The 92,633-nt window shown below is 72.2% G+C and carries 81 protein-coding genes and 2 pseudogenes; 48 read left to right on the top strand and 35 right to left on the bottom strand.

The window, feature by feature from the left end:
* Nucleotides 1-205 precede the first annotated feature (205 nt).
* On the bottom strand, nt 206-700 hold the full coding sequence (locus AB0M97_RS23720) for a hypothetical protein (RefSeq protein WP_365962952.1): 495 nt from the start codon (nt 698-700) through the stop codon (nt 206-208).
* A gap of 469 nt (nt 701-1,169) precedes the next feature.
* Here AB0M97_RS23720 and AB0M97_RS23715 point away from each other — a divergent pair, with 469 nt between their 5' ends.
* The 5 genes from AB0M97_RS23715 (at nt 1,170) to AB0M97_RS23695 (ending at nt 5,933) form a co-directional block, all read left to right on the top strand.
* On the top strand, nt 1,170-2,153 hold the full coding sequence (locus AB0M97_RS23715; RefSeq protein ID WP_365962951.1) for a winged helix-turn-helix domain-containing protein: 984 nt from the start codon (nt 1,170-1,172) through the stop codon (nt 2,151-2,153).
* 112 nt (nt 2,154-2,265) lie between these two features.
* Complete coding sequence (locus AB0M97_RS23710) at nt 2,266-2,769, top strand: SRPBCC family protein (RefSeq protein WP_365962950.1); 504 nt, start codon at nt 2,266-2,268, stop codon at nt 2,767-2,769.
* Complete coding sequence (locus AB0M97_RS23705) at nt 2,762-4,393, top strand: NAD(P)/FAD-dependent oxidoreductase (protein ID WP_365962949.1); 1,632 nt, start codon at nt 2,762-2,764, stop codon at nt 4,391-4,393. The genes AB0M97_RS23710 and AB0M97_RS23705 overlap by 8 nt, the downstream gene beginning before the upstream one ends.
* Before the next feature lie 60 nt (nt 4,394-4,453).
* A complete protein-coding gene (locus AB0M97_RS23700) occupies nt 4,454-5,401 on the top strand; it encodes an SDR family oxidoreductase (RefSeq protein ID WP_365962948.1) in 948 nt (315 codons plus the stop codon).
* Nucleotides 5,402-5,462: 61 nt separating this feature from the next.
* Nucleotides 5,463-5,933, top strand: coding sequence for an MSMEG_6728 family protein (locus AB0M97_RS23695; RefSeq protein WP_365962947.1), 471 nt, complete (start codon nt 5,463-5,465; stop codon nt 5,931-5,933).
* Between the two features lie 223 nt (nt 5,934-6,156).
* Here AB0M97_RS23695 and AB0M97_RS23690 read toward each other — a convergent pair whose 3' ends face one another.
* Complete coding sequence (locus AB0M97_RS23690; protein ID WP_365962946.1) at nt 6,157-6,591, bottom strand: methyltransferase domain-containing protein; 435 nt, start codon at nt 6,589-6,591, stop codon at nt 6,157-6,159.
* A gap of 250 nt (nt 6,592-6,841) precedes the next feature.
* Between AB0M97_RS23690 and AB0M97_RS23685 the strand changes: the two genes are divergently transcribed.
* Nucleotides 6,842-7,735 (top strand): hypothetical protein, encoded by an 894-nt coding sequence (locus AB0M97_RS23685; RefSeq protein ID WP_365962945.1) that lies wholly within the window; start codon nt 6,842-6,844, stop codon nt 7,733-7,735.
* 132 nt (nt 7,736-7,867) lie between these two features.
* Here AB0M97_RS23685 and AB0M97_RS23680 read toward each other — a convergent pair whose 3' ends face one another.
* On the bottom strand, nt 7,868-8,557 hold the full coding sequence (locus AB0M97_RS23680) for a glycoside hydrolase family 11 protein (RefSeq protein WP_365962944.1): 690 nt from the start codon (nt 8,555-8,557) through the stop codon (nt 7,868-7,870).
* Between the two features lie 343 nt (nt 8,558-8,900).
* Between AB0M97_RS23680 and AB0M97_RS23675 the strand changes: the two genes are divergently transcribed.
* Nucleotides 8,901-9,329: a DUF2269 domain-containing protein gene (locus tag AB0M97_RS23675; protein ID WP_365962943.1), complete on the top strand. Its 429-nt coding sequence runs from the start codon at nt 8,901-8,903 to the stop codon at nt 9,327-9,329.
* A gap of 105 nt (nt 9,330-9,434) precedes the next feature.
* On the opposite strand, the gene AB0M97_RS23670 is transcribed toward AB0M97_RS23675, so the two are convergent.
* The gene (locus AB0M97_RS23670) at nt 9,435-9,632 is read right to left on the bottom strand and encodes a DUF6069 family protein (protein ID WP_365962942.1); all 198 of its coding nucleotides are present in this window, start codon (nt 9,630-9,632) and stop codon (nt 9,435-9,437) included.
* A gap of 495 nt (nt 9,633-10,127) precedes the next feature.
* Between AB0M97_RS23670 and AB0M97_RS23665 the strand changes: the two genes are divergently transcribed.
* Nucleotides 10,128-10,790 (top strand): lysophospholipid acyltransferase family protein, encoded by a 663-nt coding sequence (locus tag AB0M97_RS23665; protein ID WP_365962941.1) that lies wholly within the window; start codon nt 10,128-10,130, stop codon nt 10,788-10,790.
* 96 nt (nt 10,791-10,886) lie between these two features.
* On the opposite strand, the gene AB0M97_RS23660 is transcribed toward AB0M97_RS23665, so the two are convergent.
* Nucleotides 10,887-11,783, bottom strand: coding sequence for a helix-turn-helix transcriptional regulator (locus AB0M97_RS23660; protein ID WP_365962940.1), 897 nt, complete (start codon nt 11,781-11,783; stop codon nt 10,887-10,889).
* A gap of 98 nt (nt 11,784-11,881) precedes the next feature.
* Here AB0M97_RS23660 and AB0M97_RS23655 point away from each other — a divergent pair, with 98 nt between their 5' ends.
* The 3 genes from AB0M97_RS23655 to AB0M97_RS23645 all read left to right on the top strand — a co-directional run bounded on the left by AB0M97_RS23655 (nt 11,882) and on the right by AB0M97_RS23645 (nt 15,199).
* Nucleotides 11,882-12,676 carry an NAD(P)H-dependent oxidoreductase gene (locus AB0M97_RS23655; protein WP_365962939.1) on the top strand — a complete coding sequence of 265 codons (795 nt, stop codon included), beginning with the start codon at nt 11,882-11,884 and terminating at the stop codon, nt 12,674-12,676.
* A 133-nt stretch (nt 12,677-12,809) separates the two neighbouring features.
* Complete coding sequence (locus tag AB0M97_RS23650; protein ID WP_365962938.1) at nt 12,810-13,952, top strand: amidinotransferase; 1,143 nt, start codon at nt 12,810-12,812, stop codon at nt 13,950-13,952.
* 170 nt (nt 13,953-14,122) lie between these two features.
* Nucleotides 14,123-15,199, top strand: a complete 1,077-nt coding sequence (locus AB0M97_RS23645) for an NADH:flavin oxidoreductase/NADH oxidase (protein ID WP_365962937.1) — start codon at nt 14,123-14,125, stop codon at nt 15,197-15,199.
* Between the two features lie 105 nt (nt 15,200-15,304).
* Here AB0M97_RS23645 and AB0M97_RS23640 read toward each other — a convergent pair whose 3' ends face one another.
* On the bottom strand, nt 15,305-16,042 hold the full coding sequence (locus AB0M97_RS23640) for a hypothetical protein (RefSeq protein ID WP_365962936.1): 738 nt from the start codon (nt 16,040-16,042) through the stop codon (nt 15,305-15,307).
* Nucleotides 16,043-16,345: 303 nt separating this feature from the next.
* A complete protein-coding gene (locus AB0M97_RS23635) occupies nt 16,346-17,380 on the bottom strand; it encodes an NUDIX domain-containing protein (RefSeq protein ID WP_365962935.1) in 1,035 nt (344 codons plus the stop codon).
* Nucleotides 17,381-17,864: 484 nt separating this feature from the next.
* Here AB0M97_RS23635 and AB0M97_RS23630 point away from each other — a divergent pair, with 484 nt between their 5' ends.
* Both AB0M97_RS23630 and AB0M97_RS23625 read left to right on the top strand, forming a co-directional pair.
* Nucleotides 17,865-18,062, top strand: a complete 198-nt coding sequence (locus AB0M97_RS23630) for a hypothetical protein (RefSeq protein WP_365962934.1) — start codon at nt 17,865-17,867, stop codon at nt 18,060-18,062.
* A 283-nt stretch (nt 18,063-18,345) separates the two neighbouring features.
* Nucleotides 18,346-20,487 carry a SpoIIE family protein phosphatase gene (locus AB0M97_RS23625; RefSeq protein WP_365962933.1) on the top strand — a complete coding sequence of 714 codons (2,142 nt, stop codon included), beginning with the start codon at nt 18,346-18,348 and terminating at the stop codon, nt 20,485-20,487.
* A gap of 47 nt (nt 20,488-20,534) precedes the next feature.
* Here AB0M97_RS23625 and AB0M97_RS23620 read toward each other — a convergent pair whose 3' ends face one another.
* The gene (locus AB0M97_RS23620) at nt 20,535-20,843 is read right to left on the bottom strand and encodes a hypothetical protein (protein ID WP_365962932.1); all 309 of its coding nucleotides are present in this window, start codon (nt 20,841-20,843) and stop codon (nt 20,535-20,537) included.
* 14 nt (nt 20,844-20,857) lie between these two features.
* A complete protein-coding gene (locus tag AB0M97_RS23615; protein ID WP_365962931.1) occupies nt 20,858-21,280 on the bottom strand; it encodes an SRPBCC family protein in 423 nt (140 codons plus the stop codon).
* Nucleotides 21,281-21,471: 191 nt separating this feature from the next.
* Here AB0M97_RS23615 and AB0M97_RS23610 point away from each other — a divergent pair, with 191 nt between their 5' ends.
* On the top strand, nt 21,472-21,795 hold the full coding sequence (locus AB0M97_RS23610) for a plasmid stabilization protein (RefSeq protein WP_365962929.1): 324 nt from the start codon (nt 21,472-21,474) through the stop codon (nt 21,793-21,795).
* An 82-nt stretch (nt 21,796-21,877) separates the two neighbouring features.
* Here AB0M97_RS23610 and AB0M97_RS23605 read toward each other — a convergent pair whose 3' ends face one another.
* The 3 genes from AB0M97_RS23605 to AB0M97_RS23595 form a co-directional block, all read right to left on the bottom strand.
* Nucleotides 21,878-22,918: an SPFH domain-containing protein gene (locus tag AB0M97_RS23605; RefSeq protein WP_365962928.1), complete on the bottom strand. Its 1,041-nt coding sequence runs from the start codon at nt 22,916-22,918 to the stop codon at nt 21,878-21,880.
* 3 nt (nt 22,919-22,921) lie between these two features.
* Entirely contained in the window at nt 22,922-23,353 is a 432-nt protein-coding gene (locus AB0M97_RS23600) for an NfeD family protein (RefSeq protein ID WP_365962927.1), read from the bottom strand.
* A 121-nt stretch (nt 23,354-23,474) separates the two neighbouring features.
* Nucleotides 23,475-23,852 carry a hypothetical protein gene (locus tag AB0M97_RS23595; protein ID WP_365962926.1) on the bottom strand — a complete coding sequence of 126 codons (378 nt, stop codon included), beginning with the start codon at nt 23,850-23,852 and terminating at the stop codon, nt 23,475-23,477.
* Nucleotides 23,853-23,992: 140 nt separating this feature from the next.
* On the opposite strand from AB0M97_RS23595, the gene AB0M97_RS23590 reads away from it, so the two are divergent.
* The gene (locus AB0M97_RS23590) at nt 23,993-25,330 is read left to right on the top strand and encodes a 6-phospho-beta-glucosidase (RefSeq protein WP_365962925.1); all 1,338 of its coding nucleotides are present in this window, start codon (nt 23,993-23,995) and stop codon (nt 25,328-25,330) included.
* 70 nt (nt 25,331-25,400) lie between these two features.
* Here AB0M97_RS23590 and AB0M97_RS23585 read toward each other — a convergent pair whose 3' ends face one another.
* From AB0M97_RS23585 to AB0M97_RS23575, 3 genes are all read right to left on the bottom strand, one after another.
* Complete coding sequence (locus AB0M97_RS23585) at nt 25,401-27,089, bottom strand: carbohydrate binding domain-containing protein (RefSeq protein ID WP_365962924.1); 1,689 nt, start codon at nt 27,087-27,089, stop codon at nt 25,401-25,403.
* A gap of 172 nt (nt 27,090-27,261) precedes the next feature.
* The gene (locus tag AB0M97_RS23580; protein WP_365962923.1) at nt 27,262-28,572 is read right to left on the bottom strand and encodes a protein kinase; all 1,311 of its coding nucleotides are present in this window, start codon (nt 28,570-28,572) and stop codon (nt 27,262-27,264) included.
* A gap of 214 nt (nt 28,573-28,786) precedes the next feature.
* On the bottom strand, nt 28,787-29,764 hold the full coding sequence (locus tag AB0M97_RS23575) for a WYL domain-containing protein (protein WP_365962922.1): 978 nt from the start codon (nt 29,762-29,764) through the stop codon (nt 28,787-28,789).
* Nucleotides 29,765-29,927: 163 nt separating this feature from the next.
* Here AB0M97_RS23575 and AB0M97_RS23570 point away from each other — a divergent pair, with 163 nt between their 5' ends.
* The 6 genes from AB0M97_RS23570 to AB0M97_RS23545 all read left to right on the top strand — a co-directional run bounded on the left by AB0M97_RS23570 (nt 29,928) and on the right by AB0M97_RS23545 (nt 35,981).
* A complete protein-coding gene (locus AB0M97_RS23570) occupies nt 29,928-30,665 on the top strand; it encodes an NIPSNAP family protein (protein ID WP_365962921.1) in 738 nt (245 codons plus the stop codon).
* A 317-nt stretch (nt 30,666-30,982) separates the two neighbouring features.
* Nucleotides 30,983-31,129: a hypothetical protein gene (locus tag AB0M97_RS23565; protein ID WP_365962919.1), complete on the top strand. Its 147-nt coding sequence runs from the start codon at nt 30,983-30,985 to the stop codon at nt 31,127-31,129.
* A gap of 202 nt (nt 31,130-31,331) precedes the next feature.
* Complete coding sequence (locus AB0M97_RS23560; RefSeq protein ID WP_365962918.1) at nt 31,332-32,612, top strand: hypothetical protein; 1,281 nt, start codon at nt 31,332-31,334, stop codon at nt 32,610-32,612.
* Complete coding sequence (locus AB0M97_RS23555; protein ID WP_365962917.1) at nt 32,609-34,216, top strand: VWA domain-containing protein; 1,608 nt, start codon at nt 32,609-32,611, stop codon at nt 34,214-34,216. Before AB0M97_RS23560 ends, AB0M97_RS23555 begins: the two co-directional genes overlap by 4 nt.
* Nucleotides 34,203-34,988, top strand: coding sequence for a hypothetical protein (locus tag AB0M97_RS23550; protein ID WP_365962916.1), 786 nt, complete (start codon nt 34,203-34,205; stop codon nt 34,986-34,988). The genes AB0M97_RS23555 and AB0M97_RS23550 overlap by 14 nt, the downstream gene beginning before the upstream one ends.
* A gap of 189 nt (nt 34,989-35,177) precedes the next feature.
* Entirely contained in the window at nt 35,178-35,981 is an 804-nt protein-coding gene (locus AB0M97_RS23545) for a M23 family metallopeptidase (RefSeq protein ID WP_365962915.1), read from the top strand.
* A 184-nt stretch (nt 35,982-36,165) separates the two neighbouring features.
* Here AB0M97_RS23545 and AB0M97_RS23540 read toward each other — a convergent pair whose 3' ends face one another.
* Nucleotides 36,166-37,368 (bottom strand): erythromycin esterase family protein, encoded by a 1,203-nt coding sequence (locus AB0M97_RS23540; RefSeq protein WP_365962914.1) that lies wholly within the window; start codon nt 37,366-37,368, stop codon nt 36,166-36,168.
* Nucleotides 37,369-37,438: 70 nt separating this feature from the next.
* Between AB0M97_RS23540 and AB0M97_RS23535 the strand changes: the two genes are divergently transcribed.
* Nucleotides 37,439-38,167 carry a TioE family transcriptional regulator gene (locus AB0M97_RS23535; RefSeq protein WP_365962913.1) on the top strand — a complete coding sequence of 243 codons (729 nt, stop codon included), beginning with the start codon at nt 37,439-37,441 and terminating at the stop codon, nt 38,165-38,167.
* Nucleotides 38,168-38,317: 150 nt separating this feature from the next.
* Nucleotides 38,318-39,037: a DinB family protein gene (locus AB0M97_RS23530; protein ID WP_365962912.1), complete on the top strand. Its 720-nt coding sequence runs from the start codon at nt 38,318-38,320 to the stop codon at nt 39,035-39,037.
* 29 nt (nt 39,038-39,066) lie between these two features.
* Here the strand turns inward: AB0M97_RS23530 and AB0M97_RS23525 are convergent, their stop codons facing one another.
* On the bottom strand, nt 39,067-39,585 hold the full coding sequence (locus tag AB0M97_RS23525) for a GNAT family N-acetyltransferase (protein WP_365962910.1): 519 nt from the start codon (nt 39,583-39,585) through the stop codon (nt 39,067-39,069).
* 230 nt (nt 39,586-39,815) lie between these two features.
* Between AB0M97_RS23525 and pgm the strand changes: the two genes are divergently transcribed.
* On the top strand, nt 39,816-41,456 hold the full coding sequence (gene pgm, locus AB0M97_RS23520; protein WP_365962909.1) for a phosphoglucomutase (alpha-D-glucose-1,6-bisphosphate-dependent): 1,641 nt from the start codon (nt 39,816-39,818) through the stop codon (nt 41,454-41,456).
* A 120-nt stretch (nt 41,457-41,576) separates the two neighbouring features.
* Here the strand turns inward: pgm and AB0M97_RS23515 are convergent, their stop codons facing one another.
* A complete protein-coding gene (locus AB0M97_RS23515) occupies nt 41,577-41,999 on the bottom strand; it encodes a DUF350 domain-containing protein (RefSeq protein ID WP_365962908.1) in 423 nt (140 codons plus the stop codon).
* A gap of 453 nt (nt 42,000-42,452) precedes the next feature.
* Between AB0M97_RS23515 and AB0M97_RS23510 the strand changes: the two genes are divergently transcribed.
* The 3 genes from AB0M97_RS23510 to AB0M97_RS23500 all read left to right on the top strand — a co-directional run bounded on the left by AB0M97_RS23510 (nt 42,453) and on the right by AB0M97_RS23500 (nt 46,331).
* Nucleotides 42,453-43,205 carry a CAP domain-containing protein gene (locus tag AB0M97_RS23510; protein ID WP_365962907.1) on the top strand — a complete coding sequence of 251 codons (753 nt, stop codon included), beginning with the start codon at nt 42,453-42,455 and terminating at the stop codon, nt 43,203-43,205.
* A gap of 75 nt (nt 43,206-43,280) precedes the next feature.
* Entirely contained in the window at nt 43,281-45,329 is a 2,049-nt protein-coding gene (locus AB0M97_RS23505; protein WP_365962906.1) for a spermidine synthase, read from the top strand.
* A 129-nt stretch (nt 45,330-45,458) separates the two neighbouring features.
* Nucleotides 45,459-46,331, top strand: a complete 873-nt coding sequence (locus AB0M97_RS23500; RefSeq protein WP_365962905.1) for a trypsin-like serine protease — start codon at nt 45,459-45,461, stop codon at nt 46,329-46,331.
* A 190-nt stretch (nt 46,332-46,521) separates the two neighbouring features.
* Here the strand turns inward: AB0M97_RS23500 and AB0M97_RS23495 are convergent, their stop codons facing one another.
* The 3 genes from AB0M97_RS23495 to AB0M97_RS23485 form a co-directional block, all read right to left on the bottom strand.
* Nucleotides 46,522-47,982 carry a SulP family inorganic anion transporter gene (locus AB0M97_RS23495; protein ID WP_365962904.1) on the bottom strand — a complete coding sequence of 487 codons (1,461 nt, stop codon included), beginning with the start codon at nt 47,980-47,982 and terminating at the stop codon, nt 46,522-46,524.
* Nucleotides 47,983-48,136: 154 nt separating this feature from the next.
* Nucleotides 48,137-48,865 (bottom strand): spermidine synthase, encoded by a 729-nt coding sequence (locus AB0M97_RS23490; RefSeq protein WP_365962903.1) that lies wholly within the window; start codon nt 48,863-48,865, stop codon nt 48,137-48,139.
* Nucleotides 48,866-48,947: 82 nt separating this feature from the next.
* On the bottom strand, nt 48,948-50,633 hold the full coding sequence (locus AB0M97_RS23485) for a ribonuclease J (protein ID WP_365962902.1): 1,686 nt from the start codon (nt 50,631-50,633) through the stop codon (nt 48,948-48,950).
* Nucleotides 50,634-50,994: 361 nt separating this feature from the next.
* Here AB0M97_RS23485 and AB0M97_RS23480 point away from each other — a divergent pair, with 361 nt between their 5' ends.
* A complete protein-coding gene (locus AB0M97_RS23480) occupies nt 50,995-51,768 on the top strand; it encodes a hypothetical protein (RefSeq protein ID WP_365962901.1) in 774 nt (257 codons plus the stop codon).
* 83 nt (nt 51,769-51,851) lie between these two features.
* Here AB0M97_RS23480 and AB0M97_RS23475 read toward each other — a convergent pair whose 3' ends face one another.
* From AB0M97_RS23475 to AB0M97_RS23455, 5 genes are all read right to left on the bottom strand, one after another.
* Complete coding sequence (locus AB0M97_RS23475) at nt 51,852-53,882, bottom strand: glycoside hydrolase (protein ID WP_365962900.1); 2,031 nt, start codon at nt 53,880-53,882, stop codon at nt 51,852-51,854.
* A 184-nt stretch (nt 53,883-54,066) separates the two neighbouring features.
* Nucleotides 54,067-56,109, bottom strand: coding sequence for a beta-galactosidase (locus AB0M97_RS23470; RefSeq protein WP_365962899.1), 2,043 nt, complete (start codon nt 56,107-56,109; stop codon nt 54,067-54,069).
* 59 nt (nt 56,110-56,168) lie between these two features.
* Nucleotides 56,169-57,512, bottom strand: a complete 1,344-nt coding sequence (locus tag AB0M97_RS23465; RefSeq protein ID WP_365962955.1) for an extracellular solute-binding protein — start codon at nt 57,510-57,512, stop codon at nt 56,169-56,171.
* A 90-nt stretch (nt 57,513-57,602) separates the two neighbouring features.
* A complete protein-coding gene (locus AB0M97_RS23460; RefSeq protein WP_365962898.1) occupies nt 57,603-58,553 on the bottom strand; it encodes a carbohydrate ABC transporter permease in 951 nt (316 codons plus the stop codon).
* A 7-nt stretch (nt 58,554-58,560) separates the two neighbouring features.
* Nucleotides 58,561-59,487 (bottom strand): sugar ABC transporter permease, encoded by a 927-nt coding sequence (locus tag AB0M97_RS23455; RefSeq protein ID WP_365962897.1) that lies wholly within the window; start codon nt 59,485-59,487, stop codon nt 58,561-58,563.
* 391 nt (nt 59,488-59,878) lie between these two features.
* On the opposite strand from AB0M97_RS23455, the gene AB0M97_RS23450 reads away from it, so the two are divergent.
* Nucleotides 59,879-60,880 (top strand): LacI family DNA-binding transcriptional regulator, encoded by a 1,002-nt coding sequence (locus AB0M97_RS23450; RefSeq protein ID WP_365962896.1) that lies wholly within the window; start codon nt 59,879-59,881, stop codon nt 60,878-60,880.
* A gap of 90 nt (nt 60,881-60,970) precedes the next feature.
* On the opposite strand, the gene AB0M97_RS23445 is transcribed toward AB0M97_RS23450, so the two are convergent.
* Nucleotides 60,971-61,273: a hypothetical protein gene (locus AB0M97_RS23445; protein ID WP_365962954.1), complete on the bottom strand. Its 303-nt coding sequence runs from the start codon at nt 61,271-61,273 to the stop codon at nt 60,971-60,973.
* Between the two features lie 71 nt (nt 61,274-61,344).
* Nucleotides 61,345-63,063 carry a cytochrome c oxidase subunit I gene (ctaD, locus tag AB0M97_RS23440; protein WP_365962895.1) on the bottom strand — a complete coding sequence of 573 codons (1,719 nt, stop codon included), beginning with the start codon at nt 63,061-63,063 and terminating at the stop codon, nt 61,345-61,347.
* A 549-nt stretch (nt 63,064-63,612) separates the two neighbouring features.
* On the opposite strand from ctaD, the gene AB0M97_RS23435 reads away from it, so the two are divergent.
* Entirely contained in the window at nt 63,613-64,647 is a 1,035-nt protein-coding gene (locus AB0M97_RS23435; RefSeq protein WP_365962894.1) for a DNA topoisomerase IB, read from the top strand.
* A 76-nt stretch (nt 64,648-64,723) separates the two neighbouring features.
* Nucleotides 64,724-64,984 (top strand): hypothetical protein, encoded by a 261-nt coding sequence (locus AB0M97_RS23430; RefSeq protein WP_365962893.1) that lies wholly within the window; start codon nt 64,724-64,726, stop codon nt 64,982-64,984.
* On the opposite strand, the pseudogene AB0M97_RS23425 reads toward AB0M97_RS23430, so the two are convergent.
* The 4 genes and pseudogenes from AB0M97_RS23425 to AB0M97_RS23410 form a co-directional block, all read right to left on the bottom strand.
* Nucleotides 64,981-66,976 (bottom strand): annotated as a pseudogene (locus tag AB0M97_RS23425) (glycogen debranching N-terminal domain-containing protein). The gene AB0M97_RS23430 and the pseudogene AB0M97_RS23425 sit on opposite strands and share 4 nt — an antisense overlap.
* A 112-nt stretch (nt 66,977-67,088) precedes the next feature.
* On the bottom strand, nt 67,089-68,453 hold the full coding sequence (locus AB0M97_RS23420) for a hypothetical protein (RefSeq protein WP_365962892.1): 1,365 nt from the start codon (nt 68,451-68,453) through the stop codon (nt 67,089-67,091).
* Entirely contained in the window at nt 68,450-69,250 is an 801-nt protein-coding gene (locus tag AB0M97_RS23415; RefSeq protein ID WP_365962891.1) for a sugar phosphate isomerase/epimerase family protein, read from the bottom strand. Before AB0M97_RS23415 ends, AB0M97_RS23420 begins: the two co-directional genes overlap by 4 nt.
* 20 nt (nt 69,251-69,270) lie before the next feature.
* Nucleotides 69,271-70,317, bottom strand: coding sequence for a zinc-binding alcohol dehydrogenase (locus AB0M97_RS23410; RefSeq protein ID WP_365962890.1), 1,047 nt, complete (start codon nt 70,315-70,317; stop codon nt 69,271-69,273).
* Between the two features lie 126 nt (nt 70,318-70,443).
* Between AB0M97_RS23410 and AB0M97_RS23405 the strand changes: the two genes are divergently transcribed.
* The 6 genes and pseudogenes from AB0M97_RS23405 to AB0M97_RS23380 all read left to right on the top strand — a co-directional run bounded on the left by AB0M97_RS23405 (nt 70,444) and on the right by AB0M97_RS23380 (nt 75,463).
* A complete protein-coding gene (locus AB0M97_RS23405; protein WP_365962889.1) occupies nt 70,444-71,850 on the top strand; it encodes an extracellular solute-binding protein in 1,407 nt (468 codons plus the stop codon).
* A gap of 31 nt (nt 71,851-71,881) precedes the next feature.
* Nucleotides 71,882-72,901 carry a sugar ABC transporter permease gene (locus AB0M97_RS23400; RefSeq protein WP_365962888.1) on the top strand — a complete coding sequence of 340 codons (1,020 nt, stop codon included), beginning with the start codon at nt 71,882-71,884 and terminating at the stop codon, nt 72,899-72,901.
* The gene (locus AB0M97_RS23395; RefSeq protein ID WP_365962887.1) at nt 72,898-73,785 is read left to right on the top strand and encodes a carbohydrate ABC transporter permease; all 888 of its coding nucleotides are present in this window, start codon (nt 72,898-72,900) and stop codon (nt 73,783-73,785) included. The genes AB0M97_RS23400 and AB0M97_RS23395 overlap by 4 nt, the downstream gene beginning before the upstream one ends.
* 95 nt (nt 73,786-73,880) lie before the next feature.
* A pseudogene (locus AB0M97_RS23390) lies at nt 73,881-74,056 on the top strand (sugar kinase); the annotation flags it as partial.
* A 145-nt stretch (nt 74,057-74,201) separates the two neighbouring features.
* A complete protein-coding gene (locus AB0M97_RS23385) occupies nt 74,202-74,819 on the top strand; it encodes a gamma carbonic anhydrase family protein (RefSeq protein ID WP_365962886.1) in 618 nt (205 codons plus the stop codon).
* A 188-nt stretch (nt 74,820-75,007) separates the two neighbouring features.
* Nucleotides 75,008-75,463, top strand: a complete 456-nt coding sequence (locus AB0M97_RS23380; RefSeq protein WP_365962885.1) for a TerB family tellurite resistance protein — start codon at nt 75,008-75,010, stop codon at nt 75,461-75,463.
* 36 nt (nt 75,464-75,499) lie between these two features.
* Here AB0M97_RS23380 and AB0M97_RS23375 read toward each other — a convergent pair whose 3' ends face one another.
* Nucleotides 75,500-75,898: a BlaI/MecI/CopY family transcriptional regulator gene (locus AB0M97_RS23375; RefSeq protein ID WP_365962884.1), complete on the bottom strand. Its 399-nt coding sequence runs from the start codon at nt 75,896-75,898 to the stop codon at nt 75,500-75,502.
* Between the two features lie 151 nt (nt 75,899-76,049).
* Here AB0M97_RS23375 and AB0M97_RS23370 point away from each other — a divergent pair, with 151 nt between their 5' ends.
* Both AB0M97_RS23370 and AB0M97_RS23365 read left to right on the top strand, forming a co-directional pair.
* Nucleotides 76,050-76,625, top strand: coding sequence for a TerD family protein (locus tag AB0M97_RS23370; protein ID WP_365962883.1), 576 nt, complete (start codon nt 76,050-76,052; stop codon nt 76,623-76,625).
* Nucleotides 76,622-77,473, top strand: coding sequence for a class I SAM-dependent methyltransferase (locus AB0M97_RS23365; RefSeq protein ID WP_365962882.1), 852 nt, complete (start codon nt 76,622-76,624; stop codon nt 77,471-77,473). Before AB0M97_RS23370 ends, AB0M97_RS23365 begins: the two co-directional genes overlap by 4 nt.
* Nucleotides 77,474-77,625: 152 nt before the next feature.
* On the opposite strand, the gene AB0M97_RS23360 is transcribed toward AB0M97_RS23365, so the two are convergent.
* Complete coding sequence (locus AB0M97_RS23360) at nt 77,626-79,902, bottom strand: catalase (protein ID WP_365962881.1); 2,277 nt, start codon at nt 79,900-79,902, stop codon at nt 77,626-77,628.
* Nucleotides 79,903-80,298: 396 nt separating this feature from the next.
* On the opposite strand from AB0M97_RS23360, the gene AB0M97_RS23355 reads away from it, so the two are divergent.
* From AB0M97_RS23355 to AB0M97_RS23330, 6 genes are all read left to right on the top strand, one after another.
* Nucleotides 80,299-81,909 (top strand): ABC transporter substrate-binding protein, encoded by a 1,611-nt coding sequence (locus AB0M97_RS23355; protein WP_365962880.1) that lies wholly within the window; start codon nt 80,299-80,301, stop codon nt 81,907-81,909.
* A 20-nt stretch (nt 81,910-81,929) separates the two neighbouring features.
* Entirely contained in the window at nt 81,930-82,898 is a 969-nt protein-coding gene (locus AB0M97_RS23350; protein ID WP_365962953.1) for an ABC transporter permease, read from the top strand.
* Nucleotides 82,899-82,903: 5 nt separating this feature from the next.
* Nucleotides 82,904-83,785, top strand: a complete 882-nt coding sequence (locus AB0M97_RS23345; RefSeq protein ID WP_365962879.1) for an ABC transporter permease — start codon at nt 82,904-82,906, stop codon at nt 83,783-83,785.
* On the top strand, nt 83,782-84,849 hold the full coding sequence (locus AB0M97_RS23340; RefSeq protein ID WP_365962878.1) for an ABC transporter ATP-binding protein: 1,068 nt from the start codon (nt 83,782-83,784) through the stop codon (nt 84,847-84,849). The genes AB0M97_RS23345 and AB0M97_RS23340 overlap by 4 nt, the downstream gene beginning before the upstream one ends.
* Nucleotides 84,842-85,528 (top strand): ATP-binding cassette domain-containing protein, encoded by a 687-nt coding sequence (locus tag AB0M97_RS23335; RefSeq protein WP_365962877.1) that lies wholly within the window; start codon nt 84,842-84,844, stop codon nt 85,526-85,528. Before AB0M97_RS23340 ends, AB0M97_RS23335 begins: the two co-directional genes overlap by 8 nt.
* A 252-nt stretch (nt 85,529-85,780) precedes the next feature.
* Nucleotides 85,781-86,344 carry a dihydrofolate reductase family protein gene (locus tag AB0M97_RS23330; protein ID WP_365962875.1) on the top strand — a complete coding sequence of 188 codons (564 nt, stop codon included), beginning with the start codon at nt 85,781-85,783 and terminating at the stop codon, nt 86,342-86,344.
* Here the strand turns inward: AB0M97_RS23330 and AB0M97_RS23325 are convergent.
* Entirely contained in the window at nt 86,341-88,851 is a 2,511-nt protein-coding gene (locus AB0M97_RS23325; RefSeq protein WP_365962874.1) for a Helicase associated domain protein, read from the bottom strand. The genes AB0M97_RS23330 and AB0M97_RS23325 overlap by 4 nt on opposite strands.
* A 250-nt stretch (nt 88,852-89,101) precedes the next feature.
* Between AB0M97_RS23325 and AB0M97_RS23320 the strand changes: the two genes are divergently transcribed.
* From AB0M97_RS23320 to AB0M97_RS23310, 3 genes are all read left to right on the top strand, one after another.
* Nucleotides 89,102-89,959, top strand: coding sequence for an oxygenase MpaB family protein (locus tag AB0M97_RS23320; protein ID WP_365962873.1), 858 nt, complete (start codon nt 89,102-89,104; stop codon nt 89,957-89,959).
* A gap of 581 nt (nt 89,960-90,540) precedes the next feature.
* Nucleotides 90,541-91,095, top strand: a complete 555-nt coding sequence (locus AB0M97_RS23315; protein ID WP_365962872.1) for an NADH-quinone oxidoreductase subunit B family protein — start codon at nt 90,541-90,543, stop codon at nt 91,093-91,095.
* Between the two features lie 112 nt (nt 91,096-91,207).
* Nucleotides 91,208-92,548, top strand: coding sequence for an NADH-quinone oxidoreductase subunit D (locus AB0M97_RS23310; RefSeq protein ID WP_365962871.1), 1,341 nt, complete (start codon nt 91,208-91,210; stop codon nt 92,546-92,548).
* Nucleotides 92,549-92,633 lie beyond the last annotated feature (85 nt).

Genomic DNA, 92,633 nt, shown 5'->3' with positions numbered 1-92,633 from the left:
CCCGCCGGGGCCGCGGCCCCGGCGGGCGCCGCGACAGCCGCGAGCAGGGCCGTCAGCAGGGCGACGAGCCCCAGGGCGAGCGTCGGCCGACGCCGCACTGCGGGTCGGCGAACCGTGTGCATCAGAGAACCCCCTAGGAGACTTGCGGTGCGGGCCGGCCCCGGTCGGTGATCGACCGGGGCCGGCCGGTGCGGCCGGTGCCGCGTCAGCAGTTACGGATCGACCAGACCGGGTTCCAGTCCTGGTAGCCGCTCATCACGGCCTTCGAGGTGGTGATGACACGGCCGCTGGAGTCGTAGAAGTAGGCGGTCGCGCCACCGGTCTGGAAGTTGTGGTAGTAGCCGCCGCCCAGCCAGTTGGCCAGCGAGTACCTGTTGCAGTGGTAAAGGAAGAAGATCTTCCACTTGCTCACGGTGGGATCCCACACCTCGGTGCAGAGGTTCCCGCTGGCACAGGTGTACGACTCACCGGTCGCCCGATGGATGTAGTTCGCGGCCGGTGAGACCGTGGGGGACGCGGCGGCCAGTCGCTGGGCCGAGAGCGCCGTGGCGTGCTTCGGGGCCGCCGGTGCCACCAGGACCTGACCGCCCGCCTTGCCGGTGGCGGAGGTGGCGGCCTGTGCCGTACCCGTGGAGAAGGCGGCGAGCAGCATCATGGCGAGGACGCCGATGACGCCGACGAGTGAGCGCTGTGCGCGCATGGATGGATACCTCCTGTCGGAACGACACCGCGCGGCGCCGGCCCGCCCGTACCCACGAGCGGCACGGGCCCGGCCGTCGCGCGGCGTCGTCGCGCGTGACTGGGACGCGGAGCGGCGCGCCAGAGGCGCAGCGCACTGCTCGCACCCCCGATGCTTGCCGACACGCTCCCGTCGCAGAAGCCTTTCGAACCTGCTCGAAAGCCGGGCACGGCCCCGACCACGTCTGGCAGCCGGACCGGCTCCGGGCCGGCGCGTGGAAGGCACGCCGGACAGGGAGCCGTGCCGCGCCCGGAGGCACGCCGGGGGCGGGCCGGGACCCGGGGCCCGGACCGGATGCCGAAAGGCGGTCGAAAGACGGCCGAATATCGACGTACCGCCCCGGAATCCCGTGCCGCGCACAGCAGTTGGAACTGGTGGACAAGGGGGCGCGGCGCCGGCGACGGCGCCGTGGAGACACGGGGGAAGATCCATGAGCGGATGCTCAGTGCACGTCGGACGGCTGGACCGCGTACCACTCGCCGTCAGCCCGCACCCGGGAGCGACACTGTTCTCGCTGGTGTTCAAGGTACTCACCGGCATGCGGACCGATGTGCCCGCGCCCCTGCGCACCCTGGTGCGCGAGGCCCTGCCGCCCTCGCGCGCGGCGGCCGTGCACACCGTGTTCGCCGCCGGCTGCTGGGCCCCCGACACCCTGTCCCTGACGCGTGACCTCGGCGCGGGCGGCGAAGCGGCCGTACAGGCGGAACTGGACGCGCTGGACCCGGACCTCTTCCTCGCCGACCTGCACCGGGAGTACGGGGAGACACCGGCCCGGCGCTGGCGTGCCGCCGCGGCCCGGCCCCGCGAGTTCCTGGACGGCTACCGCGCCGCGGTGAGCGCGGTGTGGGAAGGCCTCCGCCCGCTGTGGCGCGCGGCCGAGCCCCACCTGCGCCGCGAACAGGAACGGGTCGGCCTGGCGGCCGTGACCGGAAACCTCGACGCGCTCGTCGGCTCCCTGGGCGGCCGCGTGCGGTACGCCGACGGCGCCTTCACGCTGCCCCACGACTGCCCCGGCCACCTCGCCGACGTGGGCAAGCGGCCCGTCGTACTGGTACCCCTCGCCTCCGGATACATGGCGGACTCCTACAGCGCGGAGCGCGACGACGTGCTGTGGTTCGGCTATCCGCTGCCCGGCCTGGCGCAGGTGCTGGCCTCGGCGGCACCGGCCTCGGCGACCGACGCCGACCGCCTGGCCCTGCTGCTCGGACGCGCCCGCGCCGGCATCCTGCGCAGCGCCCTGCGGCAGCCGTCCCTGTCGGAGACCGCGCGCCACGTCGGCCTGTCGGTGAGCACCGCGTCGTACCACTGCGATCAGCTCACCCACGCCGGGCTGCTGCTGAGGCAGCGTCAGGGCCAGCAGGTGCGGCTGCACCTCACCGACAAGGGCAACGCGCTCCTCGACCTGCTGGCCTGACGGCCCCGGCCGCCCGGACCGCGTACCGGGACGTGGCGGGTGCTTCGGTTGAGCCGCAGCCTGGAGGGAACTCAGGGGTGGTCTTGTAACGACGGACCTCAGGGAGACGCCCGTGGCAGTGCGTCATCGACTCATCAAGGCAAGTCCGCAGCGGGTGTGGTCCGTCATCGCGGACGGCAGCAGGTACGCGGAGTGGGTGGTCGGCGCGGCGGCGTCCCACCCGAAACGCGGACAGTGGCCGCAGGTCGGCGCGGCGATCGCCTACGAGGTCTCCCTCGGCCCCGTGCGGCTCGGCAACCAGACGGTGGTCAGACGCTGCGTGGCGGGCTCCGCCCTGGAACTCGAGGCGCACGCCGGGATCCTCGGCACCGCGCGGATCTCCATGGAGCTGCGGCCCTGGGGCGAACACTGCCTGATCATCGTGGACGAGCACCCGCTGCGCGGCGTGGGCGGCATGCTGCACAACGTGGGGATCGAGGCGCTCATCCAGGTGCGCCACCGCGCCATGCTCGCCCGGCTCGCCCGGCTCTGCGAGACGCCCGACGGGCCGGACCGGGCCGCGGACGGCACGGACCCGGACCGGCTGGTGACCCCGGGAGGTGCCGGACATGCCTGACGCCGTCGTCATCGGGGCCGGACCGAACGGCTTGGTGGCGGCGAACGTCCTGGCGGACGCCGGCTGGAGCGTCGAGGTCCTGGAGGAACAGCCCGAACCCGGCGGGGCGGTCCGCCACGACCGCGGGGTCAGCCCGGACTTCGTGAGCGACCTGTTCAGCTCCTTCTACCCGCTCGCCGCCGCGTCGCCGGTCCTCGCCCGGCTGCGGCTCGACGAGCACGGCCTGCGCTGGAGCCACGCACCCCACGTGCTGGCCCACCCGCTCACCGACGGCCGGTGCGCGGTCCTCGACCGCGGCATCGGCACGACCGCCGACTCCCTCGACGCCTTCGCCGCCGGGGACGGGGACGCCTGGCGCCGCCTGCACGCCATGTGGACCCGCCTGGAGCCGGACCTCCTGGACGCCCTCTTCACGCCGTTCCCGCCGGTCAGGGCCACCGCCCGGCTCGCGGTACGGCTGCGGGGCTCCGGCGGGCTCCGGCTCGCCCGCGCCCTGGTGCTGCCGGTGCGCAGGCTGGGCGAGGAGGAGTTCCGCGGGGAGGGCGGCAGGCTGCTGCTCGCGGGCAACGCCCTGCACGCCGACCTCGCGCCGGAGGCGGCCGGGAGCGGCGGCTTCGGCTGGCTGATGTCGATGCTCGGCCAGACCCACGGATTTCCGGTGCCGGCCGGCGGCTCGGGCGCGCTCACCGAAGCCCTGGTGCGGCGCCTGCGGACGCGCGGCGGCGTGCTGAGCTGCGGGCGGCGGGTCACCCGGGTCGTCGTGCGCGGCGGGCGCGCCGTCGCCGTCCGCACGGCCGACGGCGCGACGGTCTCCGCGGGCCGCGCCGTGCTCGCGGACGTGTCCGTGCCCGCGCTGTACGGCCGGCTGATCGACCCCGCGGACCTGCCCGGGCAGCTGCTCGCGGACCTGCGGCGCTTCCAGTGGGACTGCGCCACCTTCAAGGTCGACTGGGCGCTCGACGGCCCCGTGCCGTGGCGGTCGCCGCAGGCGGCGGGTGCCGGAACGGTCCACCTCGCGGACGGCGTCGACGAGCTGACCCGGTTCGCCGCCCAGATCGCCATGCGGCAGGTACCCGACCGTCCCTTCACCCTGTTCGGCCAGATGACCACCTCGGACGCGAGCCGGTCGCCCCGGGGCACCGAATCGGCGTGGGCCTACACGCATGTCCCCCACGAGGTGCGGTCCGACGCCGGGGACGAAGGCCTCACCGGAGCCTGGGACACCCGGGAGGCCGACGTCATGGCCGACCGGGTCGAGCGGCAGGTGGAGCGCTTCGCGCCCGGATTCCGCTCGCTGATCAGGGCCCGGCGCATCCTGGCCCCGCCGACGCTCCAGGCGCTGAACAGCAACCTGCACGGCGGCGCGATCAACGGCGGCACCACCGCCATCCACCAGCAGCTCTTCTTCCGCCCCCTGCCCGGCACGGGGCGGCCGGAGACCCCGCTGGCCGGGCTGTACCTCGCCTCGGCCGGGGCCCACCCGGGAGGCGGCGTGCACGGGGCACCCGGAGCCAACGCCGCGCGCGCCGCACTGCGCCGGCACCGCCCACCCGGACGCGTCCGGCTCGAGCGGGCCATGCTGCGCCGCGACCGGACCGGCCGGAAGGCACCCCGGGCCCGGTGACGAGCGGCGGCCCGCAGGCGGCGACCACGCCGCGCCGGGCCGGGAAAGGACCAGGTGGACGTGATGGACGGTCCCCTGCGCCACCGCGGCAGTGCGCTGCACCACGGCGGCAGTCCCGTGCACCACCACCGCGACAGCCCTCTGCTTGACCGCACCGTCGTCGTGACCGGCGCCGCGCGCGGGCTCGGCGCGGCACTGGCGCACGAGTGCGCGCGGCGCGGCGCCCGGCTCGCCCTGCTCGGCCACGAAAAACCCCGCCTGGACGCGCTGGCGGCCGCGCTGCCCGTACCCGCGCTCGCGTTCGACGTCGACGTCACGGACCTGACGGCGCTCGACGCGGCGGCCGGCGAGGTGCGCGCCCGGCTGGGCCGGCCCTCCGCCGTGGTGGCGAACGCGGGCATCGCGGCGGCCGGGCCGTTCGCCGACACCGACCCGGCGACGTGGCGGCGTGTGATCGACGTGAACCTCACGGGCAGCGCCCACACCGCCCGCGCCTTCCTGCCGGACCTGATCGAGACGGCGGGCTACTACCTCCAGGTCGCCTCCCTGGCCTCCCTCGGAGCCGTGCCCATGATGAGCGCCTACTGCGCCTCCAAGGCGGGCGTGGAGGCCTTCGCGCACGCGCTGCGCGCCGAAGTGGCACACCACGGGGTGGCCGTGGGCATCGCCTACGTCAACTGGACGGACACCGACATGATCCGCGACGGCGAGCGGTACGCCGCCCTGCGCGAACTGCGGGTGCGGATGCCGGGCCCGGCCGGCCGTGTCGACCCCGTGGAGGTGGCCGCCGCCCGGCTGACGCGGGCGGCCGAGCGACGGTGTACGGCGGTCTACGTGCCCGGCTGGCTGCGCCTCGCGCAGGTGACCCGCGCGGCCCTGCCGCCCGTGGTGCTGCGCACGACCCGCCACGCCCTGCCCGAACCGGATGCCCGACAGGACCTGCACGCCACCGGCCCGCTCGGCGCCGGAGGCCGGGCCGACAGCGTGACCGCACGGCCGGAGCCGTGAGACACCCCGACCGCAGCCGCCGCGCAGGACCGGTGGACGCGCCCCAGGATCGGACCACGACATGCAGACGTTCCTTCCCCACCCCGGCTTCCGGGAGTCGGCGCTCGTCCTGGACCGGCGCCGCCTCGGCAAACAGCGCGTCGAGGCCCTGCAGGTGCTGCGCGGCCTCACCGTCCCGGGCTACGCCTGGCGCCGGCACCCCGCGGTACGCATGTGGACCGGCTACGAGGAGGCGCTGGTCCGCTACGGACTGGAGGTCTGCCGGGTCTGGCGCGAGTTGGGGCACCAGGACAGCTGTGCGGCGAAACTCGTCGCCGAACTCGCCGTGCACCGTCCGGGCCGGCCGGTGCGTGACCAGCGGGAACTCGCCGCGGGCCACGAGCTGCCGCCCTGGCTGGGTGACGACGCCTTCCACCGCAGCCACCGGTCCGCTCTGGTCCGCAAGGACCCGGACACCTACGCCGGTCTCTTCCCGGGCGTGCCGGACGACCTGCCCTACGTGTGGCCCGCGTCGGACCGCGAGCCCGTGTGAAGGCACCGCTGAGGCCGCGGCCGACCGGTGTCGCGCGCTGGCCCGGGGACGCTGTGGGCCGGGCCCGATTCAGCCCGCCGCCACCGAGGCGGTCCCGTCCGCCGCCACCGGCTTGGTTCCCGCGTCCGCTACCGGCGCGGTCCCCGGCCTCCGCCACCGAGGCGTCCCGGCCACCGCCACCGGCGTACTCCCGGCGCCGCCACCGGCGTGATCCGCGCCGTCGCTACCGGCCCGGCAACGGCACCTCCCGCAGCGGACGGCCGCCGTCGACGTAGAGCCGGCCGCCGGGTGCGAGCGCGGCGGCGATGCGTGCCAGCGCGCGCTGCTCCGCCTCCGGGTGGCGGCCGTCGAGCGCGCCGACCCGTACGGCGAAGGCGATGTCGAAGGGACCCTCACCGGGTTCCCGTACGAAGTCCTCGACCGCTGCCTGGCGGACGCTCATGCGGCCCGACGCGATCTCGCGCGCGGAGGCGGCCTCTGCCTGGGCGACCGCCTTGGCGGAACGGTCGATCGCCAGGATGTGCCCCGTGTCGAGCCGTGCCGCGACGGCGCGCGCGGCGGCACCCGGCCCGCATCCGATCTCCAGGACCCGCGCCCGGGGCGTGAGAGGCAGCGCGTCCACGATCTCCGCCAGCCGAGGCGAGAGTTCCCTTGACATGGGCCGAGTCTAGGCGCGGTGGCGGGGGGCGGCTCCGCCGTACTCGCCCCGTCCACGGGTGGCGAATCCGGCCCCGGCAAGGGGCCGACCTGCGCCAAGAGCACCCGGGAGATCCCCGCAGGAGCCTCACACGGTCTGCACACAGTGTCACCGGGGCGTCGTTACCGTTACTGATCGCTCGATTCTTCATACGAACGTGACCGGGCCGCGGTCCGTGGGCCGACGGCGTGTCAACTCAGGAAGACCGGAGATGGATTACTGCTCCTCGTGTCGGCGGCACCTCAACGGGGCCCTGGTGTGCCCCGGGTGCGGTGCCTATGCCCCGGACATCGATCCGGCCGCCTGCCTTCCCGCCGCTCCGGCCTCGACCGTCACGACGGCGGTGGGTGCGGCGGCCGGGACGGGGCCCGGCGACTTCGACACGTGGCAGGACAGCGGCCCCGGTGACGCCGGCCCGTGGCAGGACAGCGGTCCCGGTGACTTCGAGGTGTGGCAGGACGGCGACCCCGGCGACGAGCCGGACGACGTCGTGGCCGCACAGCCGGTGACCGAGGGCCGTGCCGCGCGGCGCCGCCAGCGGGCGCGCTGGAAGAAGAACCAGCGCCGGGCCGTGGTCGCCACCGCGGTCGCCCTCGTCAGCGGCAGCGTCGCCATGGTCGCGATGGACCAGCAGCCCGGCGACCGGGCGCGTGCCGCCGCCGCGCCGCTCGACCCGAGCCACGACAACGCGGAGGAGCCGAACGGGCAGCACGGCGGCCCGACGACGACGCGACCCGAGACGCCGCGTTCGACGCCCACGCCTCCCGCGTCCGAGCGCACCAGCCGGCACGCCGACGGTCCGGCCCGCACCGCGCCGTCGATCAGCCGTCCGGACCTGGCCGCCCCGGCTCCCGCGACGGAGGTGTCGGCCCCGCAGCAGCGCACCACCACGGTGTCGTCCGTCAGTGACCACACGGAGTCCACGGGCACCGGAGCCACAGACGGTTCGGGCACGGCGGACACGCCGGTGCCGACACCCACGCCGACGCCGCCGCCCGCCAACGACGGCGCCGGCAGCCCGGGCCCGGGAACCGAGGAACCGACGACACCGCCGGCCACCAAGGACCCCAGGGAGCTGTGCCTGCTCGTGCTCTGCGTCGGCTGACCACGCCGACGGCGATGTGGCGCGACGGTCGGGGACCGTCGCGCCACCCCCCCCGCCGCAGCGGGGGTGGGTGTGGGTTGCGCGGGGGGGGGGCCCCCGGGGGGGGGGCGCCCCCCCCCCGCCACTGCACGTTCAGCTGACGGTGATGTTCGAGTTGCCGCTGCTCTGGTAGCCCTCGGTGGCCATGATCATGTAGTAGTTGAAGCTGCCCATCCGCATCCCGGCGCGGGACCACGCGTCGAAGTGGTTGCCGGTGGTGATGGTCCCGCCGGTCCGCTTCGACTGCCGGACGCTCCAGTACTGGTTGAACGTCTTCGTGCCCTCGACGGACGGGGCGTTGTACCGCGTCGTCTGGTAGATGTCGTACGTGCCGCCGTCGCTCGTCACGGTGCCCTTGTACGTGCCCGTGGGCCGGTAGGTGCCCCAGTTGTCGACGATGTAGTACTCGACGAGCGGGTTCGACGTCCAGCCGTAGAGAGTCAGGTAGCCGTTGCCGGACGGGTAGAAGCTGCCCGAGTAGCGCACGGTCCTGCGGCTGCCGTTGCTCCAGCCCTTGCCGCAGACGAAGTTGCCGCAATTGGTCCACGACGTGCGGTAGTTGCCGCCGCTGCTCAGCGTCATGGAGACGGAGCCGCCGCCGTCGGTCCAGAACGAGTAGTAGAAGCCGTTGTCCGTGCCGGTCTGGTTCCGGGTGATGGTCGTGTCCGCGTGCGCGGTGCCCGGCAGGATCAGCCCGGACGTGGTGGCCAGCGCCAACGCGCCGGTGCCGCCGAGGAATCCCCTGCGGCTGATCCGGCGGGCAGAGGCGTCGTTCTCCTGCATGCGTCCTCCTCGTGTGGGGGGGTGCGTCGGTGCCGCCAGTGTTGAAGTGAGTTGTTGGACTGTCAACAGTTTCGGCAGACGTTGCGAAAAGTTCTCTCGGAGGGTGCTGGCGGCATGGCTGGCATCCTCCCAGTTCATGTCCCTGCAACATCGGACGATTCGAAGTCTCCGGTCGGAGCGCACGTCATGGCGATCGGGGGAGAGGTCTGGAATCAACGAAACTTTCGGAAGTGATTGCGAACCACTCGGGTGGGGTGCACCTCCCGCGTACGCCGCCGTGAGTAGCCGGGGTTACTCCCGCTGCCGGACGCCCGCGCCGCGCCGGCCCGGCACCGTGTGTGACGTGAAGCTGAACCGTCCCGCACGCCGGGCCACCCTCGTCGTCCATGTGTCCGCCTCCGCCGGCTGGCTCCTGCTCCCCGCCGCACTCCTCACCCTGCTCTCCGGCCTGCTGCTGGCGCTCGGCACACCCTGGGGACTGGCCAGGCACCGGTGGGTGTGCACGAAGTTCTGGCTGACCCTGGCCACGACCGCCGCCACAGCCTTCGCGCTGCGCCCGGTAGTGAACGCGGCGGTCACCGCCGCCACCGGGGGAGAGGCCCTGCCGGACCCCGGCGACGTCCTGTTCGGCCCGATCGTCTCCCTGTCGGCGTACCTCTTCATGACGGCGGTCTCGATCCTCAAGCCCTGGGGCCCGACGCGCCGGGGCCGCAAGCAGCGCGAGGCGGCCCGGGGAGCGGCCGAGAACAGGCGTGTCCGGCAGGCCGTCTGACCTGCCGGACACAGGCCGGACCAGCTGCCGCAGCTCCCGGCAGTGCGGGAACCGAGGCCGCCCGTCAGCCGCGACGCACGGGCAGCCGCCGCGCCAGCGGCGGAATCACCCAGCAGCCGCCACCGGATGCGAGACGGCAGGCACGGTCTGGGTGGACAGGGCGGTGTGCGGGGCGACGACGGGACCCGCGAGAGACAGGACGGTGAGGGCCACCGTCACCGCCACGAAGGTACGGCGAGGACGCCCGGCCCACCGGGCGAGCGCCACGGCGAGGACGTACCCGGCCACCGACCACAGCAGCACGCCCCCGGCGAACCCCCCACCGGGATCTCCGCGGCCTCCGCCGCACCGGGGCTCACCGGCGGCATCGGCACCCCGGCGCCCCGCGGGACGAGGGCGAACACCGCGGTCACGGCGGCACCGGCCGGCGTGGCCGGCACGCCGGCCTGCCACACGGGGCGCGAGGCGAGGACCCGGTGAGCCGTGCGGGGGCCGGGGCGGGGGGGCCCTGGGGCTGCGGCGTGGTCGCGCTCACGGTCGTATCTCCCCGTGTGTCGTCCGAGCCGCCGCCCGAGCCCGCTGCCCGGCGCGTTCGCGTGGGGGTGTCCGGGTGGTTCCTTCGCTTCCTTCACCGTGACAGACCTCGGAGCAGTGCCGGAAAACCCATCGGTCCGGGCCCGGTCGACCGTTCTGGGTAGCCGGCACGCGCGAAGGTGAGTACGAGCGCTCAGGCCGGCCGGACCACCCGCACGCCACGATACGGATCACCTCGTCGCCACCGGACACCGGGAGATCCTCATGCTCAGCCGCCTCGCCGACGTCCTGGTGCCCCTCGCCGGCCGCCTCACCGTCACCACGGACGCCGACGCCGACCTCGCACCGGGCAGCATCGTCGCCGCGAACCACACCTCGCTCGCCGACCCCGCCGTCGTACTCGCCGCGCTGCACCGTCTCGGCGCCCGGCCGGTCGTCATGGCCGCCGCCGGCCTGTGGCGCGTCCCTGTCCTCGGGCGCGCTCTTGCCATCGAAGGACACATCCCCGTGCACCGCAACGACCCGCGCGCCGCCCACGCCCTCGACCTCGCCGCCGACGCACTGGACGCCGGACGCCTCGTCCTCCTCTACGCCGAGGGCGGCATCCCCGACCGCAAGGACGCCGCCGAAGCCCCGCCCCATCCGTTCCGCAGCGGCCTGGCCCGCCTCGCCGAACGCACCGGCGCGCCCGTCGTGCCGGTCGGCCAGGCGGGCGCACGCCGGATCACGTCGGGCAGTACGGCCAAGCAGCTCGCGGGCGTGGCCACCGCACCGCTGCGCCGCCCGCGTCTGCACGTCCATGTGAGCGCCCCGCTCATACCCACGGGCGACCGCGCCGCGCGCACGGCACAGGCCCACGGCGCGGTGACGGCCGCGTGGCGGACGGCGGCAGCGGGACTGGGAGAACCGGCAGCCCTGGCGGCGTAGGCCTCTCCGGGCTGCCGGACGCCACGCCCGGCCGGAGGCGGCGACGACCGCGGCGGGGAACACCGCGCCCGGCCCGGGGCACCACCGGCCGTCTCCTCAGACCAGCCGAGCGAGGGCCGCGGCCTCCCTGCTGCCCTCCTCGGCGCTGAACACGTGCACCACCAGGCCCGTCTCGCCGGGCGCGGCCGGGACGTGCAGGGTCTCGAAGTCGAGGGTGAGCAGCCCGGTCCGCGGATGCCGCAGCCGTTTGCGCCCCGCCGCGCACATCACGACCTCACCGGTGGCCCAGATCCGCCGGAACTCGGCGCTGCGCCGGGACAGTTCGGTGATGAGGGCGGCCAGTTCCGTGTCGTCGGGGTAGCGCCCCGCGGACACCCGCAGCTGGCCCACGGCCTCGGCCGCCCTGCCCTCCCACTCGGGGTGGACGAACCGGGACGCGGGATCCAGGAAGAGGAACCTGGCGTTGTTCCGGTCGCGGCGGCCCGGGTCGCCGAGGCCACCCATCAGTTCGGCGCCCAGGCCGTTCCAGGCGACGACGTCGAGCCGGTGGTTCGTGGCGAACACCGGGAGGCCGGACATCGCGTCCAGGATCCGCCGGAGCACGGGTCCGACCCGGGCCTCGGGCGCGGGCGCGCGGCGGGCCCCGGCCAGTGTGTCGAGGTGCGCGCGCTCGGCCTCGTCCAGGCCGAGCGCCCGGGCGAGCGCGTCGAGGACCTCGCGCGACGGCTGCGTGGCGCGGCCCTGCTCCAGCCGTACGTAGTAGTCCACGCTGATCCCGGCGAGCTGAGCCAGCTCCTCGCGCCGCAGCCCCCGCACCCGGCGTCGGCCACCACCGGAGATACCGACGTGCTCCGGTGCGACGCGCCCCCTGCGGGCCCGCAGAAAGCCGCCGAGGGCACGCCGGGTGTCACCGACGCCGTCGATGAGGCCGACGGGGGAGACGCCGTCTCCGGCCCCACCGTCTCTGTGCTCGCTCTCCTCAACGCCGTTCATGGTCTCCAGTATGGGTGGCTCCGGCAGTACCAGGACCGCCGTTCCGACGGTCGAAGAGGGTGCTGGCTCATCCCGCGCGTGCGGGAGAGCGTTGCCTCATGACCGAAGCCGTGCCGCAGCAGCGGAAGAAGATCCTTGTCGTCAGCGCCCACCCCGAACGCCGTTCACTCAACGCCGCGTTGGCCGACTTCGCGGTGGAGCACCTGAGGTCGGCGGGGCACGAGGTGCGGGTGTCCGACCTGTACGCGATGAAGTGGAAGGCGACGGTGGACGCCGACGACTTCCCCGACCACACCCCGGACGGACGCCTCGACGTACTGGCCGGGCAGGAGCGCGCCACCCTGACGGGCCGGCTCACCGCGGACGTGGCGGCCGAGCAGGAGAAGGTGCGCTGGTCGGACGCGGTGATCCTGCAGTTCCCGATGTGGTGGTTCTCCGTACCGGCGATCCTCAAGGGCTGGATCGACCGAGTGTTCACCAACGGATTCGCGTACGGCCCCTCCGTGCCCCCGCCGTACACCGAGGGCGCGCTGGGCGGGCGGCGCGCACTGCTGTCGACGACGGTCGGCGCCCGGCAGTCGGCGTTCTCCGACCGGGGCGTCCACGGCGACCTCACGGACGTCCTGCACCCCCTGCAGCACGGCCTGTTCTGGTTCACCGGCATGGCACCGCTCGTCCCGTTCGCGGTGTACGGCACGGTCGGCCTGCCCCAGCGGGAGTTCGCCGCCGCCACCCGGGCCTACGGCCACCGGCTCGACGGCCTCTTCACGGACGACCCGATCCCGTACCGCACGCTCGACGGCGGCGACTACGACCACGACATGAGGCTGCTCCCGGGCACGGAAACCCCGGGCACGACCGGCCTGGACCTTCACGTCCGCCCACAGGGCTGAGCGGAGGCGGCCGTGCGGTGGGGGCCGCCCGCCGCTGCTCGGGTGTACGAGCTTCGGCAGGCGGTACCCGTTCACTTCGGGTAACACTTTGGTGAGGTTGAGTGACAGGATTCTGCGTCGAAAGTGGTTCAGTATGACGGCAGTGCAGAGGCCCGGCATTCCGACGACTCCGACGACTTCGCACGCCACTGAACCGCTCGGTTCGCCGGTCTGGTCGCACAATGAGTGGGACCCGCTGGAAGAGATCATCGTCGGCCGGCTCGACGGCGCGACCATTCCCTCCAGCCATCCTGTCGTGACCTGCAATATCCCCACCTGGGCGGCGCGATTGCAGGGCCTGGCCGCCGGATTCGCCTATCCGCGCGTCATGGTCGAGAAGGCGCAGCAGGAACTGGACCAGTTCATCGCGCTGCTGGAGTCCCTCGGTGTCACGGTCCGGCGCCCCGAGGCGGTCGACCACAAGCAGCGCTTCAGCACCCCCGACTGGTCCTCGCGCGGCTTCTGCAACACCTGCCCGCGCGACAGCATGCTCGTCATCGGCGACGAGATCATCGAGACCCCGATGGCCTGGCCGTGCCGGTATTTCGAGACCCACTCCTACCGCGAGATCCTCAAGGACTACTTCCGGCGCGGCGCGCGCTGGACGGCGGCGCCGAAACCGCAGCTCACCGATGAACTCTTCGAGCGGGATTTCCGCGTCCCCGGGGACGGCGAGCCCATGCGTTACATCCTCACGGAATTCGAGCCGGTCTTCGACGCGGCGGATTTCGTCCGGGCCGGACGCGACCTGTTCGTCACGCGCAGCAATGTCACCAACCGGACGGGCATCGACTGGGTGCGCCGCCACCTCGGTCCCGGCTACCGCGTCCACGAGATCGAGAGCCGCTGCCGTACCCCCATGCACATCGACACGACGTTCGTCCTGCTCGCGCCGGGCAAGGCCCTGGTCAATCCCGAGTACGTCGACGTCGACCGCCTGCCCGAGGCCCTGCGGTCCTGGGACATCCTGGTCGCCCCCGAGCCCGATCCGATCGACGACCGCCTGCTCAGGATCACCTCGATGTGCGGCAGGTGGCTGAGCATGAACGTCCTCATGGTGGACGAGAAGCGGGTCATCGCGGAGCGGCACCACACCGGCATGCTGCGCGCGCTCGAGAAGTGGGGCTTCGAGCCCATCCCGTGCGACCTGCTGCACTACGCGCCGTTCGGCGGCTCGTTCCACTGCGCGACCCTCGACGTCCGGCGACGGGGCACGCTGGAGAGCTACTGCGACTGACGCACCGCCTCCGGCCGTGTCGCGCCGGAACCCGGGTGTTCCCTTGCCCTGAAATGATTGCATGCGCAGGCTATTGCTCCAGCGGGTATGTGCGAGGTATTAATATCTCCTCGTGCAACGTCAGGCGGCGGCACTCGCGCCGTCGCCCCCTCGACCGCCCGGAGTTTCCCGTGAGTTCCCTGTTCGAGCCGTACACCCTGCGTTCCGTCACCATCCCGAACCGCGTGTGGATGCCGCCGATGTGCCAGTACTCCGCCGCCCCCGAGGGCCCGGCGCGAGGCGTGGCCACGGACTGGCACTTCCAGCACTACGGTGCCCGCGCGGCAGGCGGCACCGGGCTGATCATTGTGGAGGCCACCGGCATATCGCCCGAGGGGCGGATCTCGCCCCACGACCTCGGACTGTGGAACGAGGCACAGGCCGACGGCCTGCGCCGGATCACCGACTTCCTCAAGAGCCAGGGCACCGTCGCGGGCATCCAGCTCGGCCACGCCGGCCGCAAGGCCTCCACCAGCCAGCCGTGGAGGGGAGACGCCCCGGTCGGCCCGGACGAGCACGGCTGGCAGCCGCTCGCCCCCAGCGCGGAGCCGTACCCCGGCCTGAAGGTCCCGCACGAGCTGAGCGTCGAGGAGATCCGGGCGATCGTCGGCCAGTGGCGCGCCTCGGCCCGGCTCGCCCTCGCCGCCGGGTTCCAGGTCGTGGAGATCCACGGCGCCCACGGCTACCTGATCGGCAACTTCCTCTCCCCGCACAGCAACCGCCGCACCGACGCCTACGGCGGCAGCTTCGACAACCGCATCCGGTTCGCCCTGGAGGTCGTCGACGCCGTACGGGAGGTCTGGCCGGACGACCTGCCGCTCCTGTTCCGCATCTCCGCCACCGACTGGCTGGGCGACGACGGCTGGACCGAGGACGACACCGTCGCCCTCGCCCGCGTCCTGACCGAGCACGGCGTGGACCTCATGGACGTCTCCACCGGCGGCAACGCGGCCGGGGTGACCATCCCCGCCGGCCCCGGCTACCAGGTGCCCTTCGCCGCCCGCGTCAGGCGCGAGACGCAGATGCCGGTGGCAGCGGTCGGTGAGATCACGGACCCCGCACAGGCCGAGAAGATCCTCGCCGCCGGGGAGGCCGACGCGGTGCTGATCGGCCGTCAGTTGCTGCGCGAGCCCACCTGGGCACGGCGGGCGGCCCGCGAACTCGGCGGCGACGTGCGCATCCCCCCGCAGTACGGCTGGCGCCCCTGACGCCGCCGGCGGCTCGGCGTGTTCACCCACCTCGCTGGGCACAGTACGTGCCGCAGCGAGTGAGGTGAACGCGGCCCAGGCCCCGGCCGGTGCGAACGCGGTCGGTTACGCGGACTGTTCGGGCTTCGCCGCGTCGGACGGGGACTCGGGCTTCTGCGGCTCCGACGTCTGCTGCTCCGCAGCGTCGGGGGCGGTGTAGAAGACCGAACTGCCCTGCTTGCTGCGCTGGGCCTGCCCCTTGGCCACCAGGTTCTCCAGGGTGTTGCGCACGACCGTCGTCTTGAAGGACCGGTCGGCGTGGGCCTGGCCCAGCGCGGTCGACACCTCAGCGGCCGAACGCGGCTCGCCCTGCTCGGCGAGGTGCGCCCGGACGAGCTCGACCAGGGTCGGCGAGGCGGCCTTCGGGGCACTCTTCGAGGTGGTCCTCGACGTGGCCCTGGATGGGGTCTTCGAGGCGGACGCCGATGCGGTGGCCGTGACCTTCGCCGGGGCCTTGCCCGCGGCCGGCTTCTTGGCCTGCGGCTTGGCCGGAGCGGGCGCGGCAGTGGTCTTCCTCTTCGCGCGCGTGCCCTTCCTGGCCCGGTCGGGGGCGGCCTTCGTCCTGGGCGCGGGCACCGTGGCGGGCGCGGTCGCGGGCTGCACCTGGACAGGGGTGACACCGAGGGCCTGCTGCATGTTCACCAGCACGGCGTGGTCCTGCTGCAGTGTCACCAACTGCTCCTGCAGGGCGGCGATTTCCGCGCTGATACGTTCCTGCTCCTTGACGTTGCGCTCCAGGTCGCCGGTCACTTGGGCGGCGTACTGCGATGCCAGTTCGCCGGCGGCCGTGGTGTTCTCGGACATGATGCTGACCTTCCTCGCGGTGGTGCCCCGGCGTGTCCGCGCACAACTGGTGAAGCGCGGCGATCCGCACGGAGGTTCACGTCTCGTGTGTGCCGAGGCAGTATGTGCTGCCCCGACACCTTTGGATGGCGATAGTACGGATGAGTGGACCCGATTGTTCCCCGTCGGCGTCATCTCCTCACTCACGTCACCCTGGCTGTGACCTCACAGTGTGTGTGTTCGACCCGGCGGACGAGCGTTGTGCGACTCGTGCTGAGCCACGGTCATGTGTACCCGGGGCGGCTCGGGTGTGTGACGGCGCCGTCAGGCGAGGGGATAGCGGTGCACCCGCGGCAGCCCGGTGAGCAGACCGGGCCACACGGTGTCGATGACATGCGCGCTCGGCGTGAACAGGGGCCGGCCGAGGGCGGGCAGGTCGGCGGGCTCGTGCCACTCCCAGCGGCGGATCACGTGCGGCTCCGCGACCACCGGTTCGCCGGAGTAGGCGACGACGCGGACGGCTGCCGTCATCCGGGGGACCCCGTGGGTGGAGTCCAGCAGCAGGGCCCGCAGACGCGCCTTGATGGCCTTGAGCCCGGTCTCCTCCTCCAACTCCCGTACGGCGGTGTCGAGGAAGTCCTCACCGGCGTCGTTCTTGCCTCCGGGCAGTTCCCACACCCCGCGCCGGGACCAGCCGAGCAGCACGCGTCCGTGGGGGTCGGTGACGACGACGCCCACGCCGGTCAGGGCGTGCGGCGCGGGCTGTCCCCTGCCCGCGTACGTCACCTCGGCGGGGGCCGGGTCGCGCAGGACGACGACGGCGAGTCCGTCGGCGTCGTGGCGGTCGGCGGTGCGCCAGCCGGTGCGGAGCAGCGCGATCTCGTCCTCGTCCAGGGCGACGCTCCGCCTGCCGCGGGGCGTCGTGTCGGCGACCGGGGTGATGACACAGACGGTGCCGCCGGGGCGCAGGCGTTCGCGTATCCGGCTCATGACGCGGGTGCGGTCGCGGAGGAAGGCCCAGCTGAGGCGGAGGACGACGAGGTCGTAGGCGGGGCACAGTGCGTCCAGTCCGTCCCGCTCGACGTCGAGCACCCGGTAGGTCACCGCCCCGTCGTTCCCGGGCTGTGCCGCCGCGAGTGCGACGGCGGTGGGCGCGTGGTCGACGGCGTCGACCCGGTAGCCGCCGGCGGCGAGGTGGCGGGCGAGTTCACCGATCCCGCAGCCGATGTCGAGGGCCCGCCCACCGCCGGGTGCCGGGGCGTGCTCGGCGAGCAGCCGGCGCTCGGCGTCACCCAGGGGCCGGAACGTCTTGCCGCTCGCGTAGTGCGCGTCCCAGCTCTCGGGCGGGCTGTAGGTCACGTGAACTCCTCAGGGCCGGTCGAGAGTGCTCTGCCCTCCGCGGCATCCGGACAGTCCTCGAAGGCCCAAGTCGGCCGGGGCCCGTCCGGCGCTCCGCCGTGAGCGCGAAGCCCGGTGCCGAACATCCGGGAAATCTGCACACTGTTCGGAGGCCCGCTCACGAGAACTGAACAGTCGTCACGACCGCCTGCGGACATGGTGGATTTGGCGCGGGAATGCGGCTTTCCGGAAGGGCGGGGCCCGACTCCCCGGTGCCGTTGAACGGCAGGCCCTGTGAAGGATTCGGTGGGTCCGGTCACCGCACAACCACGCAGGTGAAGCCGTCCCGTGCGGTGAAGTCGGATCGACCTCCGATCAGTTGGCCGTCCCCTTGGACGCGTGCTTTGATCCTGCACCTGGCACGGCTCGCCGGAAAACGTCCCGGTTCCGGGAATCAGGCGAACCGTGCGATTCAAAAGTGCTTACCGGAAGGGAACCGCGCGCTATGAACCTTGGCCACCAGGTCGAAACCGCCGAGATGTCCGATGCCGACCTGGACCAGATCTCCGGGGGACTCGCCGTCGGTGGCTCCGGCGGCCTCTTCGTCGAGACGCCGGTGGTGGACATCTGCGCCGACGCCACGGGCGTGGGCACGGAGAACGGCCTCGCGCTGGGCACGAGCCTGCACGCCGCCTCCCACTGACGCAGCCGCGTCCGTGCCCATGGGCCCCCGGATCACCTGATCCGGGGGCCCATGGGGCTTCCTGCCGATTCGGCCACCCCCGGGGAGGCACCCTGTGGAGGCACCCCCGTAGGAAGCCCCCGTGGCACCCCCGTGGGAGGACGTGCCGACCGCTGCCCATGGGCGTAGCGTCATCACATGGGTGAGGACGGGTGCGTCCGCATGCGGAAAACCGCGCACCGAGCGGGTCGTACGGCCGCCCGCCACCACCCGGGACACTCCATTCCGACGCTGGGGGTGCCTGGTGACCAGCACGGGTGATCCGGCCACCGACACCGGCGAAACCGACGAACTCGACGTCGCGTTCGCGGAGACGGTGCGCCGGACCGGTGCGTCCATCGGCGCCCTCTACCTGCTCCCCCCGAACGAGCAGGTGCTGGTGCTGGACGCGCTGTGCGGGGCGCCCGCCGAGCTCGCCGCGCCCTGGCTGAGGGTGCCGCTGTCCGCGCCCGCCCCGGTGGCCGAAGCGGTCCGCGAGGACCGGATGGTGTGGGTCGGCAGCCAGGAGGAGATGGCCCGCTCCTACCCCCGTACCGCGGTCGCCCTGCCGTACCCCCTGTCGTTGGTCGCGGCGCCGCTCACCGGAGCCCGCAGGTGGGGCGCCCTGCTGCTGCTGTGGCCGGCGACGCGTCCGCCCTACATGACCGGGCGGGAGCGGGGCCACATCGCGTCGAGCTGCCGCCGCCTGGCCCGGACGCTGGAGGAGGTCGTGGAGCGGGGCGGGAGCCCGATCCGCGACCGGCCCCGGGTGCTGCCCGCCGGAACGGGCCGCTCGACCATGGGCCCGGCCCTGGCCGCCGCCGACTTCGCCGAGCGGCTGCCCGGCGGCAGCTGCGCGCTCGACCTGCAAGGACGCTTCACGTATCTCACGTCCGGCGCCTGCGAGCTGCTGGGCTGCGACGCCGACCGGCTGCTGGGCACCCTGCCGTGGCAGTCCCTGCGCTGGCTGGACGACCCCCTGGTCGAGGACCGCTACCGGGCCGCGGTGCTCAGCCGTGAGCCCGTCTTCTTCACCGCGTGCCGCCCGCCGGACCAGTGGCTGGACTTCCACCTCTACCCGGACGCCAGCGGCATCAGCGTCCGCATCGTGCGCACCGGGGAACAGGCACCGTCCGTCTCGGCGCCGCCGCAGTCCCGGCGCACCCACAGACCTTCCCGCGCGGGGCGGCTCTACCAGCTCACGCACCTGGCCGCCGCACTGACCGAGGTCGTCGGCGTCCAGGACGTCATCGACCTGGTCGCGGACCAGATCATGCCCGCCTTCGGCGCCCAGGGCCTGGTCCTGTCCGCCGTCGACGCCGGCCGGCTGCGCATCACCGGATCCCGCGGCTACCCCGCCCCCACCGTCGAACGGCTCGACGGCCTCCCCCTCGACACCACCCTCACCCCGGCCGGACATGCCCTCAGCAGCGGCATCCCCGCCTTCTACGCCAACCCCGAAGAGATGCTGGACGCCTATCCCGAGGCGCCCTTCATCAGCGGCAAGCAGGCCTGGGCCTTCCTCCCGCTGATCATCTCCGGCCGCCCTGTCGGCTGCTGCGTCCTGTCCTACGACAGCCCGCACGAGTTCCCCGCCGAGGAACGCGCCGTCCTGACCTCCCTCGGCGGGCTCATCGCCCAGGCACTCGACCGCGCCCGCCTCTACGACACCAAGCACGAGATCGCCCACGGACTCCAGAAGGCGCTGCTCCCGCACACCCTCCCGGAGATCACCGGCCTGCGCGTCGCCGCCCGCTACCTGCCCGCCACTCAGGGCATGGACATCGGCGGCGACTTCTACGACCTGATCCGGCTCGGCGACTGTACCGTCGCCGCCGTCATCGGCGACGTCCAGGGCCACAACGTCGCCGCCGCCGCGCTGATGGGGCAGGTCCGCACCGGCGTCCACGCCCACGCCACCGCCGGCACCGCCCCCGGCCAGGTCCTGGCCAGGATCAACCGGCTCATCCACGACCTCGGCTCCGACCTGTTCACCAGCTGCCTCTACGCCCACCTCGACTTCACCCGCGGCGTGGCGACCCTGGCCAGCGCGGGCCACCCGCCGCCCCTGCTGCGCCCGGCCGACGGAGACACCCGGCCCGTCGCCGTCCAGCCCGGCCCCCTCCTGGGGATCGACCCCGACGCCGCCTACCCCCTGACCGAGATCCCGCTCACCCCGGGGCTGCTGCTCGCCTTCTACACCGACGGCCTCATCGAGAGACCGGGCGCCGACCTCGACGACTCGATCGCCCAGCTCGCCGAGCGTCTCACCCACGCCGACGACCGGGACCTGGACCGGCTCATCGACAGCCTGCTGCGGGAGCGCAGCGACATCGGGCAACGCACCGACGACATCGCGCTGCTCGTCCTGAAGTACGAGGCGCCGGGCGGCGCTGGGACGCCCTGACGGTGGTCACCGGGTCCGGACATGGGGAGGTACGGGAGGTACGGCCCTCACGGCCGGGGATTGGTCCGGTGCCACCGGGGACGTGCGTCACCGCCCCGGCGTCCGGCGACGGAGGCGCAGCGCGGGCACAGCCGCCGTACTCGGTCGGCCGCGCCGCCGGACTCCGGGAACGTGTCCGTCCAGGTGACGTGCGAGAAACGGATCAGCCGGGAGCGGCTGAGGGACAGCCCGCAGACCGTCTGGTTCATGCCGGGCTGCCACGCGTGGACCTCCCCGGCGGGCAGCCGACGGCGGCCCTCCTCCTCGTCGGTCCACTGCCCGGAGGCGGCGACGGCGTACTGCTTGGCGCGTGCCATGACCCGCGAGCCGGTCAGCCTGCCGTGTTGCCGACGCGCAGCCGCACCTGCTCCTCCAGGCGCCGCAGACTGCCGTCCAGCGCCTCGGACACGGCCTGTTCGCCCGGGTCGTGGCCCTCGTCGAAGAAGGAGAGGTGGACCGTCACCTCACTGCCGCCGCTGCCGATGCCGGCGACCTGGAGCCAGCCGGCGTAGCTGCCCTGGTCGCGGGTGCCCCATTCGAGGCGCATCTGGTCGCGCCGGGCACGGAACAGGGCGGACGTGTCCTCGTCGGTGCGGTCCTCGTGCACGGTGACGGCGGGAAGTCCCTCCGGGTCCACGTGGTCCACGTGCAGGGCGTCCGGCAGCCAGGTGTCCAGCCGGCCGACGTTCGCGGCCTCGTCGAAGACGTGCTCGGGCTGGGCGGGCATCGTGCGTGAACGTTCGTACTCGGTCATCGCGGTACCGTCCTCGCGTCGTCGGTCCTCGTCTCGTGGGTCCCCGCGTCGGGAGTGCCCCCGCACGAGTACCCATCCACCTGGGACGGCCACGTCCTTCCCCGCCTCGCCCCGCCACGGGTGACGTCGCCGGTTTTGCCGCCGCTGAAGCGGAAACCCCGACAGCGCAGCGAACGGAAGGTGGGTTTGCGATGCCCAAGGGATCGGGTTCGAAGCGGGAACGCCAGTACGAGCACATCAAGGAGAGCGCCGAGGAGCGCGGCGCGTCGACCGGGCGGGCCAAGGAGATGGCCGCACGCACGGTCAACAAGCAGCGGTCCCAGTCCGGCGAGACCAAGTCCTCCGGCGGCGGATCGAGCAAGAGCCCCTCGTCCCGCCGCAGCGGGTCGAAGTCCTCGGGTGGCGGCTCCACGTCCTCGGGCGGCGGCTCCCGGTCCGGCGTCACCCGCGACGAACTGTACGAGGAGGCCAAGCGCAAGGGCATCGAGGGCCGCTCCTCGATGAACAAGCAGTAACTGGCCAGGGCCCTGGGCCACTGACGTTCCCAGGCCGCACGCGTCATCCGGGCGGGCGTACCACCTGGGTGCCCGCCGGGCGTCACCTCGGCGGCTGTTGCCCCGGCGTGCCGCCCGTCGCCAGGCGGTCGGCCTTGGCGGCGTCCGCGAGGGCTTCCGCGGCGGCCTCCGCCGCCCGGGCCGCGTCGTCGGCGGCCTGGGAGGACCTGCCGTCGTCGGGCTTGTCGCGGGTGGCCGGCGACTGGGGCAGCACCTCGCCGAAGGCGCGGGACACACCCTGGAGCGCCGAGGTGACCTCGCTGGGGATGACCCAGAAGCTGCTGCCCTGCCCCTGTGCGAGCTGCGGCAGCATCTGGAGGTACTGATAGGCGAGGAGCTTCGGGTCGGGGTCGTTGCGGTGCACGGCCTGGAACACCTCGTCGATGGCCCGTGACTGGCCCTCCGCCTTCAGGATCTCGGCGGTCCGGTTGCCCTCGGCACGCAGGACCGCGGCCTGCTTGTCGCCCTCGGCGGTCAGGATCTGCGACTGACGCTGCCCTTCCGCCCCGAGGATCGCGGCGCGCTTGTCCCGCTCGGCCCGCATCTGCTTCTGCATCGCGTCCTTGATGGACTGGGGCGGGTCGATGGCCTTGATCTCCACGCGGTTGACCCGCAGCCCCCACTTGCCGGTGGCCTCGTCCAGCACACCCCGCAGTTGGCTGTTGATGGTGTCGCGTGAGGTGAGCGTCTTCTCCAGGTCCATCGAACCCACCACGTTGCGCAGCGTGGTGACGGTGAGCTGCTCGACCGCCTGAAGGAAGTTCGCGATCTCGTAGAACGCCGCCCGCGGATCGGTGACCTGGAAGTACAGCACGGTGTCGATCTCGACGACCAGGTTGTCCTCGGTGATGACCGGCTGCGGCCTGAAGGAGACGACCTGTTCCCGCAGATCGATCACCGGATGGACCCGGTCGATGTAGGGGATGACGAGGCTGAGACCGGGGGTCAGGGTGCGGTGGTACCGGCCGAGCCGTTCGACATTGCGGGCGCGTGCCTGAGGCACGATGCGCACCGCACGCACCACGGTGAACACCGCGATGAGGGCGACGATCAGGCCGGCGATGAGCAGGGCCGAAATGTCCATGGGTCAGTCCCGGGGATAGACGAAGGCGGTCGTGCCGCTGATCTCGATGACGTCGACGCCGGCCCCCTGGGGAATGACCAGCGTCTCGTCGTAGGCGCGGGCCGTCCATTCCTCGCCGTTGATGCGGACCCTCCCGCCCCGGCCGGTCACCTCCGTCACGACGTAGCCGGTGCTGCCGATCAGCGCGTCCACGCCGAACCGCTCACGCTGCGGCCGGAGCACGTGCCGCAGCGCGACGGGGCGCAGGAACAGCAGCGTGACGGCGGCGACGGCGGTGAACACCACGAACTGGAGCGCCACCGGGATGCCGAGCGCGGCGGCACCCGCGGTCACCAGCGCGGCCATGCCCAGCATGCCCAGCGCGGCGGTGAGGGTGAAGATCTCCGCCAGCACCAGGACCGCCGCCACGATCAGCCACATCAGCCATGCATCCATCGCGGCCCTCCCGGCCGGGGGCGCGTGCACGGACCGGCACGTCAGCGGTGTGCGCGACACCCTCGATACCTCCACGGTACTCCAGCGGCGCACGCCCGCCCCCGGGCCGGGAAGCAGCTGTTCACCCGGCCGGGTCGCCGGAGGCCAGGCCTGTGCCCCCAGGCTCCGCCGCGCCCGTGCCCGAGCCGGTCCGCTGCGAAGGCACCACGAGGTCCGGCCGCCGCTCCCCGCGGGCTTCGGCCGTCTGCGCCGCGGCCTTGCCGGCCAGGGCACTGACAGCCGCGTTGAACCGCTCCACGGCGGTGGGCCGGTCCGGGCCGAGCACGTACTCCTTGAGGGCGCGGCGGTGCGGCGCCATCGGATCGTGGGCGGACTCGCGGACCGATCGCAGGATCTTCGGCAGTCGCGTGCAGTCACGGTCGAGCAGGCAGGCACAGACGGCGGTGGTGCGGGCGGCGCGGACGTCGTCGTCGGGCAGATCGCGCGCCGGAGTGATCACGAGTGACGAGTAGGGTTCATGCCGTGCCGGCAAGGCGACGCCACCGGCTCACCCTCACCGAGGACAACCCCCGCTGTCCGCGCCCCCGGCACCGGGCGAGGCGGGCGGCGAGGCCGCGTCGTGGCGGGAAAGGCGCAGACATGAGACTGACGATTCTGGGCGGCGGCGGATTCCGCGTGCCGCTCGTGTACGGGGCACTCCTCGGCGACCGCGCCGAGGGCCGGGTCACCCACGTCGTGCTGCACGACCTGGACGCGGCACGGCTGTCCGCGGTGACCCGGGTGCTGGCCGAGCAGGCCGCGAACGTTCCGGACGCGCCCCGGGTGACCGCCACCACCGACCTCGACGAGGCACTGCGCGGCGCCGACTTCGTCTTCTCGGCGATCCGCGTCGGGGGACTGGAGGGCCGGGCGAACGACGAACGCGTGGCCCTCGCCGAGGGCGTCCTCGGCCAGGAGACGGTCGGCGCCGGCGGCATCGCCTACGGCCTGAGGACGGTCCCCGTCGCCGTGGACATCGCCCGGCGCGTGGCCCGCCTCGCGCCGGACGCCTGGGTCATCAACTTCACCAACCCGGCGGGCCTGGTCACCGAGGCCATGTCCCGCCACCTCGGCGACCGTGTCATCGGCATCTGCGACTCGCCGGTCGGCCTCGGCCGCCGTATCGCCCGGGTGCTCGGCGCGGACCCGGAGGAGGCGTGGATCGACTACGTCGGCCTCAACCACCTCGGCTGGGTCCGCGGCCTGCGCGTCGACGGCCGCGACGAACTGCCGCGGCTGCTCGCCGACCCGCGCCTGCTCGGCTCCTTCGAGGAGGGGAGACTGTTCGGCGCCGACTGGCTCCAGTCGCTCGGTGCGATCCCCAACGAGTACCTGCACTACTATTACTTCAACCGCGAGACCGTCCGCGCCTACCAGCAGGCCGAGAAGACCCGCGGCGCCTTCCTGCACGACCAGCAGGCCCGCTTCTACGCGCGGATGACGGACCCCGGCGCACCCGCCCTGCACATCTGGGAGGACACCCGCGCGGAACGCGAGGCCACCTACATGGCCGAGAACCGGGAGACGGCCGGGGCCGGTGACCGCGACGAGGACGACCTGTCCGGCGGTTACGAGAAGGTCGCCCTCGCCCTGATGCGGGCCGTCGCCCGCGACGAGCGCACCACGTTGATCCTCAACGTCCGCAACCGCGGCACACTGTCCGTCCTCGACTCCGAGGCGGTCGTCGAGGTGCCGTGCCTGGTCGACGCCAACGGCGCGCACCCCGTGGCCGTGGAGCCGCTGCCCGCCCATGCGACGGGCCTGGTCTGCGCGGTCAAGGCGGTGGAGCGCGAGGTACTGTCGGCCGCCGGGTCGGGCTCCCGCGCGGCGGCGGTCAAGGCGTTCGCGCTGCACCCGCTGGTGGACTCGGTGCACGTGGCCCGGCGGCTCGTCGACGGCTACACCGCCGTCCATCCCTCGCTCGCCTACCTCACGTAGCCCCGCCGGCTGTCCGCCCGGCAGTGAACGGGGGCGCCTCGGCGTGACCCGAGGCGCCCCCACTCCGCGCTCAGCCGGTGAAACCGGCCGTGATCGAGGTGAACTGCCAGTTGCCCTGGCTGATGCCGGAGCAGTGGGCGGTCACACCGCCGCCCGGGCACGGCCGGTCACGGTTGACCGACCAGAAGGCGAGCCGGGCGATGTGCCGGGAGTTGGCCCAGTCGCGGATCTGTGTCCAGGCCGCGGTCGAGGTCAGCTCCTGCTGGTCGCTCAGCCCGTTCATGCCCGAGATACCGATACGGGCGTAGGCCGTCGCGTCGTCCCAGCCGAACGTGGACTTCAGCTTGTTCTTCAGCCCTTCCGTGGCGTTCACGGTGTTGCCGTACATGTCCGCGCCGCCGTTGAAGTCGAACGGCATGATCGTGAAGACGTCGATGTTCGCGTTCAGCGCCTTGGCCTGCTCGATCAGCCGGTTGCCCCAGTAGGTGGGCCCGGTGGTCGTCGTGCCGAAGGTGATGATGGTGCGCAGGCCGGGGTTGTTCGCCTTGACGATCCTCAGGGCGTTGAGGATGCGGTCCTGCACGACGGCGTTCTCGAACTCGTCCGAGTTCTCGATGTCGATGTCGATCGCCTTCAGCCCGTAGGCGTCGATCACCCGCTGGTACGCGCCCGCGAGGGCCTCGGCGGTCGAGCAGTTCGGGCCCAGCTTGTTGCCGCTCCAGCCGCCGATCGACGGCACGATGTCGCCGCCCGCGGAGCGGATGGAGTTGATGACGGCCTGGTCGTTGCCGCCGGTCAGCGGGCGCTGCCCGTCCCACGCGGGGTTGCAGCCGCCGGACGACAGGATGAACGCCATCGTGTACCACTTGATGCCCGTGGCGCTCATGACCGACGTCGCGCTCGGTGGATCGCCCCAGCCGAGGTACAGGTAGGGCGCCGCCTGCTTGAAGCCGGTACCGCCGCCTGTGCCCGCGTCCGTCGTCACCGCAAGGGAGTTGGAGGCCCCCGAGGCGTTGCCGACCGCGTCACGGGCGCGGACGGTGAAGGTGTAGGAGGTGCTCGGCGAGAGCCCGCTGACGGTGGCGCTCGTCCCCGAGACGGTCAGCACCGGACTGGACCCGCTGGAGATGTCATACGCCGTGACGCCCACGTTGTCGGTGGAGGCGTTCCAGGCCAGCGACACGCTCGAGGAGGTCTTCCCGGTGGAGCGCAGGCTGCTCGGCGCGGTTGGCGCCTGGGTGTCCGAGCCGCCGCCTCCGCCGGGCCCGTCGAGGCTGAACCCGTCGGCGTGGTAGCTGCCCTGGCCGTACCAGCCGTGGACGTAGACCGTGGCGCGGGTCTGCGTGGCCCCGCTGGTGAAGGACAGGCTCAGCCGGCTGTACGCCGACGGGGACGACGTCCAGGTCGAGGCACCGCCGTCCACGCCCAGGTAGACGTACGAGCCGCGCACCCAGCCGCTCAGGGCGTAGGTGGTGTTCGGCTGGACGGCGACGGTCTGGCTGCACTTGGCGATGTCACTCGAACTCACCGCGCCCGCCAACGCGCGGGTGCCGGTGTGCACGGGGGAGGAGACGACGGAACCGAGGCCGCCGGAGCACGCCCAGGGGGAGAGGGCGCCGGACTCGAAGCCGGGGTTGGACAGGGTGTTGGCCGCCTGTGCGGTACCGGGCAGTGCGACGGCCCCGGTGAACGCGAGGGCGGCCGTGCCGAGCAGGGCGAGCAGGCGGCGTCTGGAGCGCCGCAGGAAAGTCGTGCGCACGCGATCTCCCTGAGAGGTGGAGGTGTTCGGGAGTGCTGGGGCTGCGGGGGAGTACCAGGGTGTGTGGGGAGTGCGCAACCAAGTTGGTTTGGACCAATCGCGGTGTCAAGGGATGAGGAAGGGTTCGGGCGTCATGCATTGACCGGACGGCAAGCTCATACGCGACGTACGGTCAGTGCTTTTTCTTCCCCTTGCCCTTTCCCTTGCCGTGCTTGCCCTCACGCGCGCGGTCCTTGTCGTCCTCCTGACGGTCCTCGCCCCGGAAGGCCGGCGTCGGTGTGGCGGAGGGCGGTGTGGCGGAGGACGGAGTGGCGGAGGACGGAGTGGCGGAGGACGGAGTGGCGGAGGACGGTGTGGGGGAGGACGGCGTGGCGCTGGGGAGTCCGGTCGCGGTGACGGTCGTGACGGTCGTCCGGGCCGGTGACGCGGGCGGTACGGGAGTGTCGTCGCCGGAGTTCAGTGACGCGCCGACAGCGGCGGCCCCGGCGAACAGGACGACGGCGGTACCACCGAGTACCGCCTTGGACGCCAGCACGCCCCGGCTGCGCGGCCGCGAGTGGGAGGGGGAGGGGGAGGGAGGGACGGCCGGGGGAGCGCTCGCGGAGCCCAGTGGCAGTGACGCGGTGGCGGCCGGAGGCGGCGGGGCCGCGGCTGCGGCACCGACCGGCTCCGCCGGGGAGCCCTCCCACTGCCGGGCGTTGAGCCAGTCGGCCACGTCGTCGGCGGTGGGCCGCTGGGCGGGGTCCTTGGCGAGCAGGCGCAGCACGTAGTCGGACAGCGGCTGGGGTATGCCGGGCCGCACCCTGTCCGGGGGTACCGGCACGGCATCGACGTGCTGCTGCACCACGGCCAGCGAGGTCGCGCCCTGGAACAGCGCCCGGCCGGTGAGGAGTTGGTACAGCACGCAGCCCAGCGAGTAGATGTCGGACGCGGGGTCGGCGGACCGGCCGAGGGCGCGTTCGGGAGCGAGGTAGTCGGCGGTTCCCACGATCTTGTCGGTGGCGGTGAGGGTGCGGTCGGCCTCGTCGGCGAAGCGGGCGATCCCGAAGTCCGTGATCTTCGCGGTGCGGTCGGTGGTGAGCATGATGTTGGCGGGCTTGATGTCCCGGTGGATCACGCCGTGCCGATGCGCCGCGGACAGACCGGCGGCCACCTGCGCCGCCAGGGCGGCAGCCTCCTGCGGAGGCAGAACGCCGCGCAACGACCGCTCCTCGGCCAGGCTCCAGCCGTCGATGTACTCCATCACCAGGAACAGCCGGTCGCGGTCGGAGCCGAAGTCGTACACGCCGACCACGTGCGGGTGGTTGAGGCGGGCCGCGGTCAGCGCCTCCAGCCGGAACCGCTCGGTGTCGGTCGCCTCCTCGGTGCGCAGGAGCTTCACGGCGACCCGGCGCCCGAGGAGCTGGTCGGTGGCCCGCCACACCTCGCCCATCGAACCGCGTCCCAGCAGCTCGTCCAGTTGGTAGCGATCCGCCAAGAGCACTTGCCCGCCCACCCCACGTCGTTGCGACACCAAGACACCGCACGGCCCGAAATCCTACGATCAGTCGTGATTCGGGGTGCGGCGAGCCCAGGGTACCCGGCTCCCGCCGACACTCCGGGCCTGCCGAGGGCCCACTGCTTACAGCGCAATCCCCGGCCGGAGTGTCACGCGCGGCGTCGTCCAGGGAGAACGAGTGGTGCGTGGTGTCCCTTCTTCAGCGGGCCCCATAGGTGCGGGCGAGGACACCGACGACGGCGGTCATGGCCCGGCGCAGTTCGGCCGGTGCGACGACCTCGACGTCGACGCCGAGCCGCAGCAGCTCGCCGCACGCGTGGTCGGTGCTCTCGATGGGGATGACGGCCTCGACCCATCCGTCCTCCCCGACGGCGGTCGCGGTGGAGGCGACCGCCCGCACCACCTCCGGGGGAAGGTTGTCGGGCAGGCGCCGGCGTCCGTGCGGTGACAGGCGGATGGTGGCGGTGCCGGTGAAGCGGCGTGACTGGAAGTCCTTCAGGTAGGACGTCCAGTGGGCCGCCAGGTCGAAGTCCTGCGGCTGGTCGAAGTGGTCGTCGCACACCGCCGCGTCCAGGACCTGTGTGACCCGGTAGGTCGCGATCCGGCTCTCCGAGGCGGCCACCAGGTACCAGGTACCGGATTTGAGCACCAGGCCGTACGGGTGGAGGCGGCGCCGCACCTCGTGGGGCGCGCGCCAGCGGCGGTAGCGCACGTCCACCGCGCGCCGCGTGAGCACCGCGTCCACGAACAGGGACAGATGAGGCGTCGGTTCGGGAGCCCGGTACCAGCCGGGGGCGTCCAGGTGGAACACCGCCGCCGTCCGCGCCGCCGCCTCGCGCAGTCCCGCCGGCAGCGCGGCGAGCAGCTTCAGCCGGGCCGCCGTCACCTCCGCCGACAGACCGAGGTCGGCGGCGGGGCCGGGCAGCCCCGCGAAGAACAGCGCGCGCGCCTCGCCCTCGCTCATCCCCGTGAGGCGGGTGCGATAGCCGTCGAGCAGCTGATAGCCGCCTCCCGGGCCGGGCTCCGCGCGGACCGGGACGCCGGCGGCCTGCAGACGGGTCAGGTCACGGTAGGCGGTCCGCACCGACACGCCCAGCTCGCCGGCGATCGCCCGCGCCGACATGCGGCCACGGGTCTGCAGCATCAGCAGCAGCGACAGCAGGCGTTCGGCAGACATGGCCGCATTCTCCCCGGAAACACTGACAGCACCTGGCACACGGTTCCCCTAGCGTCGGCCCGAGCCCGGCTCCGCCTCGGGCCCGGCCGAACGAGCCGGGCCCCTTCGCGGGCCAGAGCACTCAGGAAACCCCGCACCAGAGCACCGGAACAGGAGTCCCGCCGTGCCTCCCACCGACCCCGCCACGAGCCCCGCCGTGATCGAGCTGCGCCAGTACACGCTGCGCCCGGGCCGCCGTGACGAACTGATCGAACTGTTCGACCGTGAGTTCGTCGAGACGCAGGAAGAGACCGGGATGGTCGTGCTCGGCCAGTTCCGCGACCTGGACGACCCGGACCGCTTCGTCTGGCTGCGCGGCTTCCCGGACATGGAGGTACGGCACCGCGCCCTGACGGCGTTCTACGGCGGACCCGTCTGGGCCGAGCACGGGCCCCGGGCCAACGACACCATGGTCGACTCCGACGATGTCCTGCTGCTGCGGCCCGTGTCGCCCGAGAGCGGCGTCACCGTCCGCCCGGCCGAACGGCCCCCGGTCGGCAGCCCGGCACCGGACCGCTTCGTGTCCGCCACCGTGTGGTCCTTCCCACCCGGCCACCCGGACGCCCACGACCTGATCCGGGACGGCCTCCTCCCCGTCCTCCGCGAGACGGGACCCGCGCCCCTCGCCGTCCTGGCCACCGAGACGGCCCCCAACACCTTCGCCCGGCTCCCGGTCCGCACGGGAGAGAACGTGGTCGTGGTCATCACGTCCTACCCGGATGACAGCGCACATCGCACACACGTGGCCGGGCTGCGATCCCACCCCGCCGCCCGGGAGATCCTCCAGGGCCTCGACAAGGAACAGGCATCAGCCCCCCGCACCCTGGGACTGACACCGACGGGCCGCTCCCTCGTCAGGTGACCGGGGCCGGAACCGGGCCGCGGTGCTTGCTCACGGCCGCTCGGGGTTCGTGGCGAGGAAGGTGGCGACCGCCCTCTTCGCCCCGCGCAGCAGTAGGCCCGGATGCCACCGGGTTCGTCGTCCCCGATCAGCAGCGCGGTCATCAGCCCCACGGCGAAGCCCAAAGCCCGGACACGTGCCCGTGCCCACCGGTGACGGTACGCGCTGGGCCGAATGGGCGGGGCTGCCGGACGCCCAGCGGGATGGACCTGCGGTGACAGGGTAGAGGGTCACATGAGACCGGGTGCCGGACCCGGCAGGAATGATGGAGGAGTGTCATGGCTGGTTTGATCGCACGCATCAAGCAGTTCGCGCGGACCCCGCAGGGGCGGCGCACCATGGATCAGGCGCGCCGCACCGCGTCCGACCCCCGTCGCCGCGCCCAGGCCCAGCGGCTCCTGTCCCGGCTGCGCACCCGCCGGTGACGGTCGTCCCCTCCGCCCTCCGGGGGCCCGGGCCGGCAGGGGCCCCGGAGGGCGGTCGCTGAGCGCTGGGTGACTGGTGCCGCCCGACGGGCATCGGGAGCTGATGGATATTCACCTCCCGTTTAAGCGCGTGTAGTTGATGGTTCCGTTGCTTGTCGACACGGCGTCCGATGCTCTTCGCCCGTTCACGGGGGAGATTCGGGTGGCCGCTGACCGTACCGACACCGACACCGACAGTGCACCGCAGACCGAGGAGCCCCGCATCCGGGTCCGCGGGCCGGCGCCCGTGCCGGTGCCCGCCCGCCGTCCGGTGTGGCGCCGGGTGCTGCCGCTGGCGACGGCCCTGGTGACGACCGTCTGCGCGATTCCCGTGATAGGGAGCGGGCACACGGACCTGCCCTTCCGGCGCATCATCACGATCGAGGCCAAGATGGCCTCGAAGTCGGACTTCTTCCAGGACCCCGAGGTCCGCAGGCTGCTCGCCAAGCACGGCTTCACCGTGCACCTCACCCGCATGGGCTCGCGCGGCATCGCCACGCAGAACTACGAGAGCTACGACATCGTCTTCCCCTCGGGCCAGCCCGCCGCCGACCTGATCACCAGGAAGCGGGCGGCCGAGGGACGGCCGGCGAGCACTTTCCGCCCGTTCGTCAGCCCCATCGTGCTCGGCACGTACCGCGAGTACGCCAGGACCCTGGAGGCGGCGAAGCTGGCCGAGCCGATGCCCGGCACCCCCGAGGGCGCCGAGCCGCTGTACTACTCGCTCAAGATGGAGCCGTTCCTCCAGAAGGCCCAGGACGGCACCCGCTGGCACGACCTGAAGATCGAGCGGCAGGGGATCGAGAACCACAACAAGGTGCTCGCCCAGACCTCCGACATCTGCGAATCCAACTCCGCCGGCACCTACCTGGGTCTCGTCTCGTACGTGCGCAACGGCGCCACCGTGCCGCAGAGCCGCGAGGAGGCGGATCGTTTCGCCGACCGCATCAAACTCCTCCTCAACGACCAGGGCCTGCCGTCCTCCGAGCGGAACGAGACGTACGTCTCTCCCGAGGGCAAGAGCATCGCGCCGATCGCCGTGATCTATGAACACCAGTTCGTCGCGCACCAGTTGGCGACGGAGGCGGAGACCGGAAAGGTGGACGACGACCGGGTCCTGCTCTACCCCTCGGTGCGGTTCGTCACCGAGCCGCAGCTCATCGCGCTGACCCCCGAGGGCGAGCGGCTGGGCCGGCTGATCTCGGACGACCCCGAACTGCAGCACCGGGCGACCGAGCTGGGCTTCCGGGTGCGGGACGCCGACAGCCCGGCCGTCGGCACGCTGGACAGCCTGCTGAAGGAACGCGGCATCCAGGTGCCGGTGCTGTCGGACAGTGACACCAAGGCCGTCCTGCCCCGGCTCGGGCTGCTGGAACGGATGATCGAGAGGGTGGGGGAGTGCCCTGCCGTACCGCAGCCGGCCACCGGCAAGGAAGCACCGTGACCGCGCGGCGCGCCGTCACACCGGCGCTGGCCCTGATGCTGTCCCTCGCGCTGCTCGCGGCGCTCGCCACGCTCACGTCGTGCTCGGGCGGCGACAGCGACCGGACCACGCTGCGGGTCATGGCGAGCGGCGAACTCGCCGACATGGAGCCCTTGTTGGAAGGGCTGAGGCGGGACACCGGTGTCCATCTGGAGATGCACTACCGGTCGACCGACGAGGCCGGTGACGCCCTCGTCTCCGGCCGCCACTCCTACGACCTCGCGTGGCTGTCCTCCGACCGCCCCTTCCGGCTGCGGCTCAAGCAGGAGGACCCGCGGGGCACGCGCACGGTCGGCCTGCAGAGCACACCGATCATGCGCTCGCCGGTCGTCGTCGGACTGACGCCGGACGCCGCACGGCAGCTGCGCGGCTCCGAACCCGGCAAGCGGCTGTCGTGGGCCGACCTCGCCGACGCGGCCGCCGCGGGCACCGTCCGCTTCGGCATGGCCGACCCGCGGCGCGCCGACAGCGGCCTGGCGGCCCTGGTCGGCGTCGCGACCGCCGCCGCGGCGACCGGCGGCGCCCTGCGCCCGCAGGACGTGGGCTGCGACCGGCTGCGCGGCTTCCGCTCGGGGCAGACGCTCACCGCGGACACCTCCTCCGACCTCGTCGACACGTTCGTGGACCGTCCCGGCCGGACGAACGCGCTGATCACGTACGAGTCCGAGCTGCTGGCACTCAACGAGTCGGGACGGCTGGCGCGGCCCCTGGAGATCGTGCGGCCCGCCGACGGGACGGTCCTGTCCGACTTCCCCCTGCTGCTCCTCGACCCCGCCCGCCGCGCCGCCTACGACCGCGTCGTCGCCTGGCTCACCGACCCCGACCAGCAGAAGGACCTGATGCGGCGCACCCTGCGGCGCCCCGTCAACACCGACGTGCCCCGGGACGAGCGGCTGCGGGCGTCCGTGGGCAACGCGCTGTACTTCCCCGACGACCCCGCCGTCCTGGACCGCCTGCTCGACCACTACGGCGAGCCGGGGCGCCGCGGCACCGACCAGGTGATCTTCCTGCTGGACTTCTCGACGTCGATGCGGGGCCCGCGGACCGAGGCGCTGCGGGCCGCGTTCGCGGGCCTCAGCGGCGCGGACCCGACCGCCTCCGGCAAGTTCGCGCGGTTCCACCAGGGCGAGGTGCTGACCGTGGTGCGCTTCGGCGGCCGCGTACTCGACCGGCGGACGGTCACCGTGCGCGACCGGGGCGACCTGGCGGACCTCGGCGCCTTCGTCTCCCGTGGCCGCTACGACGACGCCACGGCCGTGTGGTCCGCGCTGGACCACGGATACGCCACCGCCGAGCGTGCGCTGGCCGACGCACCGGGCCGGAAGGTGTCCATCGTGCTGATGACGGACGGCGAGAACAACGCCGGTCTCGGCCCGGCGGCCTTCTACGACCGCTATCGCGCACGCCCGGCCGCGTCCCGCGCCGTGCCCACCTACCCGGTGTACTTCGGGGACGCCGACGGGGCGGAACTGCGCCGGGTGGCCTCGCTGACCGGCGGGCGCGTCGTCGACGCCCGGAAGTCGTCCCTGTCCACCGCGTTCAAGGAGATCCGTGGCTGTCACTGAGAGCGTGTGGTGGAGCGAGTGGTGGGACTGGATGGTGCTGTGGCTGGTGGCCGCGGCCGGTGTGCTGACCCTGCTGGGCGGCGCCCTCGCGCGCTTCCTGCGGCGCGTACGACGCGTCCGGCGGGAGCGGAGTGTCCCTCTGCCCGCGCTGAGCCCGATCTACCTCGACAGCGAAGCCGTCATGGACCACTACAAGTTCGGCAACCACACGGAGGCGCTGACGAAGGCCGTCGAGGAACGGCGCAGCCTGACCGCGGGCATCATCGCCAGCCTGCCCTTCATCTCCTGGCTCAGCGCGAGCCGGGAGAGCACCAAGGAGGTCTTCGTCAGCTACGTGAAGGAGAGCGAGCCCATATCGGTGGTGGGCCTGCTCCTGTCGGTGTTCCGCCGCGAGGACGCCCTGGTCGACGTCCAGCTGCTGTCCGACGGCGTGCACGTCACCCCGAACGCGGCCCTCACCGCACAACTCGCCCACGGCGACGAGACCGGGGACGACTTCGTGACGCTCACCGAAATACACGACTTCGTCATGGTCCGGGGCCGCTTCAAGGCCGAGAGCGTCTCCCACGAGACGCTGGTGATGCGGGCGGCGTACGGCGACGGCGAACGAACCGCACACCTCCGGGTGAAGCTACGGCGCGAGGGAGTGCTGGCACCGGGCAGAGACCTGCCCGAGGGCCAGTTCCGGGCCATATGCCTGGGAAAGGTGACGAGCTGGGACCCACGGACCCGGGAGACGCTGCTGGAGCGTCCGATTGCGGTGTTCCACTGACGGCGGGCCGGGGGCCCTGCTGAACCGACCGCCAACAGTACGTCCAGCGCCTCGTACCGCATCTGTTCGGCGGCCCGCCTGGTCAGTATCGTCTGTCATGAACACGCCAGAAGCTTGGCCGACATGGGGCGAGGTGTCACTGCCGATCCCTTCCCGCCCGTCGGCAACTCCCCACACCCAGGAGGTTTGATGCGTCATCTGAGGATCGTCCTGACGGTCCTGGCCGCGCTCCTCGTCGGCCTGATCACCGCGCCGTCGGCGCAGGCGGCACCCAACTTCAAGGCGCCGTACCCGTGCGGGCAGAGGTGGACCTACAGCCATCACTCGGCCGAGGTCAGACTCGCCCTGGACTTCGTGCGTACCGACGGTGGCGCCACGGCCGGCACCCCCGTACTGGCCTCCGCCTCGGGCACCGCCTACCGCTACTACGAGGCGGGCGGCGCCGGCAACTACGTCGTCATCGATCACGGCGGCGGGTGGAAGACGTACTACTTCCACCTGGCCTCCTTCGCGATCAGCCACGGTCAGGCCGTGGCCCAGGGGCAGTCGGTCGGCACCACCGGCTCCACCGGTAACAGCTCGGGCGCCCACATCCACTACGAGCAGCTCTACAACGGCGTCGGCCAGACCATCCGCATCAACGGAGCCTCGCTCGCCCCGTACCCCGGCTCCTACCACCAGAAGTACCTGACCAGCGACAACGGCTGCGGGGGTGCCACGAAGTACTGGGTGGACACCTTCGCCAACGCGCCGGGGTACTCCTCGCCGACGAGCACCACGCAGACCGGCACCCTCTATGCCGGCACCAACTACGTGTTCTGCAAGGCGTGGGGCCGCGAGATCCGTGACAGCGCCGGCAACTACAACCACTGGTGGCTCAGGACCGACCTCGACGTCGGGCCGGCCAACCAGTTCGTCTCGGCCTACTACTTGTCCCGCTGGGGCAACGACGAAGCCCGCGACAACAGCGGCAGGGTGATTCCCGACTGCTGAGGGTGCCCGGAACCGGCCGCCCGCCGTCACGACCCGGCCGGGTCATGGACGAACAGGCGGACGGTTCCGGGAATCCGGCATCAGGTGTCTTCCCTTTCAGGCCTGGTCCGCCACTGACCGGTCGCGGATGCGTCACACCGTGGCGGGTCGGCGTGCCGGGCAGCAGCCTCGTGTCCCAGGCGGATCAGCCCCGCGGGAGGTCCTTGACGAACACGATGCCGTCGATGCCGGCCAGGTGGGCAGGGTCGAGAGAGGCGTAGCCGTACCAGGGGGACACGCGCGGACCGGGCCGGGTGTCGCCGAGGACGTCGGCCAGCCGGGCGGGGTCCACGACGCAGTGGTCCTCCGGGAGCGCGTACAGGATTCCTTCGACGGTGTCCGCGGGCGGGGTGTCCACGCCCTGGTGCCGGATCGTGCCGACGGCCGTGGCCAGGAAGGCGTAGTCCTCGCCCAGTTCGGTGCTCACCAGCGCGCCGGCGCACCACCACTCCACCGGCAGCCCGCCCATCCGCATCGTGCTCTTGGCCCGCTGGAGATGGCCGTTGTGGGCGTACACCAGGGCCGGGCCGCGTTCGGCGAGCGCGAGGAGGTTGCCGGCCATCATCCGGTCCCGCACCCCCACCAGCCGTGCCATACGGCCCGGTGAGGTGTCGGCCATCCAGAAGTGGTAGCGCAGCAGGCCGGTGGCGGTACGCCCGTACAGGCGCGCCCGGTCCACGTCCTCCCGCGAGGTCGCGGTGAGCAGGTGCGGCGTCTGCTCGTCCAGCAGCGACACCAGGTCGTCGGCGAGCGACCGCAGTTGCCCGGCCTCGGCCGACCGCCCCACGGACTGGGACGGGTCCCTCATCGCGGCCTGGTTCGTCCAGCGCTCGTCGGCGCCGAGCAGGGAGTCGAGCGTTTCGGCGGTGCAGGGGAGCAGGTCAGGGCTTACGTGGGCCGACAGGTAGCCGTGCAGTGCGGTGAGGACCTGCCGGGGGCTCGCGGCGCAGGTGATCTCCAGCGGGCCGTCGAAACCGGCGAAGCGGAGCCGCTCGGCCGGGGGCCGGCCGTCGTTGTACGCGCGCATCCAGCGCACGAGTTCGCGATTGGCCGCGGACGCGCCCCACCCGTGGCTGAACCCGTCCTCCATGACCGAGTCGAGCGTGCCCTCGCCCGAGGTGACGTAGGCGTCCACGAGCAGACCCGCCACGCAGTCGCTCTCGAGCGCGATCGTCCGGTAGCCCTCCTGCTCCACGAGCTGCCGGAAGAGGTCGTTGCGCAGGTCCAGCAGAGTCTCCTCGCCGTGGGTGGGCTCGCCCAGGGCGAGCATCCGCGGCCGGGCCGGGAGCAGCCTCATGACGGCGGCGGCCTCGACGGCATGGGGGATGTCCTTGATGTCAGTGACCATGCCTTCAACGCTATCGTTGAACTCTCGGTTGAAGCTTTTCTCGCGGGTATCGGCAGAATCATGGGCTGCAATGAGGAAAAACCTTAAAACCGGAGTACGGCTGAGGCCGGTCGACCTCGCGCGCGGCCACGGTCTGTCCACGCAGGCGGTCCGGAACTACGAGGCGGTCGGCATCCTGCCGGCCGCCGACCGCACACCCCACGGCTACCGCACCTATACGCCACTGCACGCGTGCGCCCTGCGCGCCTTCCTCGCCCTGGTGCCCGGCCACGGCCACCGGACGGCCACCTCGGTCATGCGCGCGGTGAACGACGGCGCGGCCGAGGAGGCGTTCCGCCTCATCGACGAGAGCCACGCCCAACTCCTCGACGACCGCCGAACCCTCCAGGCCGTGGAACGCGCCCTCCGCGACCTGGAATCCATGCCGACGCCGACGGCAGTGTCCGGGCCGCCCGCCGACACGTTCATCGGCCCGCTGGCGCGGGGGCTCGGCATCCGGCCCGCCACACTGCGCACATGGGAGCGCGCCGGGCTGCTGCGCCCGCGCCGCGACCCCCGTACCGGATACCGCGTCTACGACCAGGCCGACGTGCGGGACGCCCGGCTGGCCCACCAACTCAGGCGCGGCGGCTACCCGTTGCAGCAGATCGCCCCGCTGATCGCCCAAGTGCGGGCGGCCGGCGGGCCGGAGCCGCTGGAATCCGCGCTGCGCGACTGGCACGACCGGCTGTCCGCCCGCTCGCGGGCGATGCTCACGGGGGCGGCGGAGCTGGAGGCGTATCTCCAGGCCCGCGGATGAACCATCGGGCCCTTCGGTGTCGTACCCACCGCTCCCTCCGGGCCGTGTGGTGTGCGGCGGCGAGGAATTCGGTCGCGCCCGTGCGGGTGAGCCACTAGCCTCCGCCCGGAGCGCCGTGAAGCGGGCGCCACGACCGCGAGGGGACCGGGTATGGGGACCGAAGGCGCACGGTCGGACCGTCTGGGCTTGCTGCTGGAGCAGTTCGACCACGCCCGGGAGATGGCTCAGGTGCGGCTGGCGGGCCTCAGCGACGAGGAGTACCTGTGGGAGCCGGTGCCCGGTTGCTGGTCGATCCGCCGCCGTGACGAGGCGACGACGCCCAGGGCCTTCGGGCCGGGCGAGTGGGTGCTCGACCTGGGCGCCCCGGACATCCCCGCGAGCGAGTACGCCGAGGTCGCCCGGCAGTCCGCCGGCGGTATGACCGTCGCCAAGATCGCCGAGGACTGGAGCGTGAGCGTCGAGCGGGTCGAGGAGGTCCTCGCCCACACCGGAGAGCCCGAGCCCGACGAGACGCCGGTCACGACCATCGCGTGGCGGCTGGGACACCTGCACTTCTGCTTCGCGGGCGGCTGGGAGTGGGCCTTCGGCGAGCGGCGGCACGAGCCGAAGCTGCTGGTCGACTTCACTCCCTCCGCCGACCTGGCGCTCGAGCGGTTCTGGGCGGTGATCGACCGCTGGCGCGAGAGCGTCGCCGCCGTCACCGACGAGCAGCTCGACACGGTCGGCTTCTCGCAGTACCCCTACGGCTCCGACCCCGACGACCCGTTCGTCTCCGTACTGGCCGGCGCCAACCTGGAACTCATCCACCACATGGCCGAGATCGCCCTGCTCCGCGACCTGTGGCGGGCCCGCTTCAACCGTCCCGGCTAGACCCGTACGCGCCGACGCCCCCGCGGAAGTCACTCGGGAAGGCGGTAGACCGTCTGCCGCTCCCCGTACTCGACCAGCTCGTCGCCGGGCCGCATGCCGACCGCCTCCAGGAGGCTTCGGGAAGCGGTGTTCGCGCTCTGCGTGACGGCCACCATCGGCTGTGCGTCCGGCAGGCTCCGCGCCCAGCGGATCACCTCGGCGACGGCCTCCCGCCCCAGTCCGCACCCCCACGCGTCGGGAAGGAGCGTGTACGAGACCTCCGTCCCGCCCCGGTAGGAAAACGGCTCGACGGTCACCAGCCCGACCACCGCGGACGTCGCCCGCTGCTCGACCGCGAACGCTCCCGGCGTTCCCGGCAGCCGCCGGCGCCGGATCGCGATCCTGTCCTCGCTCACCGGCCCGCCGAGATGGCGGCGTACCCGTTCGTCCCGCCACAGGCGCTCGATCGCCGGCAGATCCGCCGCGGTCACCGGGCGGAGCAGCAGCCGAGGCGTGTTCAGAGCGGCGGGCCACCAAGGCGGCTCCCCCGCGGGTGGGTGGGAACGCATCCGCACCACCCTGGCACCGGCCCTCCCACCACCGCGACGCGCCACGCCGCGCCGGCCAAGGTGCGGTGACGGGCAAGTGCGGCGACGGACAAGGTGCGGTGACGGGCAAAGTGCGGCGACGGACAAGGCGCAGTGCCAAGACCGGGGTGCCGGGGTGCGTCGGACCCGTCCCACCGGACAGGAGAAGATGGGAGGGCGACCGAGCGGATCCGATGTGGAGGAGTAGGCGCATGCAGCACGAGCGAGCGGGCCGGCCGGCCGAGCCCGAGGACCTGATCGACGTCGCCCGCCTGGTGACGGCGTACTACGCGCTGCACCCCGACCCGGCAGAGCCCGGCCAGCGGGTGGCGTTCGGCACGTCGGGTCACCGCGGGTCGTCCCTGGCGGTCTCGTTCAACGAGGATCACATCGCCGCCACCAGCCAGGCCATCTGCGAGTACCGCCGGGCCCAGGGTACCGACGGGCCGCTGTTCCTCGGCGCCGACACCCACGCCCTGTCCGAGCCGGCGAGGATCACCGCGCTGGAGGTGTTCGCCGCCAACGACGTGACGACCCTGATCGACACCGCGGACGGCTACACCCCCACCCCCGCCGTCTCCCACGCCGTCCTCACCCACAACCGGGGCCGCACCTCGGGCCTCGCGGACGGCGTGGTGGTCACCCCCTCGCACAATCCGCCCGGCGACGGCGGATTCAAGTACAACCCGCCCAGCGGCGGCCCGGCCGGCTCGGACGCCACCTCGTGGATCCAGGACCGGGCCAACGAGATCATCGCGGGCGGTCTGAAGGAAGTGCGGCGCGTCCCGTACGCCAAGGCGCTCACCGCCCCCGGCACCGGACGGTACGACTTCCTCGACGCCTACGTCTCGGACCTGCCGGGCGTGCTGGACCTCGACGCGGTACGGGCGGCCGGGGTGCGCATCGGCGCCGACCCGCTCGGCGGTGCCTCCGTCGCCTACTGGGGCCGCATCGCCGAGCAGCACCGCCTCGACCTGACCGTGGTCAACCCGCTCACCGATCCCACCTGGCGGTTCATGACGCTGGACTGGGACGGGAAGATCCGCATGGACTGCTCGTCGCCGTACGCGATGGCCTCGCTCATCGAGCAGCGCGACCGCTTCCGGATCGCCACCGGCAACGACGCGGACGCCGACCGGCACGGCATCGTCACCCCCGACGCCGGGCTGATGAACCCCAACCACTACCTCGCGGCAGCCATCTCCTACCTCTTCGCGCACCGCACGCAGTGGCCCGCCGACGCGGCCGTCGGCAAGACGCTGGTCTCCTCCGGCATGATCGACCGGGTGGCCGCCGACCTCGGCCGCCGGCTGGTCGAAGTGCCCGTGGGCTTCAAGTGGTTCGTGGACGGCCTGGTCGACGGTTCGCTCGGCTTCGGCGGCGAGGAGTCGGCGGGCGCGTCGTTCCTGCGCCGGGACGGCTCGGTGTGGACCACCGACAAGGACGGCATCGTCCTGGCCCTGCTCGCCTCCGAGATCACGGCCGTCACCGGCAAGACGCCCTCCGAGCACTACGCCGCGCTCACCACCCGTTTCGGGTCGCCCGCGTACGCCCGCATCGACGCGCCGGCCACCCGCGAGGAGAAGGCCCGCCTCGCCAAGCTGTCCCCGGCGCAGGTCACCGCCGACACCCTCGCCGGAGAGCCGGTCACCGCCGTGCTGACCGAGGCGCCGGGCAACGGCGCGGCCATCGGCGGCCTCAAGGTGGCCACCGAGAACGCCTGGTTCGCGGCCCGCCCGTCGGGCACCGAGGACGTCTACAAGATCTACGCGGAGTCGTTCCGGGGCCCCGACCACCTCGGGCAGGTCCAGGAGGAGGCCAGGGGTGTGGTCCTGGGGGCGCTGAGTTCCTGAGGACGCGCGACGGCCCCGCCGCAGCCGTCGCCCCAGGGGTCCGGCCGTCCACCGCGCCGGACCCCGCCCACGCCGTGACGGCCGCGCCGGAACGGGCCGGGGCCGACCGGGGGAGCGGGGTCAGGCGATCGACGCCGAGATGATGGCGGACACGGCGAGGTTGCAGGACGCCGTCACCCAGACCGCGGGGTGCGGCTCCGGCTCGACCAGCGTCGCGCCCAGCCGCCCGGGCGTGATCAGGTCCACCACGAGGAACGCCACGGCCATCATCACGAGCCCCAGCAGCCCGAACGCCGCCGTCGACACCAGTCCCTTGCCGAAGTCCTCGTACGTCGTCCAGATGGACGTGAACACGATCCCGCCGATGCCGACCAGGGCGGAGCTGAGCACCAGGGCGGCGTTGCGGTTGCGCTGCTCCCAGATCTGCCGGCCCAGCTTGCCGGGGGTGAGCACGTCGACCAGGACGATGCCGAGGATCAGCAGGACGAGGCCGAGCGCGCCGTAAGCGGTGGCCCGTCCCAGTCCGTTGACGATGTCGCTCATGGGGATGCCCGGCTCCGTAAAGTGAGGATCGTTGAATGATCGCGGTCAAGGTGACGCAAAATGTAGCGCACCGGTTCAGCCGCCCGATCGGCCGCCCGTTTCTTCAGTGACCCGACGCGGTGGGGTCACCCCGATGGAGGCAGCCGACCGTCCGGCCGCCGCGGGGGACTCCGCGACGGAGCCTGCCGTCCCGAAGCGGGCAGCCAAGCGCATTTCCTTGCTGTGAACGCCGGTTGCGCAGGCGTCTCGGGTGGGTGACGCGGCGGACGGCCGCGAGAGCGCCTCTCCCGGTTGCCCTCGGTGAGTGGCGTCCGGACGCGGTACGGGCTGTCATGTTTCGGAACCTTCGTGCAGATGCCCGGCTGACCGCGCCCCCGGCTGTCACCCGCGTGGTGTCCACCCTGCGGGACGCAGGCTGAGGGCCGGGCGGCCCCAGGGAAGGGAGTGGTCGCAGTGGACAGCGAACGGCACGCCGCGATGATCCGGGGGGCGCAGGACGGGGACCGGCGGGCACGGCGCGGGCGGGCCGGGGTGGTCGCCGCCGCGGCCCTGCTGGTGGGCGGAGGGACAGCCGGCGCGATGGCCGCGCTGTCGTCGGACGAGGAGGAGGGCGCGGTGCGTGCGCGGTCGGCCCCGGAGCCGAGCGCGGTGGCGCCGGGCCCGCCCGAACCGCCCGCCTTCGTGTCGCCGTCCGCCGCCCCGTCGGTCCCGCCGGGACCGCGCAAGGCCTCCGCGTCACCGCGACCGGTGCCGGCCGGGGACTCGGCGCGGCCCGCACCGCCGGGGCCGAGCCGTACGGCGGAGCCTGCCGCCCGGGCCGCGTCGAGCGTCGCCCAGCGGATCGCCGAGCTGGTCAACGCCGAGCGGGCCAGGCGCGGATGCGGCCCCGTCCGGCACGACGACGTCCTGCGCACCGCGGCCCGGCGGCACGCCGTGGACATGGACGCCCGTAACTACTTCGGCCACACCAACCCGGACGGTGCCGGGCCGGGCGAGCGCATCAACGCCGCGGGATACGAGTGGCGCACCTACGGCGAGAACCTTGCCCGCGGGCCGGAGACACCCGGCGAGGTGATGGAGGCGTGGATGGACAGCCCCGAACACCGCGCCATCATCCTCGACTGCGCGTTCCAGGAAATGGGCGTCGGCGTGCACGACGGTGCCGGGGGCCCGTGGTGGACCCAGGTCTTCGCCACCTCCGGCTGACAGCACCCACCGCCGGACGGTCCGACCGGCAAGGCAGCTCGACTCGCCGCGCCGAAAGTGGCACCGTACGAGCGCATGAACAGGGAAGAAAACGGGCAAAACGCGCGATCGGTGCGATGGCGGCTCACGCTGGCCAGCACCACCATGCTCTTCGTCGAGCTGGCGCTCATCAGATGGGCCGGCGCCAACGTCGTACACCTCAGCTACTTCTCGAACTTCATCCTGCTGGGATCGTTCCTCGGCATCGGCGTCGGGTTCCTCCTGCCCGCCGCGCGCGGACAGTGGCTGAAGCGCTGGACACCGCTGCCGCTGGCGCTTCTCGTCATCTTCGTGCGCGAGTTCCCGGTGCAGGTGCGTCAGAGCAGTGGTGAGGTCATCTACTTCACCGCCGTGCGGACCACCGGCCTGCCCGAGTGGGTGACGCTGCCCGCCATCTTCCTGCTGACAGCGGTGATCATGGCCGGGATCGGCAAGATCACCGCGGATCTCTTCCGCCTGCTCCCCTCGCTCGACGCCTACCGCTACGACCTGCTCGGCAGCATCACCGGCTCGGTCTCCTTCGCCGTGCTCTCCTGGCTGCGCGCACCGTCGCTCGTGTGGGGCGTACTCGCCGCGGCGGCCCTGCTCGTCCTCGGCGGACGGCGCAACACCCTGCGGTACGGCATCCCGCTCACCGCGATGGTCGCCGCGCTGTTCCTGGAGACGACCACCACCGGCATCTCCTGGTCGCCGTACTACAAGATCCAGCTCAAGCCCTCGCGGACGGAGAACCGGACGTACCACATCTCCGCGAACGGCGTCCCGCACCAGAGCACCGCCCCGCTCCCCGTGCTCATGCGGGAGAACTCGCCCTACCGGAAGGCCTACGAACAGACGCCGGGCAACCCGCACAAGAGCGTGCTGGTCATCGGCGCCGGCAACGGCAACGACGTCGCGGTCGCGCTGGCGCACGGGGCGCAGCGCGTGGACGCCGTCGAGATCGACCCCCGGTTGCAGCAGATCGGCGCAGACCTGCACCCGGCGCGGCCGTACGACGACCCCAGGGTGCACGTCCACATCGACGACGGGCGCGCCTTCCTGGAGCGCACGGACAGGAAGTACGACCTCGTCGTGCTGGCGCTGCCGGACTCGCTGACGCTGGTGTCCGGCGCGAGCAACCTGCGCCTGGAGAGCTACCTCTTCACCCGGCAGGCCTTCGAGGCGGCGCGCGACCACCTGGCACCGGACGGCGCCTTCGCCATGTACAACTACTACCGCAAGAGCTGGCTGGTCGACCGGTTCGCCGGCACCCTCGACGAGGTCTACGGCCACGCCCCGTGCATGACGACGTTCAACAGGAACGCGGCCGTGCTGGTGACCGGGATGACACCCGCCGACCAGTCCTGCGAGCGGACATGGCGGCCCAGCGGTCCCGTCCCGGCGTCCGCGAGCGACGACCACCCCTTCCCGTACCTGCTCCACCGCAACATCCCCACCCTCTACCTCGGCGCGCTGGGGGCGATCCTGCTGGTGACGCTGCTGTCGGTGCGGCTGGCGGGGGTGCGGATCCGGAGCACGTTCCGCTACGCCGACATGTTCCTGCTGGGCGCCGCGTTCATGCTGCTCGAAACGAAGAACGTCATCGGCTTCGCGCTGTACTTCGGTACGACATGGCTCGTCAACGCCCTGGTGTTCTTCGGTGTCCTGGTCGCCGTGCTCGCGGCGGTCGAGGTCCGGCGCAGGCTCCGCCGGGTCAACCGGACGCTGCTGCAGGTGATGCTCTTCGTCACCCTTGCGGTGGCCTGGCTCGTCCCGGCGCAGGCCGTCCTCTCCCTGCCGTTCGCCGGACGGCTCGCCGCCGCCATCGCCCTGGCCTTCGCGCCCATCTTCTGCGCCAACCTCATCTTCTCGGACCGCCTCGCGCTCGCCGCCGACCCGACCTCCGCGTTCGGCGCGAACCTGCTGGGCGCGCTGACCGGGGGCGCGCTCGAATACCTGGCCCTGGTGACGGGCTATCAGACGCTGCTGCTGGCCGTCGCCGCGCTGTACCTGGCGGCGTGCGTCGCCATGCGCTTCGCCGGACGCGGGCCGGGAGGAGCGCAGACGCCGGCGGTGCGGAACGAGACGGCGAGCGTCCAGACGTAGCGGTCGAACGTCCGGACGGGGATTCCCGGCCGGCGGCGGTCACGGTCTTGTCGCGGCGGTTGCCAGGGGCTTCAATGCACCTCATCCCTCACGGGAGAGCGCCGTCCCACACCCAGCAAAGGGGTTCTCTTGACCGCAATACGCGCCACCGCCGTCACCGCGGCGGCCTGCGCCACCGTGCTCGCCGCCGCGCTGCCCTCGTCGGCGATCAACTCGTACAACGCGACACCCGCCCCGGAACGCACCGAGGTCGGTGCGCTGGTCGCCACCTGGGACAACGACGGCAATCCGGCCACCCCGGACCGCGTCGACTGGGTGTGTTCCGGCACGATGGTCGACGCGGACACGTTCCTGACCGCGGCCCACTGCACCACGGACTGGCCGGACAACGTACGGTTCTACGTCTCGCTCGACCAGGACGTGCAGGCCGGGCTGGACGCCGCCGCGAAGAGGTACCCCGGCGACCCCGCCGCCCAGGCGAGCGCGGTCGCCGTCCAGGGGCAGGCCCACAACCACCCCGAATACCCGGGGCCCGCCTCCGACACGCGCGACATCGCGGTCGTCGAACTGCCCGCCACCACGATGAGGACCCGCTGGTCCTTCACCCCCGCCACCCTGCCGACCGCGAACCAACTCGGCGCCCTCGGCCCGCGGGGGCTGAACGCCACCGACTGGTTCGTCGCCGGATACGGCACCCAGGAAGCCATGAAGGGCCCGGGCGGACACACCCACCCGGGCGGCGGCGTCCGCCTGAAGGCACCCGTCACCTTCGACGCCCTCAACGGCGCCTGGGTACGCCTGGCCATGACCGCCCCTCAGGGCAACGGCGGAGCCTGCTACGGCGACTCCGGCGGGCCCAACTTCGCCGTCGTCGGCGGCAAGCGCATCCTCGCGGCGACGACCATCACCGGCGACAGCCCGTGCTACGCCACGAACGTCACCTACCGGCTGGACACGCCCGGCGCGCGGGCCTTCCTGTCACCGTTCGTGAAACTGCCGTAGACCACCCGGCGCTCGTCCTCACCCGCGCGGCGGCCGTCGCACGGGTGAGACGAGCGGTTTTTTCGTGGTCGGCGGTGACGGGGGAGACCGCGTCCCGGTCGCCGGCCGCCTGTTCTCATGATCGCCGGGAAGGCCGCAGACCCGGTCCGAGGGCTCCCGGCGCCGGTCCGACCCGCTCGGTGCGGGGGTCCTACGCCGTTTCCACGACCGTCTTCAGCTTGTCGCGCTGCTCGTCGTCGGCGAGGGCGACCAGTCGCGTCTCGACGTGCGGCGGCAGGTCCCTGATGCCGAGTTCGACGCCGGACTTGTGCGAGTGGTCGATGAACGTCAGCAGCGCCTTCGCCCCGGACATGTCGATGTAACCGACCTTCTCCAGGCTCAGCGACATGTTCGGCCGGTCGTTGCGCAGTGCGGTGAAGACCCGGTCGACGGACAGGAACGACAGCGGCCCTTCGATGCGGTACCTGTCCGCGCCGTCGTGCACGACCAGGGCCTTGCCCCGCCGCGTATGCGCGCCGTGCACCACGAACGCCAGGAGAACGCCGACGGCGACCGCCGCGGTCAGGTCGACGACGACGGTGACGATCATCGTCGCGAACATCACGAGGACGTCGCCCCTCGGGGAGACGGGCGCCTTGCGCAGGCTCTCCCAGTCGAACATGCCGACCGCGGTCAGGATGAGGATGCCCGAGAGCACCGCGAGAGGGATGTACTGCACGACGGACCCGAGACCGGCCACGAGGGCGAGCAGGATGACGCTGTGCGTGGCCGCCGACAGTCCGGTGCTGCCGCCGCTGCGGACGTTGACCACGGACCTGACGGTCGCGCCCGCGCTGGCCAGGCCGCCGAACAGTCCGCTGACGGCGTTGCCGATGCCCTGGCCGATCAGCTCCTTGTTGCTGCGGTGCCGGTTGCCGGTGATGTTGTCCATGACGACCGAGGTCAGCAGCGAGTCGATGGAACCCAGCAGGGCGATGCTGAGCGCGGGCAGCACGAGGGTGAGGAGCAGCGATCCGCTGAACTCGGGGATCGTCACCGAGGGGATCGACTCCGGTATCCGGCCGATGTACTCGACGGTGTCGTTGAGCGGGACCGGTCCAACGCGCACGTCCCGCAGCAACGGTTCCACGAGCCGCAGGAGCGGGGTGATGACCACGAGCGCGATCAGGCTCGCCGGTACCGACTTGATCACGCGTGCGGCCACGAGCATGAGCACGATGGTGGCCGCCACGACCACGAAGCTCCGCCGCACCTGGTCCAGCTCGCCCAGGATGATGATCAGCGCGATCCCGCCCATGAACCCCGAGACCACGGGGTGCGGTATGAAGCGGATGAGGGAGCCGAGCCTGCACACCCCGAACAGGATCTGGAAGGCGCCGGCCATGATGAACGCGAGGAACGCCGCCTCGAGGCCGTGCGCGGCGATGACCCCGGTCGAGACGACGGTGATGGGACCCGTCGGGCCGGTCACCTGGCCGGGGGTGCCGCCGAACAGCGCGGCGAAGAACCCGGCGAAGATCGCGCCGTACAGCCCGACGAGCGCGCCCTCGGAGGTGCCGGTCGCGGTGATGCCGAAGGCGATCGCGAGCGGCAGCGCGACTATGGAAACGGTCAGCCCGGACAGAATCTCTTTGGTGACGCGCTGGAACATCGGCTCTCACTCCGGTCGACGGCACGCTGACGCCGACCCACGGCGGGCCGGGCCGCCGACCAGACTTCCCGGCACACCGTAGGTAAAAATGCCGTCCGGTGAGAGTCAAGACAAGGCCAAAGACCGCCAATGGCGTGGGTGCTAACGCGCCACGTCACCCCGCGGGACACCCGGCGCGCGCCACATAGACGGTGTTGGTCGCCGTGCCGCCCTGGAGCGGGTTGTCGAAGTCCACGACATGCGCTTCTGCCGTGGTGAAGGCGTCGGCGAGTGCGGCGGTGAACCGCTCGTCCGGTGGGTCGTTGGACCACAGGGCGAAGACACCGCCGGGAAGCAGGTGCTCGCCGAGGGCGCGAAGCCCTTCGGGGCGGTAGAGGGCGGCGTGGGCGGGGTTGAGCACGTGGCGCGGCGAGTGGTCGATGTCCAGCAGGACGGCGTCGAAGCGCCGCCCCGGGGAGTGCGGGTCCAGGCCCGGCGGACCGCCCACCGCCTCGAAGAAGTCGGCCCGCACCAAGCGGCAGCGCCGATCGCCGGCCACCCGGGCGCCGAGCGGCACCAGATGCCGCTCGTGCCAGTCGATCACTTCGCCCAGCGCCTCCACCACGACCAGCGACCGCACCCGGAGGTCGTCCAGAACGGCCCCCGCCGTGTGGCCGAGGCCCAGCCCGCCGACCACGACGTCCAGCTCCGCCCCGGACAGCGCCGCAAGGCCCAGACGCGCCAGCGCCACCTCCCCGGCCGTGAAGAGGCTCGACATCAGGAACTCGTCCCCGAGCTTCACCTCGTAGACGTCCTCGTCCGACCCCGGGTACCTGCGGCGGCGCAGGCTGATGTCTCCCAGCCGGGTCGGGCGCCAGTCGATCTCCTCGAAGCGCGTACCCATCGTGGTCCTCGTCTCTGCGCGTCTGTGCCGTCTCCGCCCGGACGCCGGCCGGTGCGTCCTGGACGTCCGGGCCGGCCGCGGCTCAGGCGTCGATGATGACGGGGATGATCAGCGGCTTGCGGCGATGGGTGCGGAACGCCCAGTTGGCCACGGCGCGGGCGATGAGCTGTTCCAGCTGATGCGCGTCGCCGACGCCTTCCTCGGCGGCCTTGGCCAGCGTCTTCTCGATGACGGGAATGACCGGCTCGAACGTGGTGTCGTCGTGGACGAAACCGCGGGCCAGGAAGTCGGGGGTCTCGGCGAGCGCACCGGTGTCGGCGTCCACGATCGCCACGACCGTCACCACGCCCTCGGAGGCGAGGGTCAGGCGGTCCTTCAGGGAGGCCTCGGTGGCGCCGCCCACCTCCATGCCGTCCACGTAGACGTTGCCCGCGGGCACCTTGCCGGTGATGGAGGCGCGCCCGTTCACCAGGTCGACGACCACGCCGTCCTCGGCGATGACGACCCGGTCCGGATCGACACCCGTCCGGATGGCCAGGTCGGCGTTGGCCCGCAGATGGCGCCACTCGCCGTGGACCGGCATGACGTTGCGGGGCTTGACGACGTTGTAGCAGTAGACGAGCTCGCCGGCGCTGGCGTGCCCCGAGACGTGCACCTTGGCGTTGCCCTTGTGGACGACATGGGCGCCCCACCGGGTCAGCCCGTTGATCACCCGGTAAATGGCGTTCTCGTTGCCGGGGATCAGGGAACTGGCGAGCAGCACGGTGTCGCCCTCGCCGATCCGGATCATGTGGTCGCGGTTGGCCATCCGCGACAGCGCGGCCATCGGCTCACCCTGCGAACCGGTGCACACCAGGGTGATCCGGTGGTCGGGCAGCTTCTCCAGCTCCTTGGTGCTCACGACCAGGCCGGAGGGCACCTTCAGATAGCCCAGCTCACGGGCGATGCCCATGTTGCGGACCATCGAGCGGCCCACGAAGGCGACCTTGCGGCCGTGCTGGTGGGCCGCGTCCAGGACCTGCTGGATGCGGTGCACATGGCTGGCGAAGCTGGAGACGATGACCCGGCGCGGCGCGGTGCGCATCACCTGCTCGATCGCCGGGTTCAGCTCGCGCTCGGAGGTGGTGAAGCCGGGCACCTCGGCGTTCGTGGAGTCCGTGAGGAACAGGTCCACGCCCTCCTCGCCGAGCCGGGCGAAGGCGCGCAGGTCGGTGATCCGGTCGTCCAGCGGGAACTGGTCCATCTTGAAGTCGCCGGTGTGCAGGACCAGCCCGGCGGCGGTGCGCACGGCGACGGCGAGACTGTCCGGGATGGAGTGGTTGACGGCCACGAACTCGCAGTCGAACGGCCCGAACCCGCGCCGGTCGCCCTCCCTCACGCGCACCGTCCGGGGCCGGATGCCGTGCTCCTTGAGCTTGGCCTCCAGGAACGCCAGGGTCAGCTTCGAACCGACGACGGGGATGTCCGACCGCTCGCGCAGCAGGTACGGCACACCACCGATGTGGTCCTCGTGGCCGTGGGTCAGCACCACGGCCACGATGTCGTCCAGCCGGTCCCGGATGGAGGTGAAGTCGGGAAGGATCACGTCCACGCCGGGCTGTGTCTCTTCGGGGAAGAGCACGCCGCAGTCGATGACGAGCAGTTTTCCGGCGTGCTCGAAGACGGTCATGTTGCGGCCGATTTCGCCGAGGCCGCCCAGGGCGACGATCCTCAGGCCCTCGGCGGGCAGTGGCGGTGCGGCTTTCAGGCCGGGATGCGGGTGACTCATACCCCGACGCTACCGGAGGGCCGCCAGGGTGATCCATTACCCCCGTGTGGTGCCTCGCGCACCGGTGCGCCGCGGCCCGCGGGACAACGCCGTCTCCACACGGGCTCGAGAGGCGGTCCATCCCCGCTGACGGCCGCTTCACGGCGGTGGGACGGGCGCCCTACGTTGGCGACGAACGGAGGGAGTGCGGCTGTTCGTCCCGCCTCGGGCCACGCAGGCGCGATCGGGGAACCGTCGCTCCGAAGCGGCCGGTCATGGCCGCGGCCCGCGAGCCGGCCAGGGCTTTCGCGGGTCCCCCACGGCCCCGGCGCGGCTGCGGGCCGCCCGCCCGACGTCCGTACCGAGCGCGCAAGGAGCCCGCATGCCGCCCTCGACCCCGATCCCCGACGCAGCCGCCCGCGAGGCGGCGGACCTCGACGTCCTCCTGGCCGCGGCCGTGCACCGCGCCGGCACCCTCCCGGCCGCGCGTCCCGTACTGGGCATCGTGCGCGGCTGGACCCGGCATGACCGGGAGCGGGCCCGGCTGCTGTGCGCGGGACTCGCCGAACAGGGCGTGCGCAGCATCGAGTTGAGCCCCGTCGCCGAAGCCGGTGAGCGCGACGGCCGGGGGCGCGGCGTCCGGCGTCCCACGGCCGACCCGCTCCGGCGACCGAGGGCCGACCTGCTGGTCCACGCCGGGGGCTCCCAGCCGGAGCAGGCGATGCGGGCGGCGGCCCTGTGGGGGCTGCCGCTGCTGGTCGACCGCCCCGCGGGCCGGCCGGACGGCGAGCCGGACGCCTCCGGAGCGCACCGCGGACCCGTCGTCGGCCTCCATTTCGGCGACGGCGGCTTCGGCGTGGCGGTCCGCGACGCCGTCCTGGTCTCCACGCAGCCGCACCCCGGCGATGTCCGCCTCCTCCTCGACAACGAGAAGATCACCGCACCCGGCGACCGGCCCCTGCGCATCACCCTGACCGGCCAAGGCCTGCTGGAGGCACGCGGTGACTCCTTCGGCCTGCGCCGTGTCCGCCGCCTGCGCTTCGAACGCGCCTGGGGCGAATACCGGTTGGAGGTGGACGGCATGCCCTCCCGCGACGTCCGCGCACCGCTGCGCATCGAGGCCCTGCCGGGTCGGCTGCGCCTGCTGTACCCGTAAGGGCCCCGCTCCGGCGGACGACGCGCGGCTCTGCCGTACCACCGCTGCGCGGGCGGTACGGCAGAGCCATGCGGGGCCGGGGGTCAGCCGTGGGCCGGCTTCGTCACGTCCGTCACCGCCCAGCGCTGGTTGGCGCCGGAGTTGGGCGGCCATGTGGTGACGGCGGCGCCGTCGTGGGTGGCCTGCCCGCCGATTTCGAGGAGACGGCCGGTGGCGGCGTTGACGAGGGTCCAGGTGCCGTCGCCGGTGGTCGACACGATCCACTCGGCCGCCGCGTCACGCCTGCCGGTGTCGGGTTCCGTCACCGGGACGTTGCCGCGCACGGCGAGACGGTGGCCCGTCGCGGGGTCGGCGAAGACGTGGTGCCTGCGGACACCGCCCTCGGGATGGACCGCGCTCAGCCGCCACCGCTGGGCCACCGGTCCGAGCACCAGGTTCGTGCCGTTGGACGCGAGCGTGACCGCCTTGCCGCTCTGGACACCAGTAAGGGTGTACATGTGGCCCTTGCGCAGCAGCGGGGCGTCCTCCGCGACGCCGGAGACACCCTTGACGCGGAAGGAGGTCACGGACTGCGCCGGCACGGTGAAGGTGGCCCGCCGGGCGTCGACCGGGACGGCGGCGTGCTCGCGCAGCTTGCCGTCGGCGCTGGTCACGACGGGTGTCACGGTCGCGTTGTGGCTGACGTCGGCGAACTTGGACAGGTCCACGGTGACCGTGCGCGGGGCGGTGGTGCTGTTGACGTGGACGACCGAGGCGCTCCTGCCGTCGCTGCCGACGGCGGCGGCGCTGGAGGTGTCGTTCACCTTGACCAGCCGGTCGCCGGGCTTGATGAAGTGGGTGAAGTTCCGGGCGGTGTCGAACTTGGTGTTCGTCCGGATCGGGCAGGTCTCCAGGGTGTCCTTCGCGGTGCAGCTGAATGGGAGCTGGATGCTGCCCCAGTTGCCGCCCTTGGCGGACTCGCCGCCGGGCTTCATGTTGTCGTAGTCCTCGACGGGCTGCCAGAACACCCAGGCGCGCGGCTCCAGTTCCCGCAGGTCGTCCACGATGCGCTGGGCGAGGCCGAGACCGGGGCGCATGTCCGTGAAGCTCTGCCCGTCGCCCCAGTCGCCCTCGACCTCGCTCATCCACAGGGGCTTGTCCGCGGCCTTGGCCTGGTCCCGCACGGTGGTCCGCCGGTCGGTGCCGTAGGTGTGGACGTTCATCTGCGACACGAGGGCGCGTGTCTGCGGGGAGTAGGCGTTCCAGTTCTGCGCGAACAGGGACGGGTTGGTCTCGTCCATCGCCGAGATCTTCGCGCCGGTCCTCACCTTCTCGAGCGCGGGGGCGAGGGCGGCGAGCACCTTCTGCTGGAGCGCGGGGCCCATGTGGGCGCCTTCCTGGCGTCCGCCGACGGGTTCGCCGTCCGCGCCCAGGCGGGTGCTCCAGTAGGTGGTGTTGGGCTCGTTGAACGGGTCGACGGTGTCGACCTTGATGCCCTCGGCCTGCTCCAGCCGCTTCGTCGCGCCCGCCAGATAGGCGGCGAAGTCGTCCACGGAATCGGGCTTGAGCTGGTCGGCGGTGGCGTCGAAACCGCCGGAGACGTAGCCGCTGACGGTCATGAACCAGGGCGGGGAGTTGCTGAACGTCTCCCAGTGGTCGATGTCGTCCTTGATGCGGCCGACCCACCAGCGCTGGGTGGCGTCGGCGTCCTCGTTCCAGTCGGCCGGGTCGTCGGCGCTCCACCAGCCGGTGTCCTCGCGGGTGGTGCCCGCGGGCGCCTTCCACCAGCCCTCGACGGCGCCTCCGGCCCGGAGGTAGTCCTCGACGTCGGGGGCGTTGCCGCCGCCGATGTTGTAGCGGGCGATGTTGAGCGCCAGCCCGTCGTCGCCGAAGAGGAGCCGGGCGAGCTTCTCGCGTATCTCCTCGGGGTAGTCGCCGGTGGCGTTGGCGAACCACACCAGGCTGGTGCCCCAGCCCTGGAACGTCTCCTGGCGGTAGGACGGGTCCGGCTGGACGGTGACGGAGGCGGCGGCCCGGGCCTGCGGCGCGGGAGCGCCGACCAGGGAGGCCGCGGTGGCCAGGGCGGTCAGGGCGGCTGCTCCGAGGAGCCGTCGCTTGCGGGTACGGCGTGCCATCGTGTGCTCCCAACGTGCGGTGTCGTCACTGCGGTGGACCTCCCGCCCCGGGCGGGGACGGGAGGGGGTGGGGACGGGGACGGCCCCCGGCACGGTGGGTGCCGGAAGCGGGGAGTCGTGGGCGTACGGATGTGGGAAGGCGCGCGGGTGCGGCGGGTCGCGTGGGTGTGGTGTCGCGTGCGGATCAGCCGGTGGGCTGCCGCAGTACGGCGACGTCCCGCGGCCCGAGGGCGAGCACGCCGTCGGCGCCGGCGCTCCCGAGCAGGATCTCTCCGGGCAGGCCGCGCACCGGAACGGCCGAGTCGGTGCGGTTGACCAGGAACAGATAGCGGTTGCCGGCGTCCCGGCGCACGGTTAGTTCGACCGGCCCGCGGACGTCCTCGGGCAGTTCGCTCGCCACCCCGGCGGGCTCCAGCAGCCGCGGCAGCAGCGCGGTGAGCCCGTCGACGCCGAGCCGGGTGGAGACGTAGGCGGCGGAACCGCTCCCCGTGGGACGCCGGGTGACGGCCGGGCGGCCCGCGTGCGTGCCGGTCAGGTAGTGGGCCAGGACCTCCGTCTCGGGAGCCGTGACCGTGACGCGGTCGGTCCACAGACTGCCGGTCGTCGCGTCGTCCAGTTCCACGATGGCACCGGCCGGCAGCGGCCCGAACTCCTCGATGCGGATGCCTAGCAGGTCGCGCAGGGCGCCCGGGTAACCGCCGAGCCACACGTGGTCGTTCTCGTCGACGATCCCGGAGAAGTACGTGGTGACCAGGTGGCCGCCCTGTTCCGCGAACCGGGTGAGCGCCTTGGCGAGGTCGGCGGGGACCACGTGCAGGACGGGTGCGATCAGCACCTGGTGGCGGTGCAGGTCGGCCCGGGTGGTCACCAGGTCGGCGCGGACACCGAGGGCGAGGAGCGCCGAGTACCAGTCGAGCGCCTCCTGGCGGTAGTCGAGCAGGGAGGTGGGGTGGGAGTCCTGCTCGCTCGCCCACCACGATTCCCAGTCGTACAGGATGCCGACCCGGGCGGGCTCCCGCTCGCTGCCCGCGACGGGCGCCAACGCCTTCAGCGTGGCGCCCAGCCGGGTCACCGCGCGGAACAGGTCGCTGTCCGCCCCGGCGTGCGGGACCATCGCGGAGTGGTACTTCTCGGCGCCGGCCGCCGACTGCCGCCACTGGAAGAAGCACACGGCGTCGGCGCCGTGCGCGACGTGCAGCAGCGAGTCGCGGGCCAGGTCGCCGGGCCGCTTGGCGACGTTGACCGGTTGCCAGTTGACGGCGCTGGTGGAGTGCTCCATCAGGAACCAGGGCCGCCCGCCGGAGATGCCGCTGGTGAGGTTGGCGGAGAACGACAGCTCGTCGCGGTCCTGCGGGCCCGGGCGGACGTAGTGGTCGTTGGAGACGAAGTCGATCTCGGTGGCCCAGTCCGGGTAGTTCATGCCCTTGGTGCCGCCCATCACCATGAAGTTGGTGGTGACGGGGACGCCCGGCGTGATCTCCCGCAGGATCTCGCGTTCGGCGCGCAGATGGTCCTTCAGCGCGTCCGAGGAGAAGCGCTTGAAGTCCAGCTGCTGTGTGGGGTTGGGGTGCGAGGCGGCCAGGCGGGGCGGCAGGATCTGCTCCCAGGCGGTGTAGCGCTGCGACCAGAAGGCCGTGCCCCAGGCGTCGTTGAGCGCGTCGAGCGTCGTGTAGCGGGCGCGCAACCAGTCGCGGAAGGCGCGAGCCGCGTCGTCGGAGTAGTCGTACACGTTGTGGCAGCCAAGCTCGTTGCTGACGTGCCAGGCGACCAGGGCGGGGTGCCCGGCGTACCGGGTGGCCAACCGGCGCGCCAGGCGCAGCGCGTGGCGGCGGAAGACGGGTGAGGTGGGGCGCCAGTGCTGGCGGGCGCCCGGCCACAGTGTCTCGCCGCGGGCGGTGACCGGGAGGATCTCCGGGTGGGCCGTGGTGAGCCAGGGCGGCGGGGACGCGGTGGCGGTGGCCAGGTCGACGCCGATGCCGCCCGCGTGCAGGAGGCCCATGACCTCGTCGAGCCAGGCGAAGTCCCAGGCGTCCTCGGCCGGCTGGAGGCGGGCCCAGGAGAAGATGCCCACGGACACGAGGTTCACGCCGGCCTCGCGCATCAGCCGGACGTCCTCCTCCCACACACTGCGCGGCCACTGCTCGGGGTTGTAGTCGGCGCCGTAGACGAGGCGCGGAGCGGGATCACCGTCCGCCCCGCTCGGGCGGGACAGGAGGGTGGAGATCATGGCGGTCCTTCCGGGGTGGGGCACCGGGGCGGCGCGGGGTGCCCGCGCCGCCCGGCGTGCTACTTCTCGACGGTGAAGCCCTGCTCGTTGCCGTACTTGACCGAGGCGTCCTGCCAGGCCCTGAGGCCCTCGGCCAGCGTGGTGTCCGAGACGTAGGCCTTGCCGACGGTGTCGTTGAAGATCGAGTTGGCGTACACCTGGTACGGCAGGTAGGACCAGTCGTCGGCGACGTTCGCGGCCGACTCGGCGAAGACCCTGTTGGCCTGCTGCCCGCCGAAGTACGGGAACTCGGCGTCCTGGAACGCCTTGGAGTTCAGCTGCGCGGTGGTCGCCGGGAACGCGCCGCCCTTCACCCGGGTGTCGACGCCCTTGCCGGCGTTGGCGTACCGCACGAAGGCGTAGGCCAGCGCCTCGTTCTTGCCGAGTTCGGGCAGGGTGAGAGCGCTGCCGCCGTTCTCCGCGCTCGCGGAGGCGCCCGCCTCCCACTGCGGCAGCGGCGCGACGCGCCAGTCACCGACGGTGTTCTTCACCCCGGAGGCGAGGTTGGCCGGCATCCAGGCGCCGATGGCCAACGTGGCGATGGTGCCGTTGCCCAGGCCCTTGTACCACTCGTCGGACCAGTTGGTGACGGGGGCGATCAGCTTCTCGTCGATGAGCTTCTGCCAGGTGCCCGTGAACTTCTTGGCGCCCGCGTCGGAGAAGTCGACCTTCACCTTGGTGCCGTCGACCTGGTAAGGGCGGGAACCGGCCTGCCACAGCAGGCTGGTGGTGAGACCGGCCTCACCGGTGTCGTTGGTGATGTACGCCTTCGGGTCCGCCTTGCGCAGGGCGCGGGCCGCGTCCACGTACTCGTCCCACGTGGTGGGCACCTCGATCCCGTGCCGGTCGAAGACCTTCTTGTTGTAGAACAGCGCCATCGGCCCGGAGTCCATCGGCAGGCCGTGGATGCCCTCACCGCCGGCCTTCACACCGTTCCACGGGCCGGGGGAGTACCGGTCGGCGAGCTTGCCGGCACCGAAACCTCTGAGGTCGGTGAGCTGCCCCGTCAGCGCGTACTGGCCCATGGCGTAGTACTCGACCTGGGCGACGTCGGGGACGCCCTTCTTGGCGGACATGGCGTTCTGCAGCGCCTTGTACTGGTCGTTGTTGGTGCCCGCGTTGACCAGGTTCACCTTGACGCCGGGGTGTTCCTTCTGGAAGTCGGCGGCCACCTGCTGGAGCGTGGGTTCCCACGCCCAGACGGTGAGGGTGCCGCCCTTCTTCAGCGCGGCGTCGATGTCCGCCCCGGAAACCGACTTCGGGGCCGCGTCCGAGTCGTCCGAGCCGCCGCAGGCGGTGGAGCCCAGGGCGAGCGCGCAGACGAGGCCGATGCCGCGCAGCAGGCGGCGGGGGTGCTTGTGCATGGGCATGCTTCCACTTCTTGGTGGCCGAAGACCGTGACCGGTGCGGGCGGGAGGACAGGCTGGGAGGACAGAGACAGCGGGGGAGTGGCGCTACTCCTTGACGCTTCCCGCGGCGAGCCCGGACTGCCAGTACTTCTGGAGCAGCAGGAAGGCGGCGACGAGCGGGACGACGGCGATGAGGGAGCCGGTGACGACGAGGTGGAACACGGGCTGGCCGCCGGCGGTCGCGGCCTGCGCGTTCCAGCTGTTCAGGCCCAGGGTGAGCGGATACCAGTCCGGGTCCTTGATCATGATCAGCGGCAGGAAGTAGTTGTTCCAGGTGGCGACCATGGTGAACAGCGAGACGGTGACGATGCCCGGCGCGAGCAGCGGCAGGGCGACCTGGAGGAAGGTGCGCACCTCGCCGGCGCCGTCGATGCGGGCGGCCTCCAGCAGTTCGGTGGGGATCGCCTCACTGGCGAACACCCACATCAGATACAGGCCGAACGGGGAGATCAGCGACGGGATGATCACCGCCCAGGGCGTGTTGGTGAGCCCCAGGCTGCTGAACATCAGGAACGTCGGCACCGCCAGCGCGGTCCCCGGCACGGCCACCGCGCCGATCACGACGGCGAACACGGCACGGCGGCCGGGGAAGTCGAACTTGGCCAGCGCGTAACCGCCCAGCACGGCGAGGAGAGTGGCACCGCCCGCGCCGGCCACGACGTACAGGACGGTGTTCAGCAGCCAGCGGGTGAAGACGCCGTCGTGGTAGGTGAACGTCTCCGCGATGTTGTCCCACAGGGCGAAGTCCCCGTCGAACCACAGGCCGAACGAACGGGACAGGCCCTGCTGGGTCTTGGTGGCGCTGATGAGCAGCCAGACCAGCGGCACCAGGCTGTAGAGCAGCACCAGTCCGGTGAGCACGGTCAGCAGGACGCTGCGCCGGGGCCGGCCGGGAGCGGGCCCGCGCCGGGGTGTGCGCAGCCGGCCCACCGAACGGAAGGCGCCGGACGGGGAGGCCGCCGGACCGGCAGAGGCGGGGGTGACGGTACTGGTCATCGCTGCTTCACACTCCCTCGCGCATGCCGCGCAGCTGGACGACGTAGGCGATGACCATGGTGATCAGCCCCATGACGAGGGCGACCGTCGCGGAGTAGTTGTGCTGCTGGCCCGAGAAGGACAGCGAGTACGTGTAGAGGTTCGGGGTGTAGTCGGTGGTGATGGCGTTGGGCGCCAGCTTCTGCAGGACGCTGGGCTCGTTGAACAGCTGGAAGCTGCCGATGACCGAGAAGACCGCCGCGATGACCAGGGCTCCGCGGATGGCCGGCAGCTTGATGGCGGTGACGACCCTGATCTGCCCGGCGCCGTCGATCTCGGCCGCCTCGTACAGGGAGTGCGGGATCACGCGCAGCGCCGAGTAGAAGATCAGCATGTTGTAGCCGACGAACTCCCAGGTGACGATGTTGCCGATGGAGGCCAGCACCAGGTCCGGGGAGAGCGGGTCGGGCAGCGACAGACCGAAGGCCGTGTTGAGGTCGCCGACGAGGCCGAAGCGGGTGCCGTACATGAAGCCCCACATGAGGGTGGCGACGACGGCGGGCACCGCGTACGGCAGGAAGATCGAGATGCGGAAGAAGCTCTTGCCGTAGAGGCGTCCGCTGTCCAGGGCGAGGGCCACCAGCAGGGCGATGCCGAGCATGATCGGCACCTGGACGCACAGGAACAGCGAGACCCGGCCGAGTGCGGCCCAGAAGTTCCCGTCCCGCAGCACCTGCTGGTAGTTGTCCAGGCCGACGAAGGTGGTTCCGCCGATGAGCTGGTCGCGGAAGAGGCTGAGGTGGAGCGAGTACACGATCGGGGCCAGGAACACCACGGCGAACACGGCCACGAACGGGCCGATGAAGCCCCACCCCGTCCAGGAGCGGCGGTTCCCTCGCGCCGGGGGTGGCGCCGACCGCGGCCGGGCGGCCGCCGGCGGTTGCAGCGTCGTCATGTCGTTCCTCGCTCGTCCGGGTTCTGGAGCCGGTGACGCCGCCCTGTCCCGGGGGCCGGTGCCGCGTCCTCGCCGATGTTTACGCAAACATCACGCTCCGCGAAAACGCGCTGAGCTGTTATGTTTACGTAAACATCCGGAGGCGGCATGTCTACACTGCCCCGTTGACGACGGTCAAGGGTCCTTGGTGAAACAGCGGCCTGCGCAGTGACAGAGAGGTGGCGGACGGCGAGTGGACACGGCAGCGGGCGGCGTGCGCGGGGCAACCGTGGACGGGGCGGGCACGCCCGGCGGAACCACGGACGGAACCGCCGACGGCGCGGACGGGCCCGGCGGGACTTCCCGGCGTACCCGTGGCCGGCCCCGCGGCAGTGGCCGGAGTACGGCGTCCATGGCCGACGTGGCCCGCCTCGCCGGTGTCTCCTCGCAGACCGTCTCCCGGGTCTCCAACGGCTACGCCGGCGTGAACGAGGAGACGCGCCGCCAGGTGCTGGCCGCCATGAAGGAACTCGGCTACCGGCCCAACAGCGCGGCACGCGCCCTCAAACGCGGCGAGTTCCGCACCATCGGCGTCATCACCTTCTCCCTGTCCACCACCGGCAATGTCCGCACTTTGGAGGCCATCGCCACCTCCGCCGCGCACGAGGGGTACGCGGTGACGCTGCTGCCCGTCGCCATACCCACCCAGGACGAGGTGCGGGGCGCGTTCTCCCGGCTGGAGGAACTGGCCGTCGACGCGGTCATCGTCATCATGGAGGTCCACCTCCTGGACGCGGCGACCGTCACGCTGCCGCCGCACGTGCAGGTCGTGGTCGTCGACTCCGACGCCGGCGACCACTACACCGTCGTCGACACCGACCAGGCGGGCGGCAGCCGCGCCGCCGTACGCCACCTGCTCGACCTCGGCCACGACACCGTCTGGCACCTCGGCGGCCCCGAGGACTCCTTCGCCGCGCAACGCCGCACCGACGCCTGGCGCGCCGCCCTGGAGGAGGCCGGCCGTACCCCGCCGCCGCTCCTCCGCGGCGACTGGTCCGCCGAGTCCGGCTACCGCGCCGGCCTCGAACTCGCCGCCCGTGACGACTGCACCGCCGTCTTCGCCGCCAACGACCAGATGGCCCTGGGCCTGCTGCGCGCCCTCCACGAACGCGGGCGGCGCGTGCCCGGGGACGTCAGTGTCATCGGTTTCGACGACATCCCCGAGTCGACGTCCTTCCTGCCCCCGCTCACCACGGTCCACCAGGACTTCGCCGAAGTTGGCCGGCTGTGCGTCCAGGCGGTGCTGCGCAAGATGCGCCAGGAGGGCCCCGAACACGGCACGACACTCGTCCCGACGCGCCTGGTGACCCGCGCGAGCACCGCACCGCCGCCGGGGGCGGGGGGCGGTCGCTGAGGGGGTGGGGCGCCGGCGCCGGCGGAGTGGGCCGGCGCCGTGTCTTCGACCAGCCACGCCGCGTGGCCCCGAGCGGCCTTCCGGACCTGCTCAGCGGGGTGTGAGCAGCCCCGCCAGGGCGCTCAGGCCACCAGCGCAGGCGAGGACGGCGCAGGCGTACACGGCGTGTCGTCTCAGCAGGTCGCGACGGAGGGCGGCGTACCGGGTCTCGTACTCCCCGCGCAGTTCCGCGGCCCGGTCCACGGTGGCCCGCAGCATGCGGCAGGTGAGGTCGAGGCGGTGGTGGACGTAGTGGCGGGTGAGGTCCTCCGCCTGGCTGCTGGTCAGCCACGGCAGGCGGGCGCACAACTCCTCGGCCTCACGGCGCGCCTCGTCCTGGTGCGCCCGTGCCATGAGATGGCCCTCGGCCTGCGCGAGGAGCGCCGGGACCTGGCCGGGGTCCAGGGCGGGGCGCGGACCCTCCCTCACGACCGGTCGCTCTCGTGACCGGCCGCGTCGATGACGTCCCGCTTGCCGGCGTTCTCCTTCTCGTCCAGCTGGGCCATGTCGGGGTGGTGCAGGTCGAACGCCGGGGACTCGGAGCGGATCCTCGGCAGGGTGACGAAGTTGTGGCGGGGCGGCGGGCAGGAGGTCGCCCACTCCAGTGAACGGCCGTATCCCCAGGGGTCGTCGACCGTCACCCGCTTGCCCGTCCGGGCGGTCTTCCACACGTTGTAGAGGAACGGGAAGGTGGACAGGCCCAGCAGGAAGGCGCCGATGGAGGAGACCATGTTGAGGGCCGTGAAGCCGTCGGCCGCCAGGTAGTCGGCGTAGCGGCGGGGCATGCCCTCGGCGCCGAGCCAGTGCTGGACCAGGAACGTGGTGTGGAAGCCGACGAACAGGGTCCAGAAGTGCACCTTCTCCAGGCGCGTGTCGAGCATGGTGCCGGTCATCTTCGGCCACCAGAAGCTGAAACCGCCGAACATCGCGAAGACGATCGTGCCGAACAGCACGTAGTGGAAGTGCGCGACGACGAAGTAGCTGTCGGTGACGTGGAAGTCCAGCGGCGGCGAGGCGAGGATGACGCCGGTCAGACCGCCGAAGAGGAACGTGACCAGGAAGCCGGCCGCCCACAGCATCGGCGGCTCGAACGACAGCGATCCCCGCCACATCGTGCCGATCCAGTTGAAGAACTTCACGCCCGTGGGGACGGCGATGAGGAAACTCATGAAGGAGAAGAACGGCAGGAGCACCGCGCCCGTGGCGAACATGTGGTGCGCCCACACGGTCACGGACAGGCCGGTGATGGCGATGGTGGCGCCGACCAGGCCGGCATAGCCGAAGATCGGCTTGCGGGCGAACACCGGGATGATCTCGCTGATCACCCCGAAGAACGGCAGGGCCAGGATGTACACCTCGGGATGGCCGAAGAACCAGAACAGGTGCTGCCACAGGAGCGACCCGCCGTACTCCGGGGAGAAGACGTGCGAGCCGAACCGCCGGTCCGCCTCCAGCGCGAACAGCGCCGCCGCCAGGACGGGGAAGGCGAGCAGCACGAGTACGGACGTGAGCAGCACGTTCCACGTGAAGATCGGCATCCGGAACATGGTCATCCCGGGGGCGCGCATGCAGATGATGGTCGTGATGAAGTTGACCGCGCCCAGGATGGTGCCGAACCCGGACAGCGCCAGCCCCATGATCCACAGGTCGCCGCCGACATAGCCGGAGCGAATCGGCCCGCTCAGCGGCGTGTACGCGGTCCAGCCGAAGTCGGCCGCGCCCTGCGGGGTGAGCAGACTCCCGAGCACGATCAGCCCGCCGAAGAGGAACAGCCAGTACGAGAACATGTTCAGCCGGGGGAAGGCGACGTCCGGCGAGCCGATCTGCAACGGCATGATCGCGTTGGCGAACCCGGCGAAGGTCGGGGTGGCGAACAGCAGCAGCATGATCGTGCCGTGCATCGTGAACGCCTGGTTGTACTGCTCGTTGGAGACGAATTGCAGCCCCGGGCGGGCCAGCTCGGCGCGGATCACCATGGCCAGCGCCCCGGCGATCAGGAAGAAGCCGAACGACGTGATCAGGTAGAGATGACCGATCTTCTTGTGGTCGGTCGTGGTCAGCCAGGAGATGATCACCTTGCCCCGACCGCGGCGCCCCTCGGCCGCCGGGACCGGAGAAATGGGTTCAGTCGTGTGTGTCGCCATCAGACCCCTCGATCAGCGGCAGCGGTGCGGTGCGCGGGCTGGGGGAGCGGAGGGCGAACGAACGCCCTTGCCGTCCTTTGTCATGCGGTGTGCGTAACCAGCCCAGCGGAAACTAGTCCTGCCCGTTCGTCGGCAGGGCGTCGCGGGGTCCGTTGCTGGGCCGAATGGCGGACGAGTCCATCCGAACGGGTCAGCCGCTCGGGTTTGTTCCCGGCCTGGCTCCGCCGGACGGGACCGGCCTGGTGCGGTGCTCCGCGTCGCACCGGATGACGGGTTACGGGTGCATGGCGATGAGGAGGCGGGTACTCCCGAGGCACCGGCGCTGCTGGACGGCTTCCGGGCGACGGGATGTGCCGGCCTCGGCAAGGTGCTCACGGCGAGAGGCCCGCTGGGGCGACCGCCTGCCCGCTCATCCGGAAATCCTTCCGGAAGCCGGGGCGCTGTCGGCTCCGGACGTGGGTATGCGCACGGACGGAGCCGCCCGCACGACCCGGCTCACACCGTGCGCCCGCCTGACCGGACGGGCGCCCATGGACTACGGAGGTTGGGGTGCGTCTGTACCACAGCCGGCCCACCGACCCCGGGTACACCCGGGTGCGGCACGGGCGCGGTTTCCGCTACCTCGACGCCGACGCACGGCCGTTGAGGGACCCCGCCGAGCTGGAACGCGTCCGCGCGCTGGTCATTCCGCCCGCCTGGCGGGACGTGTGGATCTGCAGCCGGCCCAACGGCCACCTCCAGGCCGTCGGCACCGACGCCGCCGGGCGCAGGCAGTACCTGTACCACCCCCGGTTCCGGGCCGAGCAGGAGCAGGCCAAGCACGACCACGTGCTCGACGTGGCCGAGGCACTGCCCGCGCTGCGGGAGACCGTCGAGGGACACCTGAACGACCGCGGACTGACCCGGCAGCGGGTCCTGGCCACCGCCGTCCGCCTGCTCGACCTCGGCTTCTTCCGCATCGGCAGCGACCGCTACACCGAACTGAACGACAGCTACGGCCTGACCACGCTCCTGCGCGGCCACACCCGCTGCCGGGGCGGTTCCGTCCTCTTCACGTACACCGGCAAGCACGGCAGGGAGATCGTGCAGACCGTCGTCGACCCCGCCTCGTGCCGCTCCCTCACCGCCCTGCTGCGGCGCCGCGGCGGCGGAGACCGGCTCCTGGCCTACTGGGAACGGCCCTCCTGGCGCGAGGTCAGCAGCGCCGACGTCAACGCCTACCTCAAGGAGACCGCCGGGCTGGACGTCACCGCGAAGGACTTCCGCACCTGGCACGCCACCGTCATGGCCGCCATCGCCCTCGCAGTTTCGCAGCCCGTCGCGCGCAGCGAGAGCGCGAGGAAGCGCGCCATCGCCCGCACGTGCCGCGAGGTCGCCGGCTACCTCGGCAACACCCCCGCCGTCTGCCGGGCCTCCTACATCAACCCCCGCGTGATCGAACTGTACGAGGAAGGCATCACGGTCGACGCCGTCCTGCCCCACCTCGGGGACGAGGGCGCGTTCGGCATCCCCGCCACCCAGGGCCCCGCCGAACAGGCCGTACTCCACCTGCTCCGCACCGGCCAGGCGCCGCGGATCCCCTGACGGCACCGGCGGCGTCCGTTTCCGGGCGCGGCCCCGGGGGAACCCGGCGACGGTCCAACACGGCTGGGAGGTGGCCATGACCGGCCAGGAGAACCCCCGCGGGGACCGCTACGACCGGGCACGCGGCGACGACGAGCCCGGGGCGCACTCGGGTTCGGAGAGCCAGCCCCGGGAGCGCTCCGTACCGGGTACGGCGAGCGCCAAGGAGGGCTACCAGCCCTCACACGGCACGACGGCGGGCAACCCACTGGAGGGCCTCGAATCCGAGGACCGCGAGGACCGCGCCGCCCGGCGTGAGGAGGACGGCGACGGGGGTGCGGAATCGGGCGACCGCTAGGTGGGCGGCGAGTGGCGGACGGGGTGAGAAGACCGCGGCCGGCCGCCGGCGTCGCGCTCGTCGGGACGGTCCCCCGCCCGGCACCGTTGGAGCGCCGTCCGCAGTGCCAGTGGTGTCGCTGCCGCCCAGGCCTGCGGGGAGCAGGCGTGGGCGTAGGGGACCGGGCCCGTGGTCTCTGAGCGGGCGTAGCCGGCGATGACCTCGGGCAGTCGGTGGGCGTGGTGGGCCGCTGCCGCGACGAGGCCTTCGGTGACGGTGGCGACCTCGTCGGCGAGCCCGTGGCGCGCGAGCGAGACCCAGGGCGGTGACGGCGTTGCCGTGCGGCCATGCGCTGCCGCGGTGGTACGACAGCGGGTGATACGGCTGCTGCCCGGCGGCCAGGGTACGGATCGCCCAGCCGGAGAAGAAGTCCGGCTCCAGCAGACGGCGGCCGACCCGGCGTCCGCGTTCCGGGTCCAGAACGCCGGACCACAGCAGGTGCCCCGCGTCCGAGGCGAGGGCGTCGACCTGACGGCCGTCGCCGTCCAGCGCGAGCGCCGGGAAGTCGGCGTCCGGCATCCAGAAGTCCGCCAGGAAGCGGCTGCGCAGCCGGTCGGCGGCCTCGTCCAGGCGGTGCGCGTACGGCTCGTCGCCCCAGACGTCCCGGGCGAGGGCGGCCGTGCGTATCAGGGCGTCGTAGGCGTATCCCTGCGCTTCGGACACGGCGAGCGGACCCCGGACCGGGCTGCCGTCGGTCAAGCAGATGGCGTCCGCCGAGTCCTTCCAGTTCTGGTTGATCAGGCCGCCCGGATCGGGGCTGTAGACGAGGTAGCCGTGCTGGTCCAGGCCGCCGTCGGTGAACACCCAGTCCACGGCCCGCCGGGCGTGGCCCTCCAGGCGCCGGGCCACGGAGGCGTCGCCGGTCGTCTCGTGGTGGGCGTGGAGCAGGACCAGGAAGAGGGGCGTGGCGTCGACGGCTCCGTAGTAGCGGCCGTAGGGGACTTGTCGGAAGTGGGCGAGTTCGCCGTGACGGGTCTCGTGGACGATGCGTCCGGGCTGCTCGCCGCTGAACGTGTCGTGGCGCTGTCCTTGCGTCGCGGCGAGCGCGCTCAGCGTGGCCGCTGCCGTTTCCGGCCGGTACGGCAGCAGGAAGTACGACGTCAGCAGGGAGTCCCGGCCGAACAGGGTGAGGAACCAGGGAATGCCGGCGGCGGGCACGTACCCCTCGTCTCCGTCGACCCCCGTGACGGGGATCGTCAGCAGGTCCACGTCGGCCAGGCCCCGTTCGCAGCTGCGCGCGAGGTCGTCCCCCGCAGGCGCGGGTTGCCGGCCGGGGTGAGGTGTGGACCGGGTGGGGGCCGGCACGCCGTGCGGGTGGGCGCGGACCGTCAGGTGGAGGTCGGCGTGCCCGTGGGCGCCGAGTCGGAGGTGCCAGCTGAGGGTGCGTGCGGTGGGCCGCGGCGCCGGCTGCGCGGCGGTGACGGCGTCCGGGGCGGGGCGGCAGGTGAGGGTGGTGCGCGCGTGCCAGTCGGCCCGCCGGTAGTCGAAGGCGAGGCCGCTGTCGGTGGGGTGTGCCTCCTGGCGGCCGTCGGGCTTGGGGTAGTGGCGGCCGTCGGAGCGCAGCTCGAACAGGTCGGCGAAGTCGGCGTCCACGGTGAGGTCGATGCGCGCGGTCACCGGGTCGGGGCGGTTGCTGACCAGGCGCAGGTGCTCGGTCAACGTCCCCGCGGTGACCGTCTGTTCGCGGAAGACGGTGTACGGGGGCGGATTGTCCCGGGTCCCGCGCGGGGTCAGGACGCTGGTGGCGGTGTGGTCCGGCTCCGCCGTGGCGGGCGTCAGCGGGACGGGGGCCGTGCCGCCGACGGTGAGTTGCCAGAGGCTGAGGTGGCGTCCGTCGCGCAGGAACAGCCCGTCCGGCGAGGTGCCGCGGGTGCCGGTGACACCACCGTCGGGGTCGAGACGGGCGAACGTGGCGTCGCGCACCAGCTGGACACGGGTGTCGGCCGCGGTCATGGGACGGGCTCCTCGGCGTTGGCGGGCGGTGGATCGGGGGTGAGGTCGAGGGCGCGGACGGCGGTCATGGGGCGTGCCCCTCGGGGGAGCAGGCCGAGGGTGAGAACGCCGGTCACGGGCCCGCCTCCTCCCCGTCCGCACACAGCAGATCCAGCGTCAGCGCAGCGGTCCACGAGAAGTGGCGGGTGCCGCGGCCCTCCCCCGCGACGGGGTCGACGTACTCGGCGAAGTCGGACCGTCCCGCCTGTGTGAGGAAGCCCCGCCGGAGGCGCCCGGCGCTCTCGGTCAGACCGTGGGTGCGCAGCCCGCGGTGGATCAGCCAGGCCGTGTTGAACCAGGCCGGGCCGCGCCAGTAGCGCTGGGCGTCGAAGGCCGGGCCGGTCAGGTCGTAGCTGGGGACCAGCCGGGTGGCCGGCGCCCTGAAGTGCGGGCCGTCGAGGGTGGCGTGCAGGCGGCGCACGACGTCCGGCGGCAGGTGGGGCACCACGAGCGGGACCAGGCCGGTGACGGCGCGCTCGGCGACGAGGGCGCCGGTGCGCAGGTCGCGTACGCGGAACAGGCCCGCGGTGTCGTCCCAGAGCCGGGCCACCAGCTGCCGGGTGAGCGCGCCGGCGCGCGCGGTGTGCGGTTCGCCGGTGCCGCCCAGTTCGCGGGCCATGGCGGCGAGGGCCAGCTCGCTGACGATCAGCAGCGCGTTGAAGCAGGGGTCCTCCACAGCGAAGCCGTGCCGCGCGCCCCGGTCGTCGTAACCCGCTTCGCGGTAGCCGACGGCCAGCTGGACGTAGCGGCCGTAGTCCAGGTCGGTGGGCCGGTCGGCGGGGTGGCCGTGGTGGAGGTCGGCGCGCCGGAAGGTGCCGGGCGGGGCGGGTTCCACCCGGCTCAGGGCCTTGTCCCAGCAGGGGCTGTTGTCCATGCCGGGTTCCCACGGGTGGACGACGGCCGCCAGCCCCGCGCCGCCCAGGTCGCGGTGGGTGAGGAGGTAGTCGTGCCAGGCGGTGAGCCGGGGCAGCACGCGGGGGAGGAAGCCCCGGCGCCGCGACTCCGCCGGGTCGGCCCGGTGCACCAGCCAGGCCGCCAGGGCGTGCACCGGAGGCTGCACGATGCCGGACGTCTCGGGAGCCGAGGGCGCGCCCGCCCGGCGGCCGACCCGGGACGACTGCCAGAAGTCCGGGCTCGGGAAGTACGCGTCGTGCGGCACCCCCGGGTTGAACACGATGTGCGGGATGCGCCCGTCCGCCCACTGCCCGGCCAGCAGGGACTCCAGTTCGCGCTGCGCGCGGCGCACCGACAGGTGGCGCAGCCCGACGGCGACGAAGGCGGAGTCCCAGCTCCACTGGTGCGGGTAGAGGGTGCGGGAGGGGACGGTGGAGGCGCCGGTCCAGTTGTCGAGGAGGACCCGCGCCGCACCGCGCCGCAGTGTCAGGTCTGCGGCAGCGGTGGGCGCGGGCCGGACCGAACGGTCGGCGAGTGACCTCACGCGCCGGACCTCTTGAGGAAGCCGGGGACGGACCGGACGGCTTCGACGGGATCGCCGGTCAGGCGGCACTCCAGCGCCAGGTGGCCGTCGTAGCCGATGGTGTGCAGGGCGCCGAGCCACGCGGGCCAGTCGAGGTGTCCGGCGCCGGGCTGGAAGCGGTTGGAGTCGGAGACCTGGGCGTGGCCGATGAGGTCGGCGTGGGCGAGGATCGCGGCGGCCGGGTCGCTCTCCTCGATGTTCATGTGGTAGCTGTCGATGCCGATCCTCACCGAGTCGAGGCCGGTGGCACGGATCAGGTCGGCCGCCTGGTCGAGCCGGTTCACCATGTGGTCCTCGTACCGGTTGAGCGGCTCCAGGAACAGCGTGACGCCCTCCCGGCGGGCGTGCTCGCCGAGTTCGGTGAGTCCGGCGAGCAGGATCTCGCGGTCCTCCGCCTCGCTGCGCGGGGGCTCGAAGGGCGGCAGGCGGCGGGAGAACATGCCGTAGGAGGCCGGGGTCTGGGCGCCCACGCCGCCGATCTCGGCGATGACGGTGAGCTGGGACTTCATCTGTTCGATGGCGTCGCGGCGCAGGCCGGCGTCGAAGGCGCCGAGGAAGTGCGGCATGTCGACGCACACGGTCGGCATGACGACGCCGTCCTTGCGCGCCTGCTTCAGCTCGTCGAGGCGGGAGGCGAAGTGCCGCTCGCCCCTGCCGCGCAGTTCGACGGCGTCGTAGCCGGCCCGCTGGGCGAAGTCCCACTTGGCCTGCAGGGTGTCTCCGGGCAGGAGTTGCTCCTGCACCGCGGTCTTGAGCATGACGGGACCTTTCGGAACGCTCAGAATTCCAGGACGACCTGGAGCGCCTCGGAGGGGCGGTCGTCCAGCAGTACGTACGCGTCCGCGGCGTCGGCGGCCGGGATCACGTGGCTCACCAGGGAGGTGACGTCCACCTGCTGCTCGGCGACCAGACGCAGGAAGGTCTGCTGGAGGCGCTCGACGGTCCAGCGGTTCGACAGCCGCGGAGGCACCCCGCCGATCTGGGAGCAGACGAGCTGGACGCGGTTGTGGTGGAACTCGTCGCCCAGGCGCAGCCCCGCCCCGTCGCCCTGGTAGAACCCGGAGGCCACCACCCGGCCGCCCACCGTGACCGAGCGCAGGGCCTCGTGCAGGGCGGGGTGGGCGCCGCTGATCTCGATGGCGAGGTCGGCGCCGAGCCCGGCGGTCGCCTCGCGGATGCGTTCGGCCACGGCGTCGGTACGGGCGTTGAGGGTGCGGTGGGCGCCGTGGCGCCTGGCGGTCTCCAGGCGGCCGTCGAGGGCGTCGACCGCCGTGACGCGGGCGCCGTTCAGCCGGGCGAGGCGGGTGGTGAGCAGCCCGATGACGCCCTGGCCGAAGACGGCGACGTCCTCGCCGAGGTGGATGTCGCCTGCCAGGACCGCGTTGTAGGCGATGGCGCCGACCCGGGCGAAGGCGCCGGCCAGCGGCTCGAGACCGGCGGGCAGGGTGTGGCCGAGCATGCGCTCGGCCGGGACCACGCCCTCGCTGCGGTGGCCCCAGACGCCCCACACCAGGTCGCCGGGGACCGGCAGCCCCGGGGTGCCGGCCAGCTCGGGGGAGACCTCGAGGACCTCACCGACCTCCGAGTAGCCCCAGCCGGCCACCGGGTACTCGATGCCGGCCGCGTCCTCGCGGAACAGCCGGGCCCCGGGGTCCCAGGTCCGCGTCAGGTACGGGTTCGTGCCGCGGTAGGCGGTCAGTTCGGTGCCCGCCGAGATGCCCGAGTAGCGGGTGCGCACCCTCAGATGGCCGGGCGGCAGCTCGGCTCTGGGCTGCTGGGCGACCTCCACCCGGCGTGGGCCGGTGAACTGTACGACGCGTTCCACGGGTGGCTCCGGAAAGGTGTGCGGGTGCGGTTGCGTCGACAATAACCCCAACTTATGTCTTGTCAATACGCAAAACTAGTGCTGAGATGCGTGCCCAGCAGACGTAAGCCGGAACGAGGACACGCAATGCACACCAAGAGCCGGCGGTCGAGGACGACCGCGGTGGGCATCACGGCAGCAGCCCTGGTGACCGGGTTGCTCACGGGCTGCGCCGGCAGCACCGGGCCCGGCACACCGGACCGCGAGATCACGGTCTGGTCCCAGGAGAACCTGCCCGACCGCGTCGCCGCGACGCGGAAGATCATCGACGGGTTCGAGAAGGAGACCGGGATCAAGGTCGAGCTCGTCGGCGTCGACGAGGGCCAGATGCCCCAGCTGATCATGTCGGCGGCGGCCTCGGGCACGCTGCCCGACGTCATCGGCGCGGCTCCCCTGGGGCAGGTCTGGCAGATGTACACCAACGGGCTGCTCAACACCGACATCCCGAAGCGGATCGTCGCCGGGCTCGGGCGTGACACCTTCAACGCCAACGCGCTGAAGCTGACCTCCGACGGGGACACCAGCCTCGGCGTCCCCTCCGACGCCTGGCTGCAGCTGCTGGTGTACCGCAAGGACCAGTTCGACGCGGAACGCCTCCCGGCGCCCGACACCTACGCCAGGGCCCTGGCCGCCGCCAAGGAGCTCACCACCGAGGGCAACGACGGCATCTCCGCCGCCACCGACCCGGGCGACGTGTTCACCTCGCAGAGCTTCGAGAGCCTCGCCCTCGCCAACGGCTGCGAACTCGTCGACGCACAGCACGAGGTGGCCCTCGAATCCCCGCGCTGCCAGACCGCGTTCAAGACGTACGACACGCTCGCCCGCGTCCACGGCGCCCCGGGCACCCAGACCGTGGACTCCACCCGCGCGACCTACTTCGCCGGCCGCTCCTCCATGATCATCTGGTCCTCGTTCCTGCTGGACGAACTCGCCGGGCTGCGGGGGGACGCCCTGCCCAGCTGCCCCCAGTGCAAGGACGACCCGCGGTACCTGTCGCGCAACAGCGGCATCGTCACCGCCATGAAGGGCCCGGACGCCACCGAGGCGGCCCAGTTCGGCGAGATCACCTCCTGGGTGACCACCAAGACGGCGGAGACGGCGGCCTCCCGCGCGTTCATCGAGTACGTGATGGGCGCCGGATACGAGTCCTGGTTCGGCATGGCCCCGGAGGGAAAGATCCCCGTCCGCAGGGGCACCGCCGCCGAGCCCGACCGCTACCTCGAGGCCTGGCGCCACAGCGACATCGGCGTCGACACCAAGAAGCCCTTCGACCAGGTCTTCCCCGCGAGCCTGCTCAACCAGCTCGCCGACGGCGTCAGCAACATGGGCCGCTGGGGCATCACCCAGGGCGAAGGGGCCCTCGTCGGCGCCACCAACGGCGAACTGCCCGTGCCGAAGGCCATCGGGGCCATGACCAGCGGACAGCTCTCGCCCTCGGAGGCGGCCCGCGAAGCCGGTGACGAAGTCGCCGCCCTGAAGAAGTCCCTGCAGTAGCCGCCCGCCTGCCCGTCACAAAGGTCCCCTCATGACTACAGCACCAGCCGGCGCACCACAGCGCCGGGACACCAGCCCCCGGCCCGACGACCGGCCCGGCACCCGCGGCAGCCGCCCGATGACCGCCGGCCGGCGCGCCAACCGCGCGGGCCTCGCGTTCGTCTCGCCCACCTTCTTCGTGGTCCTCGTGGTGGTCGTCCTGCCCATCCTGTGGACCGTGCTGCTGGCGTTCCAGGACGCCAAGCTCGTCGACATCCAGGGCATGGGCCTGTTCGGCAACTGGTCCCTGGACAACTTCGCCCGCGTCTTCGACTCGGCCGGCTTCTGGTCGAGCCTGAGCACCACCCTGATCTACACCGCCGGCTCCACCCTCGGCTCGGTCGTCCTCGGCCTGGTCGCCGCGCTCGCCCTGCGCAGGCCCTTCCGGGGCCGCGGAGTGCTGCGTGCCGCGATGCTGCTGCCCTACGTCGCCCCCGTGGTGGCCGTGGCGTTCGTCTGGGAGGTCGCGCTCAGCCCGCAGTACGGTGTCGTCAACGACTGGGGCCGGCGCCTGTTCGGCTGGGACGACCCCATCGCCTTCCTCTCCACCCGCGCGTACGAAGTGAGCCCTCTCGGCCTGCACTTCGACATCCCGCTGGCCCTGCTGACGGTGATCGTCTTCGAGATCTGGCGCTACTTCCCCTTCGCGTTCCTGTTCATCCTCGCCCGGCTCCAGGCGGTCCCGGACGTCCTGGAGGAGGCCGCCACGGTCGACGGAGCCACCCTCTCGCAGCGGTTCCGGCACGTCCTGCTGCCCCAGCTGATGCCGGTCATGGCGCTGCTGTGCGTCCTGCGGTTCATCATGACCTTCAACAAGTTCGACGACGTCTACCTGCTCACCGGCGGCGGCGCGGGCACCGACGTCGCGGCGGTCCGGGTCTACGACTTCCTCACCGCCCGCTACGACGTGGGAGCCGCGGCCGCCCAGGCGCTCGTCCTGGCCGTCTCGCTCATGATCCTGCTGGGCATCTACTTCAAGTTCTTCGCCAACAAGGTCCAGGAGGAATCGTGACGACCCGCAAGGCGGCCCCGACCCGGGCCCAGGTCGAGGACAGGCTCTTCGGCGTCCTGCGCTGGATCGTCATCGCGTTCCTCGCAGTGATCACCCTGCTGCCCTTCTCCTACATGCTGCTGCTGTCGCTGAAGCCCATCGACGCGCTGCTGCTCGAACCGGGCTCCCTGTGGATCTCGGCCAAGGACCTCACCCTGAGCACCTACCGGGACGTGCTGCGCTCCACCGACGACGGCGGCCAGGGCTTCGTCACCTTCCTGCTCAACTCCGCGCTCGTCTCCCTCGGCACGGTGGCGCTGACCCTGCTGGCCGCGGTGCCCGGCGCGTACGCCGTCAGCCGGCTGAAGTTCTTCGGCCACCGCCAGGTCAGCGCCCTGTTCCTGGCCGTCTACCTGTTCCCGGCGACCCTGCTGGCCGTCCCGCTGTTCGTCATCTTCGCCAGGATGGGACTGTCCTCCAGCCTGGTCGGCCTCTCTGTCGTCTACGTCGCCCAGACCGTGCCGGTGTCGATCTACATGCTGCGCACCTACCTCGTCACCATCCCCTACTCCATCGAGGAGGCGGCGGCGCTCGACGGATGCTCCCGGCTGCAGACCGTCCGCAGGGTGATCCTCCCCCTCGCCATGCCCTCCCTCATGGCGACCGGACTGTACGTCTTCATGATCGCCTGGAACGAGTTCCTGTTCGCGCTGCTGTTCCTGGCCGCAGACCCGGACAACTGGACCGTGTCCCTCGGCCTCGCCCAGCTGTCCAACGGCATCGAAGTGCCCAAGACCGTCCTGATGGCCGGATCCGTGGTGCTGACGATCCCCGTGGTACTGCTGTTCTTCGCCGCCGAACGCCTCCTCACCGAGGGCCTGACCAGCGGCGCCGACAAGAGCTGACGCCAGGGGAGAAGCACCGGTGACGCCCCACCAGGCCGGCGCGGGCAACCTGCCGCAGCTGATCCGCAGCGGCAGGACCGACACCCGCGCCGACGACCGGGGCGCGCGAGCTGCTGTACCAGCGTGCGATGCCCCGCGCCACGGTCACCCTGCAGGTCGTCACCGCACGCCTCGGCGACCACGCCGGTCCACCGGGGCCGCCGGCATGGTCGTGGAGTGCCTCTCCTCCGCGGCCCGGGCCGACGCCCGCCTCCACCGCCTCGCGTCCTGACCGCGCAGGCCACCGCACGCAGACAGGAACACCGTGACCCTGACGCGGGCGCCGTACGGCGCTGATCACATGCCTGCGGGCAAGTCAGGGTTACCGTGACGCCGTTGGCGGCAGTCCGCGCCGCACATGACGTCTGGAGTCGCACATGCTGATCGAACACCGGGGGCAACGACCGGTCGTCCCGGAGTCCGCCTACGTCGCGCCCTCCGCCACCCTCTGCGGCGCGGTCGTCCTCGGCGAGGGGGCTCGCGTGCTGCACGGCGCCGTGCTCACCGCCGAGGACGGGGAGGTCCGTATCGGCGCCGACACGGTCGTGATGGAGAACGCGCTCGTCCGCGGGCGCGCCCGGCACCCGGCAGTGATCGGCGACGCCGTGCTGATCGGCCCGCACGCCCACGTCAACGGCGCGACGGTCGAGGACGAGGTGTTCGTCGCCACCGGAGCCTCGCTGTTCCCGGGCTCGGTGGCCGGCAGCGGGGCCGAACTGCGGATCAACAGCGTGCTGCACGTCAACTCGAAGCTCGCGCCGGGCACGGCGGTACCCATCGGCTGGGTCGCGGCGGGCGACCCGGCGCGGCTGTTCGCCCCGGACCAGCAAGACGAACTGTGGGAAGTGCAGCGGGGGCTGGACTTCCCGGGCACGGTGTACGGAGTCTCCCGCGACACGCCGATGCGGGACGTCATGGCCCGGCAGAGCGCCTACTACAGCTCCCATCGGGACGACCGGATCCTGGGCGGCGACGGCGACGGCGAAGCCGGCTGAGGACCGCCACGGCGACATGGCGACACGACGACCGACCGGTGATCTCCACGAATCCACAAATCCGCAATCCGCGAATCCGCGGAACTTATCCGCCGCGCCGGGAGTTTCTACGTCGTTGTAGAAATTGACGATGTGTCGGGCCGCCTCCGAGGCAGGCCGGGCCTTCGACCGACCGTACGGAGTTCTCCATGGCCCTGTGGGACCGCTTCAAGGAATCCGCGTCAACGATGCAGACCCAGCTGATGGCGAAGAAGAACGACCTCAAGAGCGGGGCCTTCCGGGACGCCGGCATGGCGATGTGCGCGCTCGTCGCCGCAGCAGACGGCACCGTCGATCCCGCCGAACGCCAGCGCGTGGCCCAGCTCATCGCCACCAACGAGGTGCTGCAGAACTTCGACGCCGCCGACCTGCAACGGCGCTTCGACGAGAACCTGGACAAGCTGACCGCCGACTTCGCCTTCGGCAAGGTGAGCGTGATGCAGGAGATCGCCAAGGCGAAGAAGAAGCCCGCCGAGGCGCGGGCCGTCATCCAGATCGGCGTGGTCATCGGCGGCGCGGACGGCGACTTCGACAAGGCCGAGCAGGCCGTGGTGCGCGAGGCGTGCTTCGCCCTGGACCTGCCGCCGCACGAGTTCGACCTGTGAGCGAGGGACGGGAGCGCGTCGGACCGGCCCTCCGGGTCACCGGTCCGGCCCGTCCTCCTCGTCCTTCGCCCGCTCCAGCAGTTCCCGCAGCAGACGCGCGTCGTCCGGCTCCAGGGACGTGACGAAGCCGGCCAGGACCGCTTTCCGGTCGCTCTCGCCGTCCAGCAGCCTGCGCATCTTGTACGCGGCGAGCCCGGCCCGGTCGGACACCGGAGTCCACGCGAAGGACCGGCCTGTGCGCTCGCGGGTCACCGCGCCCTTGGCCAGCAGCCGCGTCAGGATGGTGATCACGGTCGTGTAGGCCAGGTCCCCGCCGAGCCGCTCCTGCACCCAGCCCGCACTCGCCGGACCGTCCGCCTCGCGCAGGGCGGACAGCACCAGCCCTTCCAGCTCGCCCTGCCTCCGGCGCCGGGGGCTCTGCCGCTGGCTCGTCACACCCGCTCTCCCTTCCGCTGCCCCGCAGCAGCTCACGGGCGGCCCATCGTAAGGACCGCCGTACCCCTCTCCGTTGCTTCTACAATCCCGTAGAGTTTCGCGCGGGTTCGCGCGCGGTGGGCCCGCAGCGGTTCTCAAGGAGGAGAGCAGCGTGGGAGTTTCCCTGTCCAAAGGCGGCAATGTCTCGCTCAGCAAGGAGGCTCCCGGCCTGACGGCGGTCCTCGTCGGCCTGGGCTGGGACGTCCGCACCACCACGGGCACCGACTACGACCTCGACGCCTCCGCGCTGCTGCTCGACGCGTCCGGCAAGGTCCTGTCCGACCGGCACTTCGTCTTCTACAACAACCTCACCAGCCCGGACGGCTCGGTCGAGCACACCGGCGACAACCTCACCGGTGAGGGCGAGGGCGACGACGAGAGCATCAAGGTGAACCTCGCGTCCGTGCCCGCCGAGGTCGACAAGATCGTCTTCCCGGTCTCCATCCACGACGCCCAGAACCGCGGCCAGAGCTTCGGCCAGGTCCGCAACGCGTTCATCCGGATCGTCAACCAGGCGGGCGGTCAGGAGATCGCCCGCTACGACCTGTCGGAGGACGCCTCGACGGAGACCGCCATGGTCTTCGGCGAGCTCTACCGGCACGGTGCCGAATGGAAGTTCCGCGCGGTCGGACAGGGCTACGCCTCCGGCCTGGCCGGCATCGCCACCGACTTCGGCGTCAACGTGTGACGCGCCCTGACATCAACGCGCACGCCCGACGCGACGACCGGCCCGAGGAGTCCCGGCGGGCGCGCCTGAGCCGGACCTTCGACGAGGACGCGGACCTGTACGACCGGGCCAGGCCCGGCTATCCGCCCGAGCTGTACGACGACCTCGCGGACCTCGCGGGCGCCCGCCCCGGCAGCCGCGTCCTGGAGGTGGGCTGCGGAACCGGCCAGGCGACGGTGCCCCTCGCCGAGCGGGGCTGCCGGATCACGGCCGTCGAGGCGGGACCCCGCATGGCCGAGGTCGCCCGGCGCCATCTGGCCGGGGCCGCCGAAGTGGAGGTGGTGACGGCCGACTTCGAGACCTGGCCGCTGCCGCAGGAGCCGTTCGACGTGGTCCTCGCGGCGACGGCCTTCCACTGGATCGACCCGGCGGTGCGGATGACCAAGGCCGCCGACGCGCTGCGCCCGGGCGGGGCGCTCGCCGTGGTGCGCAGCCAGCATGTGCGGGGCGGCACCGAGGAGTTCTTCGTCGAGGTCCAGCGCTGCTACGAGCGCTTCGACCCGGACACGCCACCGGGGCTGCGGCCTCCCGCGGCCACGGCCGTCGACGGCTCGGACCATGCCGAGGAGGTGGCGCGCAGCGACCGGTTCGGCGCCACGGTCTTCCGCCGCTACGAACAGGACCTCACGTACACCACGCCGGAGTATCTGGACCTGCTGCGCACCTATTCCGGCCACAGAGCCCTGCCGGAAGCCGCCAGGAACGGACTGCTGGCGTGCATCGCGGGCCTGATCGACGGGCGGTACGGCGGCCGGGTGACGAAGCGTCACCTCATCGAGCTCGGGGTGTCGCACCGCGTGGGCCCCTGAGCCCGGGGGCGCGCCCGTGCCGCGAAGGAGGTCTGGCGCACGGCGCGGGTCGGCCTGTCCGGCCGGGAAAGGCCGGACAGGCCGACCCGCGGTGACGCGCGGGAGACACCACTGAGCACCGGCCCTGGAGCCGGGCTGCCCAGTGCGGCCGGTCAGATCGCTGCCGTGAAGCGTTCCCACACCCGGTGGGCGCTCAGCAGGCCGGTGACTTCCTCCAGAGCGGCCGTGGCGCTGTCAGCGACGACCACACCCGGCGCCTCGGCGGGCACCCCCGCCGTCTGGAGCGCGGCGTCGCCGCCCGCCCAGGCGCCGATGGCCTTGCCGTGCCGGTACGCCTCGGCCAGCAGCAGGGTCACGCGCGGGTCGCACGTCGTCAGCCCCGACGCGCCCGGCGGCACCTTGGCGTCCCGGGCGCCCAGCGCGTCGCTGCTCACGCCGGGCGACCCGGCGACCAGCACGGCGTCGAACTCCACGCTCCGCGCGGTGACATAGGTGCGCTGCACGGTCAGCGCGGCGTCGCCCGCGCCGAGGGTGCCGCCCGTCGGAGCGACGACGAGCGGAACCATGCCGCCGCGCAGGACGGCTTCCCGCACCGTGCGTACGCCGTCCAGGTCGCCGTCCGCGTCGGTGACGATGCCGATGATGCGGCCGTCCGTGGGCCAGGTCTGCCCGACCTGGGACAGCGCGGGGCTCGGCTCGACGTCCGCCGGTGCCACCGTCGGCGCGGGGGCCGGCAGGCCGAGACCGGCGGCGACCTGCGCACACAGCTCGGTGTCGATGTTCGCCAGCACCTGCAGCGCGCGTTCCTTGATCGACTGCTCGTAGCACTTGCCGAGCTCGAAGGTGTACGCGCCGATGATGTGCTCGCGCTCCACGGGGCTCATGCTGAGCCAGAACCGGCGGGCCTGGCTGAAGTGGTCCGCGAAGGACTCGGGCGCCTCGCGGACCTTCGTGGCCTCCGGAATCCGTACCGGCGTCTCGACGTACGCCGCGGTGTCCGCGCCCGCGGTGAACGGGCAGCCGCCGTCGAGGGAGTTGGGCCGGTAGGGCGCCGTACCGCGGTGCACGGCGGTCTGGTGCATGCCGTCGCGCTGCATGTCGTTGACCGGCGCGTGCGGGCGGTTGATGGGCAGTTGGGGGAAGTTCGGGCCGCCCAGACGCGTGATCTGGGTGTCCAGGTACGAGAACAGCCGCCCGGCGAGCAGCGGGTCGTCGGTGATGTCGATGCCGGGCACGAGATGGCCGACGTGGAAGGCGACCTGCTCGGTCTCGGCGAAGAAGTTCGACGGGTTGCGGTTGAGGGTGAGCAGCCCGACCGGCTGCACCGGTGCCAGTTCCTCGGGCACGATGTTCGTCGGGTCCAGCAGGTCGATGCCCTCGAAGGTCTGGTCCGGGGTGTCGGGGAAGGTCTGGATGCCCAGCTCCCACTGCGGGTGGGCGCCGGCCTCGATGGCGTCGGCGAGGTCCCGGCGGTGGAAGTCGGGGTCGACGCCGTTGATGAGCTGCGCCTCCTCCCACACCAGGGAGTGCACGCCCAGCTTCGGCTTCCAGTGGAACTTCACCAGGGTCGTGCCGCCCGCCGCGTCGACCAGGCGGAAGGTGTGCACGCCGAAGCCCTCCATCATCCGGTAGGAGCGCGGGATCCCCCGGTCGGACATGTTCCACAGCGTGTGGTGGGTGGCCTCGGTGTGCAGGGTGACGAAGTCCCAGAAGGTGTCGTGGGCGCTCTGCGCCTGCGGGATCTCCCGGTCGGGGTGCGGCTTGCCGGCGTGGATGATGTCGGGGAACTTGACGGCGTCCTGGATGAAGAAGACCGGGATGTTGTTCCCGACCAGGTCGAAGACGCCCTCAGTGGTGTAGAACTTGGTGGCGAATCCGCGGGTGTCGCGCACGGTGTCGGACGAGCCGCGCGAGCCCAGCACCGTGGAGAAGCGGACGAACACCGGCGTCTCGGCGTCCTTGGCGAGGAACGCCGCCTTCGTGACGGTCTCCGCCGTGCCGTAGCTCTTGAAGACGCCGTGGGCCGCCGCGCCGCGGGCGTGGACCACGCGCTCCGGGATGCGCTCGTGGTCGAAGTGCATGACCTTCTCGCGCAGGTGATGGTCCTGCAGCAGCACCGGGCCGCGCGGCCCGGCCTTCAGCGAGTGGTCCGTGTCGTACAGGCGGGTGCCCTGCGCCGTGGTGAGGTAGCTGCCCCCCTGGGCCATCCGGGCCTGGTCGGCGCCGGTCTCCTGACCGGTGGGGGACATGGTGGCCGGGCCGCTCTGGTCGGGCTTCGGCGGCAGCGGCTCGCGCGGCTCGGTGGGTTCCGCCAGAGGCGGAGTCTCGGCCCCCGGTTTCCCGGGAATGCCCTCCTCCGGTCCGGGGCCGTCGCCCTGGATCGTCTCGGCGACCTTCTGCGCTGCCTGCTTCAGGGGCTTGGAGTCCATGGATGCGTTCCTCTGGTGGGGGGTCGGATTGCCGCTGCCGCGCTCGCCTCCGGCCGGCTGCCGTCCCGCGCGCCGGGACCCGCCCCGGGCCCGCGCCGTTGCGCGGCAGGCCGGAGCGCGCGACGCGGGGGGACGCCTCGCAGCCGGGGCGCGAGTGGCACGCCGGTGCCGTCAGTGGGCCGGCTGCCCTGTCAACCTCGCACAGGGCAGGGGTCTGCACACGGCACGTGTATCGAGCGGGTGAACCACTCGTCCTCCTGCGCGGGTTCGTTGGCACGGGCACGACCCGCGTACCCAGGCACGGGCAAGCGAGACATCCCGCATTACGCTCACAGTGCCCGCTTATTGCGACTATCATGCAACAGCATTTGATCTTCAATAGGGCGCGAGGGGCTCATGGCGACCAGGAAAAGCAGGACGAGCAGGAAGACCAGAGGGATACGAGGTGCCGCCGTCGTGGTGGCGACGGGCGTCGCGGCCGCCGCCTGTTCGGCACCCGGCGGCGGTACCGGCGGGCAGGCCGCCGACTCCGTCGTGATCGGGGTGGCGTCCGAACCGGACACCCTCAGTCCGCTGCTCGGCTACGGCAAGGACGGCAACTCCAAGATCTTCGACGGCCTGCTCGCCCGCGACGCCGATCTGCGGCTCAGGCCCGCCCTCGCCGAGGCGCTTCCCGAGATCGGCGACGGCGGACGCACGTACACCTTCACCCTGCGCGACGGCGTGAAGTTCAGCGACGGCGAACCGCTGACGGCCGCCGACGTGGTGTTCACCTACAAGACCGTCCTCGACCCCGACACCAACAACACGGCCCGCAGCGAGCTGGCCGCCGTCAAGGACGTGCGGGCCGCAGGCGACGACAAGGTCGTCTTCACGCTCAAGTACCCTTACGCGCCCTTCGCCGGGCGCACGGTGCTGCCGATCGTCCCGGAACACATCGCCGGAAAGCAGGACCCCAACACCGGTTCCTTCAACACCGAGCCGGTGGGCACCGGCCCGTACGTCCTGGCCGGCTGGCGCAAGGGCGAGAAGCTCACCTTCAAGGCGAACCCGCACTACTGGGGCGGCGCGCCGAAGGTCAAGAAGGTCACCATGGCGATCGTCGAGGACGACGACGTACGCGCCACCCGGCTGCGCTCCGGCGACCTCGACGGGGCCGTCCTCCCGCCCAACCTCGCCGCCACGTTCAAGAGCGACAGCGGCAGGCGGACCTACCGGGCCACGTCCTACGACTACCGCGCCGTCACCCTCCCCACCGGGGACGAGGTGACCGGCGACCGCGCGATCCGCCGCGCCCTCGACGCGGCCGTGGACCGCCGGGCCATGGTCGACAAGATCCTCGACGGCGCGGGCCGCCCGGCGTACGGGCCGCTGCCCGTCGACGACCCGTGGTTCGCCCAGGACGTCGAACGCGCCCACGACCCCGGCAAGGCGCGGCGCATCCTGGACACGGCGGGCTGGAAGCCCGGCAAGGACGGCGTCCGGGTCAAGGACGGCCGCCGCGCCGCCTTCACCCTGCTCTACCCCACGGGCGACAAAGTCCGCCAGGACCACGCCCTCGCCTACGCCTCCGACGCCAGGAAGGCCGGCATCGACGTGAGGGCGGAGAGCGCCACGTGGGAGGTCATCGAGCCGCGGATGGGGAACGACGCCGTCCTCGCGGGCTTCGGCAGCACCGGCGACCCCGACTTCGGCCTCTACACCCTGCTGCACTCCTCGCTCGCCGGCGACGGCTTCAACAACATGAGCCACTACGACAACCCGGCGGTGGACCGCGCACTCGACACCGGCCGCCGCAGCCAGGACCCGGCCGCGCGCAGGGCCGCGTACGACACGCTTCAGCGTGAGCTGGTGAAGGACCCCGGCTACACCTTCCTCACGCACATCGACCACCTGTACGTGCTCGCCGACCGCTGGGACGGACCGACCACGCAGGTCGAGCCGCACGAGCACGGCTTCGCCAGCGGGCCGTGGTGGAACGTCGAGGACTGGCAGCCGAAGACATGACACCCCTGCCCTGGGGAGCGATGGCGCGCCTGGTGGGACGGCGGGCCCTGGTCGCCGTCCCGGTGCTCCTCGCCGTCACCTTCGGCGTGTTCGCCATCGCCGCCGCCTCCCCCTTCGACCCCGTCAAGGCGTACGCCGGCACCGCCGCGCTCGGCGCCGACCAGGAGACCCTCGACCGGCTGCGGGCCAACCTCGGCGCGGGGGAGCCGTTCGCCGTGCGCTGGTGGCACTGGCTGACCTCCGCGCTCGGCGGCGACCTGGGCCAGTCCAGCGTGATGCGGCAGCCGGTCGCCCAGGTGATCGGCGAGCGGCTGGTGTGGTCGACGCTGCTGTGCGCGGTCGCGTTCGGCACCGCCGTACTCGCCGGCACGCTGCTCGGAGTGCTCGCGGCCCGCCGCCCGGGCTCCTGGTTCGACCGGGCCGTCACCTCGCTCGCGTACGTGCTGGAGGCCGCGCCGGTCTTCTGGATCGCGCTGCTCGCCGTCTGGCTGTTCGCCCTCCAGTGGGGCGTCCTCCCGGCCGGCGGCCTCACCGACACCGGCACCGAACAGGTCACCGCGGGTCAGGTCGCCGGCCACCTCGTGCTGCCCGCGGGCGTGCTCGCGCTCTCCCAGCTCCCCTGGTTCGCGCTCTACGTCCGCCAGGGCGTCGGCGACGCGCTGGCGGAGGACCCGGTGCGCGGAGCACGCGCCCGAGGGCTGAGCGAACGCACCGTGCTGCTCGGCCACGCGCTGCGCTCCGGACTGCTGCCGGTCCTCACCCTGATCGGCTCGCGCGTCCCCGAACTCATCACCGGCGCCCTGCTGGTGGAGAGCGTCTTCAGCTGGCCGGGCATCGCGGCGGCCACGGTGGAGGCGGCCACCGCCGTCGACTTCCCGCTGCTGGCCGCCCTCACCGCCCTCGCCACCGTCGCCGTCCTCGTCGGAAACCTGCTCGCCGACCTCCTGTACGGCCTGATCGACCCGAGAGTGAAGCTCAGTGAAATGTGACTCCGATGGCTGAGGCCGAAGCCGCGCCCCACTGGCGGTCGTACGGCTCCGGCGGCCGGCGCACGGCCCGCGGCGTCCGGGTGCGCGTCTGCACCGCGCTGCTGGCCGCGACCGTCCTCGCCGTGCTGCTCGTCCCGCCGCTCGTCCAGCTCGACCAGCAGGCCGTGGACCTGGCCGCCAAGCTGCAACCCCCTTCCCCGGCGCACCCCTTCGGCACCGACGACGTCGGCCGCGACCTGCTGCTGCGCTGCGTCTACGGGCTGCGGGTCTCCCTGCTCGTCGGCGTCGCGGCGGCCCTCACGGCGACCGTGATCGGCACCGCCGTCGGCGCCACCGCCGGGGCGCTGGGCGGCTGGATGGACCGTGGTGTCATGCGGCTGGTCGACGTGTTCTCGTCCGTGCCGCACCTGCTGCTCGGCATCTTCATCGTCGCCATGTTCCGGCCCGGCGTGTGGCCGGTGGTCGTCTCGGTCGCCCTCACCCACTGGCTGTCGACCGCGCGCATCGTCCGCGCCGAGGTCCTGTCCCTGCGCTCGCGCCCCTACATCGACGCGGCCGTCTCCGCAGGCGCGTCCCGATGGCGGGTGCTCGTACGGCACCTGCTCCCCGGCGTGCTGCCCCAGGCCGCGCTCGCCGCCGTACTGATGGTGCCGCACGCCATGTGGCACGAATCGGCCCTGTCCTTCCTCGGGCTCGGCCTGCCCACGCACACGGCGAGCCTCGGCACCCTCATCCAGACCGCGCGCGGTTCGCTGCTCGCCGGACAGTGGTGGCCGACCCTCTTCCCCGGCCTGTTCCTCATCGTCCCGACCCTCGCCGTCGCCGGTCTCGCCGGTGCCTGGCGGGAACGGATCAACCCGCGCCGGCGATCGGAGCTGATGCTGTGACCGAGCCACACCCCGTCCTGTCGGTGCGCGGCCTGTCGGTGCGCTTCCTCATGCCGGGCGCGCGCCGCATCGCCGCCGTCACCGACGCGCACTTCGACGTGGCGGCCGGCGAGTGCCTCGCCCTGATCGGCGAGAGCGGCTGCGGCAAGTCCGTCCTCGCCTCCGCCCTGCTGGGCCTCCTCCCCGCCAACGCGCAGACCGCGGGCGAGGCCCGCCTCGGCGACCTCGACCTCCTCGCGGCCGACGAGCGGACCCTCGCCCGCACGGTACGCGGGCGCCGCATCGGCCTCATCCCGCAGAGCCCGGCCGCGCACCTCACGCCCGTGCGGACCATCCGTTCCCAGCTGGAGGAGACCGTCGCCCAGTTGACCGGCGTCCGGGGCCGCACGGCCCTGCGCGCGGCCGCCGAGGCCGCGGCGGCACGGGCCGCCTTTCCCACGGACCACCTCGACCGGCATCCCCACGAGCTGTCGGGCGGCCTCGCCCAGCGCGCCGCGACCGCCCTCGCCCTGGTCGGCGACGCCCCACTGCTGCTGGCGGACGAACCCACGACGGGGCTCGACAGGGAACTGGTGGAGCGGACGGTCGACGAATTGCGGCGCCATGTCGAGGCGGGGGGTCTCAGGGAGGGCGAGGGAGACGGCGCGAGCGGCGCAGCGAAGGGAACCGGTGGCCGTGCGCGCGGCACCGGACGGGCCCTGCTCATGATCACCCACGACCTGACGGCCGCCGAACGCATCGCCGACCGGATCGCCGTCATGTACGCGGGCCGCATCGTCGAAGTGGCCGACGCCGCCGGCTTCTTCGGCGCGCCCGGCCCCCGCCACCCGTATAGCCGCGGCCTCCTGCGAGCCCTTCCCGAGCGGGATTTCCGCCCCATCCCCGGCATGCCGCCGGAACTCGGCGACCTGCCCGACGGCTGCGCCTTCGCCGCACGCTGCGACCGGGCCACCGGCACCTGCGCCACATTGCCGCGGATGACCGGGGGAGCCGCCTGCCACCACCCGCACGCACCACGGGAAGCCCCTGGCGCTGCGCCGGCCGAGGAGGACGTCCGTGCTTGAACTGCGCGCCATCACAGCGGGCTACGACCGGCGCGCCCCCGTGGTGCGGAACGCCTCCCTGACGGTCGCGCCCGGCGAAGCCGTCGGCCTGCTCGGCCCCAGCGGCTGCGGAAAGTCCACCCTGGCCCGCGTCGCCGCCCTGCTGCACCGACCGGACTCCGGCACCCTGCTCCTCGACGGCACCCCGGTGCGGCACTGGCGCCACCGCGCCCCGCGCGAGCTGCGCACCGCCTTCGGAGTGGTGTTCCAGCAGCCGAGGCTCTCCGCGGACCCCCGGCTGCGGCTCACGGACTTGATCGCCGAACCGCTGCGCGCCACCGGCCGCCGCGGACAGGCGGCGGAACGGGTCGCCGAACTCGCCGAGACGGTGGGACTCACCCCCGAACTGCTGAGCAGGCGCCCCCACGAAGTCAGCGACGGCCAGCTCCAGCGCGCCTGCCTCGCCCGCGCCCTCGCACTGCGCCCCCGCTGGCTGATCTGCGACGAGATGACAGCGATGCTCGACGCGTCCACCACCGCGGCCCTGGTGGCCGTGGTGGAGCACTACCGGGCCACCACCGGGGCCGGCCTGCTCGCCGTCGGCCACGACAGCACGCTCCTGCAGCGCTGGTGTGACCGAACGGCCCACTGGGACACCGTCGCGCCGGCCGCGCAGGCGCGTCCTGTCACCGGAGGATGATGCCCACCGGCCGGTGAACGGGCGGCAGCGCCCCAGCCGCCGCGCAGGCAGTCGTCCAGGGCGTCGAGGCTCCAGCCGAAGTGACCACCAGGCCGTCCTGCCGGCGCACCACGACGCACCGGACGCGACGGCAGGCGCGCGCGGGAAGCCGGACAGCGGCGCCGAGCACTTCCCCTCGGTCCCGCGCGTCGCGATGAGTCCTGAGGCGTTCGGCGGTCGTACTGTCGAACCCGTTACGGAGGAGGACTCCTGATGCGCAGCGTGACCTATTCGATGAGCGTTTCGCTCGACGGCTACATCGTCGGGCCGGACGGCGGTTTCGACTGGACGGTGCCCGACGAGGAGGTCTTCCCCTTCTGGATCGACGAGATTCGCCAGGTCGGCGTCCACCTGCTGGGACGACGGCTGTACGAGACGATGCTGTACTGGGAGACCGCCGACCAGGATCCCTCGCTCGACGACGCCGAACTCGAGTGGACCGCGCTCTGGAAGCCGCTCCCCAAGGTGGTGTTCTCCACCACGCTGTCGGAGGTGCAGGGCCATGCCCGCCTGGCCTCCGGCGGCCTGGTGGAGGAGATCGAGCGGCTGCGGGCCGAGCCGGGGGAGGGCGACATCGCGATCGGCGGCGCGACGCTCGCCGCCGAGGCGGCCTCACTGGGACTGATCGACGAGTACCGGACCATGGTCTACCCGGTGCTGGTCGGGGGCGGCATCCCGTTCTTCCCCCGGGCCGAGCGCCGGGTGGATCTCGAACTTGTCGAGACCCGCACCTTCAACTCGAGAGTCGTCTACCTCCGCCACCGCGTAACGCGTTAGCCCTGCGCGGCGTCGGATGCCGGCTCGTGCGAGGTCCAGCGCATCCCGATCCGTGACAGTTGCTCGATCCGCTCCGGCGACATGGTCGCGGCCCTGGTGCGCTGGTTGCTGATCCAGGCGCCGAGTTTGATCTCCCGCTGCTCCCGGTCCTCGCCGACGAGCCGTTCGACGTGCTTGCGCGGTACGCGGAGATGCCCCTCACGCTCGTAGAACTGGCGGGCGGCGGTCAGGTGGAGGGTCCAGCGGTCGGCGTGCGTACGGCGTGGGCGTGGCCTTTCGCTCTCCTGCGCGGGACGGACGCCGAGGATGTGTTCGAGCATCCACTGCTGAACGGCGGTGAGCCTGTCGTAGCCGAGCCGCTGGGCGCGGACCCATCGTCCGAGGTCCTCGCCCTGGCGGACGGTCTCGCCCGGGGCCGTGGGCAGCGTTCCGCCGTGTTCCAGGTGCTGCCGGGTGAGGTGGAAGACGCGCTGCCATTCCACCGGCCAGGCGGGGCACCAAGAGGGGTCGATGTCCTCCAGCTGCTCGCGCCGCTCCTCCGACAGGACGCCCGCCGCCGACCCGACCGGCACCCCCTCGGCGCGCCGCTGCTCGTACTGCTGGGCCCGCCGGGCGGCGGCACGCTGGTTCTTCAGCCAGATCCCCACCTTGTAGCCCTGGTGGGTGGCGTCCAGCGGGGCCAGCAGATGCCCGTGCTCGGCTGCCCACCCCCGCGCGGCGGCCAGGCCCTCCTCCCAGGCGACGTCGTAGTGCGACCAGACCATGCCCAGCTTCTCCAACTGCTCGGCACGGTCCTCGGTCATGGCCCCGCGGGCGTGGAAGCGGCGGGCGTCGGCGATCCACTGCCCCAGGGGGAAGCCGGCGAGCGAGGGCGGCCACCCCTCGGCTTCGGCCGCCCGGCCCTTCGGCACGCGGTAGGTGAAGGGCACGCGCAGATCGCCGTACGTACGGTGGTAGACGACGGCCGCTTCGATGCCGCGCCGCCAGTGCTCGCGCTCGGGATCGAGGACGCGCAACCTGATGAACGCGGCCAGCTGGGCGGGGTCGCGGGGGGTCGAGAACTCCAGCAGGGCGCGGGCGGGCCCGCTCACGCCTCCGGCGCCGGCTGCTTCGTGGCCCTTGGGCGAGTGGCTGGGGGCCTGCGGCTCGGCGAGCTGTTCCACGATGCGGGTGTCGTGCGCCCTGAGCGCTTCCAGGAGCTTGGCGAGCCCCGCGTAGGCGCGGGAGGTCAGCATGCTGTCGGCCGTCTCGCCGGGCCCGAGCAGGACCGGCACCACGAGCGAGGCGACCTTGCCCTCCCCTGGCTGCATCCGCAGCGCGCGGCCGACGGCCTGGACGAGATCGGGCATGGAGCCGCGCACGTCCGCCCAGTACACGGAGTCGCAGTTCCTCGTGTCGACGCCCTCGCCCAGGACCCTCACCGACCCCAGGAAGCTCTTGTCCACGACGGTGCCGTCCGCCGAGACCCCGTCGGCGAACTGGGAGAGCACGCGCCGCCGGTGCAGCGGTTTGTGCGCGCCGCACAGCCAGTCCGCCCGGACCAGCCGCGGATACGCCCCCGGATGCGCCGCGTGCAGCCGCGCCGCGACACCCGGAAGCCCGGCCGCGAACGCCTCCGCCTCCTTCACCGCGTGATGAAAGACCAGCGTGCGCCGCAGCCCTTCCTCGGCCGCTGCCTTCACGAGCGCCGTCTGCAACGCCGCCAGCCGCGCCCCGCGCACCTCGTCCGACCGGCCCTGCGCGCCGAGCAGCACAGCGGCCTGGAACTCAGCGTCCGTGACATCCACGCACACCACCCGGTACGGCGCGCAGATGCCCCGGTCGATCGCCTCCGACAGCGTCAGGGTGTGGCAGCGGGACCCGAACGGCCCGTCCGGGTCGTCCTCCATCGACGCCACCAGCTCACCCGGCGCGCCCTGCTGCCCGGCGTCCTCGTCCAGCTGCCACAGCCGCGGTGTCGCCGTCATGTACAGGCGGCGCAGGGACGGGATGCGTGCGTTGTCATGCACGACCGCCCAGGGTTTGCCGATCCGGCCGGACGTCCGGTGCGCCTCGTCCACGACGATCAGGTCCCAGCCGGGAAGGCCCGCCCGGTGCGCGCGTTCCAGGGTGCCCAGTCCGAGGGAAGCGTAGGTGGCGAAGACGGTGACCTTGTCGAAGGGCCGTACCCAGGCGACGAGTTCGTCCACGTCGGTGGTGTTGGGGAAGGACGCCTCGGCCCCGCGCAGGGAGGACACGCCGATCACCGGCCCGGTGCGGCCACCGTCGCGCCAGGCGGCCTCGGTCTGGGCGAGCAGGTCCAGCGAGGGCACGAGGACCAGCACCCGGCCGGCGCGGAGTTCCTCCGCACCGCGGGTGGCGACCAGGGTCTTCCCGGTCCCGGTCGCCATGATCACCTGGGTACGGAGCCCGTGCTCGGGCACGGTCCCGTCGGCGGGGACCTCCAGAGCACGGAGCACCGCGTCCACGGCCTCCCGCTGATGGGGCCGGAGTTCCTTCGCTGCCACGTGGATCCTTCGCTGGGCGGTGTGCTGTCCAGCAGATTAAGGGGCTGAGGACGGACGGGCCGGGGGCGAGGCCGGTGCCGACGCCGAGAAGAACTGTGCGGCTGCGTTTCCCCCGGCGCGGCGGGGACGATCATGCCAGGGGGAGATCATGAGCCGACCACTCCTGTTCCTCACGTCCTCGTCGCCACGGCGAAGGTTCCGCGGAGTTTCCCGGGGCATGCCGGACACTTGAAGGGAAGGGGAGGCAACGATGCTGACGGAACTGCGTGAACGCCTGGGCATGGCCCTGTTCCACCGGGTGGCGGGCCCCGAAGGGCCGGCCACCCGCGCCCGCATCCACCTGGCACCGGGCCCGCGCTGGTTCGGCCCCGACCGGCCGATCCGGACGGTGCATGGGGACGCGTCGATGTTCATCGGAGGGATCAGCGCGCTGCTGTTGCAGTCCCTGCACCCGCTCGCCATGGCGGCCGTCGCCGCCCACTCCGGCTATCGCGGGGACCCGTGGGGCCGGCTGCAACGCACCAGTACCTTCCTGGCCGTGACGACCTACGGCACCGCCGAGGACGCCCGACTGGCCGTCGATCACGTCCGCGGCATCCATGAGCAGGTCCGGGGGAGGACGGCCGACGGCCTGGCGTACCACGCGGCCGACCCGCACCTGCTCGGCTGGGTGCACGCGGCAGAGACGGACAGTTTCCTGCGCGCCCACCAGCGCTACGGGGCCCACCCGCTCGACGCCGCGGGCTACGACGGCTATGTCGCCGACGCCGCCCGGGTCGCCGAGGCCCTCGGGGTGGCCGACCCGCCCCGCGACCGCCGCCAGCTGTCCGAGTGCCTCGCCGCGTACCGGACCGAGCTGCGGGCCACCCCCGAGGCCCGCGCCGCCGCACGCTTCATCCTGTTCCAGCCCCCGCTGCCGCTCGCGGTGCGGCCGTTCTACGGCGGGCTGGCCGCGAACGCCGTCGCGCTGCTCCCGCCCTGGGCCCGCGGCATGCTGTGGCTGCCCCGCGTCCCGGTCGTCGAGGACATCGCCGTACGCCCCGCGGGCCACGTACTGACCAAGACCATCCGCTGGGCCATGACGCCACCCCGGGAGCGCACGGAATGATCACCACCGGCGCTCCGCCCCCAGGTGGCGAAGGTCACAAAGTGCGTGCTGCTGCGTATGTCGCAGATCACAGAAGCCCGGGCATAGACTGCACGCATCGCGCATGTGAGCCGTTTCACATACTCGCGATCTCCGAGGGCACGTCGGCGGCGGGTCTCGCAACCGGTCACGGGCCGGTTCGGCGGCGGACGCGCGCGGCCGGTGACGGGCCCGGGGTGGCGAGTGACGCCGATGCGCGCGGTCCATCGGTCAAGGACGACTGGAAGGAGCTGAGGGGCGTGAACATCTCCGTACCCACGCTCGTGCTCGGCGCCCCCGGGCGGCGTTCGCCGTCTTCTGCGTGCGCGCCGCGCCGCACGACCCGACCAGGCAGAACGTAAAGCGTACGAGCACGGCACCGAGCTTCCTTCCAGGCTGCGGGCGGCGGCGCTTCCCGGCCGGGCACCATCCGGCGACGCACTCGCCGTCCTCGGCGTCGACCCCGCATCCCCGGGCCGCCGTCCGACGGCTCGCCGGTGCTTTCGGGCTCGTCGACATGCTGGAACGGGACCAGAGGACTACAAGGGCTGAAGGGCACCTCATTGGGACTCGAAGAAAAGCTGCCGAGCGGCTTCCTGCTGAGCACGGTCGAGCATGCCGCGGGACTGGCACGCAAGTCGTCGGTCTTCCCCGCGACCTTCGGTCTGGCCTGCTGCGCCTTCGAGCTGATGGCGGCGGGGGCCGGCAGGTACGACCTCGCACGGTTCGGCATGGAGGTCTTCCGCGGCTCACCGCGCCAGGCGGACCTGATGATCGTCGCGGGCCGGGTGAGCCAGAAGATGGCGCCGGTGCTGCGGCAGGTCTACGACCAGATGCCGAACCCCAAGTGGGTGATCTCCATGGGGGTCTGCGCCTCCTCGGGCGGCATGTTCAACAACTACGCGATCGTCCAGGGCGTCGACCACGTCGTGCCCGTCGACATCTACCTGCCCGGCTGCCCGCCGCGTCCCGAGATGCTGATGGACGCGATCCTCAAGCTGCACGAGAAGATCCGGACGTCGAAGCTCGGGGTCAACGCCGAGGAGGCGGCCCGGGAGGCCGAGGAAGCGGCGCTCAAGGCGCTCCCGACCATCGAGCTGAAGGGACTGCTGCGATGAGCGGCCGCGGCACACCGTCCGCCGCGCGGGAGACGGCCGGTTTCCGGCCGCACGCCGGCACCTGCACATTCGCCCGGATTCCGGCTTCGTACCAGCGGAGGTCGTACAGCTCATGACTGCCCCTCACGTGCACGCCACGCCCCCGTCGGGCCCCCGCGAGACGACGGAGGGCACCGTCTACACGGTCTCCGGCGGGGACTGGGACGAGGTCGTCCAGTCCGCCGCGCGCGCCGACGACGAGCGCATCGTCGTCAACATGGGCCCGCAGCACCCCTCCACCCACGGAGTGCTCCGGCTGATCCTGGAGATCGACGGCGAGACCGTCACCGAGGCCCGCTGCGGCATCGGCTACCTCCACACCGGGATCGAGAAGAGCACCGAGTTCCGGACGTGGACGCAGGGCACCACGCTGGTGACGCGGATGGACTACCTCTCGTCGTTCTTCAACGAGACGGTGTACTGCCTGGCCGTGGAGAAGCTCCTGGGCATCGAGGACGACGTCCCCGACCGGGCCACCGTCATCCGGGTCCTGCTCATGGAGCTGAACCGCATCTCCTCCCACCTGGTGGCCATCGCCACCGGCGGCATGGAGCTCGGCGCCACGACCGTCATGATCTACGGGTTCCGCGACCGCGAAATGATCATGGACGCCTATGAGTTGGTCACCGGTCTGCGCATGAACCACGCGTTCATCAGGCCCGGCGGACTCGCCCAGGACCTGCCGGCCGGCGCCGTCGACCAGCTGCGCGACCTGGTCAGGACGCTCAAGAAGAACTTCCCGGAGTATGACAAGCTCGCCACCGGGAACCCCGTCTTCAAGGCCCGTATGCAGGACATCGGCTATCTCGACCTGGCGGGATGCATGGCCCTCGGCGTGACGGGCCCGATCCTGCGCTCCACCGGCCTGCCGTTCGACCTGCGCAAGAGCGACCCGTACTGCGGTTACGAGACGTACGACTTCGACATCGCCACCGTCGACACCTGCGACGCCTACGGCCGATTCCTGATCCGGCTGGAGGAGATGCGGCAGTCGCTCAGGATCGTCGAGCAGTGCCTGGACCGGCTGGAGCCGGGGCCCGTGATGGTCCCGGACAAGAAGATCGCCTGGCCCGCCCAGCTCGCCCTGGGGCCCGACGGACTGGGCAACTCCCTCGACCACATCAGGAAGATCATGGGCACCTCGATGGAGTCCCTGATCCACCACTTCAAGCTGGTCACCGAGGGCTTCCGCGTACCGCCGGGACAGGCGTACACGGCCGTCGAGTCGCCCAAGGGGGAGCTGGGCGCGCACGTCGTCTCCGACGGCGGCACCCGCCCCTACCGGGTCCACTTCCGTGACCCCTCCTTCACCAACCTGCAGGCGCTCGCGGCGATGTGCGAGGGCGGTCAGCTGGCCGACGTCATCGTCGTCATCGCGTCCATCGACCCCGTGCTGGGAGGCGTCGACAGGTAACGACCGCATCCGCTACGCGAGTGGCGGGGGGGGGCGCGTCACCTCGCGCGCGCCCCCGAGCAGGCTGTAATAGCACGATAAAGCA

The sequence above is a fragment of the Streptomyces sp. NPDC051207 genome (assembly GCF_040682395.1).
GTDB lineage: Bacteria > Actinomycetota > Actinomycetes > Streptomycetales > Streptomycetaceae > Streptomyces.
This window is presented reverse-complemented; position numbering and strand designations above follow the sequence as displayed.

Bases quoted from the DNA above. Each gene is read 5' to 3' on its own strand.
- AB0M97_RS23720 (WP_365962952.1), bottom strand. From the start codon at position 700: ATGCGCGCACAGCGCTCACTCGTCGGCGTCATCGGCGTCCTCGCCATG.
- AB0M97_RS23715 (WP_365962951.1), top strand. From the start codon at position 1,170: ATGAGCGGATGCTCAGTGCACGTCGGACGGCTGGACCGCGTACCACTC.
- AB0M97_RS23705 (WP_365962949.1), top strand. From the start codon at position 2,762: ATGCCTGACGCCGTCGTCATCGGGGCCGGACCGAACGGCTTGGTGGCG.
- AB0M97_RS23695 (WP_365962947.1), top strand. From the start codon at position 5,463: ATGCAGACGTTCCTTCCCCACCCCGGCTTCCGGGAGTCGGCGCTCGTC.
- AB0M97_RS23690 (WP_365962946.1), bottom strand. From the start codon at position 6,591: ATGTCAAGGGAACTCTCGCCTCGGCTGGCGGAGATCGTGGACGCGCTG.
- AB0M97_RS23685 (WP_365962945.1), top strand. From the start codon at position 6,842: ATGGATTACTGCTCCTCGTGTCGGCGGCACCTCAACGGGGCCCTGGTG.
- AB0M97_RS23680 (WP_365962944.1), bottom strand. From the start codon at position 8,557: ATGCAGGAGAACGACGCCTCTGCCCGCCGGATCAGCCGCAGGGGATTC.
- AB0M97_RS23665 (WP_365962941.1), top strand. From the start codon at position 10,128: ATGCTCAGCCGCCTCGCCGACGTCCTGGTGCCCCTCGCCGGCCGCCTC.
- AB0M97_RS23660 (WP_365962940.1), bottom strand. From the start codon at position 11,783: ATGAACGGCGTTGAGGAGAGCGAGCACAGAGACGGTGGGGCCGGAGAC.
- AB0M97_RS23655 (WP_365962939.1), top strand. From the start codon at position 11,882: ATGACCGAAGCCGTGCCGCAGCAGCGGAAGAAGATCCTTGTCGTCAGC.
- AB0M97_RS23650 (WP_365962938.1), top strand. From the start codon at position 12,810: ATGACGGCAGTGCAGAGGCCCGGCATTCCGACGACTCCGACGACTTCG.
- AB0M97_RS23640 (WP_365962936.1), bottom strand. From the start codon at position 16,042: ATGTCCGAGAACACCACGGCCGCCGGCGAACTGGCATCGCAGTACGCC.
- AB0M97_RS23630 (WP_365962934.1), top strand. From the start codon at position 17,865: ATGAACCTTGGCCACCAGGTCGAAACCGCCGAGATGTCCGATGCCGAC.
- AB0M97_RS23620 (WP_365962932.1), bottom strand. From the start codon at position 20,843: ATGGCACGCGCCAAGCAGTACGCCGTCGCCGCCTCCGGGCAGTGGACC.
- AB0M97_RS23615 (WP_365962931.1), bottom strand. From the start codon at position 21,280: ATGACCGAGTACGAACGTTCACGCACGATGCCCGCCCAGCCCGAGCAC.
- AB0M97_RS23610 (WP_365962929.1), top strand. From the start codon at position 21,472: ATGCCCAAGGGATCGGGTTCGAAGCGGGAACGCCAGTACGAGCACATC.
- AB0M97_RS23605 (WP_365962928.1), bottom strand. From the start codon at position 22,918: ATGGACATTTCGGCCCTGCTCATCGCCGGCCTGATCGTCGCCCTCATC.
- AB0M97_RS23600 (WP_365962927.1), bottom strand. From the start codon at position 23,353: ATGGATGCATGGCTGATGTGGCTGATCGTGGCGGCGGTCCTGGTGCTG.
- AB0M97_RS23590 (WP_365962925.1), top strand. From the start codon at position 23,993: ATGAGACTGACGATTCTGGGCGGCGGCGGATTCCGCGTGCCGCTCGTG.
- AB0M97_RS23575 (WP_365962922.1), bottom strand. From the start codon at position 29,764: ATGTCTGCCGAACGCCTGCTGTCGCTGCTGCTGATGCTGCAGACCCGT.
- AB0M97_RS23565 (WP_365962919.1), top strand. From the start codon at position 30,983: ATGGCTGGTTTGATCGCACGCATCAAGCAGTTCGCGCGGACCCCGCAG.
- AB0M97_RS23545 (WP_365962915.1), top strand. From the start codon at position 35,178: ATGCGTCATCTGAGGATCGTCCTGACGGTCCTGGCCGCGCTCCTCGTC.
- AB0M97_RS23540 (WP_365962914.1), bottom strand. From the start codon at position 37,368: ATGGTCACTGACATCAAGGACATCCCCCATGCCGTCGAGGCCGCCGCC.
- AB0M97_RS23535 (WP_365962913.1), top strand. From the start codon at position 37,439: ATGAGGAAAAACCTTAAAACCGGAGTACGGCTGAGGCCGGTCGACCTC.
- AB0M97_RS23530 (WP_365962912.1), top strand. From the start codon at position 38,318: ATGGGGACCGAAGGCGCACGGTCGGACCGTCTGGGCTTGCTGCTGGAG.
- AB0M97_RS23525 (WP_365962910.1), bottom strand. From the start codon at position 39,585: ATGCGTTCCCACCCACCCGCGGGGGAGCCGCCTTGGTGGCCCGCCGCT.
- pgm (WP_365962909.1), top strand. From the start codon at position 39,816: ATGCAGCACGAGCGAGCGGGCCGGCCGGCCGAGCCCGAGGACCTGATC.
- AB0M97_RS23515 (WP_365962908.1), bottom strand. From the start codon at position 41,999: ATGAGCGACATCGTCAACGGACTGGGACGGGCCACCGCTTACGGCGCG.
- AB0M97_RS23505 (WP_365962906.1), top strand. From the start codon at position 43,281: ATGAACAGGGAAGAAAACGGGCAAAACGCGCGATCGGTGCGATGGCGG.
- AB0M97_RS23495 (WP_365962904.1), bottom strand. From the start codon at position 47,982: ATGTTCCAGCGCGTCACCAAAGAGATTCTGTCCGGGCTGACCGTTTCC.
- AB0M97_RS23490 (WP_365962903.1), bottom strand. From the start codon at position 48,865: ATGGGTACGCGCTTCGAGGAGATCGACTGGCGCCCGACCCGGCTGGGA.
- AB0M97_RS23485 (WP_365962902.1), bottom strand. From the start codon at position 50,633: ATGAGTCACCCGCATCCCGGCCTGAAAGCCGCACCGCCACTGCCCGCC.
- AB0M97_RS23480 (WP_365962901.1), top strand. From the start codon at position 50,995: ATGCCGCCCTCGACCCCGATCCCCGACGCAGCCGCCCGCGAGGCGGCG.
- AB0M97_RS23475 (WP_365962900.1), bottom strand. From the start codon at position 53,882: ATGGCACGCCGTACCCGCAAGCGACGGCTCCTCGGAGCAGCCGCCCTG.
- AB0M97_RS23470 (WP_365962899.1), bottom strand. From the start codon at position 56,109: ATGATCTCCACCCTCCTGTCCCGCCCGAGCGGGGCGGACGGTGATCCC.
- AB0M97_RS23465 (WP_365962955.1), bottom strand. From the start codon at position 57,512: ATGCACAAGCACCCCCGCCGCCTGCTGCGCGGCATCGGCCTCGTCTGC.
- AB0M97_RS23460 (WP_365962898.1), bottom strand. From the start codon at position 58,553: ATGACCAGTACCGTCACCCCCGCCTCTGCCGGTCCGGCGGCCTCCCCG.
- AB0M97_RS23455 (WP_365962897.1), bottom strand. From the start codon at position 59,487: ATGACGACGCTGCAACCGCCGGCGGCCGCCCGGCCGCGGTCGGCGCCA.
- AB0M97_RS23450 (WP_365962896.1), top strand. From the start codon at position 59,879: ATGGCCGACGTGGCCCGCCTCGCCGGTGTCTCCTCGCAGACCGTCTCC.
- AB0M97_RS23445 (WP_365962954.1), bottom strand. From the start codon at position 61,273: ATGGCACGGGCGCACCAGGACGAGGCGCGCCGTGAGGCCGAGGAGTTG.
- ctaD (WP_365962895.1), bottom strand. From the start codon at position 63,063: ATGGCGACACACACGACTGAACCCATTTCTCCGGTCCCGGCGGCCGAG.
- AB0M97_RS23430 (WP_365962893.1), top strand. From the start codon at position 64,724: ATGACCGGCCAGGAGAACCCCCGCGGGGACCGCTACGACCGGGCACGC.
- AB0M97_RS23415 (WP_365962891.1), bottom strand. From the start codon at position 69,250: ATGCTCAAGACCGCGGTGCAGGAGCAACTCCTGCCCGGAGACACCCTG.
- AB0M97_RS23405 (WP_365962889.1), top strand. From the start codon at position 70,444: ATGCACACCAAGAGCCGGCGGTCGAGGACGACCGCGGTGGGCATCACG.
- AB0M97_RS23400 (WP_365962888.1), top strand. From the start codon at position 71,882: ATGACTACAGCACCAGCCGGCGCACCACAGCGCCGGGACACCAGCCCC.
- AB0M97_RS23385 (WP_365962886.1), top strand. From the start codon at position 74,202: ATGCTGATCGAACACCGGGGGCAACGACCGGTCGTCCCGGAGTCCGCC.
- AB0M97_RS23380 (WP_365962885.1), top strand. From the start codon at position 75,008: ATGGCCCTGTGGGACCGCTTCAAGGAATCCGCGTCAACGATGCAGACC.
- AB0M97_RS23360 (WP_365962881.1), bottom strand. From the start codon at position 79,902: ATGGACTCCAAGCCCCTGAAGCAGGCAGCGCAGAAGGTCGCCGAGACG.
- AB0M97_RS23355 (WP_365962880.1), top strand. From the start codon at position 80,299: ATGGCGACCAGGAAAAGCAGGACGAGCAGGAAGACCAGAGGGATACGA.
- AB0M97_RS23350 (WP_365962953.1), top strand. From the start codon at position 81,930: ATGGCGCGCCTGGTGGGACGGCGGGCCCTGGTCGCCGTCCCGGTGCTC.
- AB0M97_RS23345 (WP_365962879.1), top strand. From the start codon at position 82,904: ATGGCTGAGGCCGAAGCCGCGCCCCACTGGCGGTCGTACGGCTCCGGC.
- AB0M97_RS23330 (WP_365962875.1), top strand. From the start codon at position 85,781: ATGCGCAGCGTGACCTATTCGATGAGCGTTTCGCTCGACGGCTACATC.
- AB0M97_RS23320 (WP_365962873.1), top strand. From the start codon at position 89,102: ATGCTGACGGAACTGCGTGAACGCCTGGGCATGGCCCTGTTCCACCGG.
- AB0M97_RS23310 (WP_365962871.1), top strand. From the start codon at position 91,208: ATGACTGCCCCTCACGTGCACGCCACGCCCCCGTCGGGCCCCCGCGAG.